We start from the raw sequence: 115343 nt of genomic DNA, 5'->3' as shown, positions 1-115343 counted from the left end.
AGGGACCCCTCATCCACCTCCACACCCTCGCCTCCCGGCTGCACCGGCTGCCGCCCTCCTGCGGCCCCGTCCGGCTCATCGGCGTCGACGGGCACGCGGGCTCGGGGAAGACCACGTTCGCGGGCCATCTGGCCGAGGCACTGGGCGGGGCTCCCGTGCTCCACCTGGACGACATCGCCACGCACGAGGAGCTCTTCGCCTGGACCGGGCGGCTGCTCCAGGAGGTCGTCGAGCCGCTGTCGCACGACACGACGGCGCACTATCGGCCGTACGACTGGGACACACGCGGCTTCGGACAGGACCGGGCCCTGCCGCCCGCGCCCGTGGTCCTCGTCGAGGGGGTGGGGGCCGGCCGTCGCGCGATCAGGCCGTGGCTGGCGCGACTGCTGTGGATGGAGCTGGCGGACGAGGACGCGTGGGCGCGCGGGCGGCAGAGGGACGGTTCGGCGCAGAACGAGTTCTGGGAGGGGTGGGTCCGCGCCGAGCGTCGGCACTTCACCAAGGACCCGTCAAAACCGTACGCCGATCTTCTGGTGCTGCAGTGTTCAGAGGGGTACGAGGTGCTCCAGGGACCTGCTGCGACGTCAGCGAAGAGCCTCTCGGTCACGGACCGTGATGGCCCAGCGTCTGTGTGCTGAACTCGTGAAGACCCACATCTGAGAAGTTGCCTGAGTGCTCCAACTCGGCTTGACCCGGGGGCCGTACAGGACTTACTTTCTGAATGTGCGGCCTTTTGGGGCCGCCCCGCAGACGCGAAGCCCCCGGTTGTTCCCCCGTGATCGGGGGCTTCGTTCTGCCCACAGCCGTTTTTCGGACGCTCCGAGGCGCGATTCGTTCACCCTGAGTCACCGAACCGAGTGCGCCCCATCTGCTCCCACCTCGGAGAACCTGTCGTGCGGCACCCTTCGGCCCGGTACTGCCCCGCAGGTACGATGCCTCTCGGTGCGACATTCGGACGGATGCTCTCCGCACCGAACGCAACTCCCGTCCGCGGCACAGCGGTTCGACGAAGACTGCCGACGGGCACCGGCCCGCCCGGCGATCAACGGGGGCACGGTTTGTGGGGGACGTGATGGACTTCGGCACGCAGGGCCCCGAGGCCCCGGCCGACCTCGCCTGGCTGCGAGGTGTGGACGCCTACACGATGGGGGCCTATCCGCAGGCGGAGGAGGAATTCCGCGCCGCGGTCCGGATGGATCCGGGCATGGCCGACGGCTGGCTCGGGCTGCACGCGTTGCGCATCGACACGACGACGGCGCTGCTGCGCATGTTCCGGCACCGGGAGCGCTTCGGGGAACAGCGCTCCCGCCACCGGCGGACGCTCAACTCCTGGTACTGGCTCGGCTGGTGGGTGCAGCCCGTCCTGGAGTCGCCGCGCGATCTGCTGCTCGCGCACGCCTCGCACTGGCTCGACGGGCGTCATGTCCCGGAGCTGGACCGGGCACTCGCGAGCCTCCCGCCCGTGGACGCGGATCCGCAGGTGCGGTTCCTGCACGCCTGCCGGGCGTATCTCGTCAAGGACTGGGAGCAGTTGGTCCGCCACACGGATCCGCTGATCGACGATCCGATGCTCGGTATCGAGGCGGGTCTCTTCGGTGGCATGGCACGGGTGCGCCTGGAGATGTTCGGGCAGGCCGAGCCGCTGCTGTCGTCGGCGCTGATGCGCTGTCGCAGCGAGCAGCCGCAGCGCAAGGAGCTGCGGTACTGGCTGGCGCGGGCGCACGAGGGCACGGGCCGCTCCGCCGCGGCGCTGCCCCTGTACCGGGCGGTCCACCGGGTCGACCCGGCCTTCATGGACACCTCCGCACGGCTCGCGGCGATCTCCGAGGGCGACGGGTACGACGACACGGCCGACCTCGCGGCGATCACGCTCACCGGTGTCGGCCAGGACATCCTGGACGGCCCGGACGGCGTCGACCCGCTGTTCGGCGGCGAGGGCCGTGATCTCAAGCTCTCGGAGCCCGAACTGCCGCCGCCGGGCGCGCTGCCCTCCGAGGCGGACCGGGTCCGCGAGAAGGCCATCGTGCCGGTGCGTCCGCCGCACCTGCCGACCGGGCCCACCGATCCGGCACTGCTCGAAGAGGCGCTCCTGGAGCTGGAGCGCATGGTCGGCCTCGAACCGGTCAAGCGCCAGGTGAAGGCGCTGTCCGCGCAGTTGAACATGGCGCGGCTGCGGGCCGGGCAGGGTCTGCCGGTCCAGCCGCCGAAGCGGCACTTCGTGTTCTCGGGCCCCTCCGGCACCGGCAAGACGACCGTGGCCCGGATCCTCGGCCGGGTCTTCTACGCGCTCGGCCTGCTCGGCGGCGACCACCTCGTCGAGGCCCAACGCGCCGACCTGGTGGGCGAGTACCTCGGCCAGACCGCCGTGAAGGCCAACGAACTGATCGACTCCGCGATCGGCGGCGTCCTCTTCGTCGACGAGGCCTACTCGCTCTCCAACTCCGGTTACGGCAAGGGCGACGCGTACGGCGACGAGGCGTTGCAGGTGCTGCTGAAGCGGGCCGAGGACAACCGCGACCACCTGGTGGTGATCCTCGCCGGTTACCCCGAGGGCATGGACCGGCTGCTGGCCGCCAACCCGGGGCTGTCGTCCCGCTTCACGACCCGCGTCGACTTTCCCTCGTACCGTCCGCTCGAACTCACCTCGATCGGTGAGGTGCTGGCCGCGGAGAACGGTGACGTGTGGGACGAGGAGGCGCTCGACGAGCTGCGCTCCATCAGCGGGCACGTTGTCGATCAGGGCTGGATCGATGAGCTCGGCAATGGGCGGTTTCTGCGGACGCTGTACGAGAAGAGCTGCGCGTACCGTGATCTGCGGCTCTCGGTCTATCCGGGCCACCTCACCCGGGACGACCTGTCCACGCTTCGGCTGGCCGATCTCATGCAGGCGTACGGCGAGGTGTTGTCGGGGCGGGGGCCGCAGGATCCCTCACCCATGTGAGGTTCGCCCACGAGCTCGGTTTGTTGATGACGTCTGGCGGCTGCGGGCGCATCGTGGCTTGTCGCGCCCCGCGGCGGAGCCGCAAACGTCACAGACCCGCGCCCCTAAAAGCACAGGGGCGCGGGTCTTCTGCGTCAGCTGGCCAGTGCCTGCTCCGCCGTCTCCTGGCCCGGGGCCGGTTCCGATGCCTCCTTGCGCGGCTCGCCGACCCGTACCGCCGGAGTCTCCCGGTGCGCCGGGTCTCGGACCTCGCCGACCAGGAGTTCCAGTACGTCCTCCAGGGCGACCAGGCCGAGCACGCGTCCCGATGCGTCGGCGACCTGGGCGAGGTGCGTCGCGGCGCGGCGCATCACGGTCAGGGCGTCATCCAGCGGGAGCTCGGCCCCGAGGGTCGTCATGGGGCGCCAGACCTGCTGCGGCACGGCCCGCTCGGACTCCTCCAGGTCGAGTACGTCCTTCACGTGCAGATAGCCCATGAAGGCGCCGTTCTCGGCGGCCACCGGGAAACGCGAGTACCCGGTGCGGGCGGTGAGCGCGACGACCTGGCCCGGGGTGACCGAGGGGCCGACGGTCACCAGGGACTCGCTGTCCAGGAGCACGTCGGTGACCGGGCGGGAGCCAAGCTCCAGGGCGTCCTCGAGGCGCTCCTGCTCCTCGGGGTCGAGCAGGCCCGCCTGTCCCGCGTCCTCGACGAGCCGGTTGAGCTGCTCGCTGGTGAAGACCGCCTCGACCTCGTCCTTGGGCTCGACGTGGAAGAGCCGCAGGATGACTCGGGCGCAGGCACCGAGGCCCAGTGTCACCGGCTTGCAGAGCCGGGCGAAGGCGACCAGGCCGGGGCTGAGCCACAGCGCGGTCTTCTCGGGGGCGGCCATCGCCAGGTTCTTCGGCAGCATCTCGCCGACGACGAGGTGCAGGAAGACGACCGCGGCGAGGGCTATGACGTACCCGAGCGGGTGGATCATGCCCTCGGGCAGGTTCACGGCGTGGAACACCGGCTCCAGGAGGTGCGCGACGGTGGGCTCGGCGACCGCGCCGAGCGTCAGCGAGCAGACCGTGATGCCGAACTGCGCGGCGGCCATCATCTGCGGCAGGTTCTCCAGGCCGTACATGACCTGGCGGGCCCGTGCGGTGCCGAGCGGTTCGATCTGGCTGCGGCGGACGGAGACCAGCGCGAACTCGGCGCCGACGAAGAAGCCGTTGGCGAGCACGAGCAGGCCCGCGAACAGGAGCTGGAGCACGCTCATCGGACGGCCTCCACCACGGAAGCGGAGGCGGCGGCCGAAGCGGCACCGGCGGTCCTGACCAGCCGGACCCGCTCGGCCCGGTAGTGCCCGACCTGGCGCACTGAGAGGCGCCAGCCGGGCAGTTCCGCCTTGTCACCGGGTGCGGGGATCCGGCCGAGCAGATCGGCGACCAGGCCGGCGACCGTCTCGTACGGGCCCTCGGGGACGTCCAGGCCTATGCGCTGGAGGATGTCGACGCGGCAGCTGCCGTCGGCGTCCCAGGCGGGCCGGCCGTCCTCGGCCGGTGCGGCGGCGAGTTCGGGGACGTCATGGCCGTCGTGCTCGTCGCGGACCTCTCCGACGAGTTCCTCGACGATGTCCTCCAGGGTGACCACGCCGGCCGTGCCGCCGTACTCGTCGACGACGACGGCGATGGGCTGTTCGTTGCGCAGCCGCTCCAGGAGGGGCTGCACGGGCAATGTCTCCGGGACGAGCAGCGGGGCCTGGGCGATCCTGGTGACGGGCGTACGCAGCCGGTCCTGCGAGGGCACCGCGAGGGCGTCCTTGAGGTGCACCATGCCGACGATCTCGTCGATCCGCTCCCGGTAGACGGGGAAGCGGGACAGGCCGGTGGCGCGGGTGAGGTTCACGACGTCCTCGGCGGTCGCGGAGGACTGGAGGGAGCTGACCTTCACGCGCGGGGTCATGACGTGCTGCGCGGTGAGGTCGGCCAGCGAGAGCGTACGGACGAACAGGTCGGCGGTGTCCTGCTCCAGGGCGCCGGCCTGGGCCGAGTGCCGGGCCAGGGAGACCAGCTCGCCGGGGGTGCGCGCGGAGGCCAGCTCCGCGGTGGGCTCGACGCCCAAGGTGCGGACGAGCCGGTTGGCCACGGAGTTCAGCCCCGAGATCACCGGCCGGAACACGGTCGAGAAGGCGTGCTGCGGGCCCGCGACGAACCGCGCGACCTGCATGGGCCTGGAGACTGCCCAGTTCTTGGGCACGAGCTCGCCGATCACCATCTGCACGGCAGAGGCCAGCAGCATGCCGACGACCACGGCGACACCGGACACGGCTCCCTCGGGGATGCCGACCGCGGTGATGGGGCCGTTGAGCAGCTCGGCGAGCGCCGGTTCGGCGAGCATGCCGACGACGAGCGAGGTGATGGTGATGCCGAGCTGGGTGCCGGAGAGCTGGAAGGACAGCTCCTTGAGCGAGTTGACGACCGTACGGGCCCGTCGGTCGCCCTCGGCGGCGGCCTTCTCGGCGTCGGGGCGCTCCACCGTGACGAGGCCGAACTCGGCCGCCACGAAGAAGCCGTTGGCGAGGATCAACAGGAACGCCGCTCCGAGGAGCAGCAGGGGGATGGTCATGCCGCCGCCTCGATATGTCGGGAGGGGGCGGCGCAGGTACTACAGGACGATCCGTCCATCGCTGGAGGGAGTCACTCCTCGAATAGCAGGGGGCTTCTGGATCCCGGGTGGAAAGCCAGAGGCGGAGGCGCAACGAAAACGCCTCCGCCAACAGATTAATCAAGACATGGGCCCGTACGGCAGGGTGGAAGGCCGAGAGTCAGGCGTGATGTTCGTCGTGCTCGTCTTCCTGCGGTCCGTCGGGCTCGTGGACGGAGTGGGCTTCGGCGAGGGCGCGCAGCGCACGGGCGTCGCGGATCGCGTGCTGCTTGGCGATGCCCGGCTGGATGCCGAGCGCGGGCAGGCTGGTGCCGTCGCTGAGGTTCAGGAACACCCACGGGTCGCCCGGGCGCAGGTTGACCTGCAGGATCTCCGCCCAGGCCAGCTTCCGGCGGTTGGCGATGTTCACGACGGTCACGCCGGACTCGTCGGCGACGACTTTCGGCCGCGAGAGCAGCACGAGCACCCCGAAGAGCAGGGCCCCGGTGAAGACGAAGCTGGTGCGCTCCCCCGGACTGAGCTTCTCAAGCAGCATCGCGACCGTGGTGATGACCACAAAGATCGTGGCGCCCGCGGTCAGCAGGACGGCTCGGGTGCGGCCCGGCCGGAAGGTGACCGGAAGAGCGGGCAGCTCTGGTGTGTCGGACATGGCGGGCGGTCCTCAGAGGCGGCAGGCGTGGATGGCCGTGGTCAGGATGGCCCGCGCGCCGATGTCGTACAGGTCGTCCATGATCCGCTGCGCTTCCTTGGACGGGACCATGGCGCGCACGGCGACCCAGCCCTCGTTGTGCAGCGGCGAGACGGTCGGCGACTCCAGGCCGGGGGTGAGGGCGACGGCCTTCTCCAGCTGCTCGACACGGCAGTCGTAGTCCATCATCACGTAGGTCCGCGCGACGAGGACGCCCTGGAGACGGCGCAGGAACTGCTGCACCTTGGGCTCTGTCTCCTCGGTGGCCCCGGTGGCCTCCGCGCCGGTGCGGCGGATGACGACGGCCTCGGACCTCATGATCGGGTCGCCGAAGACCTCAAGGCCCGCGTTGCGCAGCGAGGTGCCGGTCTCGACGACGTCCGCGATGACCTCGGCGACACCGAGCTCGATGGCCGTCTCGACGGCGCCGTCGAGGTGCACGACGGACGCGTCGATGCCCTTGTCGTCGAGGTACTTGGCGACGATGCCCTCGTACGAGGTGGCGACGGTCATGCCGGCCAGGTCCTCGACCGCCTTGGCCGTGCCGGGCTTGGTGGCGAAGCGGAAGGTGGAGCGGGCGAAGCCGAGCGGGAGGATCTCCTCCGCGTGGGCCGCGGAGTCGATCAGCAGGTCGCGGCCGGTGATGCCGATGTCGAGCTTGCCGGAGGAGACGTAGATCGCGATGTCACGGGGGCGGAGGTAGAAGAACTCGACCTCGTTCTCCGGGTCGACGATCCGGAGCTCCTTGGCCTCCCTGCGCTGCTGGTAGCCGGCCTCATGCAGCATCTCCCCCGCGGGGCCTGACAGGGAACCCTTGTTGGGGACGGCGATGCGCAGCATGAGGTCGGCTTCCTTTGTTCGTCCGCACGGCTGTCGGCTCGTACGGTGCGGGAGTGGGCGTGCTTCTCGGAGGTACGGCTCGGAGTTCTCTGAGTCGCGGCTCAGAGATGGGCGTACACGTCGTCGAGGGAGATGCCGCGGGCGACCATCATCACCTGGACGTGGTAGAGCAACTGCGAGATCTCCTCGGCGGCCGCTTCCTTGCCCTCGTACTCGGCGGCCATCCAGACCTCGGCGGCCTCTTCGACGACCTTCTTGCCGATGGCATGGACCCCCTTGCCGACCAGCTCTGCGGTGCGGGAAGTGGCGGGGTCGCCGGTGGCGGCCTTGTGCTGGAGCTCGGTGAAGAGCTCCTCGAAAGTCTTCTTGGACATGGTGCTGCCCACCCTACGCGCAACCGCCGTTCGCTCAGCGCCAGGGTTCGGATACTGAGCGGAGGGTGGCCGCCGTCGCCACGGCGGCCGTCACCGCCTCGTGCCCCTTGTCCTCGTTCGAGCCCTCGATGCCCGCGCGGTCCAGGGCCTGTTCCTCGGTGTCGCACGTCAGGACGCCGAAACCGACGGGCACGCCGGTGTCGATCGAGACCTGGGTGAGGCCCTGGGTGACGCCCTGGCACACGTACTCGAAGTGGGGGGTGCCGCCGCGGATGACGACGCCGAGCGCGACGATCGCGTCGTACCCGCGGCCCGCCAGGACCTTCGCGACGACCGGCAGCTCGAAGCTGCCGGGGACCCTCAGGAGGGTCGGCTCGTCGATTCCCAGCTCGTGCAGGGCGCGCAGCGCGCCGTCGACGAGACCGTCCATCACCTTCTCGTGCCACTGCGCCGCGATGACGGCGACCCTGAGGTCGCTGCAGTTGCGTACGGACAGTTCGGGTGCACCCTTGCCGCTCACGTGTGTGTCTCCTCGTACTTTTCCGTTACTGGTTGCCGCAGGCGGACACGGTGGTCGTGTCCAGCCAAGGCAGGTCGTGCCCCATCCGGTCCCGCTTGGTGCGCAGATACCGGAGGTTGTGCTCGCCCGCCTGTACGGGCATCGGCTCGCGGTGGTTGACCTTGAGGCCGTGGCGGACGAGCGCGTCGGTCTTCTCGGGGTTGTTGGTCATCAGGCGCAGGCTGCGCACACCGAGGTCCTCCAGGATCTGCGCCCCGGCCGCGTAGTCCCGGGCGTCGGCGGGCAGGCCGAGCTCCAGGTTGGCGTCGAGGGTGTCGTGCCCCTGCTCCTGCAGTTCGTACGCGCGCAGCTTGGACAGGAGCCCGATGCCGCGCCCCTCGTGGCCGCGGAGGTAGACGACGATGCCGCGGCCCTCGGCCTGGATGCGCTCCAGGGACGCTTCGAGCTGGGGGCCGCAGTCGCAGCGCAGCGAGTGGAAGATGTCGCCGGTGAGGCATTCGGAGTGGACGCGGACGAGGACGTCCTCGCCGTCGCCGATCTCTCCGTGGACCAGGGCGACGTGCTCGACGCCGTCCACGATGGAGCGGTAGCCGAAGGCCGTGAACTGGCCGAAGGCGGTGGGGAGTTGAGTCTCGGCCTCGCGGCGGACGGTGGGCTCGGCGGTGCGGCGGTAGGCGATCAGGTCCTCGATGGAGATGATCGTCAGGCCGTGCTTGCGGGCGAACGGGATCAGCTCGGGCAGCCGCAGCATCCTGCCGTCCTCGCCCGCGATCTCGACGATGGCGCCGGCCGGACGCAGACCCGCGAGCCGGGCGAGGTCGACGGCGGCCTCGGTGTGGCCGTTGCGGGTCAGGACGCCGCCGGGCTTGGCGCGCAGCGGGAAGATGTGGCCCGGGCGCACGAAGTCGCCCGCCTCGGCCTCGCCGCCGGCCAGCAGCTGGAGCGTGGTGGCGCGGTCGGCGGCGGAGATGCCGGTGGTCACGCCGTACGCGGGACCCGCGTCGACGGAGACCGTGAAGGCCGTGCGCATCGACTCGGTGTTGTTCTCGACCATCTGCGGGAGCTGGAGGCGGTCGAGCTCGTCGCCCTCCATGGGCGCGCAGATCAGACCGCGGCACTCGCTCATCATGAAGGCGATGATCTCGGGGGTCGCCTTCTCGGCGGCGATGACGAGGTCGCCCTCGTTCTCCCGGTCCTCGTCGTCGACGACCACGACCGGGCGGCCCGCCGCGATGTCGGCGATGGCCTGCTCGACCGGGTCGAGCGCGAAGTCCGAGGCGTCCTGATCGTGGCCCGTGCTGTACCAAACCGGCGCGGTCGTCATGCCGGGGCTCCTTCCAGGAAAGGCTGCCCGGCCTTGCGGGAGCGCAGCCACCAGTCGCGCATGCCCCACAGGACGAGCGCGCCGTAGATGATGTAGACGAAGCCGGAGAAGGCGAAGCCGTTGGCGAAGTTCAGCGGCACGCCCACCAGGTCGACGAGCAGCCAGGCGAACCAGAACTCGACCATGCCGCGCGCCTGGGCGTACATCGCGACGACCGTGCCGACGAAGATGTACGCGTCCGGCCAGGGGTCCCAGGACAGCGTCGGGTACGCGGTGAACAGGCTGCCGACCGCGAGGGTGCCGACGGCCGCGGCACCGAGGAGGTACCCGCGCTCGCGCCAGGTGGCGAAGCGCACGGCGATGGAGCCGTCTGCACCGTCTGCGGAGCTGCCCTTGCCGCGGTTCCACTGCCACCAGCCCCACAGGGCGACGGCCATGACCACCATCTGCTTGCCGGCGCTGCCGGAGAGGTGGGCGGTGGCGAAGGCGACGAGGAGGATGGCACCGGACAGGAACTGGACGGGCCAGGTCCAGATGGACCGCCGCCAGCCGAGGGCGAGGCCGACAAGACCGATCACGTTGCCGATCATGTCGGCCCACTTGATGTGCTGGCCGAAGAGCGTGAAGGCCTCGGAGTTGAGCCAGTTCACGGCGTCGCTCCCTGGGTGCCGGGGAGCGCGGCCGACTGCTCTCCCCGTGCGCCGAGCAGCCGCTCGACGTACTTGGCGATCACGTCGACCTCGAGGTTGACCGGGTCGCCGGGCTGCTTGAGGCCGAGCGTGGTCAGGTCGAGGGTGGTCGGGATGAGGCTGACGGTGAAGAAGTCGGGGCCCGCCTCGACGACGGTCAGGCTGATGCCGTCGACGGTGATGGAGCCCTTCTCGACGACATAGCGCGTGAGGTCCGCGGGGAGGGAGATCTTCACGATCTCCCAGTTCTCGGACGGCTTGCGCTCGATGACCTCGCCCGTGCCGTCCACATGGCCCTGCACGATGTGCCCGCCGAGGCGCTCGCCCACGGCCATGGGGCGTTCGAGGTTGACGCGGGAGCCGACGGTGAGGGCGCCGAGGCTGGAGCGGTCCAGGGTCTCCGCCATGACGTCGGCGGTGAACTCGCCGTCCTCGTGGTCGACGACCGTCAGACAGACGCCGTTGACGGCGATGGAGTCCCCGTGACGTGCACCTTCGGTGACCACAGGGCCACGGAGTCGGAAACGTGAGGCGTCGCCGAGATTCTCGACGGCGGTGACTTCACCCAGCTCTTCAACGATTCCGGTGAACACTTCCCGGGTCCTCCTGCCATTTCGGGCACGGACTCCGGGGCCTGTCGATGACGACAGATATGAGCGAGCGAGGACACCGGGGGCGACGCCGCGTAGGACGGGTCCCGAGGGACACGTCGAAACAGACGGCGGCGCGCACGAATGCCCGCCCGCCGCGCACTGCCTCCCATCCGGACTTTAACCGTCGGTCCAGGAATTTCACCTGGTCAACCGGCCGCTGGAAGCGACCGGGTCGCGGACTGTAACCGCCGGTTCGGACTTTCACCGACCCCGGAGTGCGCTGCTTCTGGTACAGACTCAGTGTGCCACGCCTGATCGACGCCCATGCGGGCGAATGTTGTGGGCTGCCTCACAGGGTGTGGCGATGGACTTCACTGGACACTCGTGGCGGACCAACTACCTTTCAGACACAGCAGCTTATGATTGGTCCATACCTATTGACGCTTTGGTCTAGTCCTCTTTAGGGTCTGCGTTCACCGACGCCTCTACGGGCTCCGCGTTCGCCGGCCCGCCCCCAGAACGACCCGGCGGCGGTGACGGAGGCCCTTGCCCCGCCGCCGGGTCTCCGTTTCCCGGACATCGACCACTCCCGCCCGCCACCTCTACGGAGGCGGACGTCACCTCTCCGGGGGCGCGAACAGCTCGTCCTGGGCCCCGTCCCGTGCCATCAGCAGCGCCCCGCGGAGCACGGCGCCGCCGCCCAGGGTGCCGGCCCGCACCTCGGTGGGCAGCGGCGACATACGGCCGACCCGGTCCTGGACGCGGGCGGCCAGCACCTCGCCGCCCGCCCCGCCGATCTCGCCGGCAAGGACCAGGCATCCCGGGTCCAGAACGGCGACGACGGACGCGGCACCGAGGGCGACGTGCTCGGCGAGCGTGTCGAGGAAACCCGAGGCCGAGGAATCCCCCGCGTCGGCCACGACCCGCGCCACGGCCTCCCGCACCAGCGCCGCCGCATACGGTTCGTGGGGCTCGGCGGGCGCCACGATCCCGTAGCGCGCCGCCAGTTCGGTGATCGCGGCGGCGCCCGCGAGCGAATGGAAGCCACCGTCGCAGCCCGTCGCGGACGGCAGGCCGCTTGTGCCCGGCACCGGCAGGAAGCCGATCTCGCCCGTACCGCCGGAGGCACCCCGGCGCAGGACGCCGTCGAGGACGACGGCCGCGCCGATGCCGTGACCGAGCCAGAGCAGGACGAAGGTGTCGCGATCCTGCGCGGCCCCGTCGCGCTGCTCGGCCAGCGCCGCGAGGTTGGTCTCGTTCTCGACGAGGACGCGGGCCGGGAGTCGCTCCTGCAACGCCGCGGCGAGCCGGCGGTGCCATTCGGGCAGGCCCGAGGAGTCGCGGAGTTCGCCGGTGGCGGGGTCGATCAGCCCGGGGGCTCCGACGGCGATGGTGTGCAGCCGCTCGACGCCCGCCTCCTTGGCCGTACGTTCGACCAGCGTGACCGCCTGCTCGACGGCAGGTCCGGTGTCCGTCCCGTCGCCGATCGGCACCGACGCCTCGGCCAGCACCGAGCCCAGCAGGTCCGACACGAGGACGGTCACGCCCTCGGTCCGTACGTCCAGTGCGGCCAGGTGCGCGCGGTCGGCGACGATCCCGTACAGCCGGGCGTTCGGGCCGCGTCGCTGTTCGCCCGACTCCCCCACGACGCCTATGAGTCCGGCCGCGGCGAGGCGTTCCACCAGGTCGGCGACGGAGGGCCGGGACAGGCCGGTGAACTGCTTCAACTGCCCTGCCGTCAAAGGGCCTTCCTGCTGGAGGAGGCGCAGGGCGAGCCGGTCGTTGATGGCCCGGGCGGTGCTCGGTGATGCGGGCATGCCGGGATCCTTCCAGATCGGGGGCGCCAGGGCGGCCGGGCCCAATACCGCCTATCTATCAGGCAGGGTTCCTGATAGTTTACGGCGGCACAGTGGGGAGAGGACAGGGAGGGGCCGGGAAAATGGGTGAAGTGGTCTACGACCAGCGCGAGGTGAAGCGCTCCCGGTACGCCGTGGCGACGGTGTTCGCCGTGCACGGCGCCGTCACCGGTTCGTTCGCGACCCGCGTCCCGTGGATCCAGGACCACGCCTCCGTGAGCGCGGGCCAGCTCGGCCTGGCGCTCGCGTTCCCGGCGATCGGCGCGTCCGTCGCGATGCCGCTCGCGGGCAGCGTCAGCCACCGCTTCGGCGCCCGCGCGGCCCTGCGCGGCCTGATAGCGCTGTGGACGCTCGCACTCACCCTCCCGGCACTGGCGCCGAACCTGGTCACCCTGTGCATGGCCCTCTTCGTCTACGGCGCGACGGCCGGCATGGCCGATGTGGCGATGAACGCCCTGGGTGTCGAGATCGAGACCCGGCTCGACAAGTCGATCATGTCCGGGCTGCACGGGATGTGGAGCGCGGGCGCCCTGGTCGGCTCGGCGGCCGGCACCGTCGCCGCCCATCTGGGCTCGGACGCGCGCCTGCACCACGCGCTCGCCGCCGTGGCGCTCACGCTGATCGGCGTGGCCGCCTGCCAGTGGGTGCTGGACCTGCGTCCCACCGAGGACGAGGAACCGCCCCCACGCTTCGCGCTGCCTCCGAAGTCCGCGCTGCTCATCGGCGCGATCGGCTTCTGCGCGGTGTTCGCGGAGGGGGCGAGCCTGGACTGGTCGGCGGTGTACCTGCGGGACGTCCTGGACAGCTCGGCCGGGGTCGCGGCCGCGTCCACCACGGCTTTCACTCTCACTATGGCGATCGCGCGGTTCGCCGGCGACGCGGTGGTGGACCGCTTCGGCCCGGTCCGCACGGTACGGGTCAGCGGCGCCCTCGCGACCCTCGGCGCGCTGCTCGTCGTGGTGGCCCAGAACGCCCCGATGGCCATGGCCGGCTTCGCCCTGCTGGGCCTCGGCATCGCCGTCGTCGTCCCGCTCTGCTTCGCTGCGGCCGGTCGCAGCGGCCCCAACCCGTCCCAGGCCATCGCGGGCGTCGCCACCATCACGTACACCTCGGGCCTGATCGCGCCGTCCGCGATCGGGGCCGTGGCGGACGCGACGAGCCTGGTGACGTCCTTCGTCCTCGTGACGGTGCTGACCCTCGGCCTCGCCTCGTTCGCGAACGTGCTGCGTGCCAGCGGCCGCGAGGCCGGCGGGAAGCTCAGCACGGCGGATGCGCCGGTTCCGGATCGTCGGCCCTGAACCGTCCGCTCCTCCCGCTCCGCCCTACCATGGCGCTGATCTTCACTTACGGATCTTGACGTCGGTCCGTCGACGTCAGGATCTCGACGTACAGAGAAAGCGGAACCCCACCATGGACCTCGGCGTGCGCTGGAAGCTGCACGGTGACGGGCGCACGCCCGCGCCGGGGGCGGTCGTCCGCCCCGACGAACGGCTGTCGTGGCCGCGTACGGCCGGGCTCGGCGCCCAGCATGTGGTGGCGATGTTCGGGGCGTCCTTCGTCGCGCCCGTCCTGATGGGCCTGGACCCGAACCTCGCGATCATGATGTCGGGCGTCGCGACGGTGATCTTCCTGCTCGCCACCCGAGGCCGGGTGCCCAGCTATCTGGGCTGCTCGCTGTCCTTCGTGGGCGTCGCCGCGGTGATCCGCGCGCAGGGCGGCAGCAGCGCCACCGTGACCGGTGCCGTCTTCGTGGTCGGGGTCGCGCTGTTCCTCGTGGGTCTCGCGGTGCAGCGGTTCGGGGCGCGGATCATCCACGCCGCGATGCCGCCGATCGTCACGGGCGCGGTCGTCATGCTGATCGGCTTCAACCTGGCGCCGGTCACCGCTTCCACGTACTGGCCGCAGGACCAGTGGACGGCGCTGCTCGTGATGGTGTTCACCGCTCTGGCCGTGGTGTGCCTGCGCGGTTTCTGGTCACGGATCGCGGTCTTCCTCGGGCTGGTCTTCGGGTACGGGATCTCCTGGGTCTTCGACCGCGTCTTCGGGCGGATCCACTCGGTCGACGCGAGCGGCAAGCTCACCGACCACTGGCGGCTCGACCTGTCCGCCGTGGGCCGGGCCGACTGGATCGGGCTGCCGAACTTCCACGGCCCGTCCTTCGAGTGGTCGGCGATCCTCGTGGCACTGCCCGTCGTCATCGCACTGGTCGCCGAGAACGCGGGCCATGTGAAGGCGGTCGGCGAGATGACCGGCGACCCGCTCGACGACAAGCTCGGCACGGCGATCTCCGCGGACGGCGTCGGCTCGATGCTCTCCACCGCCGTGGGCGGCCCGCCCAACACGACGTACTCCGAGAACATCGGTGTGATGGCCGCGACCCGTGTCTACTCCACGGCCGCCTACTGGGCCGCCGCCGGCTTCGCGCTGCTCTTCGGCCTCTGCCCGAAGTTCGGCGCGATCGTGGCCGCCATTCCGGGCGGAGTGCTCGGCGGGATCACGGTCATCCTGTACGGCATGATCGGCCTTCTCGGCGCGCAGATCTGGCTCAACGCCGGGGTGGACCTGCGCAATCCGCTGAACCTGGTGCCGGCCGCGGCGGGCATCATCATCGGCGTCGGCAACGTCACGCTGGAGTTCACCGACACGTTCTCCCTGAGCGGCATCGCGCTCGGCACGCTCGTCGTCATCATCGGCTACCACGCGCTGCGCGCCATGGCCCCGGCGCACCTCAAGTCGCAGGAGCCGCTGCTCGACGAGGGCACGTCCTCGTACGGCTCCGGCTCTGAAGCCGACTCGGCATCGGTCCCGGGATCCGATTCCGGCTCCGGCTCGGCGGGCGGTCAGCGCGCCAAGTCGTAGGCGTAGTCCGGGGTGAACGTCCCCGGTGCGCCCTTGCAGCCGTCGGACTCGCCGGGCAGCTTCACCCACAGATAGGCGTCGATCCGTGCCTCTCCGGTGCTCATGGTCGGCGCCTGGCCGAGCTTGCGGCCCGCGGGGTCGCACCACTCGCCGTCGGCCGGGGCGCCGTTGCCGTTGCGGCTGGTGTCGATGACGGCGCCCAGGCTCGCGGGGCCGTCGAGGGCGTCGAGGGTCCGGCGGACGTACGAGATCTCGTCGCCCGTGCGGTTGAAGTTGGAGACGTTGCTGAAGATGCCGTCCGAGGAGGCGGCGGACGCGGCACCGGCCCGGCGCAGCAGCCCGGCCTGCTTCTCCGGGGTGTTCCAGTCGGAGTGGCCCGCGTCGAAGTAGACCCGCGCCTTCGGGTTCGCCGCCTTGAGGACGCGTCCCGCGCGGGCCAGCGAGGCGAACCGGGCGGCCCGGTCGCCTTCGGACAGGCAGTCCGACTGGGCGATGGCGTCCGGCTCCAGGACCACGATGACCTCCTCGGAACCGAGGCCCGCCGCGAACTTGTCGATCCACCCGTCGTACGCCCCGAGGTCCGGCGCACCGCCCTGCGAGGCCCCTCCGCAGTCGCGGTTCGATATCGCGTACGGGACGACGACCGGGACCCTGTCCTTCGCCGAGCCGGCCGAAGTGACCGCCCTGACCCGGGCGGTGATGTTCGACGGCGTGTAGTCCGCGAACCACACGGCGGCCGGCCGGTCGGCTATCCGGGACTCGATGAGCGGGCGGCGCGGGTCGTCGCGGTGGTCGCGGACCCAGTCGAGGACCTGGGACTCGGGATGCCGGTACAGCTGCACGGACACAGGCTCCGTCCTCGGCTTCGTCGACGCGCTCTTCGAGGGCTTCGGGCTCGGCTTCGCCTTGGACGGGGAGAGCGACGGGGACGGTGAGGCGGACGTCTTCGAGGGCGACGGCGTGGGCACACCTGGCAGCGGCTGCAGGAGCGGTGAGCTGGTGACGTCGGGGCGCGCCTCGTCGCTGCCGCGGCCGTCGTCGAACGCGGACATCATCCCCGTCACGGTGCCGACCGCGACGACCGCGGACGCCACGGCGACCATGGCGCCGCGCCGGGCGGCGCGCCTGCGCTCGGCCCTGCGTGCGGCCAGGCGATGGGCACGTTGCCCTGACACGTGGTGCTCCCCCCTCCGCCGGGTCCCGCGTGTTCCCCCGTTCTGGGGAAGCCCTCGGCCCGGCGGCCCTCGGCACAGCCTAGGCCTGGGACCCTGCCCCCATGGTGCCGTTGGAACAGTTCACAGCTCGCGTGCACAGCGTCGACGCGGTGGTGCACCGGATGCGTGCGCTCGGTGCGGCCTGGCCCGAGCGGGACGGTGTCGCGGTCTTCAACCGTGTCTATCTCGCCGTCACCGAGGAGGTCGACCGGCGCCTGGAGACGGGGCACTTCACCGATGCCCGCGCCGCGATCACGCTGGACGTGCGGTTCGCGGAGCGCTATCTGGACGCCGTCGAGGCGGTCGCGGACGAGCGCCGTCCGCCCGCCTGCTGGCGGCCGCTCTTCCAGCTCCGACGCCATCCCGGAGTACGTCCGCTGCAGTTCGCCCTTGCGGGCATCAATGCGCACATCGGGCACGATCTGGCGCTCGCGGTCGTGGACACCTGTCGTACGCTCGACTGCGAACCGGCCGAGCTGGAGGACGAGTTCGATCGCGTGGGTGATGTCCTCGTCTCGCTGGAGGAGCGCATCCGCGAAGATCTGATGCCGGGCCCCGATCTCCTCCAGATCGCCGACCCGCTGACCCATCTGCTCGGCGCGTGGAGCCTGGACCGGGCACGGGATGCGGCGTGGTCCGCCGCGCGGGCGGTGTGGGCGTTGCGTGAGTTCCCTGATCTGGCCGAGGAGTTCGTGGAGCGGCTCGACACGGGGGTCGGCCTGGTCGGCCGTTGTCTGCTTACGCCGTTGAGCACTCCGCTGGGAGCGCGGTGATCTGTCTGCGGGCCGGTGGGGGCTGGTCGCGCCCCGCGGCGGAGCCGCAAATCGATCCAGCCCCGCGCCCCTGACGGGGCGGGGTGGGTCCGACTCGTCCTGTCCTCAGTCCTCCGGCAGTTCCACCGGGGCGATCTCGTCGTATACGTCGCCCGGGCCCGGGTTGGCCGGGTCCGTGCCGCCGCCGAAGTGGTGCATGACGCCCCAGACTGCGTTGAGAGCGGTCTGTACGGCTCCCTCGGCCCAGCCGGCCGTCCAGGAGATGTCGTCGCCCGCGAGGAAGATGCCCCGCTTGTCCTCGGGCAGCCGGTCCTGCATGAAGTGGGTGAACAGGCGCCGCTGGTAGCGGTAGTGGCCGGGCAGGTTGGCCTTGAACGCGCCCATGAAGTAGGGCTCGTTCTCCCAGGACACGGTCACCGGGTTGCCGATGATGTGCTTCCTGATGTCGACCTTCGGGTAGATCTCGCCGAGCGACTTCAGCATGACCTCCATCCGCTCGTTCGCGGACAGCGGCAGCCACTTCAGGCTGTCGTCGCACCAGGTGTAGGAGAGGCAGATGACGGCGGGCCTGTCCGGCCCGTCGTCGAGGAGGTAGGTGCCGCGCGTCATGCGGTCGGTGAGCGTCATCGACATGACGTCCCGCCCGGTCGGATTTCCCCTGTCGTCGACGGCCTTGTCCAGCCAGAACGGCCGGTCGACCGGCACGAAGAGCTTGCTCGACTCCATGTAGTGGGTGCGCTCGATCGCCGTCCAGTGGTCGATCGGGAAGAGCGCGTCGTCGCAGGCCACCTTGGACAGCAGCATCCAGGACTGGGCGGTGAAGATCGCCGCCCGGTACGTACGGATGTCGCCGGAGGCGTCGGTGACCGTGATCCCGTTGCCGGCCGTACGGTTCAGGCGGGTCACCGCGGGCCGCGGCGTCCCGTCGTGGAGAGTGGCCAGCGACGTCCCGTACGCCCAGTGCACGATCTTCTGCGGCTCGCGCTCCCACAGGCGCAGCGGGAGCTGCTGGCTGCCGCCGACGATGCCGCGGTGGTGGTCGTCGGCCTCGGTGTAGACGACGCGCAGGATCTCCAGGATGGAGTTCGGGAAGTCGGTGTCCCAGCCGCCCGTGCCGAAGCCGACCTGGCCGAAGATCTCGCGGTGCCGGAAGGACTTGAAGGCCTCCGACTCGCAGAGGAAGCCGTAGAAGGTCTGGTTGTCGAGCTTCTCGACGAGCCTCGCCCAGATCTCGCGGATGCGCGGCACGTCGCGCTCGCGCATGGCCTGGTTCATGTCGGAGAAGTCGGCGCCGTCTTCGAGGCAGGCGTTCCACGCGTTCATCACGTCGCGGTAGACCTGCGGCAGGTCGTCGACGCTGGTCGCGTAGTGCGACTCACCCTTGAGGTCGACCACGGTCGAAGGGGTCGCCTCGGCAAGGGGGTTGGGGAACGGCTCGGTCCGCAGCCCCACCAGGTCGATGTAGTGCTGGAGCGCCGTGGAGGACGGCGGGAAGCGCATCGCGCCCATCTCGGCGGTGAGGGAGGGGTCGCAGCCGTCGAAGCCCACTGTCCGGAGCCGGCCGCCGATCTTGTCGGCCTCGTACACGACGGGCTTGAGGCCCATCTTCATCAGCTCGTACGCGGCCACGATGCCGGACAGACCGCCGCCGATGACGGCGACCTCGGTGCCGAGCTCGGTCGCCGGTATCTGGCCCAGGCCCGCGGGGTGCGCGAGGAAGTCGTCGTACGCGTACGGGAAGTCCGGGCCGAACATGGTGATCGGCGGCTGCGCGTCGGTGTGCGGGACGGCGGGGGGCACCGTGGACGTCATGGGGTACGGACTCCTTGCGGGAAAGCTGGGGTGAGGCGGGTGTGGCTGGGGGTGTCAGCCGTCCGGGGGTGTCAGACGAGGGACCCGTAGAGGCCTGGGCGGCGGTCCTTCAGATACGGGTTGGCCTCGCGCGAGGCGGCGAGGAGAGCGGGGTCCACGTCACCGAGGACGAGTTCCTCCCCGCGGCCGGCGCGGGCCCGGGCGCCCCCGTCGGGGCCGGCCAGTGTGGAGAGCCCGACGAACTCGAACTCCCCTTCCGTACCGACCCTGTTGACGTACGCCACGTACATCTGGTTCTCGAAGGCGCGCACCGGTACGACGGACTCGGCGACGAACTGGAACGGGTGCATCTGGGCCGTGGGCACCACGAGGAAGTCGGTGCCGGCGAGGGCGTGCGCGCGGACGTTCTCCGGGAACTCCACGTCGTAGCAGATCATCAGGCCGACGCGGAGGCCGTCGAGCTCGGCCTGGACGACCGGCTCGTCGCCGGGGGTGAACCACTCCTGCTCGAAGCAGCCGAAGAGGTGCGTCTTGCGGTAGTTGGCGAGGCGCGTGCCGTCGGCGGAGATCAGCTGGGCCGAGTTGAAGACCAGCTCCGCCGCGCGCTCCGGGTAGCCGTAGACGATGGCCACGCCGTGCCGGGAGGCGATCTCGGCGATCTCGTCCGCGGAGTCCCCGTCGGCGGGCTCGGCGAGCCGGTGCGCGTCGGCGCCGATCGCGTAGCCGGTCAGGAACATCTCCGGGGCGGCGAGGAGCCCGGCGCCCGCGGCGGCGGCCCGGCCCGCGGCCTCGTCGAGGACCTTGAGGTTCTCGACGACCGAGCCGGGACGGCCGGAGCTCTGGAGCAGGGCGGTGCGCATGCGTGTTCCTCACCGGACGGAAGGGTGGTTGTGGGGGCCACGTAGACGGTACGGGCGGCGGGCTCGGGCGGACAAGGAGGAGCCGTTGCGCGCCGGTGAACGAATCGTTGCGTCCGTCGGCGGTGCGGCGGCGATTCGTTGCGCACCCCCTGGCATGCCCTCTCCTGGCCTGCGCCCCTGGCATGAGTGCCGGTCCTCCCAGGGGCGCGGGGCAGGGGTGTACTCCCCCGCCGGGCGGCGGAGGCCCGGTGCAGCCTGCGGCGCGATGTGGCGCGGCGTCGGCGCCGGGACAGTGAGTGCTGTCCAGCACCCGCCGTCGAACCACCGAACGAACCACGAAGGGCCGACATGAACCGCCGTACGAAGACCGCCGTGCTCGGTGCCGCTCTGCTCGTGACCGCCGGGGCAACCGGGGCCGTCGCGTCCGCCTCCGCCTCCACCACGACGTCGACCGCCACCGGAGTGACCTCAACACCCGCCATGCCCGCCGCTGCTTCCGCTGCCTCCGCCGTCTCAGCGCCCTCCGTCGCCTCCGCGGCCGGTGAGCGGCAGCGTGAGGCCGCCGCGCTCACCGGCAGGGCGAAGCTGTACCGGTCGGCCGGGGACGACATCGCGTTCTCCTTCGACGCGCATCTGGCGGCGAAGGACAATGACGATCCGCTGAAGGCCACCGGCACCTTCGAGTGGAGCCACTACGCCGGCGGCGACGGTGCCTGGGCGAAGGCCGAGGTGGACTGCCTCGTCACCGGCGGAAAGGTGGCCGTCGTCTCCGGGGTCGTCACCGATTCGGACCTGCCGGGCGCCAAGGGAAAGCGGGTCGGCATCACCGTCCACGACACCGGACGGCAGGACCGGCTCGGCTACAGCTGGGCCTCCACCGGGAACCCCGTCGAGACGAAGGACCTGCCCAAGTGCGTCGGCTCCGCGCCCTTCGAGAAGGTCAAGAAGGGCACGGGCGACTTCACGGTCGTGCCCTGGAACCCGAAGTTCTAGCGGCGCGGGCGGCTCCCTTCCCGGCGGCCCCCTTTCCGACTGCCGCCAGCAGCGCGGCCGTCACGAGGTAGGGCACCGCGAACAGGGCGAAGGCCGCGCCGTGCGTGGTTGCCGACCCGATCACCCCGTAGGCGCCGTACACGGCGATGGTGGTCAGGTCGGTGCCCACCCCGGCCACCGAGGTCAGGGTGGCCCGGCCTGTTCCGCCGATCCGGTCCTGGAGCCGGGCGTCGGCCAGCACGCTCGCCAGCTGGAACCCGCAGAAGGAGAGCGCCACAAGGCCGATACCGGCCGGGGTCCGCACCCACGCCCCCGCGGCCAGCGCCACCGCGGAGACCGCGAGCAGCCCGGCGAACCCGCCCGTGCCCAGCCGTCGGCCGACACCGGCGAGCAGGCCACCTGCCGTCGCGCCCGCCCAGATCAGCAACAGCCAGTTCGGCACCGCGCTCTCCGCGACACCCGTGTCGCGGACGAGCAGCGGTGTGTACTCGTCGAGGGCGCCCCACACGGCGGTGACGGCCGGGACCAGTAGCAGGGCACCACGGACGGACCGGTCGCTGCGGGCCTCGGCGAGTCCGGCCCGCAGCGTCCGGGTCCAGCCGTCACCGAGCGCGTCGCCAGGTCCGTCGGCCAGGCCCTCGCCGGGGTCGTCGCCCAGTCCTTCGTCCAGGTCGTCGCCCAGTCCCTCGCGGCGCGCCTCACCGTCCTTCGCCGCGGCGGCCGGTTCCCGGTGCTCCGGGAACCGTGTCGCGGTGGCCGCCGTCAGGAGGCAGGCCAGCACACTGGCGAGCCCGACGGCCGGGTAACCGCCGAACGCGTACACCGGCCCGGCCAGCGGAATCGCCGCCATCACGGCCACGAGCCCGGCCGCGCGGGCCCGGCCCATGACGGCCCCGTACCGGTCGGCCGCGCCGAGCCGGTCCAGCTCCTCGTAGACCAGCGCCTCCAGCGCGCCGGAGCCGAGCGCTCCCTTGGCGCCCCAGAGGACGAAGCCGAGGGCGAAGGCCCAGTACGTCGGGGCGAGTACCCACAGGGCGAATCCGGCGGACGTGAGCAGCGGTCCGAACCACAGCAGCAGACGCCGCGAGACGGCGTCGGCCCAGGCGCCGGACGGGATCTCCAGCAGGACGCCGGTCAGCGCCCACAGGCAGAACAGCGAGGAGATCTGCCAGACGGTGAGCCCCGTGTCGCTGAACAGCAGGGCGTAGACCGGGTAGAGCAGGACGAAGTCGTCGAGGAACGCGTAGCCGTACAGCGTGGCCGTCAGCCGCCGGACGGCGGGGCCGGAGCCAGGGCCGGTGCCGGGCGCACGCGCAGGTGAGAGAGTCATGAGGCCTTCCCGCAGGGACCGCAGGGACAGTTCGGACGCCGGAGATACGGCGTCCGAGGCGGTCCTCGGGCCCCTCGGGAGGCACGGCTGGTGGATCAATGTCGCCAGGTCATGACAGCAATGCTAGGCGCTCCGCTGGGGGCGCGCTGGTGATTCTGCGGCCCGGTGGGGGCTGGTCGCGCCCCGCGGCGGAGCCGCATATCGATACGGCCCCGCGCCCCTTACAGGGCGCTCGGGCGGGACCTGTCTCCCCCGCCCAGCGAGAACGTCGTGATCACCGCCGCGTGGTCCGAAGGCCAGTCGTTGTCCTCGACGTCGGGCCAGGTGCGCGGAGTGCCGGTGACGAGGGTCCGGGAGCCGAGGACCCTGAGTCCGGCGCCCGCGTACAGGACGTAGTCGATCCGGTCCTGCGGCTCCGGGCGTCCGCTGCCGTCCTCGTGCTCCGTGTGGACCGGCGACCAGGTGTGGCCGGGGCTCCGGACCGGGTCGGGGTGCGCCTCCCGGTAGGAGTCGCGCAGGCCGGCCTCCTCCGCTGCCCTGGTCACCGGCCACTCGGAGTCGTCGCGATCCAGGTGGGAGGGTGCGTTGAAGTCGCCGACCAGGAGGACCGGAGTGGTGTCGCGCGCCGCCAGGTCCGGGGCCATCGCGGCCAGGATCTCCCGCATCTGCCCCAGCCGTACCGACTCGTGGGCCGCCAGTTCGGGCCCGGCGAGCCCGTCGAAGGAGGCCTCGTACGGGCCGTACGGCGTGTAGTCGAGGTGGGCGCTCCACAGCACGACGTCCTGGTCCGCGCCGAGCGTGACGCGTACGCCGGTCCCCCCGTAGAAGCCGAGGTCCGCGGCGCCCAGCCGGCCGGTGATCGGATACCGGCTGATGACGCCGAGGTTCTCGCCCGCCTGGTGGTACGCCCAGCCCAGCGCTTCGGCGAGTTCCCGGGCGGCGGTGCCGTACGTCTCCTGCAGGCCGACCACGTCGACTCCGGACCCCAGGATGATCTTGAGCTGCTTCTCACGGTGATGGCGGACCTTGGTGCCGCCGTACCAGAGGTTCCAGCTCATCACGCGAAGTTCACGCAGGCCGGAAGAGTCAGACGCTTCAGGCGCCTCACGGGTGGTGATCATGTCGCGCAGTCCGGCCGGGGTCACGTCCTCCAGACTCTCCCGGACCGTGCGGCCCGGCGCGGCGGCGATCGGGGCGAGCGAGGGCACCGCGAGTACCGCGCAGCCCGCCGCCTCCGCCGAGGAGACACCGGTCCGGGTGTCCTCGACGGCCACGCAGGAGGCGGGTTCGACGCCGAGGGCGCGGCAGGCGGCGAGATACGGGTCGGGGGCGGGCTTGGTGCGCGGGGTGTCGTCGGCGGTGACGGTGACCGCGAAGCGGCCTGCGCCCAGGCCCTCGACGACGAGGTCCGCGATGACGCGCGGCGACGCGGTCACCAGAGCGGTGGGCACGCCGTCTGCGGCCAACGCGTCGAGGAGCCGGAGCGCGCCGGGCCTGGCCACGACACCGGAGCGCACCCGGACGGCGAACTCCCGGTGCAGATCGGCGGCGACCTCGGCCAACGGGGCGCCCGTGGCCCGGCTCAGCATCTCGGCGGTGTGCTCGACGGGCCGCCCGAGCACGTCCTCCTCGTCGGCCTCCGTGAGCGACCGGCCGAGCCCCGCCGCGACGTGCTCGACCGCCTCCCACCACAGCCGCTCGGTGTCCACGAGGGTCCCGTCCATGTCGAACAGGACGGCCTGGAGAGGCTGTTGGGGGCGGCGAGGGGTGTCGGTGGCAGGGGTGGTGTGGGGGATGTGGGGGGGCACGCGGCTCTCTCTCACAGGCGGTCGGCGACCAGGACGGGACGCTCCGGCAGGCTCACGGTCACGGCGGCGCCCGCTCCCAGTGCGGCGGCCTCGTGGGTCGGCAGGTCGGCCTTCACCTCGGTGCCGTCGGCGAGCCGGACGGTGACGCGGGTGGCCGCGCCGAGGAAGGCGGAGGCGACGACCCGGGCGTCCGAGGCATCCTCGGCCGTCACCCGCACCGCCTCGGGCCGTACGAGCACGTCCACCTCGGGCGAGGTTGGCGCCTCACCGTCGACCGGCAGCCGCTGCCCGAGCACGTCGACCGTCCCGTCGGCCACGCGCCCCGGTATGCGGCTCATCGTGCCGACGAACTCGGCGACGAACGCGGTCGCGGGCCGGCCGTACAACTCGGCCGGAGCGGCGCACTGTTCGAGCCGCCCGGCGCGCATCACGGCGACCCGGTCCGCCATCGACAACGCCTCCTCCTGATCATGTGTCACGAACAGGGTGGTGATGCCGAGTTCCTGCTGGAGCCGGCGGATCTCCTCGCGCAGGGTGAGCCGCACCTTGGCGTCGAGTGCCGACAGCGGTTCGTCCAGGAGCAGGACACGGGGCCGCAGGGCGAGCGCGCGGGCGAGCGCGACGCGCTGCTGCTGACCGCCGGAGAGCTGGTGCGGGAAGTTCCCGCCCTTGTCACCGAGCCCGACGAGTTCGAGCAACTCGGCCGCGCGCGCCTGCCGTTCGGTCGTACGCACCTTGCGCATCCGCAGCCCGAAGGCGACGTTGTCGAGCGCGCTGAGGTGCGGGAAGAGGCTGTACGACTGGAAGACCATCCCGGCGTCGCGGCGGTGGGCCGGGACGCGCGTGACGTCCTCGCCGTCGACCAACACCTCGCCGGAGTCGGGGTGTTCGAACCCGGCGAGCATCCGCAGGGCAGTGGTCTTGCCGCAGCCGGACGGGCCGAGCAGGGCGAGGAGTTCGCCGGGCCGTGCGGTCAGGTCGAGCCCGTCGAGGGCGACGGTCCGGCCGAACTCCCGGCGCAGGCCCCGGAATTCGACGGTCGCGGCCGTCGTGGCCGCCTTCTCAAGCGTGGTTGCGGTCATGGTTCATCCCCGGGGAGCGGTACGGGAGCGCCCGCCGAACCCGGCGAGCGCGAGAAGGAGTGCCCACGTGACGAGCAGGCTGAGCACGGAGACGGCGACGGACAACTGGGCCTGCGAACCGCTGACGTTGACGATCCACACGGCGAACGGCTGGAAGCCGAGCAGCTGGGCGACGGTGAACTCGCCGAGCACCAGGGCCAGCGTGAGGAACGACGCGTTGAGCAGCGCCCCGCGCAGGTTCGGCAGCACGGCCCGTACGAGCGCCTGCGGCCAGCCCGCGCCACAGCTGCGGGCCGCCTCGACGAGGGTGCGTACGTCCATCGCGCGCAGCCCGGCGTCCAGGGCCCGGTACACGAACGGCAGCGCCATCACGACGTACGCGAGGACGAGGACGAACGGGAAGTCGGGGTTCTGGATCGACACGAACGTCTGGAACAGCGGGGTGCGGGAGAGGTGTTCGGGTCCCCACTTCAGGACCGTGCCGATCCCGGCGACGAACGCGATGGGCGGGACGACGAGCGGCAGCGAGCAGACGATCTCGACGACGGGCCGCAGCTTCGGAGCGCCGAGCCTCAGCGCGACCATGGCGGGCACCATCAGCAGCAGCACGATCGCGATGGTGGCGGCGGCCAGTTCCAGCGAGAGCAGCAGACTGGAGACGAACCCGTCGGTGCCGAAGATCTGCGTGTACGCGTCGAAGGTGACGCCCTGCCCCGGCACGTCGACCGTGAAGACGACGGACGCGGCCAGCGGCACCAGGAAGTAGAGCGCGGCGCCGGCGAGGACGGCCCCGCGCCAGGGACGTACGGACCGGTTCAGTTGTCGAGCCATCGCGCGCTCCGTCGTTGCAGGGGCAGGTACACGGCCATCACCAGGCCCGCGACGAGGACCATGTCGAGGCTGAGGGCGAGCGCCACGTTCTCCTGGCCGACCAGGACGTTGCCGGAGATGGCGTCGGCGATCTGGAGGGTGACCAGCGGGACGGAACTGCCCACCATGGCCGCGGCGGTGGCGTACGCGGCGAAGGCGCTGCCGAAGAGCAGCACGAATCCGCCGAGGAGGGAGGGCGCGAGGACGGGCAGGGCGATGTGCCGCCAGTACTGGACGGCCGTGGCCCCGTTGTTCCGCGCGGCCTCACGCCACTGGACGCGCAGTCCGTCGAGGGCGGGGGTGATGGTGAGGACCATCAGCGGGATCAGGAAGTAGAGATAGACGATCACCAGACCCGAGAAGCTGTAGAGGCTCCAGCCCTTGTCGGCGAGGCCCAGATGGCGGGTCAGGACACCGGAGTTGCCGAGGGTGGCGACGAACGCGAAGGCCAGCGGGACACCGCCGAAGTTGGCGAGCACGCCGGACGCGGTGAGCACGGCCTCGCGCAGCGCGCGGAAGCGGGAGGTCACCACGGCCTGGGCGACCAGCAGGCCGAACACCGTCGAGATGACCGCCGAGACGGCCGACAGCTTGACGCTGCCGAGCAGGGCGGTGAGGTACGCGCCCTTCAGCGAGGCGGTCAGGTTCGCCGTGGTGTACGAAGTCGCCCCGGTGGCCGGGTCCTTGACGGTGAACGCGCCGTTCAGCATGGCCAGCGCGGGGATCCCGAAGGCGAGCGCCACGAAGGCGAGCAGCGGGACCACGGCGAGCCAGCCGGGCGCGTGGCGCCGCCGCTTCGGGGAAGCGACGGGCGCCACGTCCACACGGGTGAGGGTCGCGGTCATCCGGCGACGGCCTTGCCCCAGCCCTGGCCGAGCACGGTCTTGGCCTTGCTCTGCTGGGCCTCGGTCGGGAAGGAGGGCGTCCCGGAGACCTCGGGGAGCTTGGCGGCCGCGGTCTTGTCGAGCGTGCCCGCCTTCTCCATGGCGGTCATCAGGGCCGGGCGGGCGTAGCCCTTGAGCCAGAGGTTCTGGCCCTCGGCGCTGTAGAGGTACTCCTGCCACAGGCGGGCGGCCGCCGGATGCGGTGCGTCCTTGTTGATGGCCTGCGAGTAGTACTGGGAGAACTTGCCGTCGGACGGGACCGCGACCTTCCAGTCGAGCCCCTTCTTCTTGAACTCGTCGGCGTACCCGGCGTTGAGATAGTCCCAGTCGATACTGATCGGCGTCTCGCCCTTCTCGACCGTGGCGGGAGTCGACTCGACGGGCGTGTAGTTGCCGTTCTTCTTCAGCTTGGCGAAGAAGTCGAGGCCGGGCTGGATGTCGTCGAAGGAGCCGCCGCTCGCGAGGGAGGCCGCCCAGACGCCGCCGAAGGCCGAACCGGACTTGGTGGGGTTGCCGTTGAGCGCGACCTGCCCCTTGTACTGCGGCTTCAGCAGGTCCGCGAAGGTGGTCGGGCAGGTCTTCACGCGCTTGGCGTCGCAGCCGATGGAGATGTAGCCGCCGTAGTCGTTGAACCAGCGGCCCTTCGCGTCCTTCTGTCCCTCGGGGATGTCGGCGAAGCCCGCGACCTTGTAGGGCGCGAGGAGTCCCTGCTGGGCGGCGCTGAGCGCGAAGGAGCTGCCCAGGTCGAGGACGTCGGGCGCCCGGTCCTGTCCCTTCCGCGACGTCACGGCGTTGATCTCGTCCTGGCTGCTGCCGTCGGGGTTCTCGACCTCGATCTTGATGCCGTACTTCTTCTGGAAGCCGTCGATGAGGGCGCCGTAGTTGGCCCAGTCGCGGGGCAGAGCGATCGCCTGCAGCGTGCCCTCCTTCTTGGCCGCCTTGACGAGTGCGTCCATGCCGCCGAAGGCCTCGGCGGAGGTCGCGGTGGCGGCGCTCTTGCCGTCGGTGGTGGTGGACGCGTCGTCGGGGGCCGCGCCGCAGGCACTCATGGCGAGTGCGGCGGCGCCGACGAAGACGGCTGTTCTGGGCAGGGACACGGTCACGTTCTTCTCCAGGGGGCGCGCAGGGATCACACGAGACGCAGAGCTTGTCAGCAGAACTTGTCTGAACAAGTTGGCCCCAGTAGGCCCGCCATTGATGACCTGTTCGTAAACATTGTCGAAACCGTGACCCTTGATTTCGCTGCCACTCGCCGGGCGCACGTGTCACCAGCGATCCTCGTCTAGGCTGATCAAGGGGTACACATCTGCGCACAGAGGGGGAGCATGGCGACGCGACACGAGGAGATCGCCGAGGAACTCAGGCAGGCGATCGACCGCGAGGAGTACACGGTGGGCAGTCGACTGCCCACCGAGACCGACCTCGCGTCCCGCTACGGCGTCTCCCGCGGTACCGTCCGCCAGGCCGTCGCCGCCCTGACCGCCGAGGGCCTCATCGGCTCCCGGCAGGGCGCACGCCGCGTGGTCCTCGCGAGCCGCCGCAGCCAGTCCTTCGAGGAGCTGCGCTCCTTCGCCCAGTGGGCCCGCGCGATGGGCCGCGAGGCGACGGGCCACGTGGTGTCGTCGCAGTACCGCCCGGCCACACCCGAGGACTCCGTCCGCCTCCAACTGCCCGCGGGCACCCCGGTGTTGCACGTCCTGCGCGTACGCGGCCTGGACGGCGACCCGGTCCTCCTGGAGCGCACGGTCTACGCGGCCTGGATCTCCCCCGCCGTCGAGGCCGTCGAACCGGACTGCCCCTCGGTCACCCAGCGCCTGTACGAGGACACCGGCCTCGTCTTCGCCTACGGCGAGCACGTCATCGACGCGGTGGCCGCCGGCGCCCAGGACGCCGAACTCCTCGACGTCCGCCGCACCAGCCCTCTCCTACGCGTCCGCCGCGTCACGACAACCCGCGAGGGCCGCCCGGTCGAATGGTCCGACGACCGCTACCGCCCGGACGCCATCACCTTCAGCGTCCACAACTCCATAGCCAACAACGCCTTGGCCCGCCAATCAGGCCAGTCCGACTTCTGACCCCGGCCCCTCCAGGGGCGCGAGGAACTGCGCGCTCAGCCCTCACCGCCCCGCACACGACTACGAACGGGGGGCGCCCCTCAAGGGGCGCGGGGAACTGCGCAATCTTCAGGGGCGCGGGGAACTGCGCAATCTTCAGGGGCGCGGGGAACTGCGCAATCTTCAGGGGCGCGGGGAACTCGCGACCAGCCACAACGAACCCGCAGCCGCAACACCACCCCGCACAACCACTTACGTGGGCGACCCCGAAGAAAACCTCCGCAACAAAGGCGAAAGCACCAACACGGACTTGGTCCGCTCCACAAACGGCTCGCCCGCGATCCGCTCAAGCACCCGCTCGAAATGCCGCATGTCAGAAGCGAAAACCTGCACCATCGCATCCGCCTCCCCCGTGACGGTGGACGCGGCCACAACCTCCTGATACCGCTCAAGCCCCCGCTGAATCGTCTCCGGCGAGGTGTTCCGCCGGCAGTAGATCTCGACGAACCCCTCGGTCTCCCACCCGAGCGCGGCGGGGTCGACCCGAACGGTGAACCCGGTGATCGCCCCGGTCGCCCGCAACCGGTCCACCCGCCGTTTCACCGCGGGCGCGGACAGCCCCACCTCCTGCCCGATGTCGGCATAGGAGCGGCGGGCGTCCTCGGCGAGGGCGTGCACGATGCGTTCGTCGAGATCGTTCAGCACTGCGGGTGGATCACTTCTCTGGAGTGGCGAGACGGGAGCGGCGATAGCCGTAACTGAAGTAGAACACGAGCCCGACGGCCATCCAGACCCCGAAGACGACCCAGGTCACGGTGTCGAGGCTGCCCATCATCCACACACAGAAGGCGAAGCCCAGCGCGGGCATCACCGGCGACAGCGGCACCCGGAACGTACGGGGCATCTCGGGACGCGTACGCCGCAGCACCACGACGGCCACATTGACCAGCGCGAAAGCGAACAGCGTGCCGATGCTGGTCGCGTCGGCGAGCTGCCCGAGCGGAATCGCGGCGGCGAGGACACCGCAGAACAGGGACACGATGACCGTGTTGACGCGGGGCGTACCGGTCTTCTGGTGGACGCGCGAGAAGACCTTGGGCACGAGCCCGTCGCGGGACATGGCGAAGAGGATGCGGGTCTGCCCGTAGAGCACGGTCAGTACGACACTGGCGATGGCGATGACCGCGCCGGCCGCGAGCAGCGTGCCCCAGAAGGCGTCTCCGGTGACGTCCTTCATGATCCCGGCGAGCGCGGCCTCCGAGTCGGTGAAGCCCTGCCAGGGCTTGGCGCCGACGGCGACGGCCGCGACGAGCACGTACAGCGCGGTCACGATGATCAGGGAGAGCATGATCGCGCGCGGCAGGTCACGCTGGGCGTTCTTGGCTTCCTCGCCCGCAGTGGAGGCTGCGTCGAACCCGATGTACGAGAAGAAGAGGGTCGCTCCGGCGGCGCTGACGCCCGCCATGCCGAGCGGCATGAAGTTCTCGTAGTTGCCGGAGCGGAAGCCCTGGATGCCGATCGCGCAGAACAGCAGCAGCGCGGCGATCTTCACGACGACCATGACGGTGTTGGCGCGCGCGGACTCGCGGGCGCCGCCGAGCAGGAACGCCATGGCGAGCAGTACGACGATGAGCGCGGGCAGGTTGAAGACGCCGCCGTCACCGGGTGGCGCCGAGAGCGCGTCCGGGATGGTGACGCCGATCGTGCCGTCGAGCAGCTCGTTCAGATACTCGCCCCAGCCGACGGCGACGGCCGCGACGGAGACTCCGTACTCCAGGACCAGACACCAGCCGCAGATCCAGGCGATGAGCTCGCCCATGGTTGCGTACGCATACGAGTACGAGGATCCGGCGACCGGGATGGTGCCCGCCAGCTCGGCGTACGAGAGGGCGGAGAAGAGGGCCGTAAGGCCGGCGATCACGAAGGAGACGGTGACGGCCGGGCCCGCCTTGGGGACGGCCTCGCCGAGCACCACGAAGATGCCGGTGCCGAGCGTGGCGCCGATGCTGATCATCGTCAGCTGCCAGAGGCCGAGGGAGCGCCGCAGGCTGCCGCCCTCGCCCTGGCCACCCTCCGCGACCAGGCTCTCCACGGGCTTGCGGCGCATCAGACGCGCGCCGGCTCCCGGGGGCTCGGGGGTGGGGTGACTGCGGGACTGCGGGGGTGCGCCGTGGTCGAGCACGCGGCTGGCTCCTTCATCGCTGCCGGTCAGGGCGGCGCGGCCCCACGGCAGTCCGAAGGAAGGGGACCACCGTGCACGGGGTCCCCGCCACACTACGTTCAGCGCATGACTCTACGAGGACAGCCTTTCCAGCCGTAATGCAGCAACCTTGCGCGCCTCCGCAAGATCGTTGCGTTGATCGCGGACAGGCGCGTGTTCGTTGCGCGGGGCCTTTCGACCGTTGCGCGGGCCCCCCGTCGGGTCGGGCGCGGCCCGCCGTCAGGCCACCGCCGAAGCCCTTGGCCCGGGCCGCCGCACAGGCTCGGGAGGCCCTTCGCGCCTGCCCTCCGCCGGAAGCAGGGCAGGCCCGAGCCACCCACGCAGAACGTCCCTCGGCCCGCCGCCGGAACCCTTCGCTCGACCGCCGCGCAGGCCCAGCAAACCGCTCTCGCCCGACGGCAGGGCAGCCCCGAAAGCCACCCACTCAGGACGCCCCTCCGCCCGCCCCCCCATCGCAGGACAGGCCCCGGGGCCCGCCCGATCAGGACTCGTCAGACCCCGTCCGGATCCCCCGCGAGGGCCCGCGCCTCGGCCACGTCGTCCTCGTCGAAACCCAACTGCCCCGGCCGCCCGTGAACCGCCGCCTGCTCGTCGATCCACCGGTTGTGGGCCTCCCAGGCGGCCTGCTTGCTGGTACCCAGGGCCGCCCCGATCTGCGACCAGGACGCCCCGGCCCGACGCGCCGCGCGCACGCTCAACTGCCGCCCGTACGCGGCCTTGCGGGCCACCACCTCGCTCAGCGCGAGCAGTTCGAGCAGCTCGCCCCGGTCGAGGGCCTCCTCGTCGCTCCCCGCCCCGGCCAGCGACTCCCGTATGCGCAGCGCGTCGAGACGGGCCACGGCGGTCAGCAGCGTGTACTGGAGCTCGATGCTCTGCGGTGTCGTCATGGCCCCAGCATCCCGTCAGGCAGGCTTGACGTCAAGGGAGCTTGACGACAGATCCTTGACCAGGAAGACACACGGGTCGGCACACTCGCGACGCTCCCCGTCCACGTCGAGATACGCCCAGCGGTCGACGTACGACACGGCGGGCCGGTAGCCGAGCCGTGCGTAGAGCCGCGCGGCCTGTGGGTTGTCGTCGCCCACGCCGAGCCCCATGAGCCCGGTTCCGCGGGCGACCGCCCGTTCCTCGGCGGCACGCACCAGCGCCGTTCCGATGCCCCGCGAGCGGAGCGACGCGGGCCAGACGAAGAGCCCGTTGAGCTCGGGACAGCCCGGCCGGGCCGCCCGCACCTCGGGAGCCTCGCAACCGGTCCAGCGGACCTCCGCGTGACCGACGGGCAGGCCGTCGAGCCAGGGGATCAGATAGCTGCTGTCACCGGCCTCCTGCCGCGCGAACCGTGCCCCGTGACTCCCGTCCACGCTGTGCGAGGGCATGAACCGCTCCAGAACCGCGATGTCCTCGGCCCTGCAGATGTCGATCCTCATCCGCCCGACCCTAGCGACATCGGGACACGGCACGGCCCCCGTTCTCCCGGCGTGCGGGACAACGAGGGCCGTACGGAAGGGAGTTGCGTCAGCTCCAGCTTGCGTGCAGCGGCTTGCCCTCCGCGTAACCCGCCGCGCTCTGGATGCCGACGACGGCCCGCTCGGCGAACTCCTCCAGGGAGTTGGCACCGGCGTACGTGCAGGAGGAGCGGACGCCCGCGATGATCGAGTCGATCAGGTCCTCGACGCCCGGCCGGGACGGGTCGAGGAACATCCGCGAGGTCGAGATGCCCTCCTCGAACAGGGCCTTGCGGGCGCGGTCGTACGCCGACTCCTCGGACGTGCGGTTGCGCACCGCGCGCGCGGACGCCATGCCGAACGACTCCTTGTAGAGGCGGCCGTTGGCGTCCTGCTGGAGGTCGCCCGGCGACTCGTACGTACCGGCGAACCAGGAGCCGATCATGACGTTCGACGCGCCCGCGGCCAGCGCCATGGCGACGTCGCGCGGGTGGCGGACACCGCCGTCGGCCCAGACGTGCTTGCCGAACTTCTTCGCCTCTGCGGCGCATTCGAGCACGGCCGAGAACTGCGGGCGGCCCACACCGGTCATCATGCGCGTGGTGCACATGGCGCCCGGTCCGACACCGACCTTGATGATGTCCGCGCCGGCCTCGATGAGGTCGCGTACGCCCTCGGCGGCGACGATGTTGCCGGCGACGATCGGCACGTGGGGGTCGAGCCCGCGGACCGCCTTGACCGCGGCGATCATCGACTCCTGGTGGCCGTGCGCGGTGTCCACGACGAGCGTGTCGACGCCGGCCGCGAGGAGCTGCTTGGCCTTGCCCGCGACATCGCCGTTGATGCCGACGGCGGCCGCGATGCGCAGCCTGCCGTCCGCGTCGGTGGCCGGTGTGTAGAGCGTGGCGCGCAGGGCGCCCTTGCGGGTGAGGATGCCGGCGAGGCGGCCGTCCTTGTCCACGGCGGGGGCGTAGCGGCGGTTCGCGTGGTCGAGCCTGTTGAACGCCTCGCCCGGCTCGATGTCCGCGTCGAGCAGCAGCAGGTCCCGGGACATGACCTCGGACAGCTGCGTGAAGCGGTCGACGCCGCTCAGGTCGGCGTCGGTGACCACGCCGACCGGCCTGCCCTCGTCGTCCACCACGACACCGGCGTTGTGCGCGCGCTTCGGCAGCAGGGACAGCGCGTCGGCGACGGTCTGGTGCGGGGCCAGCACGATCGGGGTGTCCAGGACGAGATGACGGCTCTTGACCCAGGAGACGACCTCGGTGACGACCTCGATCGGGATGTCCTGCGGAATGACGACGAGCCCGCCCCGGCGGGCCAGCGTCTCGGCCATCCGACGGCCCGCGATGGCCGTCATGTTGGCGACCACCAGCGGAATCGTGGTCCCGCTGCCGTCCGGCGAAGCCAGGTCGACGCCCTGCCGCGAACCGACCGCGGAGCGGCTCGGCACCATGAAGACGTCGTCGTACGTCAGGTCGTACGCGGGCTGGATGTCGTTGAGGAAACGCACGTGCTGCACATCCCAGTCGTTCAGAGGTGGCCCCCGAACAGGACAGCACGAGGGAAGAGCACGTACCTCATTGTCCCATGTCGGTGGGTGAACACGCCCCGGGCCGATCGTCCAGGCTGGTCAGGGGGCTACTGGTGGGATCCTCCAAGGACCAGCGCCACGGTGAGCGCCGGGGTGCCGTCCGCCGCCTGGGCGAACACGTCCCTCGCGGTCTCCCACTCGTCGGGCCGCGCCTTCGCGTACGGCTGCCAGCCGGTGACGACGACGAGCAGCCCCTTCTCCGTGGCGGGCGCGGGCCAGACGGAAGAATCGCCGAGGCTGTCGGCCAGCGCGTCCCAGTTGCGCCCGAACCAGTCCGGCAGCTCCAGGGCGCTTACGCAGCGCTCCATGAGGCCCGCCTTGTCCGCGACGCCGTCGAGGTCCAGCGCGACCACGTGGCGGCCCGCCACGTCGTACGTCATCTCAGCACCGCCCTGAAGGAGTTGTAGTGATCATCGGTGTAGTAGACCTCGCCGCCCTGCCCCATGACAATGCGCCGGGCTCCGCGGTTCCGCTCGCCGGGCGTCCGCACCGTGTACTCCCGGTAGTAGCCGCGCTCGTGCCGCGGCAGCTCCCGCTCGAAGTTCCCGAACACGGAGCCGTCCTTGGCGTACGGGAAGGGGCCGCCTTCGTCGATGAGGGCGAGTGTCCGACGGGCCTCGGCGGGAAGCCGCGCCTCCTCGACCGCCCCCTTCCCCGCGGCCCAGGAGGGGGCCGAGGCGCTCGTGGCCGACCCGGTGCCGACGCCTGTCCCTGTCGTGGTGTCCGACGACGAACAGCCGGTCAGCAGCACCGCGACGAGACACCCGACGAGACAGAGGAACAGCCCCGGAAACAGGCGGGGGACGGACCGGAGCAGCATGTCGTCGATGCTGCCACAGCCGTCCCCACGCGGCGCGTCGCCGAGCCGCCGTCGGAGCGTTGCGGGCTCAGGGCCCGTCCGGGTCCGCCCGGTTCAGGGCGGGGCGCGGGGTCGAACCCGCCGTCATCAGGTAGTCCGCGGCCGCCGTGTCCGTCACCAGGCTGGTGACGAGGCCGGAGCGCAGTACCGCGTCGATGGCAGCCGCCTTGCGCTGACCGCCTGCGATCGCGACGACCTCGGGGATCCGCCGCAGCCGGTCGGCCTCGACGGTGATGCACCGCTCGCCCAGGTCCCGGCCGACGCGACGGCCCTCGGAGTCGAAGAGGTGCGCGGACATCTCGGCGGCCACACCGAGGGTGGCGTAGTGGGCGCGCTCCTCCTCGGTGAGCATGTCGTGCACCGTCGAGATGCCCGCCTCCCAGGAGCCGATCGACACGCAGGCGACGGTGACCTTGTCGAAGTACTCGAAGGCGCGGGCGATCCCCGTCTGGCTGCGCAGCGCGGCCGCGGTGGCCACGTCAGGGAGCAGCATCGGCGCGTAGATGGGATGGGCGTCCCCGCCGGAGACCTGGGCGGCCCGGCGGACCGCCTCGACCGAGCCGCGCTCGGCCGTCCCGGCGTCGTAGACACCCGTCAACTGCACCACCGTGCACGGCGGCAGCCGGTCGAGCGCGGCCGCCATGTGGATGGTGGAGCGGCCCCAGGCGAGGCCGAGCACATCGCCCTCGGCGACGAGTTCACCGAGCAGGTCGGCGGCGACCTCACCGAGGTTCTCCGGGTCGGGCGACTCCTCGGCCTCGGCCGGGGACTCCACCACGACGGCATGCCGCAGGCCGTAACGGGCGCGCAGCGCGTCCGAGCGCTCCGCGTCCAGCTCGGCGGGGACGCGGATCTCGATCCTCACGAGATCCCGTTCGAGGGCGGTTTCCAGGACCCGGGCCACCTTGAAGCGGCTGACGCCGAACTCCTCGGCGATCTGGATCTTGGACTTGCCCTCTAGGTAGAAACGGCGGGCCATGGCCGCCGCCTGCACCAGCTCAGCGGGTCCCATCCGCATGGCCGACCGGCCCGCCGACATACCCGACACGGCGATCTCCTCACTGCTGTTCACACTCTGGATTCGCCGTTCATCCTTGCAGATCCGGCGTACTTGATCAGCCCTGAGGGGCGGCGTTCACGTTCCCTTGGCTCAGTGGTCGCATGCCCATGCTGCCTGGGCCGTCGCCTCCTCCGCCTGCGTGCGCAATGCACGTACCGCCTGGGCGGGGTCGGCCGCCCCGTACACCGCCGAACCGGCGACGAAGACGTCGGCGCCCGCCTCGGCGCAGCGCTCGATGGTGGAGGCCGAGACCCCGCCGTCGACCTGCAGCCACAGCTCCAGGCCGTGCTTGTTGATCAACTCGCGGGTGCGGCGGATCTTCGGCAGCATGATGTCGAGAAAAGCCTGGCCTCCGAAGCCCGGCTCGACGGTCATGATCAGCAACATGTCGAGCTCGGGGAGCAGATCCTCGTACGGCTCGATGGGGGTCGCGGGCCGCAGGGCCATGGAGGCCCGGGCGCCCTTGGCCCGGATCTCACGGGCGAGCCGCACGGGTGCGGCGGCCGCCTCGACGTGGAAGGTGACGGAACCGGCACCCGCTTCTACGTACTGCGGTGCCCACCGATCGGCGTCCTCGATCATCAGATGGCAGTCCAGCGGCGTGTCCGTAGCACGCGCCAGAGACTCTACGACCGGCACACCTAGCGTGAGGTTCGGGACGAAATGGTTGTCCATCACGTCGACATGGAGCCAGTCAGCCCCTTCCACCGCCTTTGCCTCCTCGGCAAGGCGGGCGAAGTCGGCGGACAGGATGCTGGGGTTGATCTGCGCGGCCATGCGTTAAGCCTGCCATGTCCGGCGCCGGTTGTTCTCCCCGGTCGTCGAGGTCCCCGAGGTCCTCGACCCGAACCGGTCGGTATATACCAATCCTGCCGAGGGACTGCACCGGCTTCGCGGCCCGTGCCATCCTTGTCGGCTCACCAGCTCCACACGCGGCTACGGGGGTCGCCATGACGGACGCACAGGGGAAGCAGGGACGCGGCATCGGCTGGCTGGTGTGCGGCCGACGCAGCAAATGGATCGTGGTGGGACTGTGGCTGGTGCTGCTGTTCCTCACCGCGCCCTTCGCCTCGAAACTCACCGACGCGCAGGACAACGACGCCGCGTCCTGGCTGCCCGGATCCGCCGAGTCCACCCAAGTCCTGGAGATCTCCGAGGACTTCAGGCCGGAACAGATCCCAGCGGTGGTCGTGTACGCCCGTGAGAGCGGCCTGACGGCCGAGGAACGGGCGCAGATCAACGAGGACGCACGCCAGATCAAGGAACTGCGGGCGCACGGCATCCTCGGAGCGGAGACCCGTGGCCCGGTCTTCGACCGGCAGACCGACCCGCGTGCGGCCCAGATCTACGTCCCCATCAGGATGGACGAGAAGGGCTGGGAGGAGATCTCGCCCGCCGTCGACTCGATCCGTGACGTGACCGGCAAGGGCGGCGACGGGCTCGCCGTGCATGTGACGGGCCCGGGCGGTACGTCCGCGGACTTCTCCGAGGCCTTCGAGGGCATCGACTCCACACTGCTGTTCTCGGCGATGGCCGTCGTCATCGTGATGCTGCTGGTGACCTATCGCAGTCCGACCCTGCTGCTGGTGCCGCTGCTCGGCGTGGTCGCCGCACTGTTCACCGCGCAGGCGGTGATCTACTTCCTCGCCGAGCACGCGAGCCTGACCGTCAACGGCCAGAGCGCGGGCATTCTCACCGTCCTCGTCTTCGGCGCGGGGACCGACTATGCCCTGCTCCTGGTGGCCCGCTACCGGGAGGAACTGCGCCGCCACGAGGACCGCCACGAGGCGATGGCGCTCGCCCTGCACCGGGCGGGCCCTGCGGTGCTCGCGTCCGGCGCGACCGTCGTACTGAGCATGCTGGTGCTGCTCGCCGCCGAGATGAACTCGACGCGCGGCCTCGGCCCGGTCGCCGCCATCGGTGTCGCCGTGGCACTGGCCGCGATGATGACCCTCTTCCCGGCCCTGCTGGTGATCTTCGGCCGCTGGATCTTCTGGCCGGTGATCCCGCACTTCGGTTCCGCCGACCCGACCGAGAGCGGTGTCTGGGCACGCATGGGCCGCCGTATCTCCATCCGCCCGCGCATGATCTGGGCTGTCACGGCGGCGGCGCTCGCGCTGCTCTCGCTGGGCCTCATCCAGCTCCGCGCGGAGGGCATCAGCAACGCCGACGCCTTCACCGGCAAACCCGACTCGATCGTCGGCCAGGAGGTGTCCGCGCGCTACTTCCCCGCGGGCAGCGGCGATCCGCTCGTCATCGTCAGCAACCGCGCCCAGGCCGAGGACGTCGGCCAGGCGGTCGCGGCCACCCGCGGTGTCGTACCGGAATCACTCGGCCTGCCAGCGGGCACGAAACCCGAGTTCGAGGGCAAGGTCCTCTTCGAGGCCACCATGACCGCCCCCGCGGACAGCGAGGCCGCGAAACAGACGGTGGAGCGGGTGCGGGACGCCGTGCACGACGTACCCGACGCCGACGCGCAGGTGGGCGGCGGCACGGCCTCACTATTCGACATGGACGAGGCGACGACCCACGACAACATCCTGATCATCCCGTTGGTGCTCATCGTGGTCCTGCTGATCCTGTGCGGCGTGCTCCGCGCCCTGATCGCCCCGCTGCTGCTGATCGGCACGGTGGTGCTGTCCTTCGCCGCCGCGCTGGGGATCAGTGCGCTCGCGTTCCGCCACATCTTCGACTACGCGGGCGAGGCCACGGACTTCCCGCTGTTCGTCTTCGTGTTCCTGGTCGCCCTGGGCATCGACTACAACATCTTCCTGACCACCCGCATCCGCGAGGAGGCCGGCCGCCAGGGCACCCGCAAGGGCGTGGTGACGGGCCTGGCCACCACCGGCGCGGTCATCACCTCGGCGGGCCTGGTCCTCGCCGGAACCTTCGCCGCCCTCGGCACGCTCCCCATGGTCGCCTTCGCCGAGATCGGCTTCGCGGTCGCCCTCGGCGTACTGCTCGACACGTTCATCGTGCGCTCGGTCCTCGTGCCGTCCCTGTTCCTGGACGTCGGCGCGAAGGTGTGGTGGCCGCACCGGCTGGCCCACGAGGACGGGGGCACGGCGGGTCCGCCGACGGCCACCGGGACCGGATCCGGGTCTCCCGCGCCAACACCGGCACCGGCATCGACTCCGGGAGGCCCGTCGGCCCCGTCGGAGTAGGCCGGCCCGGCCCGTAGGCGCCGGTCGACCGACCTCAGGCGGTCCGGCGGATGAGCGCCAGATACATGGCGTCGGTCCCGTGCAGATGCGGCCACAGCTGTACGTCGGGGCCGTCGCCCAGCGCCGGTACGCCGGGGAAGAGCGGGCGGGCGTCGAGGAGTTCGGCCGAGCCGCCGCCGTGCTGCTTGAGCACGTCGTCGACCACGGCCCGGGTCTCGGCGAGGTGCGGCGAGCAGGTGGCGTACCCGACGACACCGCCGACCCGCACCGAGTCGAGTGCCGTACGCAGCAGTCCGCGCTGCAACGGCGCGAACCCGTCCAGGTCGTCGGGGCGCCGCCGCCAGCGGGCCTCGGGACGACGACGCAGCGCGCCAAGACCCGTGCAGGGCACGTCCATCAGTACGCGGTCGAACGTGCCCGGACGCCACGGCGGCCGTGTCCCGTCGGCGGCGATGACCTGGTAGGGCCCCGGGTTCCCGGCGAGCGCCCTGGCGACGAGGCCGGCGCGGTGCGGCTGCTTCTCGGAGGCGAGCAGTACGGCTCCTCGCTCGGCGGCGAGTCCGGCGAGCATGGCCGCCTTGCCGCCGGGTCCGGCGCAGCCGTCGAGCCATGCCTTGTCCGGTCCGTCGAGGGGCGCGTTGGCGAGGGCGAGCGCCACGAGCTGGCTGCCCTCGTCCTGCACGCCCGCACGCCCTTCGCGTACGGCGTCGATGGCGCCCGGCTCGCCGCCCTCGGACAGCCGCACGGCGTACGGCGACCAGCGCCCCGGCAGCGCGTTCTCGTCACCGAGCGCGCCGAGGATCTCATCGGCGGTGGAGCGCCCCGGGCGGGCCACGAGGGTCACCTCGGGCCTCTCGTTGTCGGCTTCGAGGAGATCCTCGATCCCGGCGCGCCCGCCCCCCAGCGAGTCCCACAGCGCCGAGACGACCCATCGTGGATGCGAGTGCACCACGGCGAGATGGTCCTCGGGGTCCTCGTCGTAGGGCGGCGCGACCAGCTCGAGCCAGCCGTCGAGATCGTGCTGCGCGATCTTCCGCAGCACGGCGTTGACGAACTTCGCCCGCCCGTCCCCGAGCACGACCCTCGCCAGCTCGACCGACGCGGACACGGCGGCATGCGTCGGGATCCGCGTCCCGAGCAGCTGATGCGCGCCGAGGCTCAGCACATCCAGCACCGGCGGATCGACTTCGCGCAGCGGCCGGTCGACACACGCGGAGATGACGGCGTCGTACGTCCCTTGCCGCCTCAACGTCCCGTACACCAGCTCCGTGGCCAGCGCCGCGTCCCGCCCGTCGAAGTCCCCCTTCTCCCGCGCCTTCCGCAGCAACGGCGGCAACACGAGATTCGCGTACGCGTCCCTCTCGTCCACCGCCCGCAACGCATCGAAGGCAAGCATCCGCACGGGGTCCTGCTTGGGACGACGGTACGGCTTGCCCTGCTGCCGGGGCCGACGGGACTGCTCGTTCACGTAAAAGGTGCTCCGGATCGTGGAAGAGGTACGGCCCCAGCCTACGTCGCGCTGACGCCCGTGCTCCTTCTCAGGGCACGGGGAACAACATGCTTTCGGGGGGGTACGGGGGCGCAGCGCGGGTCCTGTCCTTTCCGGGCCGCGAGAAGCGGCACGCTTTCAGGCGCGGGGGCGGCTCGTTCTTCAGGGGCGCGGGGAACTGTGCATCTTTTAGGGCGCGGGGGCGGATGCACCTTTGGCGGCGCCGAGAACTGCGCACCTTGAGGGCACGGGGATCAGCGCACCCTTTGGGGGCGCGGGGAACTGCGCAATCTTTTAGGGGCGCGGGGAACTGCGCGGCCAGCCCCCACCGGCCCGCACCCGACAACCGACCCCTCACACCCCACCCACATCGAACCGACCGCCGAAAACGACCGCTCAGCCCCCAACCACCTCGCCGGCCCCGATCCGAACCCCCCGCGCCCAATCCGCCGCCCGCATCGGCTTCTTCCCCTGAGCCTGCACCCACAGCAACTCGACGGCACACGACCCGGTACCCACGTACACATTGTTCTTGCCGACGCCCAGCGCCCCCGGAGCGAGATCCGTCCGCTCAGGAGCAAGCGCAACCTGGATCAACTTGAGCCGCTCCCCCCGGAACACGGTCCACGCCCCCGGCGCGGGAGTGCACCCGCGCACGACCCGGTCGACACGAAGCGCGGGCGCGGCCCAGTCCACATGCGCGTCCTCGACGCTGATCTTCGGCGCCAGCGTGACACCGTCCCCCGGCTGCGGCACGGCCTTGAGCGTGCCGTCCTCGATCCCGTCCATGGTCGCGGCCAGCAGCCCCGCCCCCGCGAAGGCGAGCCGCGTCAGCAGATCCCCGCTGGTGTCGGTGGGCCGCACCTCCTCGGTGACGGTCCCGTAGACGGGCCCGGAGTCGAGCCCCTCCTCGATGAGAAACGTGGAGGCCCCGGTGATCTCGTCCCCGGCCATGACCGCGTGCTGCACGGGCGCCGCCCCACGCCAGGCGGGCAGCAGCGAGAAGTGCAGATTGACCCAGCCCTGGGCGGGGATGTCGAGCGCGACCCGGGGCAGCAACGCACCGTAGGCGACCACGGGACAGCAGTCCGGCGCGATCTCCCGCAACCGTGCGAGAAACGCCTCGTCCCGCGGCTTCACCGGCTTGAGCACCTCGATACCGGCCTCCTCCGCCCGCTCGGCGACGGGGCTCGCGACAAGCCTCCGCCCCCGCCCCGCCGGCGCGTCGGGCCGGGTGACGACGGCGGCCACCTCATGCCGCCCGGAGGCGATCAGGGCGTCCAGAGCGGGAACGGCGACCTCGGGGGTACCGGCGAAGACGAGCTTCATGGGTGACAGTCGGCCTCTCGGGCGAATTCGTGACGGGCAGCACACCAGTCTATGGGGCGGCGCGGACCGTGCGAGCGGTGCGGGCAGTTCGGGCGGGACTCACTCGTCGCGAGGCGGAAGGCGGGGCCGAGGACGAAGGCCGAGGCGAGCGCACGCCCAGCCGCCGGGGGCGTACGCATATGCCCCCACGCCCCATAAGCGTGACCACTCACCCTCAAACGCGTTGGTCAAGAAAGAGTTGACCAAAACGGGCCGCACTCGCGGCCCGGTCCTTTTCAACGCCGGTTCGAGAGGCTTGTTCATGGCCGACCACGCAACCCACGACGCCCAGGCTCGGGCCAGCCTGCACTTGCTGGTGCGGGACATCGAGCGGGTCCGCCGGCAGGTGGACGCACTGCGCACGCTGACAGCCCAGCTGGGCAACGTCTACCGCCCGCGCCGCTCCGGCCCGTCCACGGGCTTCGTCGTCTACGGGCGGGCGCCCGCCCCGACCGTCCGCCTCGCCCAGGAGCTGCGGGACAGCGTCGAGACCCTGGTCACGGCCGCCGTGGACTTCGACCGCTCACTGGGCTTCTCGTGGGACGCGGTGGGCTCGGCGCTGGGGGTCACCAAACAGGCGGTGCACCGCCGTTACGGCGCCCGCCGAGCCGCGGCCCAGGCCGCCGCAGAGGCCGAGCGCGCCACGGAACCGTCGGGCTCCTCCCGCACGGTCGCCGTCAACACCGGCCTCCCCACGGTCCCCGCGGCCCGTTCCATGCCGATGCCGATGCCCACGCAGCCGACGGCGGGCAGCTCCACGCTCCGCGAGGAGATCAGGCCGACCGCCTTCCCGGGCCCGCGCAACGGCTGACCCCACACCCACCTGTCTGCCCCCGACCAGCCTCGGGGGCAGACCCGTTTGCCCGAACGAACACCCGCCGACGCCCGGCCACCCCCACGACCCCGACACGGCAACGGTCACCCAATGTCCGGCGGATCAACCCGAATCCGCACCGCGTCACTCCCCCCGCCGCCACCGCTGCCCCCGCTCCCCCCACGAGCCATCCGAGCCGCCTGAGCGTTCTTCAAAGCGGAGGCCAGCGCGGCCCCCTTCCCCGGCGGCACCCTGATCAGCGCCCGCTCCCACGGCTCGCCCACGGGTGGCGCCCCCGTCCGCCGCGGCCGCCCGGGATCCGCCGGAGGCACCGGCACGGGCCCCAACACCTCGGCCTCACGCGGCAGTTCGACCGCGGCGAGGAACCCGGCGAGTGCCTCCGCCGTCCCGGACACGGCGGCCATCCGCGACACGGGCGGGAAACCGAGCTCAGCCCGCTCGGCCAGCTCACGGACCGCGTGCCCGACCGGATCCCACCGCACCAGCGCCTGCACCGGCCGCAGCGTCGGCTCGGCGACGACCACCACGGTCCCGCCGTCCCGCTGCCCCCGCACCAGCGCCGCCGCACCGATCCACCGCCGCAACGCGTCCTCGCCGGCCCGCAGATCGGGCCGCCCCAGCATCGCCCAGCCGTCGAGCAGCAGCGCGGCCGCGTACCCGCCCTCGGCCACGGGCTCAGCACCCGGCGTGCTGACGACCAGCGCGGGTGCCCCCGGCACGGTGTCCAGGATCTGCTCGCGCCCCGACGTCCGCACAGGGACCGCCGGAAAGGCCCGCCCGAGCTCCTCGGCGGTCCGCCGCGCCCCCACGACCTGGGCCCGCAGCCGGAACCCACCGCACTCGGGACAGCGCCACTCCGGCTCGTCCCGACCGCACCACCCGCAGCGCAGCCCGCCGGCGTCCTGCCCCTCCAACGGCCCGGCGCAGTGCCGACAGCGAGCGGCCGCCCGGCACTGCGCACAGGCCATCCGCGGCACATAGCCACGCCGCGGCACCTGCACCAGCACCGGCCCCTGCTTCAGCCCTTCCCGTACGACCTGCCAGGCGAGGGTGGGCAGCCGTGCGGCCCGCGCCGCCTCGTCGCGCGCGAGATCCCCGTCCCCCACGGTCCGTACGAGCGGAGCCGCCCCCCGCACCTGCTCCCGCTCGGCGACGATCGGAGCCGCCCAGCCGCTCTCCACGAGCTGCGCGGCCTCGACGGTGCAGCTCCAACTTCCCAGCAGGAACGCGCACTTGTCGTGCGCGGCCCGCAGCAACAGCACCTCCCGCGCATGCGGCTGGGGGGCGTGCAGCTCGCTGTGGCTGCCGTCCCCGTCGTCCCACATGGCGACAAGCCCCAGATCCTGCACAGGCGCGAACATGGCGGCCCTGGTGCCCACGACGGCCCGTACGGACCCTCGCCGCACCGCGAGCCACTGCCGGTACCGCTTCTCGGGTCCGGCCTCGGCGGTGAGCACGGCGTGCCGCCCCTCGCCCAGCACGGAGGTCAGCGCGGCGTCGACCCGGCTGACGGCCCGCCCGTCCGGCACGACGACGAGCGCTCCACGGCCCGAGGCGAGCGTCGCCCCCACGGCCCGCGCCAACTCCTCGGCCCAGCCTGGCCCCGGCAGCGCGTTCCACACGGCCCGGGGCGCCCCGCCGCCCGCGAGCGACTCGACGAAGGCGGCCCCCCGCGAGTACCGGGCCCAGGACCCCACCCCCGGCGCCTCGGGAACCGGCAACGGCTCGGGCGACGGCTTCTGCTCGGCTCTGGCGTTGCGCGGGGGCACGGCCAGCTGGAGCACATCGGCCAGACTCCCCGCGTACCGATCGGCGACGGCCCGGGCGAGCCCCAGCAACTCCTCGCTCAACACGGGCTCGGGCGACACGACTTGAGCGAGCGCGGCCAGCGGCCCGGAGTAGTCGGACTCGGCCAGCCGCTCGATCAGGAACCCGTCGATCAGTCCCCCGCCCTCGCGCCGCCCCTCCCGCACGCGATGCCGCCCGGCCCCGAACCGCACCCGCACCCGCACCCCCGGCTGCGCGTCGGCGTCGAGCTCCTCGGGCACGGCATAGTCGAAGTACCGGTCGAGATGCAGCACGCCCTTGTCGACGAGCACCCGCGCCACGGGCAGCTCCTTGGCGACGGCGGCCCCCCGCCAGGTCCGCGGCTTGGCCCGCGGCGCCTTCCGCACGGCGTCCCGAATCAACGCAAGCTGCTCGGGCGGGGCACCCTCGGCCCCACCTTCACCACGCCCATCCGTGCTGCTCACAGCAACATTCCTACCAGACCCCACTGACACCGCCGCGCGCCCGAGATCAGGCCGGCCGCGGATCGCGAACGCCCCTGGGGCGCTTCTGCCATGGGCCACTCGGCCATACCGGTCCAGGACCGGCAGCAGGATTCGAACCTGCGAGGGGACAACCCGGAAGTATCCGCAACCATCGCACCGGGCGCGACGACGTCAGCTCCTCCCGAGTTCAGAACGGCAGCGGTACATGAACCAGATTCACCGCACGCACTCGACGCACTCCACCGAAGTAACCGCGACCTGCGCACCGGGAGGACCGCCAGCGTACGAAGTCCGACGACAGCCGTGCCAACCATTTGTCGGCCCCTCCGTCTGCCCGCGGAATCCGACGGGCGGACAACGGCGAGGCCCGGCGCCCCTGAGGGGGTGCCGGGCCTCGCCGAAACAGCTGGCCGAAAAACAGCAGGACCTACAGCCCCGCAGCCTTCCGCAGCGCGTCCACCCGGTCCGTCTTCTCCCAGGTGAACTCGGGCAGCTCACGGCCGAAGTGGCCGTACGCGGCGGTCTGGGCGTAGATCGGGCGGAGCAGGTCCAGGTCGCGGATGATCGCGGCCGGGCGGAGGTCGAAGACCTCGGTGATGGCCGTCTCGATCTTCTCGGCGTCGACCTTGGCGGTGCCGAAGGTCTCGACGAAGAGGCCGACGGGCTCGGCCTTGCCGATCGCGTAGGCGACCTGGACCTCGCAGCGGGTGGCGAGGCCCGCGGCGACGACGTTCTTGGCGACCCAGCGCATGGCGTACGCGGCGGAGCGGTCGACCTTGGACGGGTCCTTGCCCGAGAAGGCGCCGCCACCGTGGCGGGCCATGCCGCCGTAGGTGTCGATGATGATCTTGCGGCCCGTGAGGCCGGCGTCGCCCATCGGGCCGCCGATCTCGAAGCGGCCGGTCGGGTTGACCAGCAGGCGGTAGCCCTCGGTCTCCAGCTTGATGCCGTCGTCGAGGAGGGCCTTCAGCTCCGGCTCGACCACGAACTCGCGGATGTCGGGGGCCAGGAGCGAGTCCAGGTCGATGTCCGACGCGTGCTGCGAGGAGACGACGACCGTGTCCAGGCGGACCGCCTTGTCGCCGTCGTACTCGATGGTGACCTGGGTCTTGCCGTCCGGGCGCAGGTACGGGATCGTCCCGTTCTTGCGGACCTCGGAGAGGCGGCGCGACAGGCGGTGCGCGAGGTGGATCGGGAGCGGCATCAGGGCCGGCGTCTCGTCCGTCGCGTAGCCGAACATCAGGCCCTGGTCGCCCGCACCCTGCTTGTCGAGCTCGTCCTCGTCACCCTCGACCCGCTTCTCGTACGCCGTGTCGACGCCCTGCGCGATGTCGGGCGACTGGGATCCGATGGACACCGAAACGCCGCAGGAAGCGCCGTCGAAGCCCTTCTTCGAGGAGTCGTAGCCGATCTCGAGGATCTTGTCGCGCACGAGCTGCGCGATCGGCGCGTACGCCTTGGTGGTGACCTCTCCGGCCACGTGCACCAGGCCGGTGGTGATCAGCGTCTCCACGGCGACCCGGGAATGCGGGTCCTCACGCAGAAGCGCGTCGAGAATGGTGTCACTGATCTGGTCAGCGATCTTGTCGGGGTGACCCTCGGTCACAGACTCCGAGGTGAACAGGCGACGGGACACAACGCTCCCTGAGGTTGCAGCGGCTGCTGGCTGATCATTGGCGGACGCCCGGGGGCTGCGCCCGGCGTCGTCCGAGAACAGTTTATCGGTCGCGCTCTGCCGCCGGGCTACTGTCTCGCCTCTCGGAAGCGCTGTGACCTGCGGCACGGGCATTCTGCGACACGAAGAACCTTCTGCGCCAGGCTCCCACACCCCGATCCGACGGTTCCAGCGGGTCTGTTGAAGCGAATGAGACATTCACCCGATGCGACGCGCCACGAGATCCCACACGGTCTCGGCCAGGGCTTCCTTGGGCCCGTACGGCACCGCGGTCTCGCTTCCGTCGGCGCCGAGCACCACCGCCTCGTTCTCCTCGGAGCCGAAGGTCTTGCGTTCGCCGACCTCGTTCACCACGAGAAGGTCGCAGCCCTTTCGCCGAAGTTTCGTGCGGCCGTTGGCCAGTACGTCGTCCGTCTCGGCGGCGAATCCGACGATCACCTGGCCCGGGCGGGCGCGGTCCGCCGAGATTTCCGCGAGGATGTCCGGATTACGGACCAGAACGATCGGCTCCGGTTCCTGGCCGTCCTTCTTCTTGATCTTTCCGGCCGCGTATGCAGCGGGCCTGAAGTCCGCGACCGCCGCCGCCATCACCACGGCATCGGCGTCCGGCGCGGCCTTCAGCACGGCCTCGCGCAACTGCACGGCGGTCCCTACCTGTACGACGTCGACACCGGCCGGGTCCGGCATGCCGGTGTTCGCGGCGATCAGCGTGACCCGGGCGCCCCGGGCGGCTGCGGTGCGCGCGAGGGCGTACCCCTGCTTCCCGGAGGAGCGGTTGCCGAGGAAGCGGACCGGGTCGAGCGGCTCGCGCGTGCCGCCGGCACTGACGACGACGTGCCGGCCTGCGAGGTCGGGCTCGGTGACGCCGCGCGCGAGCACCCTGCGGCAGACCTCGAAGATCTCCGACGGCTCGGGCAGCCGCCCCTTGCCCGTGTCCACACCGGTCAGGCGCCCCACCGCGGGGTCGATGACGACGGCGCCGCGGCGGCGCAGCGTCGCCACGTTCTCCTGGGTGGCCGGGTGCTCCCACATCTCGGTGTGCATGGCGGGGGCGAAGACCACCGGGCACCGGGCGGTGAGCAGGGTGTTCGTCAGCAGGTCGTCGGCGAGGCCGTGGGCGGCCTTCGCGAGCATGTCCGCGGTGGCGGGGGCGACGACGACCAGGTCGGCCCCCTGACCGATGCGGACGTGCGGGACCTCGTGGACGTCCGACCAGACCTCGGTGGACACGGGGTGGCCGGAGAGCGCGGACCAGGTCGCGGCGCCGACGAAGTGCAGCGCGGACTCGGTCGGAACGACCCGCACGTCGTGCCCCGACTCGGTCAGCCTCCGCAGCAGCTCACAGGCCTTGTACGCGGCGATGCCACCGCTGACCCCCAGCACGACCTTCGGCTTGTCCACGTCTCTCCCCAGACCTCGGAAAACGTACGCCCCCATCACACACCACAGGCCCGGCAGTCGCGCTGCCAGGCCTGTGGAAAAGCAAACTGCAAGCCGAAAATACTACTGCGCCGGGCCTTCGACGGCCTCCGACGTCAGGAGACCCGCGTTGATCTCGCGCAGGGCGATCGAGAGCGGCTTCTCGTGGACGTGGGTGTCGACGAGGGGACCGACGTACTCAAGGAGGCCTTCACCGAGCTGCGAGTAGTACGCGTTGATCTGGCGCGCGCGCTTGGCGGCGTAGATCACGAGGCTGTACTTCGAGTCGGTTGCCTCGAGGAGCTCGTCGATCGGAGGGTTGATGATGCCCTCGGGCGTGGTGATGGAAGAGGACACGCTCTGCCTTCCGAAAGGTGGAAAATGACCTGAAAAATCAAACAACTTCCATCAAGGCTAGCAGCTCACGCGCCACGTCCTCGACGGAGGTGTTGACCAGGGTGATGTCGAACTCCGGCTCGGCCGCCAGTTCGATCTTGGCGGCCTCCAGCCGGCGCTCGATGACCTCGGGCGGCTCGGTGCCCCGCCCGGTGAGTCTGCGCACGAGCTCCTCCCAGGAGGGAGGGGCCAGGAACACCAGCAGAGCGTCCGACATGGACTCGCGGACCTGCCGGGCTCCCTGGAGATCGATCTCCAGGAGGACCGGCTCGCCCGACTCCAGCCGTTCGAGCACGGCCTTGCGCGGTGTCCCGTAGCGATTGCCCGCGAACTCCGCCCATTCGAGCAGTTCGCCGTTGGCGATCAGCTTGTCCATCTCCTCGTCGCTGACGAAGAAGTAGTGGACACCGTGCTTCTCCCCGGGGCGCGGCCTGCGGGTCGTCGCCGACACCGAGAGCCAGACCTCGGGGTGTTCCTTGCGCATATGGGCGACGACCGTGCTCTTGCCGACCCCGGAGGGGCCGGAGAGCACGGTCAGCCGCGGACGTACGTCCGGGGGTACGGGGGTCGTCCCCCGGGGTGTTGCAGCCATGCGGCGATTATCCAGGTTCTCAGGGGTGCCCGAGAACGTCAGGCAGCACCGCCGCCGAACTCGCGCTCAAGAGACGCGATCTGATTGGAGCCGAGACCGCGCACACGGCGGCTCTCGGAGATGCCAAGTCGCTCCATGATCTGCTTGGCGCGGACCTTGCCCACGCCCGGCAGGGACTCCAGGAGGGCGGAGACCTTCATCTTGCCGATGACGTCGTTCTCCTGGCCCTGCTTGATGACCTCGTGAAGGGAGGCGCCGGAGTGCTTGAGTCGATTCTTGACCTCGGCCCGCTCCCGGCGAGCCGCGGCGGCCTTTTCGAGCGCGGCTGCGCGCTGTTCAGGGGTAAGGGGCGGAAGAGCCACGCCTACGTCACCTCGGATGTCGAACTGTCGGATACGGACCGGTGAGGAACCTAGTCGCCCCACACCTGGGGAGCAACGAGCAACGCTCTTGCCCGTTCACTCTGCGTCGGAGACTAGCGGGCAAGTCCGCCGGAGTCAGCGAGAACAGCGGAAAAGTCCTGGTCAGCCTCCATCGAGTCCGACATTCCGGACAAAATGCCCCGGATTTGAGGATGTATTCAGACTCGGGACGCCTGAAGGACGCCCACGAAAAGCGCTAGGCAGACGCCACGGCCGCCCTGATCTGCTCCGCGAAGAGGTCCGATGACGCGCGTAGCGAGCCGATGTCGGGACCGTGACGCAGAACACCCCGGCTGACATTCGGGACCACCTGGTGCACCGCCGCGCCGAACACGCCCGGCAGATCCGCCGGCGTGGCCCCCTGTGCACCGATTCCGGGCGCGAGGAGCGGGCCGTTGATGTCGAGGTCGTACGAGGACAGATCGCCGAGCGTGGCTCCGACGACCGCCCCGAAGGAGCCCATCGGGGTCTCCCCCGCGTTCTCCTCGGCGAGATGGGCCAGCATCGTCGCGCCCACGTTCCGCAGGGCCGTGTCCTCGGGGCGTACCGCGTGCTGCACCTCGCCGCCCTCCGGGTTGGAGGTCAGCGCGAGCACGAACAGTCCCGATCCGCTCTCCCGCGCGAGGTCGACCGCCGGCTTCAGCGATCCGTAGCCGAGGTACGGCGAGACGGTGAGCGCGTCGGAGAAGAGCGGCGAGCCCTTCTCCAGGAAGGCGGAGGCGTACGCCGCCATGGTCGAGCCGATGTCGCCGCGCTTGGCGTCCATGACGACCAGCGCCCCGGCCGCTCGCGCCTCCTCGACCGACTTCTCCAGGACGGCGATGCCGCGCGAACCGAAGCGCTCGAAGAACGCGCTCTGGGGCTTGAGCACGGCGACCCGGTCGGCCAGTGCCTCGACGACGGTGCGGCTGAAGCGCTCAAGACCCGCGATGTCGTCGTTCAGGCCCCAGTCGGCGAGCAGGGAGGCGTGCGGGTCGATCCCGACGCACAGCGGCCCACGCTCGTCCATGGCGCGGCGCAGCCGCGATCCGAAGGGCTCAGTCATACCGTCGTCTTCCTCACGTCGGCGCCGACCGCGTCGGCGAGGGTGGCATGCGGGCTGGTGCGCAGGCGGGCGGCGAGGCCCTTGTGGATGGCGCGGCCCCAGAAGGGGCCCTCGTAGACGAAGGCGCTGTAGCCCTGGACGAGCGTGGCGCCCGCGAGGATCCGCTGCCAGGCGTCCTCGGCGTTCTCGATCCCGCCGACGCCCACGAGGGTGATGCGGTCCCCCACGCGCGCGTAGAGACGCCGCAGCACCTCCAGGGAGCGTGCCTTCAGGGGGGCGCCCGAGAGTCCGCCGGCCTCTCCGACCAGGGTGGATTCGGACTTCAAACCGAGCCCCTCGCGCGCGATGGTGGTGTTCGTGGCGATGATCCCGTCCAGGCCCAGTTCGACGGCGAGGTCGGCGACGGCGTCGACGTCCTCGTCGGCGAGGTCGGGCGCGATCTTCACCAGCAGCGGAACGCGGCGCGTGGTCACCGTCCGGTCGGCGGCCTCACGGACGGCGGTCAGCAGCGGCCGCAGCGACTCGGTGGCCTGGAGGTTGCGCAGCCCGGGCGTGTTCGGCGAGCTCACGTTGACGACGAGGTAGTCGGCGTACGCGGCCAGCCGTTCGGTGGACTTCACGTAGTCGGCGGCGGCCTCGGCCTCCGGGACGACCTTGGTCTTGCCGATGTTGACGCCCACGACGGTCCTGAAGACGGGCGTACGGGCCGCCAGGCGGCCCGCCACGGCCTCGGAGCCCTCGTTGTTGAACCCCATGCGGTTGATCAGCGCGCGGTCCGGCACAAGGCGGAACAGGCGCTTCTTGGGATTGCCGGGCTGCGCCTCCCCCGTGACCGTGCCGATCTCGACGTGGTCGAAGCCGAGCATCGACATCCCGTCGATGGCGACCGCGTTCTTGTCGAAGCCCGCCGCGAGGCCGAACGGCCCGTGCATCCGCAGCCCGAACGCCTCGGTCCGCAGCTCCTTGTGACGGGGTGCGAGCACGGCGGCGACGAAGGTCCGCAGGACAGGGACACGGACGGCGAGCCGGATCCAGCGGAAGGCGAGGTGGTGGGCCTGCTCGGGGTCCATGCGCTTGAACACGAGCCGGAAGAAGAGCTTGTACATGTTCGGTTTCCTCATGAAGAGGCTGGTCCCGCAGCCCCGAAGGGCGCGGGGAACTGCGCGACCAGCCACAGCGGACCCGCAGACGAAGCACCCGCGGCAAGCGGAGCGCTCAGTCGCGAGCCGCGGTCAGATGTTCCGCGTGTTCCTGCAGGGAACGCACACCCACGTCACCGCGGTTGAGCGCGTCGATGCCCTGGACGGCCGCGGCGAGCGCCTGGACGGTCGTCAGGCAGGGCACGGAGCGGGACACGGCCGCCGTACGGATGTCGTAGCCGTCGAGGCGGCCCCCGGTGCCGTACGGCGTGTTGACGATGAGGTCGACCTCGCCCTCGTGGATGAGCTGGACGATCGTCTTCTCGCCGTTCGGTCCCTCGCCCTCGGACTGCTTGCGCACGACGGTGGCGTTGATGCCGTTGCGCTTGAGCACCTCGGCCGTGCCGGACGTGGCGAGCAACTCGAAGCCGTGGGCGACCAGTTCACGCGCCGGGAAGATCATCGAGCGCTTGTCGCGGTTGGCGACCGAGATGAAGGCACGGCCCTTGGTCGGCAGCGGACCGTACGCGCCCGCCTGGGACTTGGCGTACGCCGTGCCGAACACCGAGTCGATGCCCATGACCTCGCCGGTGGAGCGCATCTCCGGGCCGAGGATCGTGTCGACGCCGCGGCCGTGGATGTCGCGGAAGCGCGACCACGGCATGACGGCCTCCTTGACGGAGATCGGGGCGTCCAGCGGCAGTTCACCGCCGTCGCCGACGGCGGGCAGCAGCCCCTCGGCGCGCAGTTCGGCGACGGTCGCGCCCAGCGAGATCCGGGCGGCGGCCTTGGCCAGCGGCACCGCGGTCGCCTTCGAAGTGAAGGGAACGGTGCGCGAGGCACGCGGGTTGGCTTCGAGGACGTACAGGATGTCGCCCGCCATCGCGAACTGGATGTTGATCAGTCCGCGGACCCCGACACCCTTGGCGATGGCCTCCGTCGAGGCCCGCAGGCGCTTGATGTCGAAGCCGCCGAGCGTGATCGGCGGCAGCGCGCACGCCGAGTCGCCGGAGTGGATGCCGGCCTCCTCGATGTGCTCCATGACACCGCCGAGGTACAGCTCGTGGCCGTCGTACAGCGCGTCCACGTCGATCTCGATCGCGTCGTCCAGGAAGCGGTCGACCAGGACCGGCCGGGACGGGCTGATCTCGGTCGACTCCTCGATGTACGAGGCCAGCCGCGTCTCGTCGTAGACGATCTCCATGCCGCGCCCGCCGAGGACGTACGACGGCCGGACCAGGACGGGGTAGCCGATCTCGTCGGCGATGGCCTTGGCCCCGGCGAAGGTGGTGGCGGTGCCGTGCTTCGGCGCCGGGAGCCCGGCCTCCGCGAGGACCTGGCCGAAGGCGCCGCGGTCCTCGGCGGCGTGGATCGCCTCGGGCGGAGTGCCCACGACCGGCACGCCGTTGTCCTTGAGTGCCTGCGAGAGGCCCAGCGGGGTCTGTCCGCCGAGCTGGACGATGACGCCCGCGATCGGTCCGGCGAGCGTCTCGGCGTGGACGATCTCCAGCACGTCCTCGAGCGTGAGCGGCTCGAAGTACAGGCGGTCGGAGGTGTCGTAGTCCGTGGAGACGGTCTCGGGGTTGCAGTTGACCATCACGGTCTCGTAGCCCGCGTCGCTCAGCGCGAAGGAGGCGTGGACGCAGGAGTAGTCGAACTCGATGCCCTGGCCGATGCGGTTCGGGCCGGAGCCGAGGATGATCACGGCGGGCTTCTCGCGCGGGGCGACCTCGGACTCCTCGTCGTACGAGGAGTAGAAGTACGGCGTCTTGGCCGCGAACTCGGCGGCGCAGGTGTCGACCGTCTTGTAGACCGGGCGCACGCCCAGCGCGTGCCGCACCTCGCGCACCACGTCCTCGCGCAGGCCTCGGATCTCGCCGACCTGGACGTCGGAGAAGCCGTGGCGCTTGGCCTCGGCGAGCAGCTCCGGGTCAAGCCTGTCGGCGGCGGCCAGCTCGTCCGCGATCTCCTTGATCAGGAAGAGCTGGTCCACGAACCACGGGTCGATCTTCGTGGCGTCGAAGACCTCCTCGGGCGTGGCGCCCGCGCGAATGGCCTGCATGACGGAGTTGATGCGCCCGTCGGTCGGCCGGATGGCCTCGGCCAGCAGCTGGGCCTTGTCGCCGGGCTCGCCGACGAACGTGAACTGGCTGCCCTTCTTCTCCAGCGACCGCAGCGCCTTCTGCAGCGCCTCGGTGAAGTTGCGGCCGATCGCCATGGCCTCGCCGACCGACTTCATGGTCGTGGTCAGCGTGGAGTCGGCGGAGGGGAACTTCTCGAAGGCGAACCGCGGGGCCTTGACGACCACGTAGTCGAGCGTGGGCTCGAAGGACGCCGGGGTCTTCTCCGTGATGTCGTTCGGGATCTCGTCGAGGGTGTAGCCGACGGCCAGCTTGGCGGCGATCTTGGCGATCGGGAAGCCGGTGGCCTTCGACGCGAGGGCCGAGGAGCGCGAGACCCGCGGGTTCATCTCGATGACGATGATGCGGCCGTCGTCCGGGTTCACCGCGAACTGGATGTTGCAGCCGCCGGTGTCGACGCCGACCTCGCGGATGATCGCGATGCCGATGTCGCGCAGGCGCTGGTACTCGCGGTCGGTCAGTGTCATCGCGGGCGCAACGGTGATCGAGTCGCCGGTGTGCACGCCCATGGGGTCGAAGTTCTCGATGGAGCAGACGACCACGACGTTGTCGTTCTTGTCGCGCATCAGCTCCAGCTCGTACTCCTTCCAGCCGAGGATGGACTCCTCCAGGAGCACCTCGGTGGTCGGCGAGAGCGTGAGACCCTGGCCCGCGATCCGGCGCAGCTCCTCCTCGTCGTGCGCGAAGCCGGAGCCGGCGCCGCCCATGGTGAAGGAGGGCCGGACGACGACGGGGTAGCCGCCGAGCGTCTCGACGCCCTGGATCACGTCGTCCATGGAGTGGCAGATGACCGAGCGGGCGGACTCGCCGTGCCCGATCTTCGCGCGGACGGCCTCGACGACGTCCTTGAAGAGGTCGCGGTCCTCGCCCTTGTTGATGGCCTCGACGTTGGCGCCGATCAGCTCGACACCGTACTTCTCCAGCACTCCCTGCTCGTGCATGGAGATCGCGGTGTTGAGGGCGGTCTGGCCGCCGAGCGTCGGCAGCAGGGTGTCCGGCCGCTCCTTGGCGATGATCTTCTCGACGAACTCCGGAGTGATCGGCTCGACGTACGTGGCGTCGGCGATCTCCGGGTCGGTCATGATCGTCGCCGGGTTGGAGTTGACGAGGATGACCCGCAGGCCCTCGGCCTTGAGGACGCGGCAGGCCTGGGTGCCGGAGTAGTCGAACTCGGCGGCCTGGCCGATGACGATCGGGCCGGAGCCGATGACCAGGACGGACTGGATATCGGTGCGCTTAGGCACGCTGGCCCTCCATGAGCTCTACGAAGCGGTCGAACAGGTAGGCCGCGTCGTGCGGGCCCGCCGCCGCCTCGGGGTGGTACTGGACGCTGAACGCCGGCTGGTCGAGGAGCTGCAGCCCCTCGACGACCTGGTCGTTCAGGCAGACGTGCGAGACCTCGGCACGCCCGTAGGGGGTCTCGGAGACCTTGTCGAGCGGCGCGTCGACGGCGAAGCCGTGGTTGTGCGCGGTGACCTCGACCTTGCCGGTCGTACGGTCCTGCACGGGCTGGTTGATGCCCCGGTGGCCGTACTTCAGCTTGTACGTGCCGAAGCCGAGGGCGCGGCCGAGGATCTGGTTGCCGAAGCAGATGCCGAAGAGGGGCGTCTTCCGTTCCAGCACGGCACGCATCAGGGAGACGGGGTGCTCGGCCTTCTCCGGGTCGCCGGGGCCATTGGAGAAGAACACGCCGTCCGGCTCGACCGCGTAGATGTCCTCGACGCTCGCCGTCGCGGGCAGCACGTGCACCTCGATGCCGCGCTCGGCCATGCGCTGCGGGGTCATGCCCTTGATGCCGAGGTCCACGGCGGCGACCGTGTACTTCGCGGCACCGATCGGGACGGCTTCGCCGTCGGGGCCGATCGCGGGGACGACGTACGTCTCCTTGGTGGCCACTTCCTCGTAGAGGCTGGCGCCCTTCATCTCGGGGGCCTGGCGCACCTCGGCGAGCATGGTGCCCTCGTCCGGCAGCGCGTTGCCGGAGAAGATGCCGACGCGCATGGCGCCGCGCTCGCGCAGATGGCGGGTGAGCGCGCGGGTGTCGATCCCGCTGATGCCCACGACGCCCTGCTGGACGAGCTCCTCGTCCAGCGAGCGCCGGGAGCGCCAGTTGGAGGGCACGCGCGCGGGGTCCCGTACGACGTAACCGGCGACCCAGATGCGCTTCGACTCGGGGTCGTCGTCGTTCACGCCGGTGTTGCCGACGTGCGGGGCGGTCATCACGACGACCTGGCGGTGGTACGACGGGTCGGTGAGGGTCTCCTGGTAGCCGGTCATGCCGGTGGAGAACACCGCTTCGCCGAAGGTCACCCCCACGGCCCCGTAGGCGCGGCCGCGGAAGGTGCGGCCGTCCTCCAGGACGAGTACGGCGGGAGCCGCCTTTCGCCTCTGTGAGGCAGTTCCCTGGATGGAGGTCGTCATCGTGCGCCTTCCGTCTTGTCGCTCTTGCCGCTCGTGTTGATCATGTTGTTCAGGGTGTCGACCCACTCGTTGTGCTCGGCCGCGTGGTCGGAGCGGAAGCCCGAGTCGATCAGCCGGTCGCCGTGCTCCCAGGTGATGACGAGGAGCCCGCCCTCGGTGAGGACCTTGCCCGCGATGCCCTTGTCGAGCCGGGCCTCACGCAGTTGCGCCACGGGCACGAAGAAGTCGGCCGCTCCGGGGCGTACGACGTCCAGTCCGGCGTCCGTCAGCGTGACCTCGGCCCGGCTGCGGGTGCCCAGGCCGTGCGCCACGATGCGGTCGAGCCACTGCCCGGCGGTGGTGGAGCCGTGGTAGCGGCCACTCATCGAAAGCACAGTCAGTCTGGCCTCGCCGGGCTCTTCCGGCGCGGTGGGCAGCTCGGGAAGGTCGCCCTGGAGCGCGCCGCGCCACTTCCAGCCCTCGCGCATCAGCCAGTAGACGAGCGCGATGAACAGCACGAGGCCGACGAGCCAGCCGATCCGGGCGGCCCAGTCGGTCACTTCCGCGGACTTCTGTTCCGCGGCGATGCCCGCCGCGATCTGCGCTGCAATGGGGTTGAGTGATGTCACGCGAGCTTCCCGTCGACGAGCGTGGCCCTGCCCCGGAGCCACGTGTGCGTGACACGGCCCGGCAGCTCACGACCCTCGTACGGAGTGTTGCGGCTGCGCGACGCGAAGCCCGCGGGGTCCACGGCTCCACGGTATGCCGTGTCGACGAGGGTGAGGTTGGCGGGCTCGCCTGCCGAGACGGGACGGCCGTGACCCTGCGCCCGGCCGATGCCGGCGGGCTTGAACGACATGCGGTCGGCGACCCCGGCCCAGTCGAGCAGCCCGGTCTCGACCATCGTCTGCTGGACGACGGACAGTGCGGTCTCCAGGCCCACCATGCCCATGGCGGCCGCGGCCCACTCGCAGTCCTTGTCCTCGTGCGGGTGCGGGGCGTGGTCGGTGGCCACGATGTCGATCGTGCCGTCGGCGAGCGCCTCACGCAGGGCCATGACGTCGCGCTCGGTGCGCAGCGGCGGGTTGACCTTGTAGACGGGGTTGTAGGAGCGCACCAGCTCGTCGGTGAGGAGAAGGTGGTGCGGGGTGACCTCGGCGGTCACGTCGATGCCGCGGGACTTGGCCCAGCGGACGATCTCCACCGAGCCGGCGGTCGACAGGTGGCAGATGTGCACGCGCGATCCGACGTGCTCGGCGAGCAGGACGTCCCGGGCGATGATCGACTCCTCGGCCACCGCGGGCCAGCCGCCGAGTCCCAGTTCGGCGGAGACGACGCCCTCGTTCATCTGGGCGCCCTCGGTGAGCCGGGGCTCCTGCGCGTGCTGGGCGACGACACCGCCGAAGGCCTTCACGTACTCGAGCGCCCGCCGCATGATCACGGCGTCGTCGACGCACTTGCCGTCGTCGGAGAAGACCGTGACGCCCGCGGCCGACTCGTGCATCGCGCCCAGCTCGGCGAGCTTCTTGCCCTCAAGGCCGACGGTGACGGCACCGATGGGCTGCACGTCGCAGTAGCCGTGCTCCTGGCCCAGTCGGTAGACCTGCTCGACGACACCGGCGGTGTCGGCGACCGGGAAGGTGTTGGCCATGGCGAACACGGCGGTGTAGCCGCCACTGGCCGCCGCGCGCGTACCGGTCAGGACCGTCTCGGAGTCCTCGCGGCCGGGCTCACGCAGATGGGTGTGCAGGTCCACGAGCCCCGGCAGGAGCACCTTGCCGTCGGCCTCGACGACCTCGGCGCCCTCGGCCGACAGGCCGCTGCCCACGGCCGCGATCTCGGAACCCTCGATCAGGACGTCCTGCGGCTCGCCGCCGAGCACCTTCGCACCACGGATAAGGATCTTGCTCATGTGACTTACTTCTCCTCGGTACGGGTGTGGGTGACGGCGGGCTCGTTGCCGCCGAGAAGCAGGTAGAGCACGGCCATCCGGATCGAGACGCCGTTGGCGACCTGCTCGATGGCGGTGCAGCGCTCGGAGTCGGCGACCTCGGCGGTGATCTCCATACCGCGGACCATCGGCCCGGGGTGCATCACGATGGCGTGCTCGGGCATCTTCGCCATCCGGTCCCCGTCGAGCCCGTAGCGCCGCGAGTACTCGCGCTCGGTCGGGAAGAACGCCGCGTTCATCCGCTCGCGCTGCACGCGCAGCAGCATCACGGCGTCGGACTTGGAGAGCGTGCTGTCCAGGTCGTACGAGACCTCGCAGGGCCAGGACTCGACGCCGACGGGCACCAGGGTCGGCGGGGCGACGAGGGTGACCTCGGCGCCGAGGGTGTGCAGCAGGTCGACGTTCGAGCGGGCGACGCGGCTGTGCAGGATGTCGCCGACGAGCGTGATGCGCTTGCCTGCCAGGTCCTGGCCGAGGCCCGCGTCCCGGCCGACGAGCCGGCGGCGCATGGTGAAGGCGTCGAGCAGGGCCTGCGTGGGGTGCTGGTGGGTGCCGTCGCCCGCGTTGATGACGGCGGCGTCGATCCAGCCGGAGGTGGCGAGCCGGTACGGGGCTCCGGAGGCGCCGTGCCGGATGACGACGGCGTCGACGCCCATGGCTTCGAGGGTCTGCGCGGTGTCCTTCAGGGACTCGCCCTTGGAGACGCTGGATCCCTTGGCGGTGAAGTTGATGACGTCCGCGGAGAGACGCTTCTCCGCGGCCTCGAACGAGATCCTCGTCCGGGTGGAGTCCTCGAAGAAGAGGTTGACGACGGTGCGGCCGCGCAGGGTCGGCAGTTTCTTGATCGGCCGGTCGGCGACCCGGGCCATCTCCTCGGCGGTGTCGAGGATCAGGACGGCGTCGTCGCGGGTGAGGTCGGCGGCCGAGATGAGATGACGCTGCATCTGTCAGGCTCCGTAAGGCAGTTCAGGTCGGGAAGCGGGGGCCCGGAAGGTGTCCCCTCAGCAGGGCACAGCCGGGCGGACGCGGGCGCGCGGAAGCGCACTCGGGGTCCTACGAGCGGACGTACGGCTGTGTGCCGCTACTGCTCGCCGGGCCGGGCGGTCCGCTTCACACCGAGCAGCACGGTGTCGCGACCGTCCTCCTCGGCGAGCTGGACCTTGACCGTCTCCCGCAACGACGTGGGGAGGTTCTTGCCGACGTAGTCGGCGCGGATCGGGAGTTCGCGGTGGCCTCTGTCGACGAGGACCGCGAGCTGTACCGCGCGGGGACGCCCTATGTCGTTCAGCGCGTCGAGGGCGGCCCGGATGGTGCGGCCGGAGAAGAGCACGTCGTCGACGAGGACGACCAGGCGGCCGTCGATGCCGTCACCGGGAATGTCGGTACGGGCCAGCGCACGCGGCGGGTGCATGCGCAGGTCATCGCGGTACATGGTGATGTCGAGGGAGCCGACCGGGATCTTGCGGTCGGTGATCTCTTCGAGCTTGGCGGCCAGCCGCTGGGCGAGAAAGACGCCTCTGGTCGGAATGCCGAGAAGCACCACGTCGTCGGCGCCCTTGGCGCGTTCGACGATCTCGTGGGCGATGCGGGTCAGCACCCGCGCGATGTCGGGGGCTTCCAGAACGGGCCGGGCATCGGCCTCGTACTGCTGCTTGTCCTGCTCTGAGTCCATACGAAACGGACCTCCTTCTCCGCCTCACGGGACGGATCATTAAAGGACGTCGGAATTGCGCCAACCACGGTACCAGCCCGGCAACGCCCCTGATCACCCCCTTGGCACCAGCCGTACCGGGCTCCCACGGAAGGGTCGGTCCGGACCATTCGGCTTGACGAGGCAGAGTCACGCTGCGTAACCTCACAGTGAGTCACCAGCCGCGCGGCCGAGCCGCACGTCGACACAGTGCCGGGGAGCTATATGTCCAGCGAATACGCCAAACAGCTCGGGGCCAAGCTCCGCGCCATCCGCACCCAGCAGGGCCTTTCCCTCCACGGCGTCGAGGAGAAGTCCCAGGGCCGCTGGAAGGCGGTCGTGGTCGGTTCCTATGAGCGCGGCGACCGCGCCGTGACCGTGCAGCGTCTCGCCGAACTGGCGGACTTCTACGGCGTGCCGGTGCAGGAACTGCTGCCGGGCACCACTCCGGGCGGCGCCGCCGAGCCGCCGCCGAAGCTGGTCCTCGACCTTGAGCGGCTGGCCCACGTGCCGGCCGAAAAGGCGGGCCCCCTGCAGCGCTACGCGGCGACGATCCAGTCCCAGCGCGGCGACTACAACGGCAAGGTGCTGTCGATCCGCCAGGACGACCTGCGCACGCTCGCCGTCATCTACGACCAGTCCCCCTCGGTCCTCACCGAGCAGCTGATCAGCTGGGGAGTCCTGGACGCCGACGCGCGCCGCGCGGTCTCCCACGAGGACGCCTGACCCGTACCAGGACTGAGAAGAAACGTGCCGCCGGGGTGGCCGGAACCAGACGGTTCCGGCCACCCCGGCGGCTTTCTGCAGGCGTCGGGGACGCCGGAGGTACGGGAGAACGCCGGAGGGCCCCCAGCATCCGGCGAATTCGAGGGGTCGTTGCAACACGTGGTCGGTTGTTCAGGCCGCGAGTAGTTTAGACAGGCGCTCGGCTGGGGTTTCCCAGCCGAGCGTTTTGCGTGGGCGGCTGTTGAGTTCGGCGGCGGCTGCGTCCAGGTGCTTGCGGGTGTGGACGGACAGGTCGGTGCCCTTGGGGAAGTACTGCCGCAGCAGGCCGTTGGTGTTCTCGTTCGAGCCGCGCTGCCAGGGACTGGCCGGGTTGCAGAAGTAGACCGGGATGTCGGTGGCGATGGTGAATGCCTGGTGGGCGGCCATCTCCGAGCCCTGGTCCCAGGTGAGGGAACGCCGCAGGTGGGGCGGCAGGGTTTGGACGGTTTCCACGAGAGCGTCGCGGGTGCTGGCCGCGCTGTGGTCGATGGGCAGGTGGACCAGCATCACGTAACGGGTGGTGCGTTCGACGAGTGTGCCGATCGCCGATTTGTGGTCCTTGCCGATGATGAGGTCGCCTTCCCAGTGTCCTGGGACGGCCCGGTCGTCGGCTTCTGCCGGGCGGTCGCTGACCATGACCATGTTCGGGATCGATCGGGGCTGGCGCTTGTATGCCTGCCGGTGAGGACGTCGGCGGGCGCGTCCGCTGCGCAGGGCGCGGGCCAGTTCCCGGCGCAGTTCGCCCCGTCCCTGGACGTAGAGGGCCTGGTAGATCGTCTCGTGGGTCACGTGCATCTCCGGCCGGCTGGGGAACCGTATGCGCAGAGCGTGGCAGATCTGTTCCGGGCTCCACCGCAGGGTCAGGTGGTCCTGGACGAAGTCCCGCAGTTCGGCGCTCTGGCCGATCTTCCCCGGCTTGGGGCGGGGCCGGCGGGCGTCGGCGCGGGCCTGGGCGGCGTGGGGCCGGTACTGGCCGTTGGTGGGATGCCGGTTGCGGCGGATCTCCCTGCTGATGGTCGAGGGGCTGCGGCCCAGCTCGGCGGCGATCGCGCGGATGGTGGTTCTCTCGCGGAGCCGGTCGGCTATGTGGATGCGGTCAGCCTCGCGCAGGTAGCGGGAAGGGCCAGAAGGAGGCGGCGCCTCCTGGTAGATCGGAGGCGCCGCCTTCTTCCGGCCGACGTTCGCGTGTGAACCGTTACGCCATCTTTTGCCGGTCCGCAGGTTGATGCCGACGATTCGGCAGGCTTCCTGACTGCTCACGCCTTGCTGCATGAGCTGGAAGTATGCGGCCCGTTCCCGGTCCAGCTTCTTCGGCCCCTGCCGCTGGCGTTCCTTGCGTACTTCGAAGTCCATCGCATCCCCTGACTGGGGGTGTTGCGACGACCACTAGAACTCAAGTCCTGCTGGGGGCCCTCCGGCGTTCCTACGTCCTGCGAGTCCGGCCCCGTAAGGGGCGCGGGGAACTGCGCGACCAGCCCAATGCGACCCGCACCTCACATCGAACCGCGCGGAGCGAATCGCTGAGGCTCAAACCTCGTCGCGCCGAAGCGACGACTTGAGCTCCTTGAACCGGCCGAGCAGACCGTTCACGAACGCGGGCGACTCATCCGTGGAGAACTCCTTGGCGAGCTGCACGGCCTCGTCGAGCACCACCGCATCCGGGGTCTCGTCGACCCAGATCAGCTCATAGGCGCCCAGACGCAGGATGTTGCGGTCGACGACCGGCATCCTGTCGAGCGTCCAGCTCACCGCGTACTGCGAGATCAGCTCGTCGATGCGCTTCGCGTACTTCGCGTAGCCCTCGACGAGCTGCATGGTGTACTCGCTCACCGGCGGCTGCCGGGTGTCGGTCCGGGAGTGCCGGATCCAGTCACCCAGGACCGTCTGGACGTCCACGCCGCGCTGGTCCCCCTCGAAGAGGATCTGGAAGGCGCGCTTGCGGGCCGTATTGCGGGCAGCCACGGTTAGCTGTTCACCCGGCCGAGGTAGTCGCTCGAACGGGTGTCGACCTTGATCTTCTCACCGGTGGTGATGAAGAGCGGGACCTGGATCTGGTAACCGGTCTCCAGGGTGGCGGGCTTGGTGCCGCCGGTGGAGCGGTCGCCCTGGACACCCGGCTCGGTCTCCTGGATGACCAGCTCGACGGCGGCCGGCAGCTCGACGAAGAGCACCTCGCCCTCGTGCTGGGCCACGGTGGCGGTGAAGCCCTCGATCAGGAAGTTGGCGGCGTCGCCGACGGCCTTGCGGTCGACCATGAGCTGGTCGTAGGTCTCCATGTCCATGAAGACGAAGTACTCGCCGTCCATGTACGAGAACTGCATGTCACGCTTGTCGACAGTGGCCGTCTCGACCTTGACGCCGGCGTTGAACGTCTTGTCGACGACCTTGCCGGAAAGCACGTTCTTCAGCTTGGTGCGCACGAAGGCCGGGCCCTTGCCGGGCTTGACGTGCTGGAACTCGACGACGGACCAGAGCTGGCCGCCTTCGAGCTTGAGCACCAGGCCGTTCTTGAGGTCGTTCGTGGAAGCCACGGTTGCGGAATCTCCTGGACTGACGTGGACGACCCCGGAACACGCGCACAGCGGGAAGCTAGAGCGCGAGCAGCTCCTTGGTCGTAATGGTGAGTAGCTCGGGTCCGCCGTCCGCCTCGGGGCGCACGACGAGCGTGTCATCGATCCGGACACCGCCCCGGCCCGGGATGTGGACCCCCGGTTCGACGGTGACCGGCACGCAAGCGTCCAGTTTACCCATGGCCGCGGGGGCCAACTGCGGGTCCTCGTCGATTTCGAGCCCCACACCGTGTCCGGTCAGCGGAGGAAGGCCGTCCGCATACCCCGCGGAGTCGAGAATCTGGCGGGCCGCACGGTCCACGTCACGGTAGGCGGCGCCGGGTACGAGGGCCTCCCGGCCGGCGCGCTGGGATGCGAAGACGAGGTCGTACAGCTCGATCTGCCAGTCGGCGGGCGAGGTCCCGATGACGAAGGTGCGGCCGATCTCGCAACGGTAGCCGCGGTAGGTCGCGCCGAGGCAGACGGAGAGGAAATCTCCTTCTTCGACCCGGCGGTCGGTGGGCCGGTGGCCGCGGTGCCCGGAGTTCGGCCCCGTGCCGACCGAGGTCGTGAAGGCCGGGCCGTCGGCGCCGTGGTCGACCAGACGGCGTTCGAGTTCCAGGGCGAGATGGCGTTCCGTGCGGCCGACCAGGATGGACTCCAGGAGCTCGCTCAGCGCCTGGTCGGCGATCTCCGCGCCGATGCGCAGGCAGGAGATCTCCTCCTCGTCCTTGATCACACGCAGCTGCTCGACGGCCGCGCCGAGGTCGCCGAGTCGGAGCCGGGGCGCCACCGAGCCGATCGCCCGGTGCCGGGTCACAGTCAGGTGATGCTCCTCGACTGCGAGGGAGTCGGCACCCTGGGCCGAGGCGAGGTCCGCCGCGGCGACGGCGGGGTCGCCGCCGGGGCTCGGCAGCGTGTGCGTCCGGAGGGCCTCGTCCGGCCTGCCCTCGTCGAGCGGGGCTTCGGGGGGACCGCCGTACACGAGCAGGTCCTCGGTCTTGCCCAGCAGGAGTACGGCGCCGTGGGGGGCCACGCCCGCGAGGTAGCGGACGTTGGCGGGGCGGGAGATCAGCGCGGTTGCGCTGCCGCTTGCCGTGCAGCGCTCTCTCAGCCGGTCGCGGCGGGCCGCGTACGCCTCTGACATGACCCGAGCGTATGAGCTTCGCGGGGTTGGCGCCGGTTGGGGGAGGCCGAGTGGGGGTTCCGGACGGGGGGGCGGGGTGCGGCCGGAGGTTGTGTGCCGGGTGCGGGTCGGTGGGGGCTTGTCGCGCAGTTCCCCGCGCCCCTTGAGTTGGCTGGGGTCAGCCCCCTCTTGGAAGTTCCCTAAGAAGAGTCCCCTACCACTGCGGCGGACTCGCGATCGACCGTGCCAGTACGTCGTCCAGGACTCGGGCCGTCTGGGGCACGTCGAGTTGGGAGTTGTCGATGATGGGAAGGCCGGAGCCGTACCAGCCCGCCATGCGGCCGTGGATGCGGGCGACCTCCTCGTCGGTGAGGCGGCGGTTTCCGGAGCGCTCGGCGTTGCGCTCCAGGACTATCTCCAGACCCGGCAGGAGGACGACCGGCAGCAGGCCGGGACCGACGTGCCGCTTCCAGCCGCCGAGGCCGACGACGGGCCGGTCGGGGAAGACCGCGTCGTCGAGGATGCAGGAGATGTTGTTGGCCAGGAAGTTGCGGGCCGCGAAGCCGCAGGTACGGCGGGCGAGACGATACTGCGCCTCCGAGTGGTCGTTCCACCCCGACTGCGGGTCCGCGAAGCCCGAGCGCACCCATTCGCGTACGTCGTCCAGGCTGATGTGCGCGGTGGGCACCCTGCGGTGGTCGGCCCAGTACTTGGCGACGCTGGTCTTGCCGGCGCCGGCGGGTCCGATGAGCAGGACGGCGAGGGTGGTGCACGTCGGATCGGGCGTGCCCGCAGCGGCGGGCGGCGCGCTCGGCATCGGGACGGGACCGCCCGGCGGCAGCTGTACGTGGCCCGTGGTGTCCGGCGTCGGCGGCGGAGCGTGGTGCGGGACCGTGTGATGCGGGGCGGGCGCGTGGCCCGGTGGATGGGGAGCGGCGGGCCCGGTCGGCGCTCCGGCGAAGCCGGGCGGCGGGCCCACGGGCGCGGGACCCTGGGGCGCGCCGGCTGGCGCGGAGCCCGGGTGGTGCGGTCCCGGGTGTTGTGCGGCCTGCGACCAGCCGACGGCCGGTCCGTGCCCCGGCTGGTGGGGCGGCGGCAGCGGAGACCCCACTGCGTGCTGCATCCGGTGCCACTCCGTCTCGTGTCTTTGGCTGACTCGCCGCAGGCAATTTGGCGCTGGGAGCGGGGCACCCGCCCCACTCCCTACCGAACGGTACCGTCCCCGGCCGCCGTTTGGTGAACGGCGGGGGACGGTCCGAAGTGCCCCTCCGCACAAGGCAAATCAGACCAAGTGTCGCCGGAGGGGGCTATTCGCCCACTTCGCCGTAGGCGGCGAGGAGCACCGCCGGGTCGGGGCCCTCCAGGACGGTGGGCTTGCCCAGGCCGTCTAGGACGATGAAGCGGAGGAGGTTGCCGCGGGACTTCTTGTCGACCTTCATGGTCTCCAGGAGCTTGGGCCACTGGTCGTAGCGGTAGCTCAGAGGCAGCCCGACCGACTCCAGGATCGTGCGGTGCCGGTCCGCGGTCGCGTCGTCGAGGCGCCCCGCCAGTCGGCCCAGCTCGGCCGCGAAGTGCATGCCGACCGCCACCGCCGCGCCATGCCGCCACTCGTAGCGCTCGTTCTTCTCGATGGCGTGGGCGAGGGTGTGCCCGTAGTTCAGGATCTCGCGCAGCCCGGACTCCTTCAGGTCGGACGAGACGACCTCGGCCTTGACCTTGATGGAGCGCTCGATGAGCTCGGCGGTGTGCGGTCCCTCGGGGGTGCGGGCACCCTGCGGGTCGGCCTCGATGAGTTCGAGGATCGTCGGGTCGGCGATGAAGCCGGCCTTGATGATCTCGGCGAGCCCGGACACGAAGTCGTGGACCGGCAGCGAGTCGAGGGCGGCCAGGTCGCAGAGCACACCGGCGGGCGGGTGGAAGGCGCCGACGAGGTTCTTGCCCTCGGCGGTGTTGATGCCGGTCTTTCCGCCGACCGCCGCGTCCACCATGGCCAGCACGGTGGTCGGGATGGCGATCCAGCGCACTCCGCGCAGCCAGGTCGCCGCCACGAATCCGGCGAGGTCGGTGGTCGCCCCGCCGCCCACGCCGACGATCACGTCGGTACGGGTGAAGCCGGACTGTCCCAGCGCCTTCCAGCAGTACGCGGCGACCTCGGCGGTCTTGGCCTCCTCCGCGTTGGGCACCTGGATGGCGACGGCGTCGAAGCCCTGCCCGGCCAGGTCGGCCCGCAACGCCTCGCCGGTCTCGGCGAGCGCCTCGGGATGGATCACCGCGACCCGCTTGGCCCGCTCCCCGACCAACGTGCCCAATTCACCGAGCAGTTGGCGGCCGACCAGCACCTCGTACGGCTCGCTGCCCGCCGTGCCGCCGACGTGGATCCGCGTCACTGCCTCGCTCATGCTTCCTTCAACTCCAGTGCGTCGAGGACCGCTTGGGCGACCTCTTCGGGGGTGCGGCCGTCGGTGGCCACCACGGCGGTCGCGACCTCGGTGTAGAGGTGGCGGCGGGCGTCCATCAGCTCGCGCCACTGCCGGCGCGGGTTGACGGCCAGCAGCGGCCGTGCCGTGTTCAGGCCCGTGCGCTTGACGGCTTCCTCGACGTCCATCGAGAGGTACACGACGGGCTGTCCGGCCAGCAGCGCCCGGGTGTCCGCGTCGAGGATCGCGCCGCCGCCGAGTGCCAGCACGCCGTCGTACCCGGCCAGGGCCCGGTGCACCGCCTGCTTCTCGATCGAGCGGAAGGCGGGTTCGCCCTCGTCGACGAAGATGTCCGCGATGGTGCGGCCCTGCTCGGCCACGATGTCGCCGTCGGTGTCCCGGTAGGCGCAGCCGAGCCGCTCCGCGACCAGCTCGCCGACCGTGGACTTGCCGACCCCCATGGGGCCGACCAGGATCACGCGCGGAGCGCTCACCGCACGACCAGGTTCTGGAGGTACGACTCGACGTTGCGCCGCGTCTCGGGCACGGAGTCGCCGCCGAACTTCTCGGCCACCGCGTCCGCGAGGACCAGCGCCACCATGGCCTCGGCGACGATGCCCGCGGCCGGGACCGCGCACACGTCCGAACGCTGGTGGTGTGCCTTGGTCGCCTCGCCGGTCGCCACGTCGATGGTGGCGAGCGCGCGCGGCACCGTCGCGATGGGCTTCATGGCGGCCCGTACGCGCAGGAGTTCGCCGGTCGTCAGACCGCCCTCGGTGCCGCCGGAGCGCCCCGAGGTCCGCTTGATGCCCTCGTCGGTCCGCACGATCTCGTCGTGCGCCTTCGAGCCGGGCACCCGCGCCAGGTCGAAGCCGTCGCCGACCTCGACGCCCTTGATGGCCTGGATGCCCATGAGAGCGGCCGCGAGCCGGGCGTCGAGCCGACGGTCCCAGTGCACGTGCGAGCCGAGGCCCACCGGCACGTCGTACGCGAGGACCTCGACCACGCCGCCGAGCGTGTCACCGTCCTTGTGGGCCTGGTCGATCTCCGCGACCATCGCCTTCGACGCGTCCGCGTCCAGGCAGCGCACCGGGTCGGCGTCGAGCCTCTCCACGTCGGCGGGGGTCGGGTAGACGCCGTACGGCGCCTTCGCGGCGGCCAGCTCGACGACGTGCGAGACGACCTCGATGCCCGCCGTCTCCTTCAGGTACGAACGCGCCACCGCGCCGAGCGCGACCCGGGCCGCGGTCTCCCGCGCGGAGGCCCGCTCCAGGATCGGCCGGGCCTCGTCGAAGCCGTACTTCTGCATACCGGCGAGGTCGGCGTGACCGGGGCGGGGCCGGGTCAGCGGAGCGTTGCGGGCCAGTTCGGCGAGGATCTGCGGGTCGACGGGGTCGGCCGCCATGACCTGCTCCCACTTGGGCCACTCGGTGTTGCCCACCATGATCGCGACCGGAGAGCCCAGGGTGAGACCGTGCCGTACGCCGCCCAGGAAGGTGATCTCGTCGCGCTCGAACTTCATGCGCGCGCCGCGTCCATACCCGAGGCGCCGCCTGGCCAGGTGGTCCGCCACCATCTCCGTGGTGATCGGCACGCCGGCGGGAAGTCCCTCCAGCGTCGCGACTAGTGCGGGACCGTGGGACTCCCCCGCGGTCAGCCAGCGCAACCTGCTCAACGGTGCTCCTCATGCTCGCGCCCTGGTACTGCGTACTGCCCTGCGTACGCGCGTCCTCGCGTACGGCGACGGCGCGACCGGGTGCGCGGCCCTGGCCCGCCGGTAACGATCCTCCCACGTCCGCGCCGCCTGCCCCGCCGCAGGTCCATCAGGCGGACGTGGCCGGGTCACGCCGTGGCGTCGTCCTGGCGGGTCGGGGGCGCGTAGGACCCCAGGTAGTCGGCGCCGCGGCCCTGCCCGTACTGCGCCGCCGCGTGGACGGGCCGCCCCGCGCGCACCGCCCGCCGATACGCGAGCTTGCGCTTCAGCTTGTAGGCCCAGGTCGCGAGCACGACGGCCACCACGAGACAGAGCACGGCGATCTGCACCCAGTCCGGCAGGAAGCGCAGCACTGCCTCGAATATCTCCGACTTCCACGACGCCAGCGTCACATGCATGGATCAGCCCCCCGGCTCCCCCGTGTTCCGCCCCCTGCGGAACCGAAGGCCGAATCGTATAGGCCGGTCCTACCTGCTCGCGAGCGCCTTCTCGCCCGCTGTCCGCATGGCGTCCAGCGGGGCCGGCACCCGTCCGGTCATCTGCTCGACCTGGAGCACCGCCTGGTGCACCAGCAGGTCGAGGCCGCTGACGACGGCTCCTCCGTACGCCGACCAGCGCGCCGCCAGTGCGGTGGGCCACGGGTCGTACAGCACGTCGAAGAGCGTGGCGGGCCGTTCGGGGACCACGGACGAGAGGACATCGGTGGTACCCGCCGGGGTGGTGGCGATGACGAGCGGCGCGCGCAGGGCATGCTCCGCGTCCGCCCAATCCTCCGTACGCACCTCTACGTCGAGCCGCTCACCCCACTGCCGCATCTCGGCGGCGCGCGCCTGGCTGCGGACGTATGCGACGACCTCGCCCGTGCAGATCCGCGCGAGGGCGGCAAGCGCGGAGGAGGCGGTGGCGCCCGCGCCGAGGATCGCGGCGGAGTCCACCTGCTCGATCCCCCGCTCGCGCAGGGCGGCGACCATCCCGGGGACGTCGGTGTTGTCGCCGAGGCGCCGCCCGTCCTCGGTGAACACCACGGTGTTCACGGCCTCGACGGCTGAGGCGGTCTCGCTGATCTCGTCGAGCAGCGGAATGACCGCCCGCTTCAGCGGCATCGTCAGCGACAGCCCGGCCCATTCGGGACCGAGTTTCCCGACGAATCCCGGCAGGGCCGCCTCGTCGACCTCGAAACGGTCGTACGACCAGTCGTCGAGGCCCAGTTCCTCGTACGCGGCACGGTGCAGCACCGGGGAAAGGGAATGGGCGATCGGGGAACCGAGTACGGCGGCTCGACTTCTCCGGTCTCCGTCAGTCCTTGTTGCGCCGTGCATTGAATTCCTTAACCAGTTTCTGGTGCTCGCTCAGGGTCTTGGTGAAGTCCGTCTTCTTGCCGTCGATGGAGATGAAGAACATCCACGCACCGCCGTCCGGACTCACCGACGCCTTCAGCGCGTCCCCGCCGGGATTTCCGATCGGCCCGGGCGGAAGACCCTTGTAGAAGTACGTGTTGTACGGGTCGTCGTAGTTGCGGATCTCGCTCGTCGCAATGTCGATCTTGCTCTGACCCTTGAGGTAATTGTAGGTCGAGTCGAATTCGAGCTTCTGGTTGGTGACGTCGTTCGTCGACTTCAGGCGGTTGTAGACGACGGCGGCCATCTTCTTGAAGTCCTCGTGCGTGATGCCTTCGGCTTGGACGAGGCTCGCAACCGTGATGACCTGCAACGGGTCGTTCAGGTTGAGTTCCTTGGCCTTCTTCTCCAGGTCGTATTTGGCATACTCCTGCTTGGCCTGCGACACCATTTCCTTCAGGACCGCCTCGGGCTTCATCCCCTTGGCGGCGGGATAGGTCGCCGGATAGAGGAATCCTTCCAGCGGGTCCTTGATGTCGCTGTCGTTGTTCGCCCAGTCCGGAAGTCCGAGGCTCTTGTACTTCTTCTCGGCGACATCCGCGGTGGTGCCCTTGGAAAGCCCCAGCTGTTTGTCGATCGCCGCGTAGACCGTGACGTTCCGCTGCCCTTCCCTGACGACCAGGCTGTTCTGGCTCTTGGGGTCGAGCATCAGCGCGACAGCGCTTTCGGCGGACATCTCCTTCTTGAGCAGATAGGAGCCCGGCTGAATCTTGTCCCCGTCCGGATTCTTCCCCTGGGCGGACACGAAGGCGTCCACACTCTTGACGACGCCCGCCGCCTTGAGCTTCTGGCCGATCACCGATCCGAAGGCGCCCTTGGGAATCACGACGGTCACCCGGTCGCTCGTGCCGTCGCCCGCGTAGTCCGGCGCTGAGCCGAAACGATCCTGGTAGAACTGGTAGCCGACATAGCCGACGCCGCCGACCACTCCGGTGAGGACGAGCGTCACGACCAGGCAGGCAGAGCCGCTCCGGCTCTTCTTCTCGCCTTTGCCCTTGCCCCCCTTGTCGCCTTTGCCTGCCTTGCCGCGCCGACGGCCTTTGGCGTCGTCCTCGAAGTCGTCGTCATCGTCGTCGTCATCGCCGCCCGCGAAGAACGCGTGCTCGCCCTGGTCAGGACCCGGGTCCCAGTCGGTCTGCGGCGGCTCCGGCTCGGCTCCGCGGCGGCTCGGCGGCTCCGGCGGCGGATACGCGTCGGGGGTCCCGTAGTAGTCGGGCTGCTGAGCGCCGTACGCGGCGGCCTGGCCGCCGTAGGGATCGTTCGGATCGACGCCGTACGGGACCTGGGGATGCTGCGGCTGCTGTTGGTGTTGCTGGTGCTGTTGGTGCTGTTGCCCCGTGTTGTCCCAGCCACCGTTGTACTGCTGGCCGTTGTTGTACTGCTGACCATCGTTGTACTGCCGGCCGTCGCCGTACTGCTGACCGCCGTTGTACTGCTGACCACCCTGGTCGTGGTACCCCTGCCCACCCTGGCCGTTGTACTGCTGCGGAGCCTGACCGCCGTACTGCTGATCCTGGACGTACTGCTGCTGGTGACCCTGGCTGTAGTACTGCTGCTGACCCTGGTCGTAGCCGGCCTGCTGGGCGGCTCCCCAGTCGCCGTACTGCTGCTGCGGCTCCTGCGGGTGGTGCTGCGGCTGGCCGCCGTAGGGGGACTGGGCCGCGTCGGCCTCCTGTCCTCCCCATCCGCCGTCCCCGAACAACGGGTCCTCCGGATGCCACGGTTCGGAGCCTGGGCCCCGGCCATACTCAGTCATCGATCCCCTAGAGCCGCGAGGCGGCGGTCGCGGTGGCTGTGGCTCGGCTCCCGTCCGCCTCTCTCCTGTGCGGAGGTTATTCGAACACCACCGCATCGCGCGGAACGTTACCGTACCGCGATCAGATGACCACTTCGACGCCCTCGCCCGGAGATGTACCCGACGCCCGTTCGGACTCCAGTGCCTGCTGGAGGATGATCACGGCCGCTGCCTGGTCGATGACCGATCTGCCCTTCTTGGACTTCACGCCCGAGGCGCGCAGTCCCTGACTGGCCGTCACTGTGGTCATCCTCTCGTCCACGAGGCGCACCGGAACGGGTGCGATCCCCCGGGCGAGGTCAGTTGCGAAGGCGCGGACCTTGACGGCGGCCGGGCCCTCGCCCCCCTTGAGGGAGCGAGGGAGTCCGACCACGACCTCGATCGGCTCGTACTCCTCGACGAGCTGCTTCAGGCGCCGGTGGGCGGCGGGGACATCGCGTCCCGGCACAGTCTCCACCGGAGTGGCGAGGATCCCGTCGGGGTCGCACGAGGCGACCCCGATCCGGGCGTCCCCGACGTCGATGGCGAGACGGCGGCCGCGGCGCATGACCCGCTCGCCCTCGCTCACTTGGCCGACTCGGCCACGAGGCGCTCGACGGCGTCGACGGCGTCACCGATGGCGGCCGGGTTCTGGCCACCGCCCTGGGCGACGTCCGGCTTGCCGCCACCGCCGCCACCGAGGGTCTTGGCGGCCGTACGCACCAGGTCACCCGCCTTGAGGCCGCGCTCGCGGGCGGCCTCGTTGGTGGCGATGACCGTCAGCGGCTTGCCGTTGACCGTCGTGAACAGGGCCACCACGGCGGCCCGTCCGCCCTGGATGCGGCCGCGGACGTCGAGGACCAGCTTGCGCAGATCGTCGGCACCCGTGCCGTCCGGCACCTGGCCGGTGACAAGTGCGATGCCCTGCACGTCCTTGGCGGACCCGGCGAGACCGGCGGCGGCCTGCAGCACCTTCTCGGCGCGGAACTTCTCGATCTCCTTCTCGGCGTCCTTCAGCTTGCCGAGCATGGCGGAGACCTTCTCCGGGAGCTCCTCCGGACGTCCCTTGATCAGCTCCTGGAGCTGGGCGACGACCGTGTGCTCACGGGCGAGGAAGTTGTAGGCGTCGACACCCACCAGGGCCTCGATACGCCGTACGCCGGAACCGATCGACGACTCGCCGAGCAGCTTCACCAGGCCCAGCTGGGCGGTGTTGTGCACGTGCGTACCGCCGCACAGCTCCTTGGAGAAGTCGCCGATGGTGACGACCCGGACGCGCTCGCCGTACTTCTCGCCGAACTCGGCGATGGCGCCCTGCTTCTTGGCCTCGTCGATGCTCAGGATCTCGGCGTGCACGTCCAGGTCGCGGGCGAGCACCTCGTTGATCTTCTGCTCGACGTCGGTCATGACGGCCGTGGGCACGGCGGCCGGGGAGCCGAAGTCGAAGCGGAAGCGGCCCGGCTGGTTCTCGGAACCGGCCTGGGCGGCCGTCGGACCGAGGGCGTCGCGCAGGGCCTGGTGCGTGAGGTGGGTGGCCGAGTGGGCGCGGGCGATGGCCGTGCGGCGGCGTACGTCGATGACGGCCTGGGCCTTGGCACCGACGGTCACCTCGCCGACCTGGACGACGCCCTTGTGGACGTACACCCCTGGGACCGGCTTCTGACAGTCACGGATCTCGACGACGGCACCGGTGTCGACCTTGATGCGGCCGGTGTCACCGATCTGGCCGCCGCCCTCGGCGTAGAACGGGGTGCGGTCGAGGACGATCTCGACCTCGTCGCCCTCGGTGGCGGCCGGCGAGGAGACACCGTCGACGAGGATGCCGACGACCGTGGACTCGCCCTCGGTGTCCGAGTAGCCGATGAAGTCGGTCTCGCCGGCGGCGTCCGCGATCTCGCGGTAGGCGCCCATGTCGGCGTGGCCGGTCTTCTTGGACTTGGCGTCGGCCTTGGCGCGCTCCCGCTGCTCCTTCATCAGGCGCCGGAAGCCGTCCTCGTCCACGGAGAGGCCCTGTTCGGCGGCCATCTCCAGGGTGAGGTCGATCGGGAAGCCCCAGGTGTCGTGGAGCAGGAAGGCCTTGTCGCCGGCGAGGACCTGACCGCCGGCGGCCTTGGTCTCCGTGACGGCGGTGTCGAGGATGTTCGTGCCGGCCTTCAGCGTCTTGACGAAGGCGTTCTCCTCGGCGACGGCGACCTTCTCGATGCGCTCACGGTCGGAGACGAGTTCCGGGTACTGCCGGCCCATCATCTCGATGACGGTGTCGACGAGGTCCTTGACCACCGGACCCGTGGCGCCCAGCAGCCGCATGTTGCGGATGGCGCGGCGCATGATGCGGCGCAGCACATAGCCGCGGCCCTCGTTGCCCGGGGTGACACCGTCACCGATGAGCATCACGGACGTCCGCATGTGGTCGGTGACCACGCGCAGGGAGACGTCGGAGTCCTTGCCGCTGCCGTACTCGACGCCGGTCAGCCCGGTGGCCTTCTTGATGACGGCCATGGAGGTGTCGATCTCGTACAGGTTCTGCACGCCCTGCAGAATCATCGCGAGGCGTTCCAGACCGAGGCCCGTGTCGATGTTCTGGCTCGGCAGGTCGCCGAGGATCTCGAAGTCCTCCTTCGAGGTGCCCTCGCCGCGCTCGTACTGCATGAAGACGAGGTTCCAGATCTCCACGTACCGCTCGTCGTTGACGGCGGGGCCGCCCTCGACGCCGAACTCGGGGCCGCGGTCGTAGTTGATCTCGGAACACGGGCCGCAGGGGCCCGGGACGCCCATGGACCAGTAGTTGTCCTTCTTGCCGAGGCGCTGGATGCGCTCCTTGGGCACGCCGACGACCTCGTGCCAGATGCGCTCGGCCTCGTCGTCCTCCAGGTACACGGTGATCCAGAGCTTCTCCGCCTCCAGGCCGTAACCGCCCTTGTCCTGGGGGCTGGTGAGCAGCTCCCAGGCGTACTTGATGGCGCCTTCCTTGAAGTAGTCGCCGAAGGAGAAGTTGCCGCACATCTGGAAGAACGTGCCGTGCCGGGTGGTCTTGCCGACCTCTTCGATGTCCGGCGTACGGACGCACTTCTGGACGCTGGTGGCGCGGGCGTAGGGCGGCTTGACCTCACCCAGGAAGTAGGGCTTGAAGGGCACCATGCCGGCCGGGACCAGGAGCAGAGTCGGGTCGTCCGCGATGAGCGACGCCGAAGGGACGACGGTGTGACCGCGCTCCTCGAAGAAGCTCAACCAGCGGCGACGAATCTCGGCCGACTCCATCAGTGGTCCTCATTCCGGTTGTACGAGTACGTCGACCTCTCGACATACGTCGGGTTCTTGCTGTACTTCGGGTCATTGCTGTTCTCGATGGCCGCGACGCGCCGCGGGGAGGGCAGTTCGGGATCGGCGTTCAGCCCGAGCACCTCGCCGAGTTCGGCCTCCCGCTGGACCATGCCGTCGCGGACGTCGAGTGCGAAGTCCTTGATGCGGTGGCCCGCTTCGAGCGCCTTGTTGGCTGCCTGGGCCGCGAGGCTCTCGGGCGTCAGCTGCCTGAGCTTGCGGTTGACCTTGGTGGTGGCCCACACACCGGCGGCTGCGCCCGCGGTGAACCAGAACGTACGGCGGAACATCGCTGCGTCAGTCCTTCTTCCGCTTTCCCCGTCGCGCCGACGGGACGGTGCGGCCCACGATCACGGTACGTCGCGCGGGCTTGGCGGGCGCGTCCTCGCGGCGGCCGCCGATGGCCCGGCGCACGCCGTAGCCGAAAGCCGCGACCTTCACGAGGGGGCCGCCGAAGGTGGAGGCGACGGTCGTGGAGAGCGCCGACGCGTTCGACGTGACCTCCTGGACGTCCGACGCGATGGCGTCCACCCGGTCGATCTGGGTCTGTGCGGAGCGCACGGCCGAGGAGGCGTCTGCCAGGAGCGGGACGGCCTGGTCGGTCACGTCCGCGACGAGCTTGGTGGTCGCCCTGAGCGTCTGGGCCAGCCTCGCGAGTGCCACCGCGAGGAAGGAGACCAGGATCGCCCAGAAGACGGCCACCAGGATCCCGGCCACCTCTCCACCGGACACTGCGCACCCGCTCCCTGGATCGTGCCTCAACATCGAAAACATCGAAAAGTCGTCCCCCGAGCCTATCGCGCCGGGGCTGGGGCTCCGTACCGGATTACCGCCCGCCGGCGCCGGAGTTGCCCGAAGCGATTGTACGGAGTGCTTACGGATGAGTACGCTCCGTTCCCCATGCGACGTTCTCGGCGTTCCGGTGCGGGGGCCGGCGGTCACCGGGCCGGGAATCTGCCCCTGGAGCTCAACGCGTTCGTGGGCCGCTCGGCCGAACTCACACAACTGGGTGCGGCCCTCGGCGCGGCACGCCTGGTCACCGTGACGGGTCTTGGCGGGGTCGGCAAGTCACGGCTCGCGGCGCGTGCGGCGGCCAGAACCCGGCCGCGCGCCGGGGTGATGGGGGTCCCCCCGCTCGAGCGAAGCCGAGAGTGGGGGAGCGTGGACCTGGCCGCGGTGCGGGAGGCGGAACTCGTCGACTACGCGGTCGTCGAGGCCCTCGGTCTGACGGATCACACGTCCCGGCCGCCGCGTCAGGCGCTGCTCGACCATCTGTCGAAGCGTCAACTCCTGCTCGTACTGGACGGGTTCGAGCATCTGGTGGACGCGTGTGCCTCGCTGGTCGGTGAGTTGCTGCGGCGGGCGCCGGGGCTGCGGGTGCTCGCCGTGGGGCGCAGGCCGCTGGCGGTGGAGGGCGAGCGGCTGTTCCCGCTGGCGCCGCTGACCGAGCGGGAGGCCGCCGAGCTGTTCGCGGACCGTGCGGCCGAGAGCACACCGGGGTTCACCCTCCACGACGGCAACCGTGCGGACGTGCGCGAACTGTGCCGACGGCTCGACGGCATCCCGCTCGCGGTCGAGCTGGCGGCGGGACGGCTGCGGACCCTCTCCCCCGCGCAGCTGCTGATGCGGCTCGACGACCGTTTCCGGTTGCTGACGGGCGGCGGGCGCGACGCGCTCCCCCGCCACCAGACGCTGCGGACGGCGATCGGCTGGAGCCATGAGCTGTGCACGCCGGAGGAGCGGCTGCTGTGGTCGAGGCTCTCGGTGTTCGCCGGGCAGTTCGACCTGGAGGCCGTGGAGTACGTGTGCGGGGGCGACGGCCTGCACCCCGACAACATCCTCGACGTGCTGGGCGAGTTGCTCGCCCAGTCGGTGGTCACCCGCGAGGAGACCCAGGCGGGTGTGCGCTACCGCATGCTGGACACGGTCCGGGCGTACGGCGCCGACTGGCTGGCGGCGACGGGCGACACGGCTCGGCTGCGGCGGCGCCACCGCGACTGGTACATGGGGCTCGCCACCTGGTGCGAGCTGGACTGGTTCTCGCCCCGTCAGCGCGAGGTGGCCGCGCGCGTGGAGGCGGAGCTGCCGAATCTGCGCTGTGCCATGGAGCAGTGTCTGTCCGAGCCGGGCGGCGGCCATCTCGGCCAGTACCTCGCGGGCACGCTCTGGTTCTACTGGGTCGGCTGCGGCCGGCTGTCGGAGGGGCGGCACTGGCTGGAGCGGACCGTCCTCCTCGACACCGAGCACGAGCGCTCGCGGCTGAAGGCGCTGTGGGTGCTCGGCTATGTGGCGATCCTCCAGGGCGACAAGGTGTCGGCGCTCGCCGCGCTCGCCGAGTGCCGGGAGAAGGCGGAGGACAGCGGCAACCCCCTCGCGCTGGCCTATGCCGAGCACCGCACCGGCTGTCTGGCCCTGGTCACCGACGACATGGCCCGTGCGGAGACACTGCTGCGTTCGGCGCTCGACCGCTATCAGGAGATCGGCGAGCTCAACAGCAACGTCCTGATGGGCCAGGTCGAGCTGGCGATGACGCTGGCCTTCCAGGGCGATCTGCCGGGCGCGGTCCACCTGTGCGAGGACGTGCGCCGGGTCTGTACGGACCACGGCGAGCGCTGGACCCTCGCCTACGCGCTGTACGTCCTGGCGTACGTGGCCTGGACCGAGGGCGATCTGCCAGGCGCCCGGCGGTTGCTGGTCGAGTGCCTGGACATCAACCACGTCTTCAACGACCTGCTCGGCACGGTCCTGGCGATGGAGCTGCTCGCGCTGATCACGGCGGCGGAGGGCGACGCCTCCGAGGCCGCGGTACTCCAGGGCTCCGCGTCCCGGATCTGGCCGTCGGTGGGCCTGCCTCTGTTCGGCTCCGCCTACTACAACGCCCCGCACGAACAGTGCGAGGCGACGGCCCGGGAACGGCTGGGCGACGAGCGGTACGAGGAGTGCGTACGGGCCGGTGCGCGGCTCGGCCGGCAGGCGGCGGTGGGCAGGGCGCTCGGGCACACCCGGCAGCGGCTGCTCGGTGCGCTGCCGCCGCCGCGCGGGCTGCCGGACCCCCCTGACATGCGCAAACCCGCCGCCTCGCCCACCCGCAAGGGTGGGGAGACGACGGGCTGACGCACAGGTGGTGCTACATCCGGCTGAGGGTGATCAGCGGGCGTAGTACTCGACGACGAGCTGCTCGTCGCAGATCACCGGGATCTCCTTGCGGTTCGGCTCGCGGTCCAGGCGGAAGGCCAGGGCGCCGAGGTTCACCTGGAGGTAGCGCGGGGTCTCGCCGTCGGGGGCGAAGCCACCGGCACGGGCGACCTCGAACAGCGTCTTGCTGCGGCTGCGCTCGCGGACCATCACGACGTCGTCGGGCTTGACGCGGAACGACGGCTTGTCGACCTTGCCACCGTTGACCTCGATGTGGCCGTGAACGACCATCTGGCGGGCCTGGTAGATCGTGCGGGCGATGCCCGAACGCAGAACCAGTGCGTCGAGACGACGCTCCAGCTCGATGACCAGGGCCTCACCGGTCTTGCCCTGCGTCTTGGCGGCACGCTCGTAGGCGCGGACGAGCTGGCGCTCGGACACGTCGTACTGCGCACGCAGACGCTGCTTCTCGAGCAGACGGACCTTGTAGTCCGAGTTCTGCTTACGGCCACGGCCGTGCTCGCCCGGCGGGTAGGGGCGGGCCTCGAAGTACTTGACGGCCTTCGGGGTCAGCGCGATGCCGAGGGCACGCGACTTCTTGACCTTGGGGCGGGACTGGTTCGGCATGAACCAAACACCTCATGTTTCTGATGCGAATACGGCTTCACCAGGGTTAGGGGAGGTCGCAATCCGCAGCCAGGGAAACCCTGCGGGTCCGGTCGGTCGGACCTGCGGGGCAGCCGCTCCCTGTGCTGGGCACATACGTGCAGCACGCGAGTGGCCCACCGACCGGTTCCCGGAGATCCGGGAGGGTGGTGGGCTGCCCGCGACACCTTCGACGGTGCGCGACGCTCCTGGAATCCCCGCCTTGCGGTGAGGGCTCCGGCTGGATGTCCCGTTCTGGTGATGTCGGCTTCCTCGTCAGAGGAGGCCGGACACGGGACGCAGCGCTTCGAGGAGTCTACAGGGTGGTCAGGACCGCCCTCGACCGAGGTGCTTCCTGGTCCACTCCACCGCGTCCGCGTAGCGCGCCTCGGCTCCGTGGCGGGTGGGGGTGTAGTACTCGCGGTCCTTGAGCTCCTCCGGCGCGTACTGCTGGGCGGCGATTCCCTCGGGCAGGTCGTGCGGGTACACATACCCCTGGGCGTGGCCGAGCTTGGCCGCGCCCTTGTAGTGCCCGTCGCGCAGGTGCATCGGTACGGGGCCAGCGTGGCCCTTGCGTACGTCTTCCATGGCGGCGCCGATCGCCGTCGTCGCCGCGTTCGACTTGGGCGCGAGGGCGAGGGCGATGGTGGCGTGGCTGAGGGTGAGCGCGGCCTCGGGGAAACCGATCATGGCGACGGCCTGGGCGGCGGCGACCGCCGTCGGCAACGCGTTCGGATCGGCCAGGCCGATGTCCTCGCTGGCGGAGATCATCAGGCGGCGGGCGATGAACCGGGGGTCCTCGCCGGCCTCGATCATCCGGGCGAGGTAGTGCAGCGCGGCGTCCACGTCCGAGCCGCGGATGGACTTGATCAGGGCGCTCGCCACGTCGTAGTGCTGGTCGCCGTCGCGGTCGTACTTCACGGCTGCCCGGTCGACCGTCTCCTCCAGGGTCTGGAGGGTGATCTCCGGCTCGCCCTTGTCGAGCGCCGACCCGGCCGCGGCCTCCAGCGCGGTCAGCGCGCGGCGCGCGTCGCCCCCGGCGATCCGCAGCAGGTGCTCCTCGGTGTCCTCGGGGAGGGTGACGGCCTCCTTGAGGCCGCGCTCGTCGGCGAGGGCCCGGCGGAGCAGTCCGCGCAGGTCGTCGTCCGTGAGCGGTTCGAGGGTCAGGAGCAGCGAGCGGGACAGCAGCGGGGAGATCACCGAGAAGTACGGGTTCTCGGTGGTCGCGGCGATCAGCGTCACCCAGCGGTTCTCGACGGCCGGGAGCAGGGTGTCCTGCTGGGCCTTGCTGAAGCGGTGGATCTCGTCGAGGAAGAGGACGGTCTCCTTGCCGAAGCCGCCGGTGGCGCGGCGGGCGCCCTCGATGACCGCGCGGACCTCCTTGACGCCGGCGGTGATCGCGGAGAGCTCCACGAAGCGCTTGTCGGTGGCCTTGGAGACCACGTACGCGAGGGTCGTCTTGCCGGTGCCCGGCGGTCCCCAGAGGATGACCGAGGACTGGCCCGCCGGACCCCCGCCGTCACCGACCAGTCTGCGCAGGGGTGAGCCCGGCTTCAGCAGGTGCTGCTGGCCCACCACCTCGTCGAGGGTGCGCGGGCGCATCCGTACGGCCAGGGGGCTGCTGGACGGGTCCTTCTCCTGGCGTTCTTCGGCTGCGGCGGTGAACAGGTCGGGCTCCACGTCCAAAACCCTATGTCACGCCACTGACAACGCCGTCGGCCCGGTGGAACTCAGCTGGTCCAGAAGTCCCACCAGCGCGTCAGGACCAGCATGCCGATGATCCCGATGTGCATGACCGGCAGCACCCAGGCGAACTCGCCGAGGAAGCCCTTGACCCAGCCCGGCGCCGGCAGGAAGCCGTTGCGGACGTTGTGCGAGGTCACGGCCCAGAACATGATGATCGTCGCGACCCAGGCGAGGGAGCACCACAGGCACAGCGAGTTGATGTTGTACAGCGACTGGTACTGCAGCCAGGTGCAGAAGCCGACGCCGAACAGCGTGCCCGCGTTGAACGTCAGCCAGTACCAGCGCGGGAAGGTGGCGCGGCCGAGCAGGCTCATGCCGACGCAGATCACGATGCCGTAGGCGACGAGGCCCATCATCGGGTTCGGGAACCCGAAGGCGGAAGCCTGGTCGCTCTTCATGATGTTGCCGCAGGAGACAACCGGGTTCAGGCTGCAGCCCGGGGTGAAGTTCGGGTCCTCCAGCAGCTTGAACTTGTCGATGGTGATGACCCAGGAGGCCAGCAGTCCGGCCGCGCCCGTGATCACCAGCAGAAGGGCGAGGAAACGACCGCCGCCCACGGACGGTGGCGCCTCTGCACCCTCCTGGTCGTGGGGGTCGGTGCTGATGCCTTCCCTGACTGTCGTCTTGCTCATCACGCCGTTTCCGTAGCTTGAGGGGGCCTTCCGGGCACAGTCATTGTGCCGCACACGCGCGCGTGTCCACCGTTCGATGGACATAAGGAAGTACGCACGGTGGTCCCGGAACGTTCGCTTCGGCGGGACGCTCGACGGCATGGCAGCACACATGAACGAACTCGCCGTGCACGTACGAGGACTGCGCAAGCGGTACGGGGACGTGACCGCCGCCGACGGCATCGATCTCGGGATACGGCGGGGCGAGGTCTTCGGCCTGCTCGGACCCAATGGCGCGGGCAAGAGCACCACCGTGGAGATCCTCCAGGGCAACCGTTCCAGGGACGCGGGTGACGTCTCGGTCCTGGGTTCGGACCCGTCGACGGGCACGCGCGCGTGGCGTTCGCGGGTCGGCATCGTCTGGCAGGACGAATCCGCGCCCGCCGAGTTGACGGTGCGCGAGACCGTGCGGCATTTCGCGCGCTACTACGCGAAGCCGCGCGACCCGGAGGAGGTCATCGGTCTGGTGGGTCTTGAGGAGAAGGCGGGCAGCCGGACCAAGGCGCTGTCGGGCGGTCAGCGGCGGCGGCTCGACGTGGCGCTCGGTGTGATCGGCGGCCCCGAACTGCTGCTCCTGGACGAGCCCACGACCGGTTTCGACCCGGGAGCCCGCCGCCGGTTCCGGGACCTGATCCGGAAGCTGTCCGACGAGGGCACGACGATCCTGCTGACCACGCACTACCTGGAGGAGGCGGAGGCACTCGCACACCGGCTCGCGGTGATCACGAAGGGCCGGGTGGTGGCCGAGGGAGAACCGGCGGCCCTGCGCGACCGGTACGGCACCGAGGCCACCGTCGAGTGGACGGAGCCCGACGGCACCCCGCGTCGCGAACACACCGGGACACCCACCCGCACGATCACCGAACTCATGCGCCGCTTCGACGGGGAGATCCCAGGACTGCGGGTGAGCCGCCCCACCCTGGAGGACGTCTACCTACGGCTGACCGGGCAGGAGGAGGCACGATGACCACGGCCTTCGTACGGTCCGGGGCCGCCGCAGGACAGCTCCCCGGCGCCTGGGGCCTGGGCCTCCACCGGGGCGCGCTGGAGACCAGGCTGTTCTTCCGTCAGCGCGACCAGGCGGTGTTCACCTTCGCCTTCCCGATCGTCTTCCTGTTCCTCTTCGCGTCGATCTTCAGCGACGACGTCACGGCCGCGGGCTATCTGCTCAAGGATCTGCCGCGTGGGGCGCCGGCGGACGCGGTACGGGCCGCTGCGCGGGGCGAGACCGTGCTGGCGCCGGCCGTCGCCGCTCGGCTTGGTCGACCGGCTCCGTGCCGCGCCGGAGCGGCCGCGGTTGTCCGCCCGGGAGGTCGCCGCGTTGCGGCTGGTCGCGGACGGGTGCACGAACGCGGAGATCGGGCGGCGGCTCTTCATCGGCGAGTCGACGGTGAAGACCCATCTGCTGCGGGCGTTCGGCAAGTTGGGGGTGGACGACCGGACCGCGGCGGTGACCAACGCGATGCGGTTCGGCTTGCTGGACTGAGGGTTCTCGCCCCCGCCGCCCCTACCCTCCCCCACTCTCGGCTTCGCTCGAGCGGGGGGACCCCCATCGTCACTACTCGGGGGCCGGCCCCCGAACCCCCGCTCCTCAAACGCCGGAGAGGCTGAGTCACCCAAGGGGCGCGGGGAACTGCGCGACCAGCCCCCACCGGCCCGCACCCGACAACGGGGTCTGGGGCAGAGCCCCAGAAGGACGGGACGGGTAGGGGCGGCGGGGGCGAGAAAACGCAAGCCCAGCCCACCGCTCAGCTGAGCCGCGACTCCAGTTCCGCCACGATCTCGTTCACGCCCACAGCCACTTGCTCGCCGGACTCCATGTCCTTGAGCTGGACGACGCCTTCGGCGAGGTCGCGCTCGCCGGCGACGACGGTGTAGCGGGCCCCACTGCGGTTGGCGTTCTTCATGGCCCCCTTGAGCCCCTTGCCCCCGTAGGAGAAGTCGGCCGCGACCCCGTTCCGGCGCAACTCGGTCACCACCCGGAAGAGCACCCGTCGAGCCTCGTCCCCGAGCGCCACCGCGAACACACTGGTGGACGCGGGAAGTTCGAGGGACACGCCCTCGGCCTCCAGCGCGAGGACCGTACGGTCGACCCCGAGAGCCCACCCGACGGACGGCAGCGCAGGACCACCGATCATCTCGGACAGGCCGTCATAGCGACCGCCGCCACCGACCGCGGACTGCGAACCGAGACCGTCGTGCACGAACTCGAAGGTGGTGCGGGTGTAGTAGTCCAGCCCACGGACCAGCTTCGGATCGTCCTCGAAGGAGACACCGGCGGCCGTGATCAGCTCGCGCACCTCCTCGTGGTACGCCTTGCACGCGTCGCAGAGATAGTCCCGCAGCAAGGGAGCCCCGACCAGCTTCTTCTGGACGTCGTCGCGCTTGTCGTCCAGGACCCGCAACGGGTTGATCTCGGCCCGCCGGAGCGTCTCCTCGTCCAGGTCCAGCCCCCGCAGGAAGTCCTGGAGCGCGGCCCGGTAGACGGGACGGCACTCCTGGTCGCCCAGCGAGTTGAGGAGGATCCGGAAGTTCCGCAGCCCGAGCGAGCGGTACGCCTGGTCGGCCAGGATGATCAACTCGGCGTCCAGGGCCGGGTCCTCGGCCCCGATCGCCTCGGCGCCGACCTGCGAGAAGTGGCGGTAACGACCCTTCTGGGGGCGCTCGTAGCGGTAGTACGAGCCCGAGTACCAGAGCTTGACGGGGAGGTTGCCCACCTTGTGCAGGTTGGCTTCCAGGGCGGCGCGCAGCACGGAGGCCGTGCCCTCGGGGCGCAGCGCCAGTTGGTCGCCGCCCTTGGTCTCGAAGGCGTACATCTCCTTCGTGACGATGTCGGTGGACTCACCGACCCCGCGCGCGAACAGTTCGACGTTCTCGAATCCGGGCGTCTCGATGTATCCGTAGCCGGAGTTCCGCAGGGGCGCGGCGATCGCCTCGCGCACCGCGAGGAACGTCGCGCTGTCCGGCGGAATCAGGTCGTACGTGCCCTTGGGGGCCTTGAAGGTGCTCACGGGAAGTCTCGTCACATTCCTCGTCGAGGAGCGGAGGTCGGGTCCGCTCCCGGGCCGGGCGCCGCCACCTGCCGCAAGTACGGGTTGGTGGCGCGCTCCTGGCCGATGGTCGTCTGGGGGCCGTGGCCGGACAGCACCACGGTCGAGTCGTCGAGCGGCAGGCACACACGGGCCAGCGAGTCGAGGATCTCGGTGTGGGAGCCGCCGGGCAGGTCGGTGCGTCCGATGGAGCCGGCGAAGAGCAGATCCCCGGAGAAGAACACGGACGGGATGTCCGTGGTCTCGGGCATCCGGAACGTCACCGACCCCTTCGTATGGCCGGGCGCGTGCGCGACGGAGAAGTCGAGGCCGGCCAGCTTCAGCGCGGCGCCGTCCGTCAGCTCCTTCACGTCGTCCGGCTCCCCGATGGTCAGCTCGCCCATCAGCGGCATCCCGATGGAACGGCCGAGTGCCCGCTCGGGGTCGCTCATCATGTACCGGTCCTCGGGGTGGATCCACGCGGGCACGTCGTGCGCGCCGCACACCGGGACGACCGAGGCGACATGGTCGAGGTGGCCGTGCGTGAGGACGACCGCGACGGGCTTGAGCCGATGCTTCTTCAGCGTGTCCTCGACTCCCTGGGCGGCCTGATGGCCCGGGTCGATGATCACGCACTCCTCGCCTGCGGCGGGGGCGACCAGATAACAGTTGGTGCCCCAGGCCCCGGCGGGGAACCCGGCAATGAGCACGTTCGTCCTTCGGTATGTCGTACGGGGGAATGGTCCGGCTGTGGATCAGAGCCTACCGGCGCTGCCGGAACCACAGCGAACCCATATACGGTACGGGTCACACGCAGGCGGTCGGCTCAACAGACGCACGCGTCCCACCTGACGTACGAGACGCATGAGGAGATAACCCGGTGGTCACCCAGGAACAGCGGCGGCGTCAGCTCGCCCGGGAGAAGTTCTTGCGGCAACAGCAGCGGCGCACGTCCGCTCGGCGCAAGGCCCACGCTCGCAACGCGGTGATCGCGTCGGTCCTCGGCGTGGTCGTCGTGGGCAGCGTGGTGTCGTACGCGACCGGGGTCTTCAAGAACGACGACAACAAGTCGGACGCGGCCGCCGAGGCGAGCCCGAGCCCCTCCGCGCCCAGCAAGGCACCGGACCCCTGCGAGAAGGCCGCCGCGGGCAAGGTGAAGTCGCTGAGCTACAAGAAGGAGCCGGCGATCACCATCGACAAGTCGGCGGACTACACGATGAAGCTGCAGACGACCTGCGGCACGATAGACATCGACATGCCGGCCTCGAAGGCCCCGCACACCGTGAACTCGTTCAACTTCCTGGTGGGCAAGGGCTATCTGGACCACACCAAGTGCCACCGCCTGACCACGAACGGCATCTTCGTGCTGCAGTGCGGCGACCCGCAGGGCACCGGCATGGGCGGCCCCGGCTACACGATTCCGGACGAGAACCTCAAGGACAAGCGCCTCAAGGGCGACACGTACCCGGCGGGCACGGTGGCGATGGCCAACCAGTACAACGCCCAGACGAAGGAGGGCCGCAACTCCGGCGGCAGCCAGTTCTTCCTCGTGTACCAGGACAGTCCGTTGCCGGCCAACTACACACCGTTCGGGACTATTTCCGAATCGGGTATGAAGGTCATGGAGAAAATCGCCAAGGCCGGCGAGAGCACTGGCCAGGGCGACGGCGCACCCAATGCGACCGTCGTGATCGACAAGGCGACCGTGACGAAATCCTGACCTCCAGCAGCGAAATTTCGGTCGCGCGGGATGCGGACAGCCGCCCCGCCGGTCGCCTATGTTGGCCGTGACGAAACTGTGGACGATGCCCGGGGGTAAAGCAGCCCCACGCAGGCATCATGTGGAGGAGGCGCTGTGAGCAGCGACCCGTGGGGCCGCGTCGACGAGACGGGGACCGTGTACGTGCGTACGGCCGACGGCGAGCAGGTCGTCGGTTCCTGGCAGGCCGGTTCTCCCGACGAGGCACTGGCCTACTTCGAGCGCAAGTACGAGGGCCTGGTCGTGGAGATCGGCCTCCTCGAACGACGAGTGAAGACCACCGACCTGTCGGCGAAGGACGCCCAGATCGCCATCGACCACATTCGCGAGCAGGTGGACGCCCACCACGCGGTCGGGGATCTGGACGCGCTGAAGGTACGGCTGGACAAGCTCGTCGAGACGGTCGAGGCACGCCGCGAGGAGCGCAAGGCGCAGCGGGCGAAGCAGTCCGACGAGGCCAGGCACTCCAAGGAGGCGCTGGTCGTCGAGGCGGAGGAGCTGGCCCAGTCCGACCAGTGGCGGGCCGCCGGTGAGCGGCTGCGGGCGCTCGTGGACACGTGGAAGGGTCTGCCGCGGCTCGACCGGAAGTCCGACGACGAGCTGTGGCACCGCTTCTCGCACGCGCGCTCGGCGTTCTCCAAGCGCCGCAAGGCGCACTTCGCGTCGCTGGACGCGCAGCGCGAGGAGGCCCGCAAGACCAAGGAGAAGCTGGTCGCGGAGGCCGAGTCGCTGTCCGCCTCGACGGACTGGGGTCCGACGGCCGCCCGCTACCGCGAGCTGATGGCGGACTGGAAGGCCGCGGGCCGTGCCCAGCGCGAGCACGAGGACGACCTGTGGAACCGCTTCCGCGGTGCCCAGGACGTGTTCTTCGCGGCGCGCAGCTCGGTCTTCGCCGAGCGGGACGCGGAGCAGACGGAGAACCTGAAGCTCAAGGAGGAGCTGGCCGAGGAGGCCGAGAAGCTCCTCCCGGTGCACGACCTGAAGGCGGCGCGGGCCGCCTTCCGCTCGATCAACGAGCGGTGGGAGGCCATCGGCCATGTGCCGCGTGACGCCCGCCCGAAGGTCGAGGGCCGGATGCACACGGTGGAGCGGGCGCTCCAGGAGTCCGAGGAGGCCGAGTGGCGCCGGACGAACCCGGAGGCACGCGCGCGTGCCGAGGGTCTGACCGGTCAGCTCCAGGCGGCCGTGGACAAGCTGCAGGGCCAGATCGAGTCGGCGCGGTCCTCCGGCAACAACGCGCGGGCCGACAAGCTCCAGAAGGAGCTCGACGGCCGCCAGGCGCTCCTTGAGCAGGCTCTGAAGGGTCTGCAGGAGTTCGGCGGCTGAGGCCACCGAGGTCACCGGGGCAGGGCCACTGAGCCCTTCCACGGTTTTCCGCTTCTACGTGGAGGGGGCTTCCGTACGTTTCGTACGGAAGCCCCCTCCACGTAGTGGCCGATTTGTGGCCGGACCGTCTACGGCCTGCGCGCCGACGTCACCCGGTACACGTCGTACACGCCCTCGACTCCCCTGACCGCCTTCAGGACGTGGCCCAGGTGCTTCGGGTCGCCCATCTCGAAGGTGAAGCGGGAGGTGGCCACCCGGTCGCGGGACGTCTGGACGGCCGCCGACAGGATGTTGACGTGCTGGTCGGACAGGACCCTGGTGACGTCCGACAGGAGCCGTGAGCGGTCCAGTGCCTCCACCTGGATGGCGACCAGGAAGACCGAGGACTGGGTGGGCGCCCACTCGACCTCGAGGATGCGCTCGGGCTCGCGGGACAGCGAGTCGACGTTGACGCAGTCGGTGCGGTGGACCGACACACCGCTGCCGCGCGTGACGAAGCCCATGATCGGGTCGCCGGGGACGGGCGTACAACAGCGGGCGAGCTTGACCCATACGTCGTCGACGCCCTTGACGACGACGCCCGGGTCGGCGTTCGACCGGCGCTTGCGGCCGCGGCCGCGCGCCGGCGGGACGCTCTCGTCGATCTCCTCGGTGGCCGCTTCCTCGCCGCCCAGCGCCTGGACGAGCTTCTGCACGACGTTCTGCGCGGCCACATGGCCCTCGCCGATCGCCGCGTACAGGGACGAGATGTCGGGGTAGCGCATCTCGTGCGCGAGCGTGACCAGCGAGTCGCCGGTGAGGATGCGCTGGATCGGCAGGTTCTGCTTGCGCATGGCGCGCGCGATGGCGTCCTTGCCCTGCTCGATCGCCTCGTCGCGGCGCTCCTTGGAGAACCAGGCCCGGATCTTGTTGCGGGCGCGCGGGGACTTCACGAAGCCCAGCCAGTCGCGGGACGGACCCGCGCCGGCCGCCTTCGAGGTGAAGACCTCGACCAGGTCGCCGTTGTCCAGGGTGGATTCGAGGGGTACGAGGCGGCCGTTGACCCGTGCTCCTATGGTCCGGTGGCCGACCTCCGTGTGGACCGCGTACGCGAAGTCCACCGGCGTCGCCCCGGCCGGGAGCGCTATGACGTCACCCTTCGGCGTGAAGACGAAGACCTCGTTGCGGGACAGGTCGAAGCGCAGGGACTCCAGGAACTCGCTGGGGTCCTCGGTCTCCTTCTGCCAGTCGAGCAGTTGGCGCAGCCACGCCATGTCGTTGACGGCGTCCTTGTCCTTGCCGAGGCCCCTGGGCGCGTCCGTGCGCACCTTGGAGGCGCCGGCGGAGGGCTCCTGCTTGTACTTCCAGTGCGCGGCGATGCCGTACTCGGCGCGGCGGTGCATGTCGAACGTACGGATCTGGAGTTCGACCGGCTTGCCGTTCGGACCGATCACCGTCGTGTGCAGCGACTGGTACATGTTGAACTTGGGCATCGCGATGTAGTCCTTGAACCGCCCCGGAACCGGGTTCCAGCGGGCGTGGACGGTGCCCAGTGCCGCATAGCAGTCGCGGACCGTGTCGACGAGGACGCGGATGCCCACCAGGTCGTAGATCTCCGCGAAGTCACGGCCGCGGACGATCATCTTCTGGTAGACGCTGTAGTAGTGCTTCGGACGGCCGGTGACGGTCGCCTTGATGCGGGCGGCGCGCAGGTCGGACTGGACCTCGTCGGTCACTATGGCGAGGTACTCGTCGCGCTTGGGGGCGCGCTCGGCGACCAGGCGCACGATCTCGTCGTACATCTTGGGGTAGAGGATCGCGAAGGCGAGGTCCTCCAGCTCCCACTTGATGGTGTTCATGCCCAGGCGGTGCGCCAGCGGAGCGTAGATCTCCAGCGTCTCGCGGGCCTTCTTCTCCTGCTTCTCGCGCTTGAGGTAGCGCATGGTGCGCATGTTGTGCAGGCGGTCGGCGAGCTTGATGACCAGGACGCGCGGGTCCTTGGCCATGGCGACGACCATCTTGCGGACGGTCTCGGCCTGGGCGGCCTCGCCGAACTTGACCTTGTCGAGCTTGGTGACGCCGTCGACGAGCAGGGCGACCTGGTCGCCGAAGTCCCGCTTGAGGGTGTCGAGGCCGTACTCGGTGTCCTCGACGGTGTCGTGCAGCAGGCCCGCCATGAGCGTGGCCGGGTCCATGCCCAGCTCGGCGAGGATCGTCGTCACGGCGAGCGGGTGCGTGATGTACGGGTCGCCGCTCTTGCGCTTCTGGCCGCGGTGCCAGCGCTCGGCGACCTGATAGGCCTTCTCGACCTGCCGCAGGGTGGCGGTCTCGATCTTCGGGTCGTTGCTGCGCACTATCCGCAGCAGGGGTTCCAGGACCGGGTTGTACGGGTTGGACCGCTGGACGCCGAGCCGGGCCAGACGGGCGCGTACGCGGTTGGAGGAGCCGCCGCCGGTGCGTGCGGGCTGGCCGGCCGTGGGGCGGGCCGCGGACGCGGGTGCCTGGCGCTCGGGGGCGGCCGGCTCGGGGCGTGGCTGCTCGGCCGCCTTGGCTCCGGCCGCGGGCTCGGCTGAGCCGTTCTTCGCGGGCGCGCTCGCGGGCGGTGCGGGCGTGCCTGCGGGCGCCGCGGACTTCTCGGGCTTGGCGGCGGTGAGTGGCTGGGCCTCGTCTGGCAAGAGGACTCCTCGTGCGCGATCCGGGTCCCCGGTCAGGCTCCGGAGACCCCATGGTAGCGATCCTGGGCTCCGGACTCGCCTTCGGCCGGTGAGACCGCCTTCTACGGGAGAAACGCGAGAAGCGGGCACCGGATTCCTCCGGGCCCGCCTCCGCGGTGTCCTACAGGCGCCCAGGACGTGTCGTACGGGCGCCCCAGGGGTTGCTCAGACCTTGAGCAGCGCCTCCAGCGGGGCTCCGTCCAGGGACGGCTCCAGCCGGGCGCGGCCGCCCAGGAAACCGAGCTCCATGAGGACGGCGACACCCGCGACTCGGGCACCGGCCCGGCGGATCAGCTGGAGGGAAGCCTCGGCGGTGCCGCCGGTGGCGAGGACGTCGTCGACGACCATGACGCGGTCGTCCGCGCTCAGGTCCTCGGCGTGCACCTCGATCTCGGCGGAGCCGTACTCCAGGTCGTACGTCTGGCCGAGCGTCGCTCCGGGGAGCTTGCCCGCCTTGCGTACGGGGATGAAGCCGAGCCCCGCGCGGACCGCGACGGGCGCGCCCAGGATGAAGCCGCGGGCCTCCAGGCCGACGATCTTCGTGGCGCCGCTGCGGACGCTGATCTCGGCCAGCGCGTCGGTGAGTGCCGTGAACGCCGCCGGGTCTGCCAGGAGCGGGGTGATGTCCTTGAACATCACTCCCGGCTCCGGATAGTCCGCGACGTCACGGATACGGCTGAGCAGCAGCTCTTCGATACCGGTCATCGACGCTTCCCCGACGGCCGGCCGCGCCCCCTGCCGCGCGACGACGGCTGGGCACGCTGGGCGCGCGGTCCGACGACCGCGGGCGTCGCGTCCTCCGGCTCGTCCTCGTCGTAGCGCTCGTCGACGACCGGGGCCTCCAGGGACTCGCCCTTCGCGGCGGCCGCGGCCCGCTTGGCGAGCACGCGCTTCCGCAGGGCCTTCATCTGCGGCTCGCGCTCCTTGAGGTCGGCGACGAGCGGCGTGGCGATGAAGATCGAGGAGTACGCACCGGCCGCGAGGCCGACGAACAGCGACAGCGAGATGTCGTTGAGCATGCCCGCGCCGAGCACACCGCCACCGATGAACAGCAGGCCGCCGACCGGGAGCAGCGCGACCACCGTGGTGTTGATGGAACGCACCAGGGTGCCGTTGATCGAGCGGTCCGCGATCTCGCTGTAGGTCCAGCGGGTCTGTTTGGTGATGTCCTTCGTCTGCTCCTTGAGACTGTCGAAGACGACGACGGTGTCGTAGAGCGAGTAACCGAGGATCGTCAGCAGACCGATCACCGTGCCCGGGGTGACCTCGAAGCCGACCAGGGCGTAGACGCCGACGGTGATGGTGATGTCGTGGATGAGCGCCACGAGGGCGGCCACGGCCATCCGCCACTCGAAGGCGATCGCCAGATAGATCACCACCAGGACCAGGAAGATCGCCAGGCCCTGCCAGGCCTTGTTCGCGACCTGATCACCCCAGCTGGGGCCGACCAGGTCGGCGTTGATCTTCTCCGCGTCGACCTTCAGGTCCTTGGCGAGCTCCTGCTTGATCTGGTCGGACTTGCCGGTGTCGATGCCGGCGATCTGGATGCGCAGTCCGCCGTTGCCGAGCTTCTGGACGATCGCGTCGTGGCCGGAGGCCTCTTCCGCGTACGTCTCGGCCTGGCTCACCGAGATGCTGGTCTTCTCGGTGGTGAAGACGGCGCCGCCCTGGAACTCGATGCCCATGTTCAGGCCTCGCACCGCCAGGCCGACGATGGCCGTGATGGTGATCAGGATCGAAACGCCATACCAGATCTTGCGCTTGCCGACGAAGTCGTAGCCGATCTCGCCGCGGTGGAGCCGGGCGCCGAGGGTGCCGAGTTTCGACATCTCAGGCCTCCTTCGTGTCGACGGGAGCGGACACGCGACGGGTGCGGCGCAGCGGCGGCTGGACGCCCAGTCGCTTCGGGTCGAGGCCGGACCAGCTGTGGCCCTCCGCGAAGAACTTCTTGCGGGCGAGGATCGTCATCAGCGGCTTGGTGAAGAAGAAGACGACGACCACGTCGAGCAGGGTGGTCAGCCCCAGCGTGAACGCGAAGCCCTGGACCTTGCCGACCGTGACGACGAAGAGCACGGCCGCGGCGAGGAACGACACGAAGTCGGAGACCAGGATGGTGCGCCGGGCGCGCGGCCAGCCGCGCTCGACCGCGGGCCGCAGCGTACGGCCCTCACGGATCTCGTCACGGATGCGTTCGAAGAACACGATGAACGAGTCCGCCGTGATGCCGATGGCCACGATGGCGCCGCAGACCGCCGGCAGGTTCAGGGCGAAGCCGATGGCCGGGCCGAGCAGCGACATGATCACGTAGGTCATGACCGCGGAGACCAGCAGCGACGCGATGGCGATGAGCGACAGACCCCGGTAGTAGGCCACCAGGTAGATGATGACCAGCGCCAGACCGATGGCACCGGCGATCAGACCGGCCTCCAGCTGCTCGCCGCCGAGCGCGGCGGTCACGGTGGTGACGCTCGCTTCCGTGAAGGTGAGCGGCAGCGCGCCGTACGACAGCATGTTGGCCAGGTCCTCGGCCTCCTGCTGCTTGAAGCTGCCGGAGATCTCCGCGCTGCCGCCGGTCAGCGCCTGGCTGACGAACGGGTCGGAGACGACCTCGCCGTCGAGGACGATGGCGAACTGGTTCTGCGGGGACTGGTTCTGCGCCAGCTTGCCCGTGATGCTCGCGAACTTCTTGGCTCCCTTGGACGTGAAGTCCATGGTGACCTTCCAGCCCGCGGCACCCTGGGTGTCGAACAGGGCCGAGGCCTTGTCGACGTCGGTGCCCTCGACCTCGGCCGGGCCGAGGATGTACTTCTGCCACTGGCCCTGGGAGTTCTGACCACAGGCGACGGTCGGGTCGGAGGCCTTGACGCCGTCACCGGCCTTCGCGCGGACCGTCTTCTTGGAGCAGTCGAGCGCGGTGTACTCCGCCTGGAGCTTGGCGGTCGCCGGGTCGGTGCTCGCGGACGGCGAGGCGGACGGGCTGGACGAAGGGGAACCGCTCCCGGACGGGGTGGGGTCGGCCTTCAGCGCGTCGGTGACCGCACGGCCCTGCGTGCTGGAGGTGGCCGAGGGGGGCGTGGAGGGCGACGAGGACGAGGTGGCCTTGTCGGTGGCCTTGTCCTTGTCGCTGTCCTTGTCCGAACCCGTGGAGGCGCTGCTGGAGGCGCTCGGCGAGGGGCTGGCCGCCGGGTCCCCACCGGAGACCTCGGTGGTCAGGACGGGACGGAAGTAGAGCTTGGCGGTGGTGCCGACCTGTTCCCGGGCCTGCTCGGAGTTGGTGCCCTTGGGGATGTTGACGATGATGTTGCTGTCGCCCTGGGTCTGCACCTCCGCTTCGGTGACGCCCAGACCGTTGACACGGCGGTTCATGATGTCGACCGCGGTGTTCATGTTGGTCGGGTTGATCGCGTTCTTCTGGCCCGGCTCGTTCTTCGCCTGGAGCGTGATGCTCGTACCGCCGGCGAGGTCGATGCCGAGGCGCGGCGTCGTGTGTCCGGAGGCGAACATGCCGCCGGTGAGCGCCACGATGGCGATCAGGATCAGGGCCAAGGTGCGCCCCGGCCTGCCCTGGGTGCCCTGTCGGCCCTTCTTAGGTGCTGCCACCTTCTCGTTCTCCCTCTTCGTCCGCCCGGTTACCGAAGTACCTGCGCGGACGGGCATGAATGGTGTCGAGATTCCGTGCGAAGCCACACGTCCCGGGGACCGCGGCGCGCGAGCGGCGCACTCCGCGGTCCCCGGTCATGACTACTTCGCGTCGGACTCGCCGTCGGACTTCTTCAGGTCAGCCTCATCGGCCTTCTTCGGCTCCGCGTCGGCGGACTCCTCGACGGGCTCGTCGGCCGCGTCCTTCTTGCCGAGGTCGATGGGCTTGTCGTCGGAAGCGTCGGCGGGCTCGTCGGTCTCGGTGAGGGAGGAGGCGTCGTCCGGGACGACGGACTCGTCTTCCTTGAGGTCGTGCTCGATGCCGTGAACGAGGCGGTTGTACTCGTCGTCGCTGAGGACCGCCCCGATCGCGTTCTTCGCGAAGAGCAGGTCGACGCCCGGGCCTGCGTCAAGGAGGACCGTGTCCTCGTTGACCTCCTTCACCGTTGCGTACATGCCACCGATCGTGCGGACGCCGGAGCCGGGCTGCATGTCGTTGCGCATCTGCGCAGCCGCATTCTGCTTCTTCTTGGCCGACCGGGTCATCAGGAACATGGCCCCGATGAGCACGATGAACGGGAGGAGGGTCACGAGACTCACGGGACGGAACTTCCTTCATTCGACCGCGATGGTGAGCGGCCTGATGGATGGGGGTATGTACGCCGCCGGCAAAGGCGGCATCGGCGGAGTCTAAGCGAGTCCGCCGTCAAGGAACAACGCTCAGCATGGCACCGGGGTTCCTGACCCCGCGAGCCCTCTCGCCGTCACGCCCCGAACAGGTCCTGTTGTCCGTTTCCACCGGTTGACGGCCGGGGCGGGGTGAGGCCGAAATGAGCCCATGCCGCCGGTGTGGCCACCCGCCCGCGGGGCGTACGGGCCAGTAGCCCCTCACGGACGAGGAAGGGCTCGGCGACCTCCTCCACGGTCTCGCGCTCCTCCCCCACGGCCACGGCGAGCGTCGAGAGACCGACCGGGCCGCCGCCGAAGAGCTTGATCAGCGCTTCGAGGACACCGCGGTCCAGGCGGTCGAGGCCTCGGCTGTCCACTTCGTACACGGCGAGGGCGGCGCCGGCGATCTCGCGCGTGACGAAGCCGTCGGCCTTGACCTGGGCGTAGTCGCGGACGCGGCGCAGGAGCCGATTGGCGATCCGGGGTGTGCCACGGGAGCGGCCCGCGATCTCGGCGGCGCCCGCGGGGTCGATCTCGACGTCCAGCAGGTTCGCCGAGCGGTGGATGACGCGCTCCAGCTCGGCGGGCTCGTAGAACTCCATGTGGGCGGTGAAGCCGAAGCGGTCCCGCAGCGGGGGCGGCAGCAGGCCCGCGCGCGTGGTGGCGCCGACGAGCGTGAAGGGCGGCAGTTCGAGCGGGATGGCGGTGGCGCCGGGGCCCTTGCCGACGATCACGTCGACGCGGAAGTCCTCCATCGCCATGTAGAGCATCTCCTCGGCGGGCCGCGACATGCGGTGGATCTCGTCGAGGAAGAGGACCTCGCCCTCCTGGAGGGAGGAGAGGATCGCGGCGAGGTCGCCCGCGTGCTGGATGGCCGGGCCGCTGGTGATGCGGATGGGGGCTTCCATCTCGGCGGCGATGATCATCGAGAGGGTGGTCTTGCCGAGACCGGGGGCGCCGGAGAGCAGGACGTGGTCGGCGGTGGCGCCACGCGCGCGTGCGGCCCGCAGGACGAGGTCGAGCTGCTCGCGGACCTTCTCCTGACCGATGAACTCGCCGAGGTCCTTGGGGCGCAGAGCGGCCTCGACGGCCTGCTCCTCATGGTCGGCGGACGCACCGACGAGCCGCTCGGCGGTGTCGTCGTCGGCCGTGTCGTCCCAGTTCATGTGCTGTGCCTCGCGAGGTAGTGGGTCCGGGTCGTACGGGTGTGGGGCAGGCGATGCCGCGCCCCATAGGGGCGCGGGGAACTGCGCGACCGGCCACAACGGACCCGCAGGTTCACGACCGCACCTCCCGCGGAGCTCAACGCGCTCTGTTGAGGGTCTGAAGGGCGGCCTTGAGCAACTGCCCCACCTGGGGCGCCCCGTCCGCCGCCTCCGCCTGCGGCGCCACCGCGGAGACCGCCTCGTCGGCCTCGCGGGTCGCGTACCCGAGGCCGATCAGCGCGGCGTGCAGCTGCTCGCGCCAGCCGGCCGTGACGGGGGTGCCGATGGCATGGCCGCCGGTGCCGAGGGGCTCGCCGAGGCGATCCTTGAGCTCCAGGAGGAGCTTCTGGGCGCCCTTCTTGCCGATGCCCGGGACGGCGGTGAGGGACTTCTCGTCGCCGGTGGACACCGCACGGCGCAGGGCGTCGGGGCTGTGCACCGCGAGCATGGCTTGGGCCAGGCGCGGGCCGACACCGCTCGCGGTCTGCAGCAGCTCGAAGGTCTGGCGCTCGTCGTCGTCGGCGAAGCCGTACAGCGTCAGCGAGTCCTCCCGTACGACGAGGGAGGTGGCGAGCTTGGCCTGCCGGCCCATGCGGAGTCCGGAGAGCGTGTTCGGCGTGCACTGGACCGCGATGCCGATGCCGCCCACCTCGACCACCGCGGAGTCGGGCGCGAGGGCGGCGACGGGGCCGCTGACGAAGGCGATCATGCGGTACGGCCTTTCGGTGCTTGTTGCGGTGCGTGGTTGGGTGCTTGCCGCGATGCGGCTTTCGACGCGTGCAGGGCGGCGGCCTGCTGGAGCCGGTTCTGCGCGACGGCCTGCTGCAGGCGGTTCTGCGCGACGGCCTGCTGCAGGCGGTTCTGGGCGGGTGCGCGCCAGATGTGGCAGATCGCGAGGGCGAGGGCGTCCGCCGCGTCGGCGGGCTTCGGGGGTGCGTCGAGCCGGAGCAGCCTGGTGACCATGGCTCCGACCTGGGCCTTGTCCGCACGGCCGTTGCCGGTGACGGCGGCCTTGACCTCGCTCGGCGTGTGCAGGGCCACGGGAATCCCGCGCCGGGCCGCGCACAGCATGGCGACCGCGCTGGCCTGGGCCGTGCCCATCACCGTTTGCACGTTGTGCTGGCTGAACACCCGCTCCACGGCGACGAATTCGGGCCGGTGCTCGTCGAGCCACTGCTCGATGCCCTGCTCGATGGCGACGAGGCGCTGCCCCAACTCCGCGTCGGCGGGCGTCCGTACGACACCGACGCCGTGCATGGTCAGGGGTCGGCCGGCGACACCTTCGACCACACCGACACCGCACCGGGTCAGTCCCGGGTCAACGCCCAGTACCCGCACCCCAGCCCCTCCTTCGATCTCCCCCAGCTACCGCTGGGAGGTGCCCCCAGTTTGTGCAGGCTATCGGGTGCCACCGACATCGACCGCCATCGACGCCCGCCAAAGCGACGGGCCGACGGGGTGTGTTCCCGTCGGCCCGTTGAACCCGTGCGGCTCGTGGCGGCGCTACGCGTCCACCTTCTCCATGACCTCGTCGCTCACGTCGAAGTTGGCGAAGACGTTCTGCACGTCGTCGCTGTCCTCGAGGGCGTCGATGAGCTTGAAGATCTTCTTGGCGCCCTCCTCGTCCAGTTCGACCTGCATGGTCGGGACGAAGTTGGCGTCGGCGGAGTCGTAGTCGATGCCCGCGTCCTGGAGGGCGGTGCGCACCGCGACCAGGTCGGTGGCCTCGGAGATGACCTCGAAGGACTCACCCAGGTCGTTGACCTCCTCGGCGCCCGCGTCGAGCACGGCACCCAGGACGTCGTCCTCGCCCAGCTCGCCCTTGGGGACGATGACGACACCCTTGCGGTTGAAGAGGTACGAGACGGAGCCCGGGTCGGCCATGTTGCCGCCGTTGCGGGTCATGGCGACGCGGACGTCCGAGGCGGCGCGGTTGCGGTTGTCGGTGAGGCACTCGATGAGCACCGCGACACCATTCGGACCGTAGCCCTCGTACATGATCGTCTCGTAGTCGGCGCCACCGGCTTCGAGACCGGCGCCGCGCTTGACCGCGGAGTCGATGTTCTTGTTCGGGACCGAGCTCTTCTTGGCCTTCTGGATGGCGTCGAAGAGCGTCGGGTTACCGGCGGGGTCGGCACCGCCGGTTCGGGCCGCGACCTCGATGTTCTTGATCATCTTCGCGAAGAGCTTGCCGCGCTTGGCGTCGATCACGGCCTTCTTGTGCTTCGTCGTAGCCCATTTAGAGTGGCCGGACATCTGCCTGTCTCCTTCGCGTAACCCAACTCTTTACGAACCCCAGGAATCCTACTAGGACCCCGCAGCCAGGTTCGCGCGCACCATCTCGACGAACAGGCCGTGCACGCGGTGGTCGCCGATCAGTTCCGGGTGGAACGACGTGGCGAGCGCGTTGCCCTGACGTACGGCGACGATGTGGCCGTCGTGCTCGGCCAGCACCTCTGCCTCCGCACCCACGGACTCGACCCAGGGAGCGCGAATGAAGACGCCCTCCACAGGATCGCCCTCAACGCCCTTCACGTCGACCGTCGCCTCGAAGGACTCGTTCTGCCGTCCGAAGGCGTTGCGGCGCACGATCATGTCGATGCCGCCGATGGTCTCCTGGCCCGAGCGCGGGTCGAGGATCTTGTCGGCGAGCATGATCATGCCCGCGCAGGTGCCGTAGACGGGCATACCGGCCCGCACGCGCGCGCGCAGGGGTTCCATCAGGCCGAACAGGACGGCCAGTTTGGAGATGGTGGTGGACTCGCCGCCGGGGATGACGAGTCCGTCGACCTCGGCGAGTTCCTCGGGGCGCCGCACCGCCCTGCCCACGGCGTCCGCCGCGGCCAGGGCGACCAGGTGCTCCCGTACGTCGCCCTGGAGAGCCAGGACACCTACGACAGGTACATCGGTCATGGGTGGTTACCAGCCGCGGTTCGCGTAGCGCTCGGCCTCGGGGAGGGTGTCGCAGTTGATGCCGACCATGGCCTCGCCGAGGTTCCGGGACGCTTCGGCGATGATCTTCGGGTCGTCGTAGAAGGTGGTGGCCTTCACGATGGCGGCGGCGCGCTTGGCCGGGTCGCCGGACTTGAAGATGCCGGAGCCGACGAAGACGCCCTCTGCGCCGAGCTGGCGCATCAGCGCGGCGTCGGCCGGGGTGGCCACACCACCGGCGGAGAACAGCACGACCGGGAGCTTGCCGAGCTCGGCGACCTCCTTGACGATCTCGTACGGGGCGCGCAGTTCCTTGGCGGCGGCGTACAGCTCGTTGTTGTCGTAGCCGCGCAGCCGGGCGATCTCGTTCTTGATCTGGCGCAGGTGGCGGACGGCCTCGACGACGTTGCCGGTGCCGGCCTCGCCCTTGGAGCGGATCATCGCGGCGCCCTCGGCTATGCGGCGCAGGGCCTCGCCCAGGTTGGTGGCGCCACAGACGAAGGGGGTCGTGAAGGCCCACTTGTCGGAGTGGTTGACCTCGTCGGCGGGAGTGAGGACCTCGGACTCGTCGATGTAGTCGACGCCGAGGGACTGCAGGACCTGGGCCTCGACGAAGTGGCCGATGCGCGACTTGGCCATCACCGGGATGGAGACGGCCTCGATGATGCCCTCGATCATGTCGGGGTCGGACATGCGCGCCACGCCGCCGTCCTTGCGGATGTCGGCAGGCACCCGCTCCAGGGCCATGACGGCCACGGCGCCCGCGTCCTCGGCGATCTTCGCCTGCTCCGGCGTGACGACGTCCATGATCACGCCGCCCTTGAGCTGCTCGGCCATGCCGCGCTTCACGCGCGCGGTGCCGGTGGCAGGGGTGTCGGTGGGCTGGGCGGGAGTGGAGAGCGTGCTGGACAAGGGTTGACCTCACTCGGTGAAAGAGGGCTTCTGCAAACACCGAGGAAACGCTTGAGGACCAGGCCACTGCAAGGGCCAATGGGGAGGCGGTGGCTCATTTTCCGGGCCTCCGGGCGCGTTTCCCGTGGTCAGGCCGGGCGGTCGGGGCCCTGACCAGGGACGTCGGGTGCTGTGGCCGACGGCATCGGATGCTGTGCCCGGTAGCCCTTTTCGGGGTCCACGCGCGCGTGGACTACGTTCCCGGGCGGTCCGCGAGGGCGACCGGAGCCTCGTCGTCCATCTCGAAGGCCAGCGGGAACGGCGCGTGACCGGCCAGCCGGAACCAGCGCACCTTGCGGTGGCGGCGCAGGGCGCGGGCCGCCCGTACGGCGTCGTTGTGGAAGCGCCGGGCCATCGGAACCCGGCGGACGGCCTGGGCGAGTTCACGTGCCGCGTCCTCGCCACCGGGGACCGCCTGCACCGCCTCGACCTGCTGGACCTCTCCGAAGACGGCCCGCAGCGCCTGGCTGAGGTCGCTCTCGGCGACCTCCCTGTTGTCCTCCTCGGCCTGCCGGGCCGCGTGCGCCGCTTCGTACAGCACCATCGAGGCGGCCGGATCGAGCACTCCGGAGGTGGCCAGTTCCTGTGCCACCGACGCCCTCCGGAGCAACTGCGCGTCGAGCGCGGCCCGCGCCGCGTCGATCCGCGAGTGCAACCGGTCGAGCCGGCCCGCGGTCCAGCTCAGGTAGAGGCCGATCGCCACGAGGGCGACCACGATCCAGATCAGTGTGGAGGTCACGGGCGCACACGCTACCGGTGCGCCCCGGGCCGCCCGCCCCGGCATCACCCCGCACGACGATCAGGGGCCCGAACCACACGAAGGTGCCGCCCGCCGCCGCACCACCGCCCCCGGACGCCACCGCAGTGACCCACCGTCAGAGCCGGACGCTGCTACAGCGATCCCGCAACGGCCTGGACGGGGTGGGGGACATGGGGGCCGGCCCGGCCCCTCCGTCGCCACCTCCCCCAGCAGCACCACCTCCCGTGGGCGCCGCCGCGGGCGTCAGTCGGTCAGCTGTCCGGCCGCGCCGGCCGCCGGGCCGACCCCATGCGCGGCGCCCACCACCGTGAACCGCATGGACACGATGTCCTGCGGCACGGCCTCGACCCGGCACCCGAGCCGCTGCTCGATGATCCGCGCCACCGCGAAGAGCCGGATGCGCTCCTCCGGAGTGTGCGCGGGGAAGACGGCCCACCCCTGGCGGGCCAGCTGCGCCCCGATCTCGGTGGCGAAGACCGACCGACTGCGCAGCTCCTCCTCGGCCGTCAGAGGAGTCCTGGCGGCCTCCTGGGGCACCTCCCGGACTTCACGTACGTCCCCCACGCCACCCATGTCCCCCACCACGCCCTCCAGCTCTCAGTCCCGTACCAGGCCGAGTCGGGCCAGCAGGCCGCCCGGCTCGTTGGGCTCGTCGGCGGCGACCGCGGCGGCGCCGTCGGTGACCGTCTCGTAGACGGACAGGATGTCCGCGCCGACCGTCGACCAGTCGAAGCGCCGCACATGCGCGCTCCCCCGCTCGCGCAGTTCCGCGCGGCGCGCCGGGTCGCCGAGCAGCCGTACCGCCGAGGCGGCCAGCGCGTCGGCGTCCTCGTTGGCGAACAGCTCGCCCGCCGCGCCCTGGTCGAGGACCTGCGCGAACGCGTCGAGGTCGGAGGCGAGCACGGGCGCGCCCGCCGACATGGCCTCGACCAGGATGATCCCGAAGCTCTCGCCGCCGGTGTTGGGCGCGACGTACAGGTCGACGCTGCGCAGGAACCGCGCCTTGTCGTCGTCGCTCACCATGCCGAGGAACTCGACGCGCGACCGCAGCTCCGCGGGGAGCTTCTCGACGGCCTCCTCCTCGTCGCCGCGCCCGGCGACCAGGAGCCGGGTCCCCGGCCGCTCGGCGAGGATCTTCGGCAGCGCCTTCATGAGGACCGGCAGGCCCTTCCGGGGCTCGTCGATACGCCCCACGAAGCCGATCGTGTCCCCCTGCCACTCGGCCTTGGGCTCCGCCTTCGCGAAGAAGTCCACGTCGACGCCGTTCGGGATGACGACGGCGTCGCCGCCCAGGTGCTCGACGAGGGTGCGCCGCGCGTACTCGCTCACCGCGATGCGCGCGCTGATCTTCTCCAGGGCGGGCTGCAGGATCGGGTACGCGGCGATCATCGCCCGGGACCGCGGGTTCGACGTGTGGAAGGTGGCGACGATCGGCCCCTGAGCGGCCCAGCAGGAGAGCAGGCCGAGGGACGGCGAGGCCGGCTCGTGGATGTGGATCACGTCGAACGTGCCGTCGTGCAGCCAGCGCCGCACCCGCGCGGCCGACAGGAACCCGAAGTTGAGGCGCGCGACCGAGCCGTTGTACGGCACCGGGACGGCACGGCCCGCCGAGACGACGTACGGCGGAAGGGGGGTGTCGTCGTCGGCCGGAGCGAGGACGGACACGTCGTGCCCCAGGCCGATGAGATGGTCCGCCAGATCGCGGATGTGGAACTGGACTCCCCCGGGCACGTCCCAGGAGTACGGACAGACGATGCCGATTCTCACGGCTGTTCCCCCTCGGCCGGCCCGGAGCGGGGCTCCAGGTCGGCGAGCCACAAGCGCTGCAGCATGTGCCAGTCCTCCGGATGGTCGGCGATACCCGTGGCGAAGGCGTCGGCCAGCGCCTGCGTCATGACAGACGTCTTCTCGGCCCGGCTACCTGACTCGGGGACGTCGACGGGCGGATGGACCCGGCCCCGCATCACGGGCGAGTCGTCGTACCAGAGTGTCACCGGCAGGAGCAGCGCACCGGTCTGCTGGGCGAGCAGCGCCGGGCCCGCGGGCATCCGGGTGGCGTCTCCGAAGAACTTGACCTCGACCCCGGAGGCGGACAGATCCCGCTCGGCGACCAGACAGACGAGCCCGCCGTCGCGCAGTCGCCGGGCCAGCGTGCCGAACGCGGTGCCGCCGCTGTGCGGCAGAACCTCCATGCCGAGGCTCTCGCGGTAGGCGACGAACCGGTCGTAGAGCTTCGCCGGCTCCAGCCGCTCGGCGACCGTCGTGAACGGCGTCTCCAGCTTGGTGGTGACCCAGGCACCGGCGAGGTCCCAGTTGGCCAGGTGCGGCAGCGCGACGATGACGCCCTTGCCGGAGGCGAGCGCGTCGGTGAGGTTGTGGATGTCCTTCGCGTCGAAGCCGCCCTTGATGCGTTCCTTGCTCCAGGCGGGCAGCCGGAAGGATTCCATCCAGTAGCGCAGGTACGAGCGCATGCCGGCCCTGGAGAGTTCGGTGAGCCGCTCGGGGCTCGCGTCGGGCAGCACGCGCGCGTAGTTGGATTCGAGGCGTCGTACGCCCTTGCCGCGCCGCTTCCAGGCGATGTCGGCGATGGTCCGGCCCAGGCGTACGGCGACGGGCTCGGGGAGCTTCTTGACGGCTCCCCAGCCCGCCGCGTACGCCGCGTACGCCAGCTGGTCCTTCAGACCGCTCACGGTGTGGCCTCGCTGCTCTGCGAGGCGTTGTCCGGCGAGGTGGTGGCGGAGGGAGAGGCCTCGGCCGCGGCATCCGCCTCGGCGGACTCCCGGCGGACCGTGACGACGCGCTGGATCAGCGTGACGACACTGCCGACGGCGACGATCCACAGCGCGATGGGCAGCAGGATCTCGATACCGGGCACGCCGAAGGTCTTGTGGAAGCCCGCCAGACCGGCCGCGACCAGCGAGATCACCAGGCGCTCGGCGCGCTCGACGAGGCCGTTGACGGCGACGGGCAGTCCGATCGACTCGCCGCGGGCCTTGGTGTACGACACCACCTGACCGCTGGCCAGGCAGAAGATCGAGACGGCGCACAGGACGTTGTCGTCGCCACCGCCCGCGTACCAGAGTGCGAATCCGCCGAAGATCGCGCTGTCGGCGACCCGGTCGAGCGTCGAGTCGAGGAAGGCGCCCCAGCGGCTGGAGCGGCCCAGCTGGCGGGCCATGTTGCCGTCGACGAGGTCCGAGAACACGAACAGCGTGATGACGATCGTGCCCCAGAAGAGTTCTCCCCTGGGGAAGAAGACCAGTGCGCCCGCCATCACTCCGGCCGTGCCCAGGAGGGTGACCGTGTCGGGGCTTACCCCCCGGCGGATGAGAAACGCGGCGAACGGTGTGAGGACACGCGTGAAGAATGCACGCGCGTACTTGTTCAGCATGGCCTTCCCGAGGGTCGGTGTGGCCGCGCGGCCCCTGCTGGCCGCCGGCTGGCCCATCGTAGCCACGCGTGCGCTTGTGCGACGGTCGGGCACCCGCGCCCCGGGTCACGTCCTGATGACATCCGTGGGACGGCGCGATCGCGTCCGTTGTATGGACGCACCGTGACACGAGTGCAAAGCTCGAAGACACCGCGGGCGTCATCGGAGCCGCCACCGCACGCGGCGCCGCGCGTCCGCGCCCACAGTGACCTCACCGTGTACGGGAGGCAAGGCCATGGGCGACAAGGCGAATGCACACCCCGGAGCCGCCGGCAGGGCTACGGCGGCCGACCACCCCGCGTCCGTACGGAATGTGGTGCTGGTCGGCCACTCCGGATCGGGCAAGACGACTCTGGTGGAAGCTCTCGCGCTGACGGCGGGAGCGGTGAACAGGGCGGGCCGTGTGGAGGACGGCGGCACCGTCTCCGACTACGACGAGATCGAGCACCGGCAGCAACGCTCGGTACAGCTCTCCCTGGTACCCGTCGACTGGGACGGATACAAGATCAATATTCTCGACACACCCGGATACGCCGATTTCGTCGGCGAGTTGAGGGCCGGTCTGCGAGCGGCGGACGCGGCCCTTTTCGTCGTCTCGGCCTCGGACGGGGTGGACGGCTCGACGCGCATGGTGTGGGAGGAGTGCGCGGCGGTCGGTATGCCGCGGGCCATCGTGATCACGCACCTGGAGTCGGCCAGGGCTGACTTCGACGAGATGACGCGGACCTGCGCGGAGGCCTTCGGGGCCGACGACCCCGACGCCGTGCTGCCGCTGTACCTGCCGCTGCACGGCCCGCAGGGTCCCGACGGCCACGCGCCCGTGACGGGCCTGATCGGGCTGCTGTCGCAGCGGTTGTTCGACTACTCCTCCGGGGAGCGCAAGGAGTCCGAGCCGGGCCCCGAGCAGTTGCCGCTCATCGAGGAGGCCCGCAACCGGCTGATCGAGGGGATCATCGCCGAGAGCGAGGACGAGACCCTCATGGACCGCTATCTCGGCGGCGAGGAACTCGACTTCAGGACACTCGTGCAGGACCTGGAACGGGCCGTCGCGCGCGGGATCTTCTTCCCGGTGCTGGCCGCCGCGCCCGCCGCCGAGGGCGCCAAGCAGGGTCTCGGCACGGTGGAACTCCTGGAGCTGGTCACCGGCGGCTTCCCGACCCCGCTGGAGCGCGAGGCCCCGACGGTCACCACCCCGGACGGCAAAGCCCGCCAGGTGAAGGCCTGCGACCCGGACGGGCCGCTGGTCGCCGAGGTCGTGAAGACCGCGTCCGACCCGTACGTCGGCCGGGTGTCGATGGTCCGCGTGTTCTCCGGGACGCTGCGCCCCGACGAGACGGTGCACGTCTCCGGACACGGTCTCGCCGACCGCGGCCACGAGGACCACGACGTCGACGAGCGCATCGGCGCCCTGTCCGCGCCGTTCGGGAAGCAGCAGCGCGCCCTCACGCACGCCATCGCGGGCGACCTCGCCTGCGTGGCCAAGCTGAGCCGCGCCGAGACCGGCGACACGCTCTCCTCCAAGGACGACCCGCTGCTCATGGAGCCGTGGGAGATGCCCGACCCGCTGCTGCCCCTCGCCATCCAGGCGCACAGCAAGGCGGACGAGGACAAGCTGTCGCAGGGCCTGGGCCGTCTGGTCGCCGAGGACCCGACGATGCGGCTCGAACAGAACCCGGACACCCACCAGGTGGTCCTGTGGTGTCTGGGCGAGGCTCACGCGGACGTCGCCCTGGAGCGGCTGCGCAGCCGCTACGGCGTCCAGGTCGATGTCGTACCGCACAAGGTCTCCCTGCGGGAGACGTTCGCCGACAGGTCGGCCGGGCGCGGCCGCCATGTGAAGCAGTCGGGCGGGCACGGGCAGTACGCGATCTGCGCGATCGAGGTGGAGCCGCTGCCCGGCGGCTCCGGCATCGAGTTCGTCGACAAGGTCGTCGGCGGGGCCGTGCCCCGGCAGTTCATCCCGTCCGTCGAGAAGGGCGTGCGCGCGCAGGCCGCCAAGGGCGTGGCCGCGGGCTATGCCCTGATCGACATCCGGATCACGCTGCTCGACGGCAAGGCGCACTCCGTGGACTCCTCGGACGCCGCGTTCCAGACCGCGGGAGCGCTCGCCCTGCGGGAGGCCGCGGTCGACGCCCGGATCCATCTCCTGGAACCGGTCGCCGAGGTGACGGTCCTGGTCGGCGACGAATATGTGGGCGCCGTGATGAGCGACCTGTCCGGTCGGCGCGGCCGCGTCGTCGGCACCGAGCAGGCCGGCGGCAACCGCACGCTCGTACGGGCCGAGGTCCCCGAGATCGAGATCGGGCGGTACGGCGTCGACCTGCGCTCCCTCTCGCACGGCACCGCGCGTTTCAACCGCACATACGCCCGACACGAGCCGATGCCCGCGCAGTTGGCGGAGAAGATCCGCGAACAGGCGCAGGGAAATCCCTAGTTGAACACCGCTCGATCACCCCTCCGGGCCGGCGGGCAGCTTGTGCTGTCCGCCGACGGATGCCGGTCCCGGCGGATACTCTGAGAACCTGATCAAGACGATGACCTGATCAACAGGTGTGCGGAGCACGGAAGTCGGGAAAAGCCGCAGCAGCGGAGCACGGCGGCGATGGGGGCGGCAGTGGCGGACGAGGGATTCGATTTCAGGCCCGGGGCACAGGTCCCGCTCTCGGGTGCCGCAGGCCAGACGGCGGCGACATTCGCCCTGGCCTCGGCGGCGTACCGGGACAACGAGGTCGGGGAGATCCTCAAAGCCAACAACGAATGGCACAAGTCGACGGTCAAGGCGGGCAAGCTCAAGCTCTTCGTGCCCAACCTGGGCGAGGCGTTCGCGCGGGCCGTGCACGACCGCATGCTGGGCAGCGGCCGGAACGCGCTGATCCAGTCGTTCGGCACCGAACCACAGGTCGTCGTCGAGCACTGTCTGGCGGCGAACCGCATCCGCAGGGAGCGCGACAACTGGCTGACGGCGGTGACGGTGCTGTGCGGGCTGATCTTCCTGCCCGGGCTCATCGCCTGGCTGCTGGTCTTCCAGATCCGCACGATGATCGCCAAGCGTGAGGACAAGCGCGCCTCCGCCCTCGCCACCACCCTCCTCATCGCCTTCGGCGCACTCGCCGTGATCTTCCTGCTCCGGCTGCCGTTCGGCGGGTTCTGGGCCTGGTACGCACGCGCGGCGATCGTCATGCCGGTCGTCGGCTGGTTCTGGGCGCAGCAGATCTGCGAGCGCACGGCCAAGGACCTGCGCGCGCGCTGGGAGGGCCTCCTGTCGGGCGGCGGTGTTGGGGCCAAGATCCCCGAGGCGGTGCCCGGCAGCCCCGGCGAGACGGCGGCGGAGTCGCTGCGCCAGAACCTGGCCAAGCTGAGCGCCGAGCAGCAGTCCAACTCCGTCTTCTACGCGGGCCCCAAGGGCATACTCGGCATGGGCACACGCTGGGGCAGCTGGCAGCTCGCCGAGGATCTGGTGCCGCTCGACGAGAGCAAGGAGATCCACCCCTTCCGCAGCTGGGACGTCATCCGGTCGATCCACGACCAACTGCGCATGCTGGAGCGCGGCCCGCTCAACACCGGCGGCTTCCCGCGCCCTTCGATAAAGCACTGGGTGGTCACCCCGATCGGGGAGAACGCGGGTTCGGTGTCCCGGCCGGGCGGCACGGACGTGGACGCGTACCAGGTGAAGAACCACGCCATCCAGGACATCTGCAACAAGCAGCAGTTCGGCAGCGGCGACCGGCACTACCTCGGGATCCAGTGGACGCTCTGGGACGGCCAGTTGGTCATCACCATGCTGATCACGGTGACCGTGCTGCACGAGACCCTGCGCATCGAGGTCACCGGCCACGCGCTCGGGCCCGTGCACTCGCTGTTCACGACCAAGCCCTCGGCGAAGACGAAGCAGATCGCGAAGTCCTTCAAGCCCTGGGAGACCCGCGCGAAGAAGCTGCCCCTCGTCGAGACCGACGAGGTGGTGCGGCTCGCGGTGCGCGCCCCGATCACCTGGTACCCGCCGCTCCTCAACTGGCTCGGCGGCAGCCTGGCGCTCCCGGAGCCGTTCGGCCTGCGGCACGCGTGGGCCGATCAGCCCTGGCGGCACCGCTTCATGGCCGACGACGCGCTGCGGGCGGCCACGCCCGTGCTGCGCGTGGTGCACGCGGCGTCCATCAAGGTCCTCAAGGAGAACGGCGTCGACACGGAGAAGTTCGGCAACCGCTCGTCGTTCCTGAGCACGGCGATCCAGGACGCGTCCCCGAGGAAGGCGGACGTCTACGACGCGTGAGCCCCCGGCGGTTCGGCAGGTCAGGCTCGTTGTGGGGCATGCGGTCGTGAAGATCGTGCGGGTCGTGGGGGCTGGTCGGGCCCCGCGGCGGAGCCGCAAATCGGCACAGCCCCGCGCCCCTTACGGGGCGGGGCTCAGGCTGTCGGCCAAGCTTCCGCGAGCATCTTCCTCGTGTCCGCGAGCAGTTGGGGCAGTACCCGCGTGTGCCCGACCACCGGCATGAAGTTGGTGTCGCCGCCCCAGCGGGGCACGATGTGCTGGTGGAGGTGGGCGGCGATGCCGGCGCCCGCGACCGTGCCCTGGTTCATCCCGATGTTGAACCCGTGCGCACCGGAGGCGGCCCGCAGCGCGGTCATAGCCTGCTTCGTCAGCTCGCCGAGCTCGGCGGTCTCCGCCACGGTCAGGTCGGTGTAGTCCGCGACGTGCCGGTAGGGCACGACCATCAGGTGCCCGCCGTTGTACGGGTACAGGTTGAGCACCGCGTAGACCTGCTCGCCACGCTTGATGACGAGCCCGTCCTCGTCGGACTTGGCCGGGATCGAGCAGAACGGGCAGCCGTCGTCGGCCCCGGGACCGGTGGGCTTGTTCTCGCCCTGGATGTACGCCATCCGGTGGGGCGTCCACAGGCGCTGGAACGCGTCCTGTGTGCCGACTCCGATCTGCTGCTCCGGCTCACTCGTCATGTGGTGCAGCATATGGCTTCGCCCGTTCGCGGCGTGTCGCCGGGTACCACGTGAAAGGGCCCCCGGCCAAGCTGAGCCGATGGACGACGACAGCCGCACGACCCGCTGGGAACACCGCGCGGAGGTCCCGCTCGCCGTGGCCTCGATGCTGTTCCTCACCTCGTACGCGATCCATGTCCTCGCCCACGGTCTGCCCGACGCGTGGCGGGACCTGTGTCTCGCGGTGACCCTGGGGAGCTGGGCGATGTTCGCCGTGGACTACGCCGTGCGCTGGCGGCTGAGCGGCCAGGGCCACCGCTTCGTACGGACGCACTGGCTGGACACGGTCGTCCTGGTCCTGCCCCTGCTGCGTCCCGTGCGCGTGGTCAAGGTGTACGAGGCCGTCCAGCGTCGGCAGGGACGGCCGCGGCTCTCCCTGCACGCGCGCGTGATCACGTACGCGGGCCTCTCGGTGGCCCTGCTCGGCTTCGCGGGCGCGCTCGCCGTGTACCAGCAGGAGCACGCGGCGCCGGGCGCGACGATCCGCACGTTCGGGGACTCGGTGTGGTGGACCTGCTCCACGCTCGCGACCGTGGGATACGGCGACGTGACTCCCGTGACGGCCGCCGGACGCGTGATCGCGGTGGGCCTGATGGCCTGCGGGCTCGCGCTGCTCGGCGCGGTGACGGGGTCGTTCTCGGCGTGGCTGCTGCAGGTGTTCTCGAGCGAGGACGAGCGCGGGGCAGCGGCCCCCGTGCCGGACGATCGCCCCGCCGCGCCCCCTGTGGACCACGAGAGGCCCCCGGAGAGCTGAGCTCTCCGGGGGCCTCCGGGCGCCTTCAGGACCGTGCGGCCGGGCGCTCGCGTACGGGGATCGGACCCGCGTCCGCGATCAGACCTGCACCCGCTCCTCGACCACCTTCGCGATCTTCGCGATGGCCTCTTCGAGCGGGATGCCGTTCTCCTGGGAGCCGTCGCGGTAGCGGAAGGAGACAGCGCCGTTGGCCATGTCCTCGTCGCCCGCGATGACCATGAACGGGACCTTCTGCTTCTGGGCGTTGCGGATCTTCTTCTGCATACGGTCGGAGGACGAGTCGACCTCGACCCGCAGGCCCTGCTTCTTCGCGTCGGCGGCGAACTTCTGCAGGTAGTCCACGTGCGCGTCGCCGATCGGGATGCCGACCGCCTGGACGGGCGCCAGCCATGCCGGGAACGCGCCCGCGTAGTGCTCGAGGAGGACCGCGAAGAAGCGCTCGATCGACCCGAACAGGGCTCGGTGGATCATCACCGGCCGCTGCTTGGTGCCGTCGGGGCCCGTGTACTCCAGGTCGAAGCGCTCCGGCAGGTTGAAGTCGAGCTGCACGGTCGACATCTGCCAGGTGCGGCCGATCGCGTCCTTGGTCTGAACGGAGATCTTCGGGCCGTAGAACGCGGCGCCGCCCGGGTCCGGGACCAGCGGGAGGCCCTGCTTCTCGGCGACCTGGCGCAGGGTCTCGGTGGCCTCCTCCCAGATCTCGTCGGAGCCGACGAACTTCTCCGGGTCCTTGGTGGAGAGCTCCAGGTAGAAGTCGGTCAGACCGTAGTCCCGCAGCAGGCCGAGGACGAAGGTGAGCGTCTTGTCGAGCTCCTCCGCCATCTGCTCCTTGGTGCAGTAGATGTGGGCGTCGTCCTGCGTGAAGCCCCGGGCACGGGTCAGACCGTGCACGACGCCCGACTTCTCGTACCGGTACACGGTCCCGAACTCGAAGAGGCGCAGCGGCAGTTCACGGTAGGAACGGCCGCGCGCGTCGAAGATCAGGTTGTGCATCGGGCAGTTCATGGGCTTGAGGTAGTAGTCCACGCCCTCGTCGAGCTGCATGGGCGGGTACATGCCGTCGGCGTACCAGTCCAGGTGCCCGGACGTCTCGAAGAGCTTCCCCTTCGTCGCGTGCGGGGTGTAGACGAACTCGTAGCCCTCTTCCTCGTGCCGGCGCCGCGAGTAGTCCTCCATGACCCGGCGGACGACGCCGCCCTTGGGGTGGAAGACGGCGAGGCCGGAGCCGATCTGCTCCGGGATGGAGAACAGGTCGAGCTCGCTGCCGAGCTTGCGGTGGTCGCGCTTCTCGGCCTCGGCGAGGAACTCCAGGTGCGCCTTCAGCTCGTCCTTCGACGGCCACGCGGTGCCGTAGATGCGCTGGAGCATCGGGTTCTTCTCGCTGCCCCGCCAGTAGGCGGCGGCGTTGCGCATCAGCTTGAACGCCGGGATGTTCCGGGTGGTCGGCAGGTGGGGACCGCGGCAGAGGTCCTTCCAGCACAGGTCGCCGGTCTTGGCGTCGAGGTTGTCGTAGATGGTGAGTTCACCGGCACCGACCTCGACGTCCGCGCCGTCGTCCGAAGAAGCCGAGCCCTTCAGCCCGATCAGCTCCAGCTTGTACGGCTCGTCCGCCAGCTCCTCGCGCGCGGCCTCGTCGGTGACCACGCGACGGGAGAACCTCTGCCCCCGCTTCTGGATCTCCTGCATCTTCTTCTCGACGGCCTTGAGGTCCTCGGGCGTGAACGGCTTCTCCACGTCGAAGTCGTAGTAGAAACCGTCCTTGACCGGCGGGCCGATGCCCAGCTTGGCCTCGGGGAACAGCTCCTGCACAGCCTGCGCCATGACATGAGCTGCCGAGTGGCGCAGGATGCTGAGACCGTCCTCGGAGGAGATCTCCACGCTCTCGACGGTCTCGCCGTCCTTCACCTCGTACGCGAGGTCCTTGAGCTCGCCCGCCACGCGGGCCGCGACGATGGTGCGCTCACCGGCGAAGAGCTCGGCCGCCGTAGTGCCCGTCGTCACCACGCGCTCTTCCCGCTCGGAATCGCGTTGGATGATCACACGGACGTCTGACACCGGACTCTCCTGCCTGAAGGGAAACGCGCGCGATCGTCTGGTGCACGCGTCATACAAGGGCGATCGTACCGAGCCCGGGGCACCCCTCGCGAAACGGTTCCCTCTGCCCGGCCCTCCAGCCGTCCCGCGCGCTGCACGCTTCCGCGGGGAACCTCAGTCCCCGCTGCACGCCTCCTCGAAGAAGTCGAGGTTCTCCTGCAGCGACTTCATCAGCCGGTCCCGCTCCGCCTCGTCGACCTGCACGGGCGCCACGCCGGACGCCCCGGTCAGCCGCCGGAATCCGCCCCGGCTCTCCAGCCGCCCGTGCACCCGCACCGGCAGCCCGACCAGATGGGCGTGCCCCGCTATCCGGTAGGCCTCCTCGTCGAGCGTCATCCGTACGTGCGGGACCTCGGCCCCGGCGATGACCCGCATCCGTACGCTCCCGTCGCCGCGCGGCCCCGACCTGCGCATCCGCACCACGGCTCCGGTGATGCGCACGGGTACGGAGGGCTCCTCGCGCAGATAGCGGGCGCCGGCCTCGCGGAGTGCGGGCAGGTCCCCGGGCGAGAACTCGACGGGTTCGGCGGGCGTCGCGCACCCCTCGGGCACCCCGGCGGCGGGCGCCCACTCGACGGCGATCCGGGCGCCCTCGGTGCCGCGCACCAGGGACGCCAGCGCCTCGGTGAGCTCATGGCTGACGCCCGCCCCGACGGCTCCGTCGAAGGCGTCCATGCCGCCGGTCGCGCGCTTGTAGTCGATGGCCTCGCGGACCGCGTACAACGCCTGGTGGAGGCGGACGGCGAGCGGCCGGCCGGTGGCGACCGGCACGAAGGCGGTGAGCCGGCGGCCGCCGGGGGCGGCTCCGACGAGCACGTTCTCCAGAGACGTGGCTGCGGGCCTGCGGTGACGGGCTCCGTAGTAGCCGGCGCGCGCACGGGCGGCGAGGGCGCCCGCGAGGAGCATCTGCCGTGCCGCCGTGCGCAGTTGCTCCTCGACGGTCCACGGCGAGACGCCGACGGGGCCCGTCGGCACATCACGCCACCAGCGGATCTCGTCGCTGGGCACGGCGAGGCCGACCAGGACGTCACGGGCGGAGGGCGACGCGCTGCGGGACAGCGCGACGAGGGCTTCGGCGAGAAGGTCCTCGCTGTCGGGGAAGGCCCGGCTCTCCGGTACCAGCAGGCTGGTACCGGAGCCGCCGGGCCCTGGTGGGGTCCAGCGGCCGTACCGTCCGGGGGCTCCGCCGCGGCGCTGCCAGCCGTGCCGGTGCAGGAGCGCACCGAGGACGGCCGGGTCGACCTGGTCGGGCCGGGGTGGCTGGTCCCACAGGCCCGGTGTCTCGACGGGGTGGGGCCTGACGGGGCGTAGGGGCTCGTCTGTTGGGCGGTGCGTCACGGTCTGCCTCCCGTTCCGACCCGCGTCATGATCTCGCAGAGCGCGCGGTCGTCGAAGACGCGAGAGGTCGGAATCCGCACGGTGGTCCTGCGCCGGCCGGTGATCCGGTGTCCGGCGAGGTTGATCCAGTAGCAGCAGTGCCGCAGATCGAGGCGGTCATGGCCGGCACGCAGCCAGTCGTCCTGTGATCTGGGCACCAGCATCACGACCAGTATTTTGTGCACCGAGACCGGGGTGCGGGCCAGCTTCTCCAGGTGGGCGTTGTCGAGCGTGAAGGAGAAGGCGGGGCCCGGTGGGTTCGGCGGGATCTGGTACGTGCACTTGAGCTGCACCTTGATGGTGACTTCGTCGTCGACCGTGTGCCCGGGGGCGCTGTGGCTGACGTGCCAGTCGATGCCGTTGTCCGGAAAGGGCTGGGACAGGGAACAGCCCGCGGCCGCCGCGACCGCGTGCAGATAACCGACCTGCAGTGTCTCCATGCACGCCGTGGTGGCCAGTGAGCCTCGATGCGGTGCCGTCCTCTGGGGCAGCAGCCCGCCCTGCTCGGGCTGCGCGAGCGCCATGTCCAACAGCCTTCCGAATCAGGTGAATCCCCGCTGCGGGCCGCTGAACTGCAAAGACCCGTACCTCTGTTGTCTCCTTCCGGCGTACGGCGCAAACAGCCCGGGTATCACAAAAAGGGCAGGGGACGGCGCGTCAACTGCCGAAGGTGAACGAGGAGTTGTGTGCGTATGACGTGCTGGTACGAGGGCCCCTTGACCGCGTTCGACACCGAGACGACGGGTGTGGACGTGGAGACCGACCGGATCGTGTCGGCCGCCGTCGTCGTCCAGGACGCTCCCGGAGGCCGCCCGCGTGTGCGCCGCTGGCTGGTCAATCCGGGAGTGCAGGTGCCCGAGGGCGCCACGGCGATTCATGGGCTGACGGATGAGCATCTCCGGCTGAACGGCCGCTGGCCGTCGCCGGTGATGGACGAGATAGTCAGGGAACTGGCCGAACAGAGCGCGGCGGGCCGCCCGCTCGTGGTGATGAACGCGCCCTTCGATCTGACGCTCCTTGACCGGGAGTTGCGCAGGCACCGGGCATCCTCCCTGGACCACTGGTTCGAGACCGTGCCGTTGCGCGTGCTCGACCCGCGGGTCCTCGACAAACACCTGGACCGCTACCGCAAGGGCCGCCGCACGCTCACGGACCTCTGCGCGCACTACGGCGTGGAGCTGACGGGAGCGCATGACGCGGCGGCCGACGCACTGGCCTCACTGGAGGTCGTACGGGCGGTCGGGCGCCGTTTCGCGACACGGCTGGAGCGGCTCTCGGCGGCCGAGCTGCACACGCTGCAGGCCGTCTGGCACGCGGCCCAGGCGCGCGGTCTCCAGGCGTGGTTCGCGCGCAGCGGCACGGAGGAGGCGGTCGATCCGGCGTGGCCGCTGCGCCCCGAACTGTCGGCGGCGGCCTGAGCCGCATCCCGTCGGCAGCGACACAAAAAAGCCGGTCCGTCTGTGACGGACCGGCCTTTCCCGGTGGGCGATACTGGGTTCGAACCAGTGACCTCTTCGGTGTGAACGAAGCGCTCTCCCACTGAGCTAATCGCCCGGGAACGCACTGAACAATACAGGTCTCCTCGCGTTTCCTTCAAACCGCTTCACGGTTCGCGCGAAGGGGTGCCCCGGAGGTACGCGACCAGCCCCTTCCGCCCGGCCCGCATCATCAGCGCGTGGTTGGCGCGGAACGCGGGCCGTCCGGGCACGGCGAGCCGCCTCAGCAGCGGCTTGGTCACCCGGACCTCCTGGTCGTAGCGGGCGCGGGTGCCGGTCCCGTCGGTGGCGAGGGTCCACCGCGCCCAGCCGTCCACGTCGCCGGTCATCGCGATCTCCAGGACCCCGGCCGCCGGGTCACGGCGCACCTCGCGCCCCGTGAACACCAGGTCGTACGGCAGCACCGAGCGGATGCGGACGACGCCACTGATCGCGTCGAGGGGTGTCACCTCGCGCACCTGGGGCCACCAGCGCGGATAGCGTTCGGCGTCGGCCAGCGCCTCGTAGACCTCGCCACGCGGGGCGGCGAGCCTCCACAGGCTGCGGAAGCGGTAATGCGTCCAGTCCATGCGCTTCATGGTCCGAGTCTGCCGGTCCGCGGCCCGGTCCGGGCAGAACCGGCACGTCCGCGCCCCGGGGTGTCCGGATCTGAGTACGACCTGAGTACGTGCGCTCATGCCGCACGGCGTGACCCGGACCACACTCCGAAGCATGACGAACATTCCGCCACCGGCCGAGGAGTTGCGGATCCTCGACCACGAGCTGCGGCAACTGGACGCGCGCAGGGCCCAACTGCTGGCCCGTCGG

104 protein-coding genes, 1 tRNA gene, 2 pseudogenes and 1 riboswitch (1 of these 108 running past the window's edge) are annotated in these 115343 nt (G+C 70.5%); of the genes and pseudogenes, 21 read left to right on the top strand and 86 right to left on the bottom strand.

Annotated features, from left to right (window positions below):
* Positions 1-11 precede the first annotated feature (11 nt).
* Positions 12-638, top strand: coding sequence for a uridine kinase family protein (locus QF035_RS42265; protein ID WP_307531824.1), 627 nt, complete (start codon positions 12-14; stop codon positions 636-638).
* A gap of 434 nt (positions 639-1072) precedes the next feature.
* Positions 1073-2941 (top strand): AAA family ATPase, encoded by a 1869-nt coding sequence (locus QF035_RS42260; RefSeq protein ID WP_307526716.1) that lies wholly within the window; start codon positions 1073-1075, stop codon positions 2939-2941.
* Positions 2942-3075: 134 nt separating this feature from the next.
* On the opposite strand, the gene QF035_RS42255 is transcribed toward QF035_RS42260, so the two are convergent.
* The 10 genes from QF035_RS42255 to QF035_RS42210 form a co-directional block, all read right to left on the bottom strand.
* Positions 3076-4185 (bottom strand): hemolysin family protein, encoded by a 1110-nt coding sequence (locus QF035_RS42255; RefSeq protein ID WP_307526714.1) that lies wholly within the window; start codon positions 4183-4185, stop codon positions 3076-3078.
* Positions 4182-5534, bottom strand: a complete 1353-nt coding sequence (locus tag QF035_RS42250) for a hemolysin family protein (protein ID WP_307526712.1) — start codon at positions 5532-5534, stop codon at positions 4182-4184. Before QF035_RS42250 ends, QF035_RS42255 begins: the two co-directional genes overlap by 4 nt.
* Positions 5535-5733: 199 nt before the next feature.
* Positions 5734-6222, bottom strand: coding sequence for a PH domain-containing protein (locus QF035_RS42245; protein WP_307526711.1), 489 nt, complete (start codon positions 6220-6222; stop codon positions 5734-5736).
* Positions 6223-6234: 12 nt separating this feature from the next.
* Entirely contained in the window at positions 6235-7101 is an 867-nt protein-coding gene (gene hisG / locus QF035_RS42240) for an ATP phosphoribosyltransferase (protein WP_307526709.1), read from the bottom strand.
* Positions 7102-7202: 101 nt separating this feature from the next.
* Complete coding sequence (locus QF035_RS42235; RefSeq protein WP_026249121.1) at positions 7203-7475, bottom strand: phosphoribosyl-ATP diphosphatase; 273 nt, start codon at positions 7473-7475, stop codon at positions 7203-7205.
* Positions 7476-7509: 34 nt separating this feature from the next.
* Positions 7510-7995 carry a 6,7-dimethyl-8-ribityllumazine synthase gene (gene ribH / locus QF035_RS42230; protein WP_266504842.1) on the bottom strand — a complete coding sequence of 162 codons (486 nt, stop codon included), beginning with the start codon at positions 7993-7995 and terminating at the stop codon, positions 7510-7512.
* A 25-nt stretch (positions 7996-8020) separates the two neighbouring features.
* Entirely contained in the window at positions 8021-9319 is a 1299-nt protein-coding gene (locus tag QF035_RS42225) for a bifunctional 3,4-dihydroxy-2-butanone-4-phosphate synthase/GTP cyclohydrolase II (RefSeq protein WP_307526705.1), read from the bottom strand.
* On the bottom strand, positions 9316-9969 hold the full coding sequence (locus QF035_RS42220) for a nicotinamide mononucleotide transporter family protein (RefSeq protein WP_307526703.1): 654 nt from the start codon (positions 9967-9969) through the stop codon (positions 9316-9318). The genes QF035_RS42225 and QF035_RS42220 overlap by 4 nt, the downstream gene beginning before the upstream one ends.
* Complete coding sequence (locus QF035_RS42215; protein WP_307526701.1) at positions 9966-10601, bottom strand: riboflavin synthase; 636 nt, start codon at positions 10599-10601, stop codon at positions 9966-9968. The genes QF035_RS42220 and QF035_RS42215 overlap by 4 nt, the downstream gene beginning before the upstream one ends.
* Before the next feature lie 152 nt (positions 10602-10753).
* A riboswitch (FMN riboswitch) is annotated at positions 10754-10884 on the bottom strand.
* A gap of 334 nt (positions 10885-11218) precedes the next feature.
* Positions 11219-12418, bottom strand: a complete 1200-nt coding sequence (locus tag QF035_RS42210) for an ROK family transcriptional regulator (protein ID WP_307526699.1) — start codon at positions 12416-12418, stop codon at positions 11219-11221.
* Positions 12419-12540: 122 nt separating this feature from the next.
* Here QF035_RS42210 and QF035_RS42205 point away from each other — a divergent pair, with 122 nt between their 5' ends.
* Both QF035_RS42205 and QF035_RS42200 read left to right on the top strand, forming a co-directional pair.
* Positions 12541-13755 carry an MFS transporter gene (locus QF035_RS42205; protein WP_307526698.1) on the top strand — a complete coding sequence of 405 codons (1215 nt, stop codon included), beginning with the start codon at positions 12541-12543 and terminating at the stop codon, positions 13753-13755.
* Between the two features lie 112 nt (positions 13756-13867).
* Positions 13868-15316 (top strand): uracil-xanthine permease family protein, encoded by a 1449-nt coding sequence (locus QF035_RS42200; protein ID WP_307526696.1) that lies wholly within the window; start codon positions 13868-13870, stop codon positions 15314-15316.
* Here the strand turns inward: QF035_RS42200 and QF035_RS42195 are convergent.
* Positions 15298-16419, bottom strand: a complete 1122-nt coding sequence (locus tag QF035_RS42195; protein WP_307531822.1) for a glycoside hydrolase family 6 protein — start codon at positions 16417-16419, stop codon at positions 15298-15300. The two genes, QF035_RS42200 and QF035_RS42195, sit on opposite strands and share 19 nt — an antisense overlap.
* A 173-nt stretch (positions 16420-16592) precedes the next feature.
* On the opposite strand from QF035_RS42195, the gene QF035_RS42190 reads away from it, so the two are divergent.
* On the top strand, positions 16593-17303 hold the full coding sequence (locus tag QF035_RS42190) for a DUF5995 family protein (RefSeq protein ID WP_307526694.1): 711 nt from the start codon (positions 16593-16595) through the stop codon (positions 17301-17303).
* 105 nt (positions 17304-17408) lie between these two features.
* On the opposite strand, the gene QF035_RS42185 is transcribed toward QF035_RS42190, so the two are convergent.
* Positions 17409-19115 (bottom strand): flavin monoamine oxidase family protein, encoded by a 1707-nt coding sequence (locus QF035_RS42185; RefSeq protein ID WP_307526692.1) that lies wholly within the window; start codon positions 19113-19115, stop codon positions 17409-17411.
* A 71-nt stretch (positions 19116-19186) separates the two neighbouring features.
* Positions 19187-19975, bottom strand: coding sequence for a carbon-nitrogen hydrolase family protein (locus QF035_RS42180; protein WP_307526690.1), 789 nt, complete (start codon positions 19973-19975; stop codon positions 19187-19189).
* A 348-nt stretch (positions 19976-20323) separates the two neighbouring features.
* Here QF035_RS42180 and QF035_RS42175 point away from each other — a divergent pair, with 348 nt between their 5' ends.
* The gene (locus QF035_RS42175) at positions 20324-20968 is read left to right on the top strand and encodes a Repetin (protein ID WP_307526689.1); all 645 of its coding nucleotides are present in this window, start codon (positions 20324-20326) and stop codon (positions 20966-20968) included.
* On the opposite strand, the gene QF035_RS42170 is transcribed toward QF035_RS42175, so the two are convergent.
* From QF035_RS42170 to QF035_RS42145, 6 genes are all read right to left on the bottom strand, one after another.
* On the bottom strand, positions 20937-22298 hold the full coding sequence (locus QF035_RS42170) for an MFS transporter (RefSeq protein WP_307526687.1): 1362 nt from the start codon (positions 22296-22298) through the stop codon (positions 20937-20939). The two genes, QF035_RS42175 and QF035_RS42170, sit on opposite strands and share 32 nt — an antisense overlap.
* 221 nt (positions 22299-22519) lie before the next feature.
* On the bottom strand, positions 22520-24106 hold the full coding sequence (locus QF035_RS42165) for an HAD-IA family hydrolase (protein WP_307526685.1): 1587 nt from the start codon (positions 24104-24106) through the stop codon (positions 22520-22522).
* An 11-nt stretch (positions 24107-24117) separates the two neighbouring features.
* A complete protein-coding gene (locus QF035_RS42160) occupies positions 24118-25188 on the bottom strand; it encodes an ABC transporter ATP-binding protein (protein WP_307526683.1) in 1071 nt (356 codons plus the stop codon).
* A 3-nt stretch (positions 25189-25191) separates the two neighbouring features.
* Positions 25192-26019 (bottom strand): ABC transporter permease, encoded by an 828-nt coding sequence (locus QF035_RS42155; protein ID WP_307526681.1) that lies wholly within the window; start codon positions 26017-26019, stop codon positions 25192-25194.
* On the bottom strand, positions 26004-26903 hold the full coding sequence (locus QF035_RS42150; protein ID WP_307526679.1) for an ABC transporter permease: 900 nt from the start codon (positions 26901-26903) through the stop codon (positions 26004-26006). The genes QF035_RS42155 and QF035_RS42150 overlap by 16 nt, the downstream gene beginning before the upstream one ends.
* Complete coding sequence (locus tag QF035_RS42145) at positions 26900-28045, bottom strand: ABC transporter substrate-binding protein (protein ID WP_307526677.1); 1146 nt, start codon at positions 28043-28045, stop codon at positions 26900-26902. Before QF035_RS42145 ends, QF035_RS42150 begins: the two co-directional genes overlap by 4 nt.
* A gap of 222 nt (positions 28046-28267) precedes the next feature.
* On the opposite strand from QF035_RS42145, the gene QF035_RS42140 reads away from it, so the two are divergent.
* On the top strand, positions 28268-29017 hold the full coding sequence (locus tag QF035_RS42140) for a GntR family transcriptional regulator (protein ID WP_307526675.1): 750 nt from the start codon (positions 28268-28270) through the stop codon (positions 29015-29017).
* Between the two features lie 231 nt (positions 29018-29248).
* Here QF035_RS42140 and QF035_RS42135 read toward each other — a convergent pair whose 3' ends face one another.
* The 9 genes from QF035_RS42135 to rpe all read right to left on the bottom strand — a co-directional run bounded on the left by QF035_RS42135 (position 29249) and on the right by rpe (position 36952).
* Entirely contained in the window at positions 29249-29701 is a 453-nt protein-coding gene (locus QF035_RS42135; protein ID WP_055618648.1) for an Lrp/AsnC family transcriptional regulator, read from the bottom strand.
* 10 nt (positions 29702-29711) lie between these two features.
* Positions 29712-31178, bottom strand: a complete 1467-nt coding sequence (locus tag QF035_RS42130) for an amino acid permease (protein ID WP_307526673.1) — start codon at positions 31176-31178, stop codon at positions 29712-29714.
* A gap of 530 nt (positions 31179-31708) precedes the next feature.
* Positions 31709-32104, bottom strand: coding sequence for a hypothetical protein (locus QF035_RS42125; RefSeq protein WP_307526671.1), 396 nt, complete (start codon positions 32102-32104; stop codon positions 31709-31711).
* 15 nt (positions 32105-32119) lie between these two features.
* Entirely contained in the window at positions 32120-32644 is a 525-nt protein-coding gene (locus QF035_RS42120; protein ID WP_307526669.1) for a GNAT family N-acetyltransferase, read from the bottom strand.
* An 88-nt stretch (positions 32645-32732) separates the two neighbouring features.
* Positions 32733-34175: a GuaB1 family IMP dehydrogenase-related protein gene (locus tag QF035_RS42115; RefSeq protein WP_307531821.1), complete on the bottom strand. Its 1443-nt coding sequence runs from the start codon at positions 34173-34175 to the stop codon at positions 32733-32735.
* A gap of 128 nt (positions 34176-34303) precedes the next feature.
* Entirely contained in the window at positions 34304-34636 is a 333-nt protein-coding gene (locus QF035_RS42110; RefSeq protein ID WP_307526667.1) for a barstar family protein, read from the bottom strand.
* Positions 34633-35076, bottom strand: a complete 444-nt coding sequence (locus QF035_RS42105; protein ID WP_307526665.1) for a ribonuclease domain-containing protein — start codon at positions 35074-35076, stop codon at positions 34633-34635. The genes QF035_RS42110 and QF035_RS42105 overlap by 4 nt, the downstream gene beginning before the upstream one ends.
* A gap of 67 nt (positions 35077-35143) precedes the next feature.
* The gene (locus QF035_RS42100) at positions 35144-36187 is read right to left on the bottom strand and encodes a sugar-binding transcriptional regulator (protein ID WP_055618140.1); all 1044 of its coding nucleotides are present in this window, start codon (positions 36185-36187) and stop codon (positions 35144-35146) included.
* Positions 36188-36265: 78 nt separating this feature from the next.
* Positions 36266-36952, bottom strand: coding sequence for a ribulose-phosphate 3-epimerase (gene rpe / locus QF035_RS42095; protein ID WP_143635342.1), 687 nt, complete (start codon positions 36950-36952; stop codon positions 36266-36268).
* 173 nt (positions 36953-37125) lie between these two features.
* On the opposite strand from rpe, the gene QF035_RS42090 reads away from it, so the two are divergent.
* Positions 37126-39339 (top strand): MMPL family transporter, encoded by a 2214-nt coding sequence (locus QF035_RS42090; RefSeq protein ID WP_307526664.1) that lies wholly within the window; start codon positions 37126-37128, stop codon positions 39337-39339.
* Positions 39340-39373: 34 nt separating this feature from the next.
* Here the strand turns inward: QF035_RS42090 and QF035_RS42085 are convergent, their stop codons facing one another.
* Both QF035_RS42085 and fmt read right to left on the bottom strand, forming a co-directional pair.
* Positions 39374-40807 (bottom strand): RsmB/NOP family class I SAM-dependent RNA methyltransferase, encoded by a 1434-nt coding sequence (locus QF035_RS42085; protein ID WP_307526663.1) that lies wholly within the window; start codon positions 40805-40807, stop codon positions 39374-39376.
* A gap of 417 nt (positions 40808-41224) precedes the next feature.
* Positions 41225-42157 (bottom strand): methionyl-tRNA formyltransferase, encoded by a 933-nt coding sequence (gene fmt / locus QF035_RS42080; RefSeq protein ID WP_307526662.1) that lies wholly within the window; start codon positions 42155-42157, stop codon positions 41225-41227.
* A gap of 301 nt (positions 42158-42458) precedes the next feature.
* On the opposite strand from fmt, the gene QF035_RS42075 reads away from it, so the two are divergent.
* A complete protein-coding gene (locus QF035_RS42075) occupies positions 42459-43007 on the top strand; it encodes a hypothetical protein (protein WP_055618799.1) in 549 nt (182 codons plus the stop codon).
* A 107-nt stretch (positions 43008-43114) separates the two neighbouring features.
* On the opposite strand, the gene QF035_RS42070 is transcribed toward QF035_RS42075, so the two are convergent.
* The 14 genes from QF035_RS42070 to pyrR all read right to left on the bottom strand — a co-directional run bounded on the left by QF035_RS42070 (position 43115) and on the right by pyrR (position 60156).
* A complete protein-coding gene (locus QF035_RS42070; RefSeq protein WP_307526660.1) occupies positions 43115-45283 on the bottom strand; it encodes a primosomal protein N' in 2169 nt (722 codons plus the stop codon).
* Between the two features lie 448 nt (positions 45284-45731).
* Positions 45732-46940, bottom strand: a complete 1209-nt coding sequence (gene metK, locus QF035_RS42065) for a methionine adenosyltransferase (RefSeq protein ID WP_307526658.1) — start codon at positions 46938-46940, stop codon at positions 45732-45734.
* A gap of 237 nt (positions 46941-47177) precedes the next feature.
* The gene (gene coaBC / locus QF035_RS42060) at positions 47178-48380 is read right to left on the bottom strand and encodes a bifunctional phosphopantothenoylcysteine decarboxylase/phosphopantothenate--cysteine ligase CoaBC (RefSeq protein WP_307526657.1); all 1203 of its coding nucleotides are present in this window, start codon (positions 48378-48380) and stop codon (positions 47178-47180) included.
* Between the two features lie 102 nt (positions 48381-48482).
* A complete protein-coding gene (gene rpoZ, locus QF035_RS42055) occupies positions 48483-48755 on the bottom strand; it encodes a DNA-directed RNA polymerase subunit omega (protein WP_030610454.1) in 273 nt (90 codons plus the stop codon).
* Positions 48756-48792: 37 nt separating this feature from the next.
* On the bottom strand, positions 48793-49386 hold the full coding sequence (gene gmk, locus QF035_RS42050; RefSeq protein WP_307526656.1) for a guanylate kinase: 594 nt from the start codon (positions 49384-49386) through the stop codon (positions 48793-48795).
* A 38-nt stretch (positions 49387-49424) separates the two neighbouring features.
* Positions 49425-49748: an integration host factor gene (locus QF035_RS42045; protein ID WP_005319887.1), complete on the bottom strand. Its 324-nt coding sequence runs from the start codon at positions 49746-49748 to the stop codon at positions 49425-49427.
* Positions 49749-50004: 256 nt separating this feature from the next.
* Positions 50005-50853, bottom strand: a complete 849-nt coding sequence (pyrF, locus tag QF035_RS42040; RefSeq protein WP_307526653.1) for an orotidine-5'-phosphate decarboxylase — start codon at positions 50851-50853, stop codon at positions 50005-50007.
* Positions 50850-51959 (bottom strand): quinone-dependent dihydroorotate dehydrogenase, encoded by a 1110-nt coding sequence (locus QF035_RS42035; protein WP_307526652.1) that lies wholly within the window; start codon positions 51957-51959, stop codon positions 50850-50852. The genes pyrF and QF035_RS42035 overlap by 4 nt, the downstream gene beginning before the upstream one ends.
* Before the next feature lie 109 nt (positions 51960-52068).
* Positions 52069-55377 carry a carbamoyl-phosphate synthase large subunit gene (gene carB / locus QF035_RS42030; RefSeq protein ID WP_307526650.1) on the bottom strand — a complete coding sequence of 1103 codons (3309 nt, stop codon included), beginning with the start codon at positions 55375-55377 and terminating at the stop codon, positions 52069-52071.
* Entirely contained in the window at positions 55370-56554 is a 1185-nt protein-coding gene (carA, locus tag QF035_RS42025; protein WP_307526648.1) for a glutamine-hydrolyzing carbamoyl-phosphate synthase small subunit, read from the bottom strand. Before carA ends, carB begins: the two co-directional genes overlap by 8 nt.
* Positions 56551-57162, bottom strand: coding sequence for a PH-like domain-containing protein (locus QF035_RS42020; RefSeq protein WP_307526646.1), 612 nt, complete (start codon positions 57160-57162; stop codon positions 56551-56553). The genes carA and QF035_RS42020 overlap by 4 nt, the downstream gene beginning before the upstream one ends.
* Positions 57159-58445 carry a dihydroorotase gene (locus tag QF035_RS42015; protein WP_055613848.1) on the bottom strand — a complete coding sequence of 429 codons (1287 nt, stop codon included), beginning with the start codon at positions 58443-58445 and terminating at the stop codon, positions 57159-57161. The genes QF035_RS42020 and QF035_RS42015 overlap by 4 nt, the downstream gene beginning before the upstream one ends.
* A gap of 5 nt (positions 58446-58450) precedes the next feature.
* Entirely contained in the window at positions 58451-59428 is a 978-nt protein-coding gene (locus QF035_RS42010; protein WP_307526643.1) for an aspartate carbamoyltransferase catalytic subunit, read from the bottom strand.
* 137 nt (positions 59429-59565) lie between these two features.
* Positions 59566-60156, bottom strand: a complete 591-nt coding sequence (gene pyrR, locus QF035_RS42005) for a bifunctional pyr operon transcriptional regulator/uracil phosphoribosyltransferase PyrR (protein WP_200399521.1) — start codon at positions 60154-60156, stop codon at positions 59566-59568.
* 243 nt (positions 60157-60399) lie between these two features.
* On the opposite strand from pyrR, the gene bldD reads away from it, so the two are divergent.
* Complete coding sequence (bldD, locus tag QF035_RS42000) at positions 60400-60900, top strand: transcriptional regulator BldD (RefSeq protein WP_027751102.1); 501 nt, start codon at positions 60400-60402, stop codon at positions 60898-60900.
* Between the two features lie 171 nt (positions 60901-61071).
* Here bldD and QF035_RS41995 read toward each other — a convergent pair whose 3' ends face one another.
* The 15 genes from QF035_RS41995 to QF035_RS41925 all read right to left on the bottom strand — a co-directional run bounded on the left by QF035_RS41995 (position 61072) and on the right by QF035_RS41925 (position 75999).
* On the bottom strand, positions 61072-62199 hold the full coding sequence (locus QF035_RS41995; RefSeq protein ID WP_373466926.1) for an IS30 family transposase: 1128 nt from the start codon (positions 62197-62199) through the stop codon (positions 61072-61074).
* 267 nt (positions 62200-62466) lie between these two features.
* The gene (gene nusB, locus QF035_RS41990) at positions 62467-62901 is read right to left on the bottom strand and encodes a transcription antitermination factor NusB (RefSeq protein ID WP_143635383.1); all 435 of its coding nucleotides are present in this window, start codon (positions 62899-62901) and stop codon (positions 62467-62469) included.
* Positions 62902-62903: 2 nt separating this feature from the next.
* Positions 62904-63470, bottom strand: a complete 567-nt coding sequence (gene efp, locus QF035_RS41985; protein WP_055613844.1) for an elongation factor P — start codon at positions 63468-63470, stop codon at positions 62904-62906.
* 58 nt (positions 63471-63528) lie between these two features.
* A complete protein-coding gene (locus QF035_RS41980) occupies positions 63529-64635 on the bottom strand; it encodes an aminopeptidase P family protein (protein ID WP_307526639.1) in 1107 nt (368 codons plus the stop codon).
* A 193-nt stretch (positions 64636-64828) separates the two neighbouring features.
* Positions 64829-65737, bottom strand: coding sequence for a Pro-rich N-terminal domain-containing protein (locus QF035_RS41975; RefSeq protein WP_307526637.1), 909 nt, complete (start codon positions 65735-65737; stop codon positions 64829-64831).
* Positions 65738-65921: 184 nt separating this feature from the next.
* The gene (gene aroB / locus QF035_RS41970) at positions 65922-67013 is read right to left on the bottom strand and encodes a 3-dehydroquinate synthase (protein ID WP_190229283.1); all 1092 of its coding nucleotides are present in this window, start codon (positions 67011-67013) and stop codon (positions 65922-65924) included.
* A complete protein-coding gene (locus QF035_RS41965) occupies positions 67010-67492 on the bottom strand; it encodes a shikimate kinase (protein WP_307531819.1) in 483 nt (160 codons plus the stop codon). Before QF035_RS41965 ends, aroB begins: the two co-directional genes overlap by 4 nt.
* Positions 67493-67521: 29 nt before the next feature.
* Positions 67522-68706 carry a chorismate synthase gene (gene aroC, locus QF035_RS41960; RefSeq protein WP_055618429.1) on the bottom strand — a complete coding sequence of 395 codons (1185 nt, stop codon included), beginning with the start codon at positions 68704-68706 and terminating at the stop codon, positions 67522-67524.
* 167 nt (positions 68707-68873) lie between these two features.
* Complete coding sequence (locus QF035_RS41955; RefSeq protein WP_307526631.1) at positions 68874-69143, bottom strand: hypothetical protein; 270 nt, start codon at positions 69141-69143, stop codon at positions 68874-68876.
* 69 nt (positions 69144-69212) lie between these two features.
* Positions 69213-70064: a shikimate dehydrogenase gene (locus tag QF035_RS41950; RefSeq protein ID WP_266741750.1), complete on the bottom strand. Its 852-nt coding sequence runs from the start codon at positions 70062-70064 to the stop codon at positions 69213-69215.
* Positions 70042-71898, bottom strand: a complete 1857-nt coding sequence (gene mltG, locus QF035_RS41945; RefSeq protein WP_307526629.1) for an endolytic transglycosylase MltG — start codon at positions 71896-71898, stop codon at positions 70042-70044. The genes QF035_RS41950 and mltG overlap by 23 nt, the downstream gene beginning before the upstream one ends.
* Before the next feature lie 121 nt (positions 71899-72019).
* Positions 72020-72484, bottom strand: coding sequence for a Holliday junction resolvase RuvX (ruvX, locus tag QF035_RS41940; protein WP_307531817.1), 465 nt, complete (start codon positions 72482-72484; stop codon positions 72020-72022).
* A 17-nt stretch (positions 72485-72501) separates the two neighbouring features.
* On the bottom strand, positions 72502-75174 hold the full coding sequence (alaS, locus tag QF035_RS41935; protein ID WP_307526628.1) for an alanine--tRNA ligase: 2673 nt from the start codon (positions 75172-75174) through the stop codon (positions 72502-72504).
* Entirely contained in the window at positions 75174-75524 is a 351-nt protein-coding gene (locus QF035_RS41930) for a DUF6167 family protein (RefSeq protein WP_055614426.1), read from the bottom strand. The genes alaS and QF035_RS41930 overlap by 1 nt, the downstream gene beginning before the upstream one ends.
* Before the next feature lie 7 nt (positions 75525-75531).
* Positions 75532-75999, bottom strand: coding sequence for a DUF948 domain-containing protein (locus QF035_RS41925; RefSeq protein WP_143635401.1), 468 nt, complete (start codon positions 75997-75999; stop codon positions 75532-75534).
* Between the two features lie 135 nt (positions 76000-76134).
* Between QF035_RS41925 and QF035_RS41920 the strand changes: the two genes are divergently transcribed.
* Positions 76135-78348, top strand: a complete 2214-nt coding sequence (locus QF035_RS41920) for an ATP-binding protein (protein WP_307526625.1) — start codon at positions 76135-76137, stop codon at positions 78346-78348.
* A 33-nt stretch (positions 78349-78381) separates the two neighbouring features.
* Here QF035_RS41920 and rpsD read toward each other — a convergent pair whose 3' ends face one another.
* From rpsD to QF035_RS41905, 3 genes are all read right to left on the bottom strand, one after another.
* Positions 78382-78996, bottom strand: a complete 615-nt coding sequence (rpsD, locus tag QF035_RS41915) for a 30S ribosomal protein S4 (protein WP_055614429.1) — start codon at positions 78994-78996, stop codon at positions 78382-78384.
* A 345-nt stretch (positions 78997-79341) separates the two neighbouring features.
* A complete protein-coding gene (locus QF035_RS41910; protein WP_269650537.1) occupies positions 79342-80694 on the bottom strand; it encodes a replication-associated recombination protein A in 1353 nt (450 codons plus the stop codon).
* Positions 80695-80744: 50 nt separating this feature from the next.
* A complete protein-coding gene (locus tag QF035_RS41905; RefSeq protein ID WP_307526621.1) occupies positions 80745-81392 on the bottom strand; it encodes a vitamin K epoxide reductase family protein in 648 nt (215 codons plus the stop codon).
* 139 nt (positions 81393-81531) lie between these two features.
* Between QF035_RS41905 and QF035_RS41900 the strand changes: the two genes are divergently transcribed.
* From QF035_RS41900 to QF035_RS41890, 3 genes and pseudogenes are all read left to right on the top strand, one after another.
* The gene (locus tag QF035_RS41900) at positions 81532-82398 is read left to right on the top strand and encodes an ABC transporter ATP-binding protein (RefSeq protein WP_307526619.1); all 867 of its coding nucleotides are present in this window, start codon (positions 81532-81534) and stop codon (positions 82396-82398) included.
* Positions 82395-82592 (top strand): annotated as a pseudogene (locus QF035_RS41895) (ABC transporter permease); the annotation flags it as partial. The gene QF035_RS41900 and the pseudogene QF035_RS41895, both read left to right, overlap by 4 nt.
* Positions 82584-82917: pseudogene (locus tag QF035_RS41890) on the top strand (LuxR C-terminal-related transcriptional regulator); the annotation flags it as partial. The pseudogenes QF035_RS41895 and QF035_RS41890, both read left to right, overlap by 9 nt.
* Positions 82918-83179: 262 nt before the next feature.
* On the opposite strand, the gene hisS reads toward QF035_RS41890, so the two are convergent.
* Positions 83180-84442: a histidine--tRNA ligase gene (hisS, locus tag QF035_RS41885; protein ID WP_307526617.1), complete on the bottom strand. Its 1263-nt coding sequence runs from the start codon at positions 84440-84442 to the stop codon at positions 83180-83182.
* Between the two features lie 11 nt (positions 84443-84453).
* Positions 84454-85170: an MBL fold metallo-hydrolase gene (locus QF035_RS41880; RefSeq protein WP_269650534.1), complete on the bottom strand. Its 717-nt coding sequence runs from the start codon at positions 85168-85170 to the stop codon at positions 84454-84456.
* Positions 85171-85340: 170 nt separating this feature from the next.
* Here QF035_RS41880 and QF035_RS41875 point away from each other — a divergent pair, with 170 nt between their 5' ends.
* Positions 85341-86180, top strand: coding sequence for a peptidylprolyl isomerase (locus QF035_RS41875; RefSeq protein WP_307526614.1), 840 nt, complete (start codon positions 85341-85343; stop codon positions 86178-86180).
* A 135-nt stretch (positions 86181-86315) separates the two neighbouring features.
* On the top strand, positions 86316-87545 hold the full coding sequence (locus QF035_RS41870; RefSeq protein ID WP_307526612.1) for a DUF349 domain-containing protein: 1230 nt from the start codon (positions 86316-86318) through the stop codon (positions 87543-87545).
* A 128-nt stretch (positions 87546-87673) separates the two neighbouring features.
* On the opposite strand, the gene QF035_RS41865 is transcribed toward QF035_RS41870, so the two are convergent.
* The 16 genes from QF035_RS41865 to pgsA form a co-directional block, all read right to left on the bottom strand.
* Entirely contained in the window at positions 87674-90199 is a 2526-nt protein-coding gene (locus QF035_RS41865; RefSeq protein ID WP_307526610.1) for a RelA/SpoT family protein, read from the bottom strand.
* 204 nt (positions 90200-90403) lie between these two features.
* A complete protein-coding gene (locus tag QF035_RS41860) occupies positions 90404-90943 on the bottom strand; it encodes an adenine phosphoribosyltransferase (protein WP_307526609.1) in 540 nt (179 codons plus the stop codon).
* A complete protein-coding gene (gene secF / locus QF035_RS41855) occupies positions 90940-92067 on the bottom strand; it encodes a protein translocase subunit SecF (RefSeq protein WP_307526607.1) in 1128 nt (375 codons plus the stop codon). Before secF ends, QF035_RS41860 begins: the two co-directional genes overlap by 4 nt.
* A gap of 1 nt (position 92068) precedes the next feature.
* Positions 92069-93838: a protein translocase subunit SecD gene (secD, locus tag QF035_RS41850; protein WP_307526605.1), complete on the bottom strand. Its 1770-nt coding sequence runs from the start codon at positions 93836-93838 to the stop codon at positions 92069-92071.
* Positions 93839-93979: 141 nt separating this feature from the next.
* On the bottom strand, positions 93980-94477 hold the full coding sequence (yajC, locus tag QF035_RS41845; RefSeq protein ID WP_055614438.1) for a preprotein translocase subunit YajC: 498 nt from the start codon (positions 94475-94477) through the stop codon (positions 93980-93982).
* Between the two features lie 164 nt (positions 94478-94641).
* Entirely contained in the window at positions 94642-95712 is a 1071-nt protein-coding gene (gene ruvB, locus QF035_RS41840; RefSeq protein WP_055614439.1) for a Holliday junction branch migration DNA helicase RuvB, read from the bottom strand.
* Positions 95713-95848: 136 nt separating this feature from the next.
* A complete protein-coding gene (gene ruvA / locus QF035_RS41835) occupies positions 95849-96460 on the bottom strand; it encodes a Holliday junction branch migration protein RuvA (protein WP_307526601.1) in 612 nt (203 codons plus the stop codon).
* Positions 96457-97089: a crossover junction endodeoxyribonuclease RuvC gene (ruvC, locus tag QF035_RS41830; protein ID WP_307526599.1), complete on the bottom strand. Its 633-nt coding sequence runs from the start codon at positions 97087-97089 to the stop codon at positions 96457-96459. Before ruvC ends, ruvA begins: the two co-directional genes overlap by 4 nt.
* Before the next feature lie 165 nt (positions 97090-97254).
* Positions 97255-98007 (bottom strand): YebC/PmpR family DNA-binding transcriptional regulator, encoded by a 753-nt coding sequence (locus QF035_RS41825; protein ID WP_143635426.1) that lies wholly within the window; start codon positions 98005-98007, stop codon positions 97255-97257.
* Between the two features lie 51 nt (positions 98008-98058).
* On the bottom strand, positions 98059-98664 hold the full coding sequence (gene pdxT / locus QF035_RS41820; protein WP_307526597.1) for a pyridoxal 5'-phosphate synthase glutaminase subunit PdxT: 606 nt from the start codon (positions 98662-98664) through the stop codon (positions 98059-98061).
* A gap of 6 nt (positions 98665-98670) precedes the next feature.
* The gene (pdxS, locus tag QF035_RS41815; RefSeq protein ID WP_143635429.1) at positions 98671-99594 is read right to left on the bottom strand and encodes a pyridoxal 5'-phosphate synthase lyase subunit PdxS; all 924 of its coding nucleotides are present in this window, start codon (positions 99592-99594) and stop codon (positions 98671-98673) included.
* A gap of 232 nt (positions 99595-99826) precedes the next feature.
* Positions 99827-100372, bottom strand: a complete 546-nt coding sequence (locus tag QF035_RS41810) for a hypothetical protein (protein WP_055614445.1) — start codon at positions 100370-100372, stop codon at positions 99827-99829.
* Between the two features lie 264 nt (positions 100373-100636).
* A complete protein-coding gene (locus QF035_RS41805) occupies positions 100637-100966 on the bottom strand; it encodes a hypothetical protein (protein WP_307526595.1) in 330 nt (109 codons plus the stop codon).
* A 24-nt stretch (positions 100967-100990) separates the two neighbouring features.
* A complete protein-coding gene (locus tag QF035_RS41800) occupies positions 100991-102160 on the bottom strand; it encodes a glycosyltransferase family 4 protein (protein WP_307526593.1) in 1170 nt (389 codons plus the stop codon).
* Positions 102157-103074: a phosphatidylinositol mannoside acyltransferase gene (locus QF035_RS41795; RefSeq protein ID WP_373467018.1), complete on the bottom strand. Its 918-nt coding sequence runs from the start codon at positions 103072-103074 to the stop codon at positions 102157-102159. Before QF035_RS41795 ends, QF035_RS41800 begins: the two co-directional genes overlap by 4 nt.
* A 5-nt stretch (positions 103075-103079) precedes the next feature.
* The gene (pgsA, locus tag QF035_RS41790; RefSeq protein ID WP_307531816.1) at positions 103080-103841 is read right to left on the bottom strand and encodes a phosphatidylinositol phosphate synthase; all 762 of its coding nucleotides are present in this window, start codon (positions 103839-103841) and stop codon (positions 103080-103082) included.
* A gap of 217 nt (positions 103842-104058) precedes the next feature.
* On the opposite strand from pgsA, the gene QF035_RS41785 reads away from it, so the two are divergent.
* Positions 104059-106257 carry an elongation factor G-like protein EF-G2 gene (locus tag QF035_RS41785; protein ID WP_307526589.1) on the top strand — a complete coding sequence of 733 codons (2199 nt, stop codon included), beginning with the start codon at positions 104059-104061 and terminating at the stop codon, positions 106255-106257.
* Positions 106258-106425: 168 nt separating this feature from the next.
* Complete coding sequence (locus QF035_RS41780; protein WP_307526588.1) at positions 106426-108093, top strand: hypothetical protein; 1668 nt, start codon at positions 106426-106428, stop codon at positions 108091-108093.
* Positions 108094-108227: 134 nt separating this feature from the next.
* Here QF035_RS41780 and QF035_RS41775 read toward each other — a convergent pair whose 3' ends face one another.
* Entirely contained in the window at positions 108228-108788 is a 561-nt protein-coding gene (locus QF035_RS41775) for an HIT family protein (RefSeq protein ID WP_307526586.1), read from the bottom strand.
* A 67-nt stretch (positions 108789-108855) separates the two neighbouring features.
* Between QF035_RS41775 and QF035_RS41770 the strand changes: the two genes are divergently transcribed.
* Complete coding sequence (locus tag QF035_RS41770) at positions 108856-109569, top strand: potassium channel family protein (RefSeq protein ID WP_307526584.1); 714 nt, start codon at positions 108856-108858, stop codon at positions 109567-109569.
* Positions 109570-109647: 78 nt separating this feature from the next.
* Here QF035_RS41770 and thrS read toward each other — a convergent pair whose 3' ends face one another.
* The 3 genes from thrS to QF035_RS41755 all read right to left on the bottom strand — a co-directional run bounded on the left by thrS (position 109648) and on the right by QF035_RS41755 (position 113564).
* Positions 109648-111624: a threonine--tRNA ligase gene (gene thrS / locus QF035_RS41765; protein WP_307526582.1), complete on the bottom strand. Its 1977-nt coding sequence runs from the start codon at positions 111622-111624 to the stop codon at positions 109648-109650.
* Positions 111625-111777: 153 nt separating this feature from the next.
* Positions 111778-113001 carry a hypothetical protein gene (locus tag QF035_RS41760; protein ID WP_307526580.1) on the bottom strand — a complete coding sequence of 408 codons (1224 nt, stop codon included), beginning with the start codon at positions 112999-113001 and terminating at the stop codon, positions 111778-111780.
* Positions 112998-113564 (bottom strand): DUF4365 domain-containing protein, encoded by a 567-nt coding sequence (locus QF035_RS41755; RefSeq protein ID WP_143635449.1) that lies wholly within the window; start codon positions 113562-113564, stop codon positions 112998-113000. The genes QF035_RS41760 and QF035_RS41755 overlap by 4 nt, the downstream gene beginning before the upstream one ends.
* Before the next feature lie 168 nt (positions 113565-113732).
* Here QF035_RS41755 and QF035_RS41750 point away from each other — a divergent pair, with 168 nt between their 5' ends.
* Positions 113733-114458 carry a 3'-5' exonuclease gene (locus QF035_RS41750; protein ID WP_307526578.1) on the top strand — a complete coding sequence of 242 codons (726 nt, stop codon included), beginning with the start codon at positions 113733-113735 and terminating at the stop codon, positions 114456-114458.
* A gap of 64 nt (positions 114459-114522) precedes the next feature.
* Here the strand turns inward: QF035_RS41750 and QF035_RS41745 are convergent.
* Positions 114523-114594, bottom strand: a tRNA-Val gene (locus tag QF035_RS41745).
* Positions 114595-114643: 49 nt separating this feature from the next.
* Positions 114644-115105: an SRPBCC family protein gene (locus QF035_RS41740; RefSeq protein WP_307526576.1), complete on the bottom strand. Its 462-nt coding sequence runs from the start codon at positions 115103-115105 to the stop codon at positions 114644-114646.
* A gap of 106 nt (positions 115106-115211) precedes the next feature.
* Here QF035_RS41740 and QF035_RS41735 point away from each other — a divergent pair, with 106 nt between their 5' ends.
* Positions 115212-115343, top strand: the start of a protein-coding gene (locus QF035_RS41735; protein WP_307526574.1) for an SCO7613 C-terminal domain-containing membrane protein. 2385 nt of this gene lie beyond the right edge of the window; the window shows 132 of its 2517 coding nt (coding positions 1-132); it begins with the start codon at positions 115212-115214; its stop codon lies beyond the right edge, outside the window.

It is taken from the genome of Streptomyces umbrinus (genome assembly GCF_030817415.1).
GTDB classification, from domain to species: Bacteria; Actinomycetota; Actinomycetes; order Streptomycetales; family Streptomycetaceae; genus Streptomyces; species Streptomyces umbrinus_A.
The sequence above is the reverse complement of the archived record's forward strand: the minus strand, read 5'-3'. Positions and strand labels throughout refer to the sequence as shown.

Excerpts from the sequence above, each read along its gene's own strand:
- gmk (WP_307526656.1), bottom strand. The coding sequence starts at position 49,386 with ATGGCTGCAACACCCCGGGGGACGACCCCCGTACCCCCGGACGTACGT.
- pgsA (WP_307531816.1), bottom strand. The coding sequence starts at position 103,841 with ATGGGCCAGCCGGCGGCCAGCAGGGGCCGCGCGGCCACACCGACCCTC.
- QF035_RS42225 (WP_307526705.1), bottom strand. The coding sequence starts at position 9,319 with ATGACGACCGCGCCGGTTTGGTACAGCACGGGCCACGATCAGGACGCC.
- QF035_RS42205 (WP_307526698.1), top strand. The coding sequence starts at position 12,541 with ATGGGTGAAGTGGTCTACGACCAGCGCGAGGTGAAGCGCTCCCGGTAC.
- QF035_RS41770 (WP_307526584.1), top strand. The coding sequence starts at position 108,856 with ATGGACGACGACAGCCGCACGACCCGCTGGGAACACCGCGCGGAGGTC.
- mltG (WP_307526629.1), bottom strand. The coding sequence starts at position 71,898 with ATGACTGAGTATGGCCGGGGCCCAGGCTCCGAACCGTGGCATCCGGAG.
- pyrR (WP_200399521.1), bottom strand. The coding sequence starts at position 60,156 with ATGGACTCAGAGCAGGACAAGCAGCAGTACGAGGCCGATGCCCGGCCC.
- QF035_RS41920 (WP_307526625.1), top strand. The coding sequence starts at position 76,135 with ATGCGACGTTCTCGGCGTTCCGGTGCGGGGGCCGGCGGTCACCGGGCC.
- ruvA (WP_307526601.1), bottom strand. The coding sequence starts at position 96,460 with ATGATCGCCTTCGTCAGCGGCCCCGTCGCCGCCCTCGCGCCCGACTCC.
- aroB (WP_190229283.1), bottom strand. The coding sequence starts at position 67,013 with ATGAGCGAGGCAGTGACGCGGATCCACGTCGGCGGCACGGCGGGCAGC.
- QF035_RS42105 (WP_307526665.1), bottom strand. The coding sequence starts at position 35,076 with ATGCTGCTCCGGTCCGTCCCCCGCCTGTTTCCGGGGCTGTTCCTCTGT.
- QF035_RS42075 (WP_055618799.1), top strand. The coding sequence starts at position 42,459 with ATGGCCGACCACGCAACCCACGACGCCCAGGCTCGGGCCAGCCTGCAC.
- QF035_RS42120 (WP_307526669.1), bottom strand. The coding sequence starts at position 32,644 with ATGAGGATCGACATCTGCAGGGCCGAGGACATCGCGGTTCTGGAGCGG.
- QF035_RS41930 (WP_055614426.1), bottom strand. The coding sequence starts at position 75,524 with ATGTTCCGCCGTACGTTCTGGTTCACCGCGGGCGCAGCCGCCGGTGTG.
- ruvX (WP_307531817.1), bottom strand. The coding sequence starts at position 72,484 with ATGCGCCGCGGCCGCCGTCTCGCCATCGACGTCGGGGACGCCCGGATC.
- bldD (WP_027751102.1), top strand. The coding sequence starts at position 60,400 with ATGTCCAGCGAATACGCCAAACAGCTCGGGGCCAAGCTCCGCGCCATC.
- QF035_RS42155 (WP_307526681.1), bottom strand. The coding sequence starts at position 26,019 with ATGGCTCGACAACTGAACCGGTCCGTACGTCCCTGGCGCGGGGCCGTC.
- QF035_RS42210 (WP_307526699.1), bottom strand. The coding sequence starts at position 12,418 with ATGCCCGCATCACCGAGCACCGCCCGGGCCATCAACGACCGGCTCGCC.
- QF035_RS42200 (WP_307526696.1), top strand. The coding sequence starts at position 13,868 with ATGGACCTCGGCGTGCGCTGGAAGCTGCACGGTGACGGGCGCACGCCC.
- QF035_RS42015 (WP_055613848.1), bottom strand. The coding sequence starts at position 58,445 with ATGAGCAAGATCCTTATCCGTGGTGCGAAGGTGCTCGGCGGCGAGCCG.
- QF035_RS41975 (WP_307526637.1), bottom strand. The coding sequence starts at position 65,737 with ATGCAGCACGCAGTGGGGTCTCCGCTGCCGCCGCCCCACCAGCCGGGG.
- QF035_RS41950 (WP_266741750.1), bottom strand. The coding sequence starts at position 70,064 with ATGCACGGCGCAACAAGGACTGACGGAGACCGGAGAAGTCGAGCCGCC.
- QF035_RS42185 (WP_307526692.1), bottom strand. The coding sequence starts at position 19,115 with ATGACGTCCACGGTGCCCCCCGCCGTCCCGCACACCGACGCGCAGCCG.
- QF035_RS41740 (WP_307526576.1), bottom strand. The coding sequence starts at position 115,105 with ATGGACTGGACGCATTACCGCTTCCGCAGCCTGTGGAGGCTCGCCGCC.
- QF035_RS41905 (WP_307526621.1), bottom strand. The coding sequence starts at position 81,392 with ATGAGCAAGACGACAGTCAGGGAAGGCATCAGCACCGACCCCCACGAC.
- QF035_RS42010 (WP_307526643.1), bottom strand. The coding sequence starts at position 59,428 with ATGCAGCGTCATCTCATCTCGGCCGCCGACCTCACCCGCGACGACGCC.
- QF035_RS42170 (WP_307526687.1), bottom strand. The coding sequence starts at position 22,298 with ATGACTCTCTCACCTGCGCGTGCGCCCGGCACCGGCCCTGGCTCCGGC.
- QF035_RS41965 (WP_307531819.1), bottom strand. The coding sequence starts at position 67,492 with ATGGGGGTCGGCAAGTCCACGGTCGGCGAGCTGGTCGCGGAGCGGCTC.
- QF035_RS41825 (WP_143635426.1), bottom strand. The coding sequence starts at position 98,007 with ATGTCCGGCCACTCTAAATGGGCTACGACGAAGCACAAGAAGGCCGTG.
- QF035_RS42035 (WP_307526652.1), bottom strand. The coding sequence starts at position 51,959 with ATGTACAAGCTCTTCTTCCGGCTCGTGTTCAAGCGCATGGACCCCGAG.
- QF035_RS42175 (WP_307526689.1), top strand. The coding sequence starts at position 20,324 with ATGAACCGCCGTACGAAGACCGCCGTGCTCGGTGCCGCTCTGCTCGTG.
- hisG (WP_307526709.1), bottom strand. The coding sequence starts at position 7,101 with ATGCTGCGCATCGCCGTCCCCAACAAGGGTTCCCTGTCAGGCCCCGCG.
- QF035_RS41925 (WP_143635401.1), bottom strand. The coding sequence starts at position 75,999 with ATGTTGAGGCACGATCCAGGGAGCGGGTGCGCAGTGTCCGGTGGAGAG.
- QF035_RS41755 (WP_143635449.1), bottom strand. The coding sequence starts at position 113,564 with ATGGCGCTCGCGCAGCCCGAGCAGGGCGGGCTGCTGCCCCAGAGGACG.
- QF035_RS42250 (WP_307526712.1), bottom strand. The coding sequence starts at position 5,534 with ATGACCATCCCCCTGCTGCTCCTCGGAGCGGCGTTCCTGTTGATCCTC.
- fmt (WP_307526662.1), bottom strand. The coding sequence starts at position 42,157 with ATGAAGCTCGTCTTCGCCGGTACCCCCGAGGTCGCCGTTCCCGCTCTG.
- QF035_RS42245 (WP_307526711.1), bottom strand. The coding sequence starts at position 6,222 with ATGTCCGACACACCAGAGCTGCCCGCTCTTCCGGTCACCTTCCGGCCG.
- QF035_RS42190 (WP_307526694.1), top strand. The coding sequence starts at position 16,593 with ATGGTGCCGTTGGAACAGTTCACAGCTCGCGTGCACAGCGTCGACGCG.
- QF035_RS42255 (WP_307526714.1), bottom strand. The coding sequence starts at position 4,185 with ATGAGCGTGCTCCAGCTCCTGTTCGCGGGCCTGCTCGTGCTCGCCAAC.
- rpsD (WP_055614429.1), bottom strand. The coding sequence starts at position 78,996 with ATGCCGAACCAGTCCCGCCCCAAGGTCAAGAAGTCGCGTGCCCTCGGC.
- QF035_RS41780 (WP_307526588.1), top strand. The coding sequence starts at position 106,426 with ATGGGGGCGGCAGTGGCGGACGAGGGATTCGATTTCAGGCCCGGGGCA.
- QF035_RS42235 (WP_026249121.1), bottom strand. The coding sequence starts at position 7,475 with ATGTCCAAGAAGACTTTCGAGGAGCTCTTCACCGAGCTCCAGCACAAG.
- QF035_RS42110 (WP_307526667.1), bottom strand. The coding sequence starts at position 34,636 with ATGACGTACGACGTGGCGGGCCGCCACGTGGTCGCGCTGGACCTCGAC.
- ruvB (WP_055614439.1), bottom strand. The coding sequence starts at position 95,712 with ATGAACTGGGACGACACGGCCGACGACGACACCGCCGAGCGGCTCGTC.
- QF035_RS41955 (WP_307526631.1), bottom strand. The coding sequence starts at position 69,143 with ATGCATGTGACGCTGGCGTCGTGGAAGTCGGAGATATTCGAGGCAGTG.
- rpe (WP_143635342.1), bottom strand. The coding sequence starts at position 36,952 with ATGGCCGCGCAGATCAACCCCAGCATCCTGTCCGCCGACTTCGCCCGC.
- QF035_RS42180 (WP_307526690.1), bottom strand. The coding sequence starts at position 19,975 with ATGCGCACCGCCCTGCTCCAGAGCTCCGGCCGTCCCGGCTCGGTCGTC.
- QF035_RS41750 (WP_307526578.1), top strand. The coding sequence starts at position 113,733 with ATGACGTGCTGGTACGAGGGCCCCTTGACCGCGTTCGACACCGAGACG.
- alaS (WP_307526628.1), bottom strand. The coding sequence starts at position 75,174 with ATGGAGTCGGCCGAGATTCGTCGCCGCTGGTTGAGCTTCTTCGAGGAG.
- QF035_RS42140 (WP_307526675.1), top strand. The coding sequence starts at position 28,268 with ATGGCGACGCGACACGAGGAGATCGCCGAGGAACTCAGGCAGGCGATC.
- QF035_RS41980 (WP_307526639.1), bottom strand. The coding sequence starts at position 64,635 with ATGTCAGAGGCGTACGCGGCCCGCCGCGACCGGCTGAGAGAGCGCTGC.
- QF035_RS42195 (WP_307531822.1), bottom strand. The coding sequence starts at position 16,419 with ATGGTCGCCGTGGCGTCCGCGGTCGTCGCGGTCGGCACCGTGACGGGG.
- QF035_RS41775 (WP_307526586.1), bottom strand. The coding sequence starts at position 108,788 with ATGCTGCACCACATGACGAGTGAGCCGGAGCAGCAGATCGGAGTCGGC.
- QF035_RS41900 (WP_307526619.1), top strand. The coding sequence starts at position 81,532 with ATGGCAGCACACATGAACGAACTCGCCGTGCACGTACGAGGACTGCGC.
- pdxT (WP_307526597.1), bottom strand. The coding sequence starts at position 98,664 with ATGACCGATGTACCTGTCGTAGGTGTCCTGGCTCTCCAGGGCGACGTA.
- secF (WP_307526607.1), bottom strand. The coding sequence starts at position 92,067 with ATGTCGAAACTCGGCACCCTCGGCGCCCGGCTCCACCGCGGCGAGATC.
- QF035_RS41805 (WP_307526595.1), bottom strand. The coding sequence starts at position 100,966 with ATGGGTGGCGTGGGGGACGTACGTGAAGTCCGGGAGGTGCCCCAGGAG.
- QF035_RS42090 (WP_307526664.1), top strand. The coding sequence starts at position 37,126 with ATGACGGACGCACAGGGGAAGCAGGGACGCGGCATCGGCTGGCTGGTG.
- QF035_RS42125 (WP_307526671.1), bottom strand. The coding sequence starts at position 32,104 with ATGACGACACCGCAGAGCATCGAGCTCCAGTACACGCTGCTGACCGCC.
- QF035_RS42150 (WP_307526679.1), bottom strand. The coding sequence starts at position 26,903 with ATGACCGCGACCCTCACCCGTGTGGACGTGGCGCCCGTCGCTTCCCCG.
- QF035_RS42260 (WP_307526716.1), top strand. The coding sequence starts at position 1,073 with ATGGACTTCGGCACGCAGGGCCCCGAGGCCCCGGCCGACCTCGCCTGG.
- carA (WP_307526648.1), bottom strand. The coding sequence starts at position 56,554 with ATGACGACCTCCATCCAGGGAACTGCCTCACAGAGGCGAAAGGCGGCT.
- QF035_RS41785 (WP_307526589.1), top strand. The coding sequence starts at position 104,059 with ATGGGCGACAAGGCGAATGCACACCCCGGAGCCGCCGGCAGGGCTACG.
- QF035_RS41860 (WP_307526609.1), bottom strand. The coding sequence starts at position 90,943 with ATGACCGGTATCGAAGAGCTGCTGCTCAGCCGTATCCGTGACGTCGCG.
- pyrF (WP_307526653.1), bottom strand. The coding sequence starts at position 50,853 with ATGACTGAGCCCTTCGGATCGCGGCTGCGCCGCGCCATGGACGAGCGT.
- QF035_RS42160 (WP_307526683.1), bottom strand. The coding sequence starts at position 25,188 with ATGACCGCAACCACGCTTGAGAAGGCGGCCACGACGGCCGCGACCGTC.